Annotated in this window: 88 protein-coding genes and 1 riboswitch (1 of these 89 running past the window's edge); of the genes, 36 read left to right on the forward strand and 52 right to left on the reverse strand. The window is 65.6% G+C overall.

What is annotated here, in order from left to right; genetic code table 11:
• Nucleotides 1-97 precede the first annotated feature (97 nt).
• The 4 genes from GR702_RS15605 to GR702_RS15620 all read right to left on the reverse strand — a co-directional run bounded on the left by GR702_RS15605 (nucleotide 98) and on the right by GR702_RS15620 (nucleotide 4,424).
• Complete coding sequence (locus GR702_RS15605; protein ID WP_160986712.1) at nucleotides 98-571, reverse strand: TonB-dependent receptor plug domain-containing protein; 474 nt, start codon at nucleotides 569-571, stop codon at nucleotides 98-100.
• 166 nt (nucleotides 572-737) lie between these two features.
• The gene (locus GR702_RS15610) at nucleotides 738-2,246 is read right to left on the reverse strand and encodes a glycoside hydrolase family 27 protein (protein WP_160986713.1); all 1,509 of its coding nucleotides are present in this window, start codon (nucleotides 2,244-2,246) and stop codon (nucleotides 738-740) included.
• Nucleotides 2,247-2,329: 83 nt separating this feature from the next.
• Nucleotides 2,330-3,745, reverse strand: coding sequence for an amino acid permease (locus GR702_RS15615; protein WP_160986714.1), 1,416 nt, complete (start codon nucleotides 3,743-3,745; stop codon nucleotides 2,330-2,332).
• A 22-nt stretch (nucleotides 3,746-3,767) separates the two neighbouring features.
• A complete protein-coding gene (locus GR702_RS15620; RefSeq protein ID WP_160986715.1) occupies nucleotides 3,768-4,424 on the reverse strand; it encodes an FCD domain-containing protein in 657 nt (218 codons plus the stop codon).
• 243 nt (nucleotides 4,425-4,667) lie between these two features.
• On the opposite strand from GR702_RS15620, the gene GR702_RS15625 reads away from it, so the two are divergent.
• Together GR702_RS15625 and GR702_RS15630 are read left to right on the forward strand one after the other, a co-directional pair.
• Nucleotides 4,668-5,888: an FAD-dependent oxidoreductase gene (locus GR702_RS15625; RefSeq protein ID WP_160986716.1), complete on the forward strand. Its 1,221-nt coding sequence runs from the start codon at nucleotides 4,668-4,670 to the stop codon at nucleotides 5,886-5,888.
• A 12-nt stretch (nucleotides 5,889-5,900) separates the two neighbouring features.
• Entirely contained in the window at nucleotides 5,901-7,088 is a 1,188-nt protein-coding gene (locus tag GR702_RS15630) for a M24 family metallopeptidase (protein ID WP_160986717.1), read from the forward strand.
• Between the two features lie 61 nt (nucleotides 7,089-7,149).
• Here the strand turns inward: GR702_RS15630 and GR702_RS15635 are convergent, their stop codons facing one another.
• The 3 genes from GR702_RS15635 to GR702_RS15645 form a co-directional block, all read right to left on the reverse strand.
• Entirely contained in the window at nucleotides 7,150-8,142 is a 993-nt protein-coding gene (locus GR702_RS15635; RefSeq protein ID WP_160986718.1) for an SDR family oxidoreductase, read from the reverse strand.
• A 114-nt stretch (nucleotides 8,143-8,256) separates the two neighbouring features.
• Nucleotides 8,257-8,523 (reverse strand): hypothetical protein, encoded by a 267-nt coding sequence (locus tag GR702_RS15640; RefSeq protein WP_202408301.1) that lies wholly within the window; start codon nucleotides 8,521-8,523, stop codon nucleotides 8,257-8,259.
• Between the two features lie 70 nt (nucleotides 8,524-8,593).
• Nucleotides 8,594-9,154: a transcriptional regulator gene (locus tag GR702_RS15645; protein ID WP_160986720.1), complete on the reverse strand. Its 561-nt coding sequence runs from the start codon at nucleotides 9,152-9,154 to the stop codon at nucleotides 8,594-8,596.
• 139 nt (nucleotides 9,155-9,293) lie between these two features.
• On the opposite strand from GR702_RS15645, the gene GR702_RS15650 reads away from it, so the two are divergent.
• Nucleotides 9,294-9,617 carry a hypothetical protein gene (locus GR702_RS15650; RefSeq protein ID WP_160986721.1) on the forward strand — a complete coding sequence of 108 codons (324 nt, stop codon included), beginning with the start codon at nucleotides 9,294-9,296 and terminating at the stop codon, nucleotides 9,615-9,617.
• Nucleotides 9,618-9,692: 75 nt separating this feature from the next.
• Here GR702_RS15650 and GR702_RS15655 read toward each other — a convergent pair whose 3' ends face one another.
• The 11 genes from GR702_RS15655 to GR702_RS15705 all read right to left on the reverse strand — a co-directional run bounded on the left by GR702_RS15655 (nucleotide 9,693) and on the right by GR702_RS15705 (nucleotide 25,032).
• Nucleotides 9,693-11,138: a L,D-transpeptidase family protein gene (locus GR702_RS15655; protein ID WP_160986722.1), complete on the reverse strand. Its 1,446-nt coding sequence runs from the start codon at nucleotides 11,136-11,138 to the stop codon at nucleotides 9,693-9,695.
• Nucleotides 11,139-11,228: 90 nt separating this feature from the next.
• Nucleotides 11,229-11,912, reverse strand: a complete 684-nt coding sequence (locus tag GR702_RS15660) for a murein L,D-transpeptidase catalytic domain family protein (protein ID WP_237449742.1) — start codon at nucleotides 11,910-11,912, stop codon at nucleotides 11,229-11,231.
• Nucleotides 11,913-12,045: 133 nt separating this feature from the next.
• On the reverse strand, nucleotides 12,046-12,393 hold the full coding sequence (locus GR702_RS15665) for a response regulator (protein WP_337192621.1): 348 nt from the start codon (nucleotides 12,391-12,393) through the stop codon (nucleotides 12,046-12,048).
• An 8-nt stretch (nucleotides 12,394-12,401) separates the two neighbouring features.
• Nucleotides 12,402-15,812 (reverse strand): CheR family methyltransferase, encoded by a 3,411-nt coding sequence (locus GR702_RS15670; RefSeq protein WP_160986806.1) that lies wholly within the window; start codon nucleotides 15,810-15,812, stop codon nucleotides 12,402-12,404.
• Nucleotides 15,813-15,826: 14 nt separating this feature from the next.
• Nucleotides 15,827-16,387 (reverse strand): PAS domain-containing protein, encoded by a 561-nt coding sequence (locus GR702_RS15675; protein WP_337192623.1) that lies wholly within the window; start codon nucleotides 16,385-16,387, stop codon nucleotides 15,827-15,829.
• Nucleotides 16,388-16,540: 153 nt separating this feature from the next.
• Nucleotides 16,541-17,167, reverse strand: coding sequence for a hypothetical protein (locus tag GR702_RS15680; protein ID WP_160986724.1), 627 nt, complete (start codon nucleotides 17,165-17,167; stop codon nucleotides 16,541-16,543).
• A gap of 115 nt (nucleotides 17,168-17,282) precedes the next feature.
• Nucleotides 17,283-19,547 carry a S9 family peptidase gene (locus GR702_RS15685; RefSeq protein ID WP_160986725.1) on the reverse strand — a complete coding sequence of 755 codons (2,265 nt, stop codon included), beginning with the start codon at nucleotides 19,545-19,547 and terminating at the stop codon, nucleotides 17,283-17,285.
• A gap of 63 nt (nucleotides 19,548-19,610) precedes the next feature.
• The gene (gene tenA, locus GR702_RS15690) at nucleotides 19,611-20,273 is read right to left on the reverse strand and encodes a thiaminase II (protein WP_160986726.1); all 663 of its coding nucleotides are present in this window, start codon (nucleotides 20,271-20,273) and stop codon (nucleotides 19,611-19,613) included.
• A gap of 13 nt (nucleotides 20,274-20,286) precedes the next feature.
• Nucleotides 20,287-22,467 (reverse strand): TonB-dependent receptor, encoded by a 2,181-nt coding sequence (locus GR702_RS15695; RefSeq protein ID WP_237449743.1) that lies wholly within the window; start codon nucleotides 22,465-22,467, stop codon nucleotides 20,287-20,289.
• Nucleotides 22,459-22,580, reverse strand: a riboswitch (TPP riboswitch). It overlaps the preceding gene by 9 nt.
• Nucleotides 22,581-22,786: 206 nt before the next feature.
• Nucleotides 22,787-23,356, reverse strand: a complete 570-nt coding sequence (locus GR702_RS15700; RefSeq protein ID WP_160986727.1) for an ankyrin repeat domain-containing protein — start codon at nucleotides 23,354-23,356, stop codon at nucleotides 22,787-22,789.
• Nucleotides 23,353-25,032, reverse strand: a complete 1,680-nt coding sequence (locus GR702_RS15705; RefSeq protein WP_160986728.1) for a catalase — start codon at nucleotides 25,030-25,032, stop codon at nucleotides 23,353-23,355. Before GR702_RS15705 ends, GR702_RS15700 begins: the two co-directional genes overlap by 4 nt.
• A 281-nt stretch (nucleotides 25,033-25,313) precedes the next feature.
• Between GR702_RS15705 and GR702_RS15710 the strand changes: the two genes are divergently transcribed.
• Together GR702_RS15710 and GR702_RS15715 are read left to right on the forward strand one after the other, a co-directional pair.
• Nucleotides 25,314-26,207: a 2-dehydro-3-deoxygalactonokinase gene (locus GR702_RS15710; RefSeq protein ID WP_160986809.1), complete on the forward strand. Its 894-nt coding sequence runs from the start codon at nucleotides 25,314-25,316 to the stop codon at nucleotides 26,205-26,207.
• A complete protein-coding gene (locus tag GR702_RS15715) occupies nucleotides 26,204-26,836 on the forward strand; it encodes a 2-dehydro-3-deoxy-6-phosphogalactonate aldolase (protein WP_160986729.1) in 633 nt (210 codons plus the stop codon). The genes GR702_RS15710 and GR702_RS15715 overlap by 4 nt, the downstream gene beginning before the upstream one ends.
• Before the next feature lie 15 nt (nucleotides 26,837-26,851).
• Here the strand turns inward: GR702_RS15715 and GR702_RS15720 are convergent, their stop codons facing one another.
• The 4 genes from GR702_RS15720 to GR702_RS15735 are packed head-to-tail and all read right to left on the reverse strand — an operon-like array spanning nucleotide 26,852 to nucleotide 30,978.
• Nucleotides 26,852-27,127 carry a hypothetical protein gene (locus GR702_RS15720; protein WP_160986730.1) on the reverse strand — a complete coding sequence of 92 codons (276 nt, stop codon included), beginning with the start codon at nucleotides 27,125-27,127 and terminating at the stop codon, nucleotides 26,852-26,854.
• Nucleotides 27,124-29,646, reverse strand: coding sequence for a cbb3-type cytochrome c oxidase subunit I (locus tag GR702_RS15725; protein WP_160986731.1), 2,523 nt, complete (start codon nucleotides 29,644-29,646; stop codon nucleotides 27,124-27,126). The genes GR702_RS15720 and GR702_RS15725 overlap by 4 nt, the downstream gene beginning before the upstream one ends.
• Nucleotides 29,643-30,605, reverse strand: a complete 963-nt coding sequence (locus GR702_RS15730) for a cytochrome c oxidase subunit II (protein WP_160986732.1) — start codon at nucleotides 30,603-30,605, stop codon at nucleotides 29,643-29,645. Before GR702_RS15730 ends, GR702_RS15725 begins: the two co-directional genes overlap by 4 nt.
• A complete protein-coding gene (locus GR702_RS15735; protein WP_160986733.1) occupies nucleotides 30,595-30,978 on the reverse strand; it encodes a c-type cytochrome in 384 nt (127 codons plus the stop codon). The genes GR702_RS15730 and GR702_RS15735 overlap by 11 nt, the downstream gene beginning before the upstream one ends.
• A 42-nt stretch (nucleotides 30,979-31,020) precedes the next feature.
• Between GR702_RS15735 and GR702_RS15740 the strand changes: the two genes are divergently transcribed.
• Nucleotides 31,021-31,662 (forward strand): c-type cytochrome, encoded by a 642-nt coding sequence (locus tag GR702_RS15740; protein WP_160986734.1) that lies wholly within the window; start codon nucleotides 31,021-31,023, stop codon nucleotides 31,660-31,662.
• Here the strand turns inward: GR702_RS15740 and GR702_RS15745 are convergent.
• Nucleotides 31,586-32,227: a cytochrome b/b6 domain-containing protein gene (locus GR702_RS15745; RefSeq protein WP_160986735.1), complete on the reverse strand. Its 642-nt coding sequence runs from the start codon at nucleotides 32,225-32,227 to the stop codon at nucleotides 31,586-31,588. The two genes, GR702_RS15740 and GR702_RS15745, sit on opposite strands and share 77 nt — an antisense overlap.
• On the reverse strand, nucleotides 32,224-32,949 hold the full coding sequence (locus GR702_RS15750; RefSeq protein WP_160986736.1) for a cytochrome c oxidase assembly protein: 726 nt from the start codon (nucleotides 32,947-32,949) through the stop codon (nucleotides 32,224-32,226). The genes GR702_RS15745 and GR702_RS15750 overlap by 4 nt, the downstream gene beginning before the upstream one ends.
• A 204-nt stretch (nucleotides 32,950-33,153) precedes the next feature.
• Here GR702_RS15750 and GR702_RS15755 point away from each other — a divergent pair, with 204 nt between their 5' ends.
• Nucleotides 33,154-36,063 (forward strand): PAS domain-containing protein, encoded by a 2,910-nt coding sequence (locus GR702_RS15755; protein WP_160986737.1) that lies wholly within the window; start codon nucleotides 33,154-33,156, stop codon nucleotides 36,061-36,063.
• Between the two features lie 16 nt (nucleotides 36,064-36,079).
• Here GR702_RS15755 and GR702_RS15760 read toward each other — a convergent pair whose 3' ends face one another.
• The 3 genes from GR702_RS15760 to GR702_RS15770 all read right to left on the reverse strand — a co-directional run bounded on the left by GR702_RS15760 (nucleotide 36,080) and on the right by GR702_RS15770 (nucleotide 41,022).
• Nucleotides 36,080-38,869, reverse strand: a complete 2,790-nt coding sequence (locus tag GR702_RS15760; protein WP_160986738.1) for a bifunctional diguanylate cyclase/phosphodiesterase — start codon at nucleotides 38,867-38,869, stop codon at nucleotides 36,080-36,082.
• A gap of 70 nt (nucleotides 38,870-38,939) precedes the next feature.
• The gene (locus GR702_RS15765) at nucleotides 38,940-40,367 is read right to left on the reverse strand and encodes a sensor histidine kinase (RefSeq protein WP_419880306.1); all 1,428 of its coding nucleotides are present in this window, start codon (nucleotides 40,365-40,367) and stop codon (nucleotides 38,940-38,942) included.
• A complete protein-coding gene (locus tag GR702_RS15770; protein ID WP_337192624.1) occupies nucleotides 40,357-41,022 on the reverse strand; it encodes a response regulator in 666 nt (221 codons plus the stop codon). Before GR702_RS15770 ends, GR702_RS15765 begins: the two co-directional genes overlap by 11 nt.
• A gap of 95 nt (nucleotides 41,023-41,117) precedes the next feature.
• On the opposite strand from GR702_RS15770, the gene GR702_RS15775 reads away from it, so the two are divergent.
• Genes GR702_RS15775 through GR702_RS15800 form a run of 6 tightly spaced genes read left to right on the forward strand, consistent with a single transcriptional unit; the run spans nucleotide 41,118 to nucleotide 47,865 of the window.
• A complete protein-coding gene (locus GR702_RS15775; protein WP_160986740.1) occupies nucleotides 41,118-42,209 on the forward strand; it encodes an ABC transporter substrate-binding protein in 1,092 nt (363 codons plus the stop codon).
• Complete coding sequence (locus GR702_RS15780) at nucleotides 42,206-43,726, forward strand: OprO/OprP family phosphate-selective porin (RefSeq protein WP_160986741.1); 1,521 nt, start codon at nucleotides 42,206-42,208, stop codon at nucleotides 43,724-43,726. Before GR702_RS15775 ends, GR702_RS15780 begins: the two co-directional genes overlap by 4 nt.
• 33 nt (nucleotides 43,727-43,759) lie before the next feature.
• The gene (locus GR702_RS15785) at nucleotides 43,760-45,061 is read left to right on the forward strand and encodes a CitMHS family transporter (protein ID WP_160986742.1); all 1,302 of its coding nucleotides are present in this window, start codon (nucleotides 43,760-43,762) and stop codon (nucleotides 45,059-45,061) included.
• Nucleotides 45,058-46,146, forward strand: a complete 1,089-nt coding sequence (locus GR702_RS15790) for an AbrB family transcriptional regulator (RefSeq protein WP_160986743.1) — start codon at nucleotides 45,058-45,060, stop codon at nucleotides 46,144-46,146. Before GR702_RS15785 ends, GR702_RS15790 begins: the two co-directional genes overlap by 4 nt.
• A complete protein-coding gene (locus tag GR702_RS15795) occupies nucleotides 46,133-47,209 on the forward strand; it encodes a D-alanine--D-alanine ligase family protein (RefSeq protein WP_160986744.1) in 1,077 nt (358 codons plus the stop codon). Before GR702_RS15790 ends, GR702_RS15795 begins: the two co-directional genes overlap by 14 nt.
• Nucleotides 47,206-47,865: a YjbE family putative metal transport protein gene (locus GR702_RS15800; RefSeq protein WP_160986745.1), complete on the forward strand. Its 660-nt coding sequence runs from the start codon at nucleotides 47,206-47,208 to the stop codon at nucleotides 47,863-47,865. Before GR702_RS15795 ends, GR702_RS15800 begins: the two co-directional genes overlap by 4 nt.
• 53 nt (nucleotides 47,866-47,918) lie before the next feature.
• On the opposite strand, the gene GR702_RS15805 is transcribed toward GR702_RS15800, so the two are convergent.
• From GR702_RS15805 to GR702_RS15815, 3 genes are all read right to left on the reverse strand, one after another.
• Entirely contained in the window at nucleotides 47,919-48,773 is an 855-nt protein-coding gene (locus GR702_RS15805) for an SMP-30/gluconolactonase/LRE family protein (protein ID WP_160986746.1), read from the reverse strand.
• A 62-nt stretch (nucleotides 48,774-48,835) separates the two neighbouring features.
• The gene (locus tag GR702_RS15810) at nucleotides 48,836-50,632 is read right to left on the reverse strand and encodes an IlvD/Edd family dehydratase (RefSeq protein WP_160986747.1); all 1,797 of its coding nucleotides are present in this window, start codon (nucleotides 50,630-50,632) and stop codon (nucleotides 48,836-48,838) included.
• Nucleotides 50,633-50,652: 20 nt separating this feature from the next.
• On the reverse strand, nucleotides 50,653-51,786 hold the full coding sequence (locus GR702_RS15815; protein ID WP_160986748.1) for an aldose epimerase family protein: 1,134 nt from the start codon (nucleotides 51,784-51,786) through the stop codon (nucleotides 50,653-50,655).
• Nucleotides 51,787-51,972: 186 nt separating this feature from the next.
• Between GR702_RS15815 and GR702_RS15820 the strand changes: the two genes are divergently transcribed.
• Nucleotides 51,973-53,280: a sugar MFS transporter gene (locus tag GR702_RS15820; protein ID WP_160986749.1), complete on the forward strand. Its 1,308-nt coding sequence runs from the start codon at nucleotides 51,973-51,975 to the stop codon at nucleotides 53,278-53,280.
• A gap of 100 nt (nucleotides 53,281-53,380) precedes the next feature.
• Here GR702_RS15820 and GR702_RS15825 read toward each other — a convergent pair whose 3' ends face one another.
• The gene (locus tag GR702_RS15825) at nucleotides 53,381-54,115 is read right to left on the reverse strand and encodes a FadR/GntR family transcriptional regulator (RefSeq protein WP_202408314.1); all 735 of its coding nucleotides are present in this window, start codon (nucleotides 54,113-54,115) and stop codon (nucleotides 53,381-53,383) included.
• Nucleotides 54,116-54,251: 136 nt separating this feature from the next.
• On the opposite strand from GR702_RS15825, the gene GR702_RS15830 reads away from it, so the two are divergent.
• The 8 genes from GR702_RS15830 (at nucleotide 54,252) to GR702_RS15865 (ending at nucleotide 67,077) form a co-directional block, all read left to right on the forward strand.
• Entirely contained in the window at nucleotides 54,252-55,781 is a 1,530-nt protein-coding gene (locus GR702_RS15830; protein WP_160986750.1) for an aldehyde dehydrogenase (NADP(+)), read from the forward strand.
• 59 nt (nucleotides 55,782-55,840) lie between these two features.
• Complete coding sequence (gene araD1 / locus GR702_RS15835; protein WP_160986751.1) at nucleotides 55,841-56,845, forward strand: AraD1 family protein; 1,005 nt, start codon at nucleotides 55,841-55,843, stop codon at nucleotides 56,843-56,845.
• 2 nt (nucleotides 56,846-56,847) lie between these two features.
• Nucleotides 56,848-57,774, forward strand: a complete 927-nt coding sequence (locus GR702_RS15840) for a Gfo/Idh/MocA family protein (protein ID WP_160986752.1) — start codon at nucleotides 56,848-56,850, stop codon at nucleotides 57,772-57,774.
• 23 nt (nucleotides 57,775-57,797) lie between these two features.
• Complete coding sequence (locus GR702_RS15845; RefSeq protein WP_160986753.1) at nucleotides 57,798-59,363, forward strand: alpha-N-arabinofuranosidase; 1,566 nt, start codon at nucleotides 57,798-57,800, stop codon at nucleotides 59,361-59,363.
• Nucleotides 59,363-60,367, forward strand: a complete 1,005-nt coding sequence (locus GR702_RS15850) for an arabinan endo-1,5-alpha-L-arabinosidase (RefSeq protein WP_160986754.1) — start codon at nucleotides 59,363-59,365, stop codon at nucleotides 60,365-60,367. Before GR702_RS15845 ends, GR702_RS15850 begins: the two co-directional genes overlap by 1 nt.
• A 92-nt stretch (nucleotides 60,368-60,459) precedes the next feature.
• On the forward strand, nucleotides 60,460-61,893 hold the full coding sequence (locus GR702_RS15855) for a glycoside hydrolase family 43 protein (protein WP_160986755.1): 1,434 nt from the start codon (nucleotides 60,460-60,462) through the stop codon (nucleotides 61,891-61,893).
• A gap of 178 nt (nucleotides 61,894-62,071) precedes the next feature.
• Complete coding sequence (locus GR702_RS15860) at nucleotides 62,072-64,906, forward strand: TonB-dependent receptor (RefSeq protein WP_160986756.1); 2,835 nt, start codon at nucleotides 62,072-62,074, stop codon at nucleotides 64,904-64,906.
• Nucleotides 64,907-65,040: 134 nt separating this feature from the next.
• The gene (locus GR702_RS15865) at nucleotides 65,041-67,077 is read left to right on the forward strand and encodes an MGH1-like glycoside hydrolase domain-containing protein (protein WP_237449744.1); all 2,037 of its coding nucleotides are present in this window, start codon (nucleotides 65,041-65,043) and stop codon (nucleotides 67,075-67,077) included.
• A gap of 89 nt (nucleotides 67,078-67,166) precedes the next feature.
• Here GR702_RS15865 and GR702_RS15870 read toward each other — a convergent pair whose 3' ends face one another.
• Nucleotides 67,167-69,470: a TonB-dependent receptor gene (locus tag GR702_RS15870; protein WP_160986757.1), complete on the reverse strand. Its 2,304-nt coding sequence runs from the start codon at nucleotides 69,468-69,470 to the stop codon at nucleotides 67,167-67,169.
• Nucleotides 69,471-69,636: 166 nt separating this feature from the next.
• Here GR702_RS15870 and GR702_RS15875 point away from each other — a divergent pair, with 166 nt between their 5' ends.
• Nucleotides 69,637-70,485, forward strand: a complete 849-nt coding sequence (locus tag GR702_RS15875) for an exonuclease domain-containing protein (RefSeq protein ID WP_160986758.1) — start codon at nucleotides 69,637-69,639, stop codon at nucleotides 70,483-70,485.
• A 60-nt stretch (nucleotides 70,486-70,545) separates the two neighbouring features.
• On the opposite strand, the gene GR702_RS15880 is transcribed toward GR702_RS15875, so the two are convergent.
• Nucleotides 70,546-72,618, reverse strand: coding sequence for a TonB-dependent siderophore receptor (locus GR702_RS15880; RefSeq protein ID WP_160986759.1), 2,073 nt, complete (start codon nucleotides 72,616-72,618; stop codon nucleotides 70,546-70,548).
• A 212-nt stretch (nucleotides 72,619-72,830) separates the two neighbouring features.
• On the opposite strand from GR702_RS15880, the gene GR702_RS15885 reads away from it, so the two are divergent.
• Nucleotides 72,831-73,727: a pirin family protein gene (locus tag GR702_RS15885; protein ID WP_160986813.1), complete on the forward strand. Its 897-nt coding sequence runs from the start codon at nucleotides 72,831-72,833 to the stop codon at nucleotides 73,725-73,727.
• A 72-nt stretch (nucleotides 73,728-73,799) separates the two neighbouring features.
• On the opposite strand, the gene GR702_RS15890 is transcribed toward GR702_RS15885, so the two are convergent.
• The gene (locus GR702_RS15890; RefSeq protein WP_419880307.1) at nucleotides 73,800-74,603 is read right to left on the reverse strand and encodes a YncE family protein; all 804 of its coding nucleotides are present in this window, start codon (nucleotides 74,601-74,603) and stop codon (nucleotides 73,800-73,802) included.
• 2 nt (nucleotides 74,604-74,605) lie between these two features.
• Complete coding sequence (locus GR702_RS15895) at nucleotides 74,606-77,167, reverse strand: TonB-dependent receptor (protein WP_160986761.1); 2,562 nt, start codon at nucleotides 77,165-77,167, stop codon at nucleotides 74,606-74,608.
• Between the two features lie 283 nt (nucleotides 77,168-77,450).
• Here GR702_RS15895 and GR702_RS15900 point away from each other — a divergent pair, with 283 nt between their 5' ends.
• Entirely contained in the window at nucleotides 77,451-78,986 is a 1,536-nt protein-coding gene (locus tag GR702_RS15900; protein ID WP_160986762.1) for an MFS transporter, read from the forward strand.
• Between the two features lie 70 nt (nucleotides 78,987-79,056).
• Here the strand turns inward: GR702_RS15900 and GR702_RS15905 are convergent, their stop codons facing one another.
• The 7 genes from GR702_RS15905 to GR702_RS15935 form a co-directional block, all read right to left on the reverse strand.
• Nucleotides 79,057-80,247, reverse strand: a complete 1,191-nt coding sequence (locus GR702_RS15905; RefSeq protein WP_160986763.1) for a beta-barrel domain-containing protein — start codon at nucleotides 80,245-80,247, stop codon at nucleotides 79,057-79,059.
• A complete protein-coding gene (locus tag GR702_RS15910) occupies nucleotides 80,248-82,425 on the reverse strand; it encodes a type I secretion system permease/ATPase (RefSeq protein WP_160986764.1) in 2,178 nt (725 codons plus the stop codon).
• A gap of 8 nt (nucleotides 82,426-82,433) precedes the next feature.
• Nucleotides 82,434-83,648 carry a TolC family protein gene (locus GR702_RS15915; protein WP_237449745.1) on the reverse strand — a complete coding sequence of 405 codons (1,215 nt, stop codon included), beginning with the start codon at nucleotides 83,646-83,648 and terminating at the stop codon, nucleotides 82,434-82,436.
• Nucleotides 83,649-83,704: 56 nt separating this feature from the next.
• Nucleotides 83,705-89,431: an Ig-like domain-containing protein gene (locus tag GR702_RS15920; protein WP_160986765.1), complete on the reverse strand. Its 5,727-nt coding sequence runs from the start codon at nucleotides 89,429-89,431 to the stop codon at nucleotides 83,705-83,707.
• Between the two features lie 395 nt (nucleotides 89,432-89,826).
• Nucleotides 89,827-91,296 carry an efflux transporter outer membrane subunit gene (locus GR702_RS15925; protein ID WP_202408304.1) on the reverse strand — a complete coding sequence of 490 codons (1,470 nt, stop codon included), beginning with the start codon at nucleotides 91,294-91,296 and terminating at the stop codon, nucleotides 89,827-89,829.
• A gap of 2 nt (nucleotides 91,297-91,298) precedes the next feature.
• Nucleotides 91,299-94,499, reverse strand: coding sequence for an efflux RND transporter permease subunit (locus GR702_RS15930; RefSeq protein WP_160986766.1), 3,201 nt, complete (start codon nucleotides 94,497-94,499; stop codon nucleotides 91,299-91,301).
• Between the two features lie 6 nt (nucleotides 94,500-94,505).
• On the reverse strand, nucleotides 94,506-95,756 hold the full coding sequence (locus GR702_RS15935) for an efflux RND transporter periplasmic adaptor subunit (protein ID WP_160986767.1): 1,251 nt from the start codon (nucleotides 95,754-95,756) through the stop codon (nucleotides 94,506-94,508).
• 181 nt (nucleotides 95,757-95,937) lie between these two features.
• On the opposite strand from GR702_RS15935, the gene GR702_RS15940 reads away from it, so the two are divergent.
• Both GR702_RS15940 and GR702_RS15945 read left to right on the forward strand, forming a co-directional pair.
• A complete protein-coding gene (locus tag GR702_RS15940; RefSeq protein WP_237449746.1) occupies nucleotides 95,938-96,471 on the forward strand; it encodes a TetR/AcrR family transcriptional regulator in 534 nt (177 codons plus the stop codon).
• Between the two features lie 129 nt (nucleotides 96,472-96,600).
• On the forward strand, nucleotides 96,601-96,864 hold the full coding sequence (locus tag GR702_RS15945; protein WP_160986769.1) for a hypothetical protein: 264 nt from the start codon (nucleotides 96,601-96,603) through the stop codon (nucleotides 96,862-96,864).
• 68 nt (nucleotides 96,865-96,932) lie between these two features.
• Here the strand turns inward: GR702_RS15945 and GR702_RS15950 are convergent, their stop codons facing one another.
• Nucleotides 96,933-97,325 carry a ribonuclease HI gene (locus GR702_RS15950; protein ID WP_337192625.1) on the reverse strand — a complete coding sequence of 131 codons (393 nt, stop codon included), beginning with the start codon at nucleotides 97,323-97,325 and terminating at the stop codon, nucleotides 96,933-96,935.
• Between the two features lie 234 nt (nucleotides 97,326-97,559).
• Here GR702_RS15950 and GR702_RS15955 point away from each other — a divergent pair, with 234 nt between their 5' ends.
• From GR702_RS15955 to GR702_RS15965, 3 genes are all read left to right on the forward strand, one after another.
• Entirely contained in the window at nucleotides 97,560-97,835 is a 276-nt protein-coding gene (locus GR702_RS15955) for an HU family DNA-binding protein (RefSeq protein ID WP_160986770.1), read from the forward strand.
• Between the two features lie 68 nt (nucleotides 97,836-97,903).
• Nucleotides 97,904-99,589 (forward strand): hypothetical protein, encoded by a 1,686-nt coding sequence (locus GR702_RS15960; RefSeq protein ID WP_160986771.1) that lies wholly within the window; start codon nucleotides 97,904-97,906, stop codon nucleotides 99,587-99,589.
• 131 nt (nucleotides 99,590-99,720) lie between these two features.
• Nucleotides 99,721-101,553, forward strand: a complete 1,833-nt coding sequence (locus tag GR702_RS15965) for a putative bifunctional diguanylate cyclase/phosphodiesterase (protein WP_160986772.1) — start codon at nucleotides 99,721-99,723, stop codon at nucleotides 101,551-101,553.
• Nucleotides 101,554-101,641: 88 nt separating this feature from the next.
• Here GR702_RS15965 and GR702_RS15970 read toward each other — a convergent pair whose 3' ends face one another.
• The 5 genes from GR702_RS15970 to GR702_RS15990 all read right to left on the reverse strand — a co-directional run bounded on the left by GR702_RS15970 (nucleotide 101,642) and on the right by GR702_RS15990 (nucleotide 105,937).
• Nucleotides 101,642-102,595, reverse strand: a complete 954-nt coding sequence (locus tag GR702_RS15970; protein ID WP_160986773.1) for a flagellin — start codon at nucleotides 102,593-102,595, stop codon at nucleotides 101,642-101,644.
• A gap of 560 nt (nucleotides 102,596-103,155) precedes the next feature.
• Nucleotides 103,156-103,932: a flagellar basal body L-ring protein FlgH gene (gene flgH / locus GR702_RS15975; protein WP_160986774.1), complete on the reverse strand. Its 777-nt coding sequence runs from the start codon at nucleotides 103,930-103,932 to the stop codon at nucleotides 103,156-103,158.
• A 16-nt stretch (nucleotides 103,933-103,948) separates the two neighbouring features.
• Nucleotides 103,949-104,377, reverse strand: coding sequence for a flagellar basal body P-ring formation chaperone FlgA (gene flgA / locus GR702_RS15980; protein ID WP_160986775.1), 429 nt, complete (start codon nucleotides 104,375-104,377; stop codon nucleotides 103,949-103,951).
• 4 nt (nucleotides 104,378-104,381) lie between these two features.
• Entirely contained in the window at nucleotides 104,382-105,167 is a 786-nt protein-coding gene (flgG, locus tag GR702_RS15985; protein WP_160986776.1) for a flagellar basal-body rod protein FlgG, read from the reverse strand.
• A 26-nt stretch (nucleotides 105,168-105,193) separates the two neighbouring features.
• Nucleotides 105,194-105,937: a flagellar hook-basal body complex protein gene (locus tag GR702_RS15990; protein ID WP_160986777.1), complete on the reverse strand. Its 744-nt coding sequence runs from the start codon at nucleotides 105,935-105,937 to the stop codon at nucleotides 105,194-105,196.
• Nucleotides 105,938-106,062: 125 nt separating this feature from the next.
• Between GR702_RS15990 and GR702_RS15995 the strand changes: the two genes are divergently transcribed.
• The 4 genes from GR702_RS15995 to GR702_RS16010 are packed head-to-tail and all read left to right on the forward strand — an operon-like array spanning nucleotide 106,063 to nucleotide 108,579.
• Nucleotides 106,063-106,593: a flagellar basal body-associated FliL family protein gene (locus tag GR702_RS15995; protein WP_160986778.1), complete on the forward strand. Its 531-nt coding sequence runs from the start codon at nucleotides 106,063-106,065 to the stop codon at nucleotides 106,591-106,593.
• Nucleotides 106,590-107,546, forward strand: coding sequence for a flagellar motor switch protein FliM (gene fliM, locus GR702_RS16000; protein WP_160986779.1), 957 nt, complete (start codon nucleotides 106,590-106,592; stop codon nucleotides 107,544-107,546). Before GR702_RS15995 ends, fliM begins: the two co-directional genes overlap by 4 nt.
• Nucleotides 107,543-108,013 (forward strand): DUF6468 domain-containing protein, encoded by a 471-nt coding sequence (locus GR702_RS16005; protein ID WP_160986780.1) that lies wholly within the window; start codon nucleotides 107,543-107,545, stop codon nucleotides 108,011-108,013. Before fliM ends, GR702_RS16005 begins: the two co-directional genes overlap by 4 nt.
• Complete coding sequence (locus GR702_RS16010; protein ID WP_160986781.1) at nucleotides 108,010-108,579, forward strand: MotE family protein; 570 nt, start codon at nucleotides 108,010-108,012, stop codon at nucleotides 108,577-108,579. The genes GR702_RS16005 and GR702_RS16010 overlap by 4 nt, the downstream gene beginning before the upstream one ends.
• A gap of 59 nt (nucleotides 108,580-108,638) precedes the next feature.
• Here GR702_RS16010 and GR702_RS16015 read toward each other — a convergent pair whose 3' ends face one another.
• Nucleotides 108,639-109,064, reverse strand: a complete 426-nt coding sequence (locus GR702_RS16015; RefSeq protein WP_160986782.1) for a hypothetical protein — start codon at nucleotides 109,062-109,064, stop codon at nucleotides 108,639-108,641.
• A gap of 85 nt (nucleotides 109,065-109,149) precedes the next feature.
• On the opposite strand from GR702_RS16015, the gene GR702_RS16020 reads away from it, so the two are divergent.
• Nucleotides 109,150-109,425, forward strand: a complete 276-nt coding sequence (locus tag GR702_RS16020; RefSeq protein WP_160986783.1) for a hypothetical protein — start codon at nucleotides 109,150-109,152, stop codon at nucleotides 109,423-109,425.
• Nucleotides 109,422-111,173, forward strand: a complete 1,752-nt coding sequence (locus GR702_RS16025; RefSeq protein ID WP_160986784.1) for a hypothetical protein — start codon at nucleotides 109,422-109,424, stop codon at nucleotides 111,171-111,173. Before GR702_RS16020 ends, GR702_RS16025 begins: the two co-directional genes overlap by 4 nt.
• 3 nt (nucleotides 111,174-111,176) lie before the next feature.
• Here the strand turns inward: GR702_RS16025 and GR702_RS16030 are convergent, their stop codons facing one another.
• The 3 genes in view from GR702_RS16030 to flgE are tightly spaced (at most 33 nt apart) and all read right to left on the reverse strand, a layout consistent with a single transcriptional unit that may run on beyond the window.
• Nucleotides 111,177-112,085 carry a flagellin gene (locus GR702_RS16030; RefSeq protein WP_160986785.1) on the reverse strand — a complete coding sequence of 303 codons (909 nt, stop codon included), beginning with the start codon at nucleotides 112,083-112,085 and terminating at the stop codon, nucleotides 111,177-111,179.
• A 13-nt stretch (nucleotides 112,086-112,098) separates the two neighbouring features.
• Nucleotides 112,099-114,192 carry a flagellar hook-associated protein FlgK gene (gene flgK / locus GR702_RS16035; RefSeq protein WP_160986786.1) on the reverse strand — a complete coding sequence of 698 codons (2,094 nt, stop codon included), beginning with the start codon at nucleotides 114,190-114,192 and terminating at the stop codon, nucleotides 112,099-112,101.
• A 33-nt stretch (nucleotides 114,193-114,225) separates the two neighbouring features.
• Nucleotides 114,226-115,343 carry the 3' portion of a flagellar hook protein FlgE gene (gene flgE / locus GR702_RS16040; RefSeq protein ID WP_160986787.1) on the reverse strand. Its footprint extends 232 nt past the window's final position, so only the last 1,118 of its 1,350 coding nucleotides appear in the window; its start codon lies beyond the right edge, outside the window — the gene reads right to left on this strand; the stop codon is at nucleotides 114,226-114,228.

The raw sequence follows: 115,343 nt of genomic DNA on the forward strand, positions 1-115,343 counted from the left end.
GTATATCTGACCACGACACGATCAGATCCGCCTGCACATCACCATCACGTCGCATCGCCATCGTCGCTGACCGCCTTCTTTCCGTATCCAGGCTGAATCAGATCACACCGACTTCGTCAACGCGCTGGTAGACGGCAGAGGCGCCGCCCGACATCACGTCGACGCGCTCGACCAGGGCGCTGGGGATGAAGGAAAGGTTGATCGCCTGCGAAGGCATCATGCGCTGCCCATCGATCAGGGTCAGGACGCGGTTGGAGCCGAGATTGCGCAAGTTGATCTTGGACGTGCCGTCGGAACCGTTCGAGACGTTCTCGTTGGCATCGGCCGTGAACTGGGGAAGGCGGTTCAGCACCTGCTCGACGGTGGTTGCGCCCTGGAAGCGGAACTCGTCCGAGCCGACGACGGTCTGCGGGCTGTTGCTCTCCAGATCGGCGCGCTTGATGCGCGTGCCGGTGACGACGATGTCGCCGGCGGTCGTATCGCCGATCGCTGCTTCCTGCGCTTGCGCCGTACCGGCGACCAAGGCCGTCAGCGCGACCGCGCAATAAAGTTTCCTATGGTGACCCCTCATCGATGTGACTCCCTTTATGGATGCGCCATGAATGCGTCATCAAATCGAAGAAGTCAAATACAGTATACGAAATACGGTACTTTATGCGTTCGAGGTCGCGTCGGCAGTCTCCTCCTCACCAACCCGCTGCGGGCGTTCACTCGCGGCGGAAGGAAGGGAAGGGCGCTCAGCCGCGTACGACGATCATCACCGCTCCGCGCGCCGGGACGGTGTACGAGGCCGGCAAGGACAAACGGGTCTTGCCGGACCACTGATCCTCGACCTCGGAAATTCCGGACAGCCCCGCGTCTGCGGCCGTCAGCGACAGCGACCCGGGGGCATCGCCGCGGTTGAAAAGGGCAAGCGCCACGCGCCCGTCCGCCAGCGGTTTGGCCCAGACTTCCATCGCCTCCGTCTTGCGCACCGCCTTGCCCTGGATGCCCCTGGGGTCCTGATCGACGGCGATGACGCGCCTGTTGGTGAGCATGGCCAGGGTCTCGGCGCTGGTTTCGCGCAGGTCGTGGCCCATCATCAGCGGCGCGGCCGACATTGCCCAGAGGGTCATGTGCGTACGGTATTCGTCCGCGCTCATGCCGCCGTTGCCGACTTCGAGCATGTCGGGATCGTTCCAGCCATGCGGGCCGGCCCATCGGGGATTGCCGTTCTTCTCGAAGCCGATCCTGGCCATGGTCGGGTAATCGTCGGTGATGTCGCCCGTCGTGCGCCAGAGCTGGCCGCCGACATCGCGCCCCCAGCTGCCAACGTCGAAGCGGCCGTACTCGCAAAGCGAGTAGATGAACTCCCGGCCCGTCGCCTGCAGAGCCGCGCCCATCTCGTAGTAGCTGCGCTTCACGGTGTCGGCATCCGCATAGAACCATTCGCCCGAGCACAGATCGTACTTGAGGTAGTCGAAGCCCCAGTTGGCAAACGTCTGCGCATCCTGCTTCACATGGCCGTAGCTGCCCTCGTACCCGGCACAGGTTCGCGGCCCCTGCGAGGAATAGATGCCGATCTTCAGCCCCCGGGAATGGACGTAGTCGGTGAGCGCCTTCATGTCGGGGAACTTGGCGTTGGGCTGGAGTACGCCACTGGCATCGCGCTTGCCCTGCCAACCGTCGTCGATGTTGATATAGGTATAGCCCGCGTCGCGCAGCCCGGTGGAGACCATCGCATCCGCCATGGCGCGCACGGTGGCATCATCGATATGCTCGTCGAACTTGTTCCAGCTGCTCCAGCCCATCGGCGGGGTGGGAGCGAGCTTCCTGGGGATCGGCGTTCCGAGCGCGGGCAGGGGTGCGAACCTGAAGGCACGCGCCGCAGCATCCCGCGCCTTGCCGCGCCGCCCCTTGCTGTCGATATCCGACTCCCAGATGCGTCCTTTGAGACGCGCCTCGCCGTTTTCGATGGCAACGCTCCAGTTCTGGACCGGGTGCTCCTTGTCGTTGATGTTGCGCGCGGTGAAGCGCAGCACGCCATCCTCGATGCGGGGATCCTCCATCCTGATCGGGCCGTACCACTGCGTCGTGACCGAACCTTCGATCTTCCCGCCTTGCGAACTCACCTCCAACATCGTCACCCCGGGGCGCGGGGGCGTGTCGTCGAAGAGCCAGACACCGTCGTAGTCCGTCTTCGCCAGGACGGGACCGGCGGAGAGGCAAGTGCCGAGCAGGACGGCGGCGATGAGGGCACGTGACATCACATTCTCCCGATGGAAGGAAGTTACATTCGGTCAGAGGGGGTGGCGAGGGAACGCCCCGGCAGGCGTTCCCGCAAAGCGCGTCAGGCTGCTGCGGCTTCCCGGCGCGCTTCGCTGCGGAGGCGGCCGTAGAGGAAGTAGGCGAGCAGGCCGATGACGTTCCAGGCACCGAAACGGACGAGCGTGCTGCCCGGCAGGCTGAAGAGCAGGTAGGCGCAGCCAAGGATCGTCAGGGTGCCCACCAGCATCGGTGCCGGGCACCGGAACAGGCGGGGCAGTTCGGGTGAACGGCGGCGCAGGATCATGAGGCATGCGCCAACGGACATGAACGCGATAAGGGTTCCCGCATTGGCAAGCTCGGCGATCTCGTCGAGGCGGAAGATGCCTGCCACGATCGCGATCGAGATGCCGGTCATCAGTGTGATGCGGGTGGGTGAGCCGGTGCGCGGGCTCACCTTGGCAAGGGCGCGGGGAAGCAGGCCGTCGCGCGCCATGACGAAGAAGACGCGGCTCTGGCCGTACATCATCACCAGGATGACCGACGGCAGCGCAACCACGGCGGCGAGTGCAATGAGGTGAGCGGCGACGGGCTGGTCGAGCTGACGCAGGACGAGCGCGAGCGGCTCGGGCGAGTTGGCGAGCTGTTGGAAAGGCAGGGCGCCGATCGCGGCGACGGCGACGGCCATGTAGATCAGCGTGCAGACCACCATCGAGCCGACGATGCCGATGGTGAGGTCACGCCCCGGGTTCTTGGCCTCCTCGGCCGAGGTGGCGACAGCGTCGAAGCCGTAGAAGGCGAAGAACACGATTGCGGCCGCCGCCATGACGCCGCGCTTCTGGCCCTCGATCTCGGTGCTGGCGAAGCCGTAGGGCATGAACGGTTCAAGGTTGCCGCTCTGGAAGGCAGGAAGCGCCATGGCGACGAAGATCGACAGGGCGACCAGCTTGATGATGACGAGTACGATGTTGAGCGTCGCGCTTTCGCGGGTGCCGGCGATCAGCATGCCCATCACCGCAAGAGCGACCAGCACGGCCGGCAGGTTGATGAGGCCTCCGCCGTGCGGTCCTACCAACAGCATCTGCGGCAGGTCGAGCCCGGCCGACTGCATCCATCCCACCAGGTAGCCCGACCACCCCACGGCCACGGTCGAGCATGCGAGCGAGTATTCCAGGATGAGGCTCCACCCCACGATCCAAGCGATCGTCTCGCCCATGGCGGCATAGCTGAAGGTATAGGCGCTTCCCGCTGCCGGGATCAGTGTCGCCATTTCGGCATAGGCGAGGGCGGCACAGGCGCAGACCGCGCCGGCGATGGCGAAGGCGAGGATCACGGCCGGGCCGGCACGCTCGGCGCCAACGCCGGTCAGCGTGTAGATGCCGGTGCCGACGATGGCTCCCACGCCCAGCGCGATCAGGTGCGGCCAGCTCAGCGTCTTGGCAAGGGCGTGCCCGGATTCGCGTTGGGACAGTCTTTCAATCGATTTTCGCGGTCCGAACATGCTATTCCCTGATTATTATGGCTCAGCCGGTGCGACTGGCGGTAAAATGGGCGCGCAGGTCGTCCAGGGTGCTGGCGATATGCGCGGTGAGAAGGTCCTTCACCTTGGCTGCGTTTCCGGAGAGCCAGGCGTCCAGCAGTTCCTGGTGTTCGTTGTGCGCGCGGTCCCCGCGCCCGGCGGGCTGCAGGTGCGCGATGACGTAGCGCTCGGCGAGCACTTCGAGGCGCTCGACCAGTTGCGTGGTGAGCAGGCGCTTGCCCGGACGTACCAGCGCGACGTGGAACTCACGGTTGCGCACGGCCACGTCGTTGAGATTGGCCGCTGCGGCCGCATCCAGCAGAGTGAACGCCTGCCGGGCGGCATCCTTGTCCTCCTCCTCGGCCCGCTCGCAGGCGTAGGCGGCGGCGGCAGGCTCGATCGCGAGGCGCAGGAGATAGATTTCCTCGGCCTGGTCGTGCGACATGGGGCGCACGAACCAGCCACGATTGGCCTGGCTCGTCAGCAATCCCTCATGCTCGAGCCGGGCGAGAGCCTCGCGCAGCGGTATCTTGCTGACGCCCAGTTCGGCGGCAAGGGCATCCTGCCGGACCGGCTCCATCACGGGAAGCTGGCCTGCCACGATCCTCTCGCGGATCACCTCGAAGATGCGTTCGGCAAGCGTGCGGACGACGATGGTCACCTGTATATCTCCATGCAGTCCCGGCCGATGTACAAAAAGCGCCAGGACAGATTGCCGTATACGGTAGATGATCCTTGCGCCGCTCGCAATCGCGCGGGACCCGCACCTGCCCTGCTCGAACGCGGCGGCAGGCCGGCGGAGAAGGAGTGGCAGGCGGAAACCATCCGAGCGTCGGACCTTGTATACTAGAGTGACAACGTTATAAGGTATACGATATGGTTTGAAGATTGCAACGGAGTTTTCGTGAACGTCATCGGTATCGTCGGCGGCGGGGTTGTCGGCCTCTGCGTCGGTCTCGAACTGCAAGGCGCGGGTCATGACGTCGTCATCGTAGACAACGACGTGGCCGGACAGGCCGCTTCGTGGGGAAATGCCGGGCACATTGCGGTCGAGCAGGTGGAGCCACTGGCCTCTTTGGAGACCATCCGCAGCTTGCCCACACGCCTGTTCGTACGCGGCGGGCCGCTGGCGTTTCCGCCCTTCGCGGCGGCGCAGTGGTTGCCTTTCGGACTTCGGCTTCTGATGGCATCACGCCCTGCTCGCTTCCGTGCCGGCGCGGCGGCGCTTGCGCCTTTGATGGAGCGGGCGCTTCCGGCCTGGCAGTCGCTGGTCGAGCGCGTTGGCGCGCCCGAGCTGCTGCGCCAGGATGGTCACTTCGTTCTCTGGCACGGTGAGAAAGCCGCTCGCTCCGGCCGAAAGGCATGGGAAGCGGCCAACACGGGTGCTGCGACCGTCCATGGCGCAGGCGAGGCTGACCTGGCCCAGCTTGCCGCGCTTTGCCGAGACCCGATCGCAGGCGCCATCCGCTTCTCCGGGACGGCCCAGATCGCAGATCTCGACGAACTCCGCACGGCGCTGCGCAGGGCCTTCGTGCAAGGCGGCGGCAGGATCATGGAAGGGACTGGCGAGGTCCGGATCATCGGTGGGCGTGCTGCCATACCCGGGGTTGATGCCGACAGGGTGATCGTATGCGCCGGCGTTCGTTCACGCGGGCTGATGGAACGGTTGGGGCACAAGGTGCCGATGATCGCCGAGCGCGGGTATCATGTCCGCGCCGACGCGCAGAATTGGCCGGGCGATCTTCCGCCGGTGGTGTTCGAGGAACGCGGGATGATCGTCACGCGCTATCGCACTGCCGTCCAGGCAGCGAGCTTCGTGGAACTGAGCCACCCGGATGCCGCGCCGGATCCCCGCAAATGGGAGAGGCTCGAGCGTCACGTTCGCGAACTCGGTATGCCGATCTCGGGGCCGTTCCGCCGCTGGATGGGCTGCCGACCTACCTTGCCGGACTACCTTCCGGCGATCGGTCGCTCGACGAAGGCCGCCAACCTCCTCTATGCGTTTGGCCATCAGCACCTCGGCCTGACGCTGGCGCCCATCACCGGCAGCCTGGTCGCCTCGATGGTCGCAGGTGAGCAGCCCGCGCTGCCGCTTGCGCCTTTCGACATCGAACGCTTCGCATAAGGACAGATTGAAATGATTGGCGGATCAACCATAGAAGCCGAAATCGCGCGCCTTTCCGCCTGGGCGGACCGCGCCGCGCCGATCACCGCAGGGGAGCGCCAGTCGCGGATGGACCGGGCGCTGGTCCTTACCGAACAACTCGGCGCCGACGCGCTGCTGGTCGATGCCGGCGCGTCGCTGCGCTACTTCACAGGGCTGCCCTGGGGGCAGACCGAGCGGCTTGTCTCGATGCTGCTGGCGCCTGGCCGCAGGCCGATCATGATCTGCCCGCATTTCGAGATCGGGACCCTTGAGGCCGATCTTGCGGTCCCGGTGGAGATCCGCTCGTGGCAGGAAGACGAGGATCCCGTCGCGCTGGTGCTGGATGCTCTTCGCGAGATCGGCGCAAGGACGCTGGCGATCGATCCCGAGCTGCCCTTTCACTTCGCCGAGCGGATCCGGGCCGGGGAAGGCGTGCGCCTGATCGACGCCATGCCCGTCGTCAAGCAGTGCCGGATGGTCAAGTCGGCGGCGGAGCTGGCGCTCATGCAGCAGGCGAAATCGATGACGCTGAGCGTGCACGAGGCCGCCGCGCGGATCCTTCGTCCGGGCATCCGCCAGAGCGAGGTCGTTCACTTCATCGACACCGCGCACCGTCGTCTCGGCGCGAGCGGGTCCAGTTTCTGCATCGTCCAGTTCGGCGAGGCGACCGCGTTTCCGCACGGCCTGCCCGGGGACCGGGCGCTGGAGGAAGGCCAGCTGGTGCTCATCGACACCGGCTGCACCATCGAAGGCTATCATTCGGACATCACGCGTACCTACGCGTTCGGCGATGTCTCGCAGGAGGTGCGCGACATCTGGGACATCGAGAAGGAAGCCCAAGCCGCAGCGTTCGACGCGGTGCGGCCGGGCGACCCGTGCGAAAGCGTCGATGCCGCCGCGCGCGCCGTGCTCCAGAAGGCAGGGCTCGGACCTGACTACGCGCTTCCGGGACTGCCGCACCGCACCGGTCACGGCATCGGCCTCTCGATCCACGAGCCGGCCTACCTCGTTCGCGGCGATCGTACGCCGCTCCAGCCCGGGATGTGCTTCTCGAACGAACCGATGATCGTCGTGCCCGGCCGCTTCGGTGTCAGGCTGGAAGATCACATGTTCGTGACCGAGACGGGAGCGCAGTGGTTCACGCAGCCGCAGGTGGCGATCGATCGTCCCTTCGCCTGAACGCGCATGGGCGCCCCGGAGCTCTCACCCGGGACGCCCTTAGTCGCGCGGCCTACGGAGCTCAGGGGTTGCCTTTGCCTCCGTGCGCTCCCACTGCCGTGCCGGTGGAGTAGCTCGCCTCGTCCGAGGCCAGCGTAACGAACAGCGTGGCGAGTTCGGCCGGCTGCCCGGCGCGGCCGAGCGGCGTATCCTGGCCAAATTCGCCCATCTTGCCCGGCAACTGGCCGCCCGCGACCTGCAGCGGCGTCCAGATCGGGCCGGGGGAGACCGCATTGACACGGATGCCCTTCTTGGCCAGCTGCTTCGCCATGCCCTTGGTCAGGTTCAGGATCGCCGCCTTCGTGGAGGCATAGTCGATCAGTTCCTCCCCGGGATCGTAGGCATTCACCGATACCGTGTTGATGATGACGGCACCAGGCGGCATCGAGGGGACGGCGGCCTTGCTGAAACGGAAGACGTGGTAGACGTTGGTTTCGTAAGTGCGGACGAACTGCTCGTCAGAGATTTCCATGATGTCCGCCTTGCTCTGCTGGTACGCGGCGTTGTTCACCAAAATATCGAGGCCGCCCAGTTCGGCGATAGCCTTGCGCACCGTCTGCTCGCAGGCCTGCTGCGTGCGGATGTCGGCGGGAACCGCGACGGCCTTGCGTCCGGCCTTGCGGATGAGATCGACCACTTCGCGTGCATCGGCCTCTTCGGAGGGGTGATAGTTGATGGCAACGTCGGCCCCTTCGCGGGCGAAGGCGATCGCGGCGGCGCGGCCGATCCCGCTGTCGCCTCCCGTGACGAGCGCCTTGCGCCCGGTGAGGCGGCCCGATCCCTTGTACGTCGCCTCGCCATGGTCCGGACGGGGGTCCATCTTGCTGGCAAGCGCGGGCCAAGGCTGGCGCTGCTCGGGGAACGGTTCGCGCCGGTACTTGGTGCGCGGATCGCTGAGGGAAGGCGCGCCGCCTCCCGCGACCTGCGCCATCGAGGGAACCGAAGTGCCGGCGGCAGCGAGCCCGAAGGCGGCGCCGCCAAGAACCGTGCGGCGCGACGTGGGGAAGTGGGACATGCGGACAATCTCCTGAGTTTCTGCTGCAACGCCGTGCTGCGGCCAATTGTTCGCAGAGAAACGCGAGAAAGCCTCATGTGCCTGTCAGGCCGCTTGGCCGGACGACACAGGCCCTCAGGTCGTGGCTTCCTCGACCGCGGCAAACCAGTCGGCGTAAGGGCCCGTCCGGGCGAGATGGCGGTTGAGATCGGGCGCGCCATCGCTCCACCACACCGGGCCACGTTCGCCCAGTGCTCTCTTCGCCCGGTCAACCGCCAGTCGCGCGCTTTCCTCGGCGGCCGCGTCCTTGCGCCGCCGCGCCGTACCGACCGCGCGGCGCGCGGCCATCAGCTCCTTAACGAGCCGCTCGCGCTTTGGCGGATCGAGCGATGGATCTGCCATACGCCAAAGCCGCCCGCGCACGACAAAGTAGCGACCATCAGGGGTCACGGGATGCCTGCCCGGCAGCCTCTCACTCACTTGCGCCCAGACCTTGGACCAGTTCTCTTGCCCAGCGGGCGACCAAGGCCCAGCGTTCATGCTCCGCCTGCGCGTCGGGTAATGCGCGGTGGACGGGAGCGGCTACCTCGCGGTTCGCGACGCGGTCCAGAAGACGGTCGATCTCGAGAGCAGCCCGCTCAGCCGACATGCGACCTTCCAGGATCGCCGAGGCGGTCTCCCGGGCCGCGTGATCGCTGTCGCGCAGGCGCAGGGTGTGGCGCGGGTATCCTGCCCCTCGAAGGAGCACGCTCATCCACTTGCCATCCCACGATGGAGCGCTGGCGAAGAGGTCGTGCCCGGAGAGTTCCTCCACCATGCGGCGGGCCACGTCTTCATGTGGTTCGCCCTCATTCGCGAGGTTGTCGCGGTCGATCCCGTGCAGCGCCTCGGCCGCGGCATCCCAGTCGTCGCAGCCCGGCGCCGGTCTTATCAGATGAGCTTCCGATCGCCCGTCCTCGAAGACCCAGGCCACTTCGATGGGAAAGCTCCTGTCCGCCAGCGAGGATGCTTCGAAGTCGAGGAAAGCCTTCACGCCCGCGCTCCGCGGAGACCATCACGCATGATCGTCGTGGCCGGGCAACGGTTCGGCACGCTTGAGTTATCTTGCCTCATGCCGTGCGAAACCACGCCGCAGCCCTCCGCGTTCCCACCCTCAGCAGGAGAAATCAGGCATGACGACGCAAAGCTTCAAACCGACCTTGAGAATGGCCTCCGCCGCACGCCGAGGATTGCGGCTGCGCGAGAAGTTCGGCCGTGGCGGAACCGAGGTCGGGGTCGAACGCGCGCACCAGCTTGCCGATCGGAAGGACCTGAGCGCGGCCGACGTGAAATCGATGCACAGCTTCTTCGCCCGTCATGAGGTGGACAAGAACACCAACACGCACGAGTGGGATTCCGACAGCGATCCGTCGGCAGGTTTCATAGCATGGCTTCTCTGGGGCGGAGATGCGGGCAAGACATGGGCCGATGCCAAGGCAAAGTCCCTCCGCGACTAGGGGGCAGTGGCTCCTTCGCTTTCCCGAACATCGCAGAAGGCCGCCCGCTCGAAAGGAGCGAGCGGCCTTCTTGCCTCAGGGACCGACGTCGCCGCCCGAAGCCCGCAGGCGATGGCTGCCACCGGCTGCGAAGCCGAGCGCGGCCGACACGCGGTCGTTCCATCCATAGGGGTCGGAGCGAATGATCGGCTCGCCATCGTCGCCGAACAGCACGGTATGGTAGATCAGCCGCACCGGTATCTCGCGGCCCAGCGGCACGAAAGTCTCCTTGCCCGTCGCGCGGGCGCGGTGCCATTCGTCGAGCACGCCTGCGTCGCGCGCCAGCATCTCCGCAAAGCCGAGCGCATCCTCCACGCGCACGCAGCCATGGCTCCTCTGGCGCTGCACCTCGTTGAACAGCTGCTTGGCCGGCGTGTCGTGCAGGTAGATCTGGTGGTCGTTCTTCATGTCGAACTTGACCAGACCAAGCGAGTTCTGCGGGCCCGGCTGCTGCACGATCCAGCCATCCTTCCAGGCCATGTTGTTGCGGCTCAGATAGGCGCTGCCTTTCCCGGCGATCTCCTTGCTCTGGATCGAGCGGGGCACTGTCCAGGTCGGGTTGGCGACAAGCCGGTAGATGGGCGAACCCAGCTGCGGCGTCTCGTTCTCCGGCTCGCCTACCACCGCTTTGCGCGTATCGGCGAGCTTGCCGTCACGCCAGTACACAAGGCGTCCGGCAGCGATGTTGACGTCAATCCGGGTCGGCGGCGGGGTGCGTTCGAGCCAGCGCATCCGCTCCATGCCGACTGCGATCGCGCGCGCTTTTTCCGCATCCGACAGGTTCAGGATTTCAAGCGCATCCTTGCCGATGACGCCGTCGGGCTTGATGCCGAAGTCCGCCTGCATGCGCCGCACGGCCTGAACCATCGCGGGGTTGTATAGGTTGCCCTGGGCATCCTTGCCGTCGAGATAATCGGACGCCACAAGCTGCCGGGCGATCATCGGGATCCTCGGATCGGTGGATCCGGGCTCCAGCGGTTCGCTGTCCGCCGGAATGACCGGCGTCACAGCGTCCTTGCTGCCCCTTAGTGCGAGGTAAGCCTTGGACAAGGCACGGTAGCCATTGTCCTGCGGAGCCAAGCCATCCAGCCATTCGCGAAGATCGCCGTCCTTCAGGGCTTTCGCCAAGCCTGGCAGAAGATCGGGATCCGGACGGGGAACGGTATAGACTTCGTGCAGCTTGGCAGGGTCGGTTGCACCCCTGGCCAGCGCCGCGGCATAGCGCAGCGCGCTCTGCGTCAACTGGCGATCACCCTCGGCATTGCCCGGCTGCCCTTCGATGGCAAAGGCCATCCGGTCAAGCCCGTGGGCGGCGCGCCCGTCGATGGCCGCGCGAAGTTCACGTACGTTGCCATTGTCCCAGCGAACCTGATCGATGCTGACTGCCGAGGGAGGCGCTTCGGGCTGTTCGTTGGATGAGCCGCAGCCGGCCAGTACGGACGCCACGGCCAGCAGCGATGAAACGATCAACCCTTTGCGCACACGGATCTCCTTGAAAGACCCGTATAACAACTGACCGGCCGCCCGGATGTTGCATCTCCGGCGGCGGTCTCGCCGATCCGGCCGGGCGGCTCAGGCCCGTCCGGCGAAGATCATGCGTCCCTTGCCGAGGAAGGAGAAGACGTCGTCCAGCTTGTTCTCGCCCACCGCGAAGCAGCCCTGGCTGCGCCCGAGCTTGCCATGCGCCTTGATCATGTCATCATTGGCGTACCAGGCACTGTGTACGACGACCGCCCGCTCCAGCGCATTGTTGTTCGTGACGTCGAGGCCGACCAGACGCTGGGACCTGCCATGCCGGCCGACATAGTAGTCATCGGTCAGGAATGCGCCTTCGCTGGAAGCATTCGATCCGAAATCGTTGGAGAATCTCTCGGCAAAACCGGTGTGGCGAGGGTCTGACCCGGAGCCGTGCGCCACCAGCAGGCGCGTGGCCTTGCCGTCCGCCACATCCAGGAAGTGCATGCGCATATCGGCAGACGGGGCGTCGAAGTCCACGATTGCGATACGGTCGCGTGACCTGATCCGGTCTCCATGGCGCTCGAGCGAGGCCAGTGCCTTACGCAGCAATCCGGGATCGACGGAGGAGAACGTCTTCGCGCTGCTGCTTCGCACGGTAGCAGGCACGCTCCCCGCCAGCGAACGCTGCGGGATTTGCGGAGCCTTCAGCGGCGAAATGCTCTGCAGCGGTGTCGAGGACCGCGCGCAGGCTCCTACTGCCAGAGCGGCACCAGCGAGCATCATGGCCCGGCGATTCATAATGGTGTCATCCTTGCCCATGGGCGGGATGTGGGAGACAAGTTGCCGGAATTAAAGACCAATTCAGTCCATTTTGCGACGGACCGACTTTAGAGCGGGATCAGTCGGGATCATCAAGCCGGAACAATGCGCCTTAAGACGTGCTGGCGATCGCTCTTTGAAGCGCCGAGCGCAGTTGGGACGGAGAACTGGGCTTTGGGCAGACCTGCGCTTCCGGGTAGCGCGCGCGCAGTGCTTCTTCGTTGGCATGGCCCGAATGGAAGATCAGCGGCACGCCCAGTTCCTGCATCCGGTCGGCGGCGGGAAAGACTTCGCCATCCGGCAAACGTACGTCGAGGATGGCGCAGACCGGGCGCTGCCGTTCGATAGCGCGGAAGGTGGCCGCCACGGTTCCGCAATGCGCGGAAACAGCGAAACCCTCTGCGGCGATCAGGTCTTCCAGATCGAGCACCACGAACAGCTCGTCCTCGACGATCAGCACTGTATTCGTCATTCCGCGATCACGGTTCGCGGAAGCTGGATGCGCAACGCGAACGTCCCGTCACGCACCTGCGAGGAAAGCTGCGCGCCGAGCTGGCGTACCGATGTGGTCACCAGCAGCGTCCCGAAGCCTGTCCCGGGCGTGATATCGACTGGGTCCCCACCGTCTTCAATCCAAGAGAACTCGATTCCATCGGCGTTGAAAGCCCAGGCGATGCGAAGGGTTCCCGCACGCGGTCCGAGAACACCGTATTTCGCCGCATTGGTCGTCCGTTCGTGGAGGACAAGCGCGAGCGAGGACAGCCAGCTGCGCTCGATGGCGACCTCAGGCCCGTCGATCTCGATGTTCGCATGCCCGGCATATGCCGCCGTGGTGATCTCGACAAGCGCGCGAAGGGAGATCGTCTGCCTGTCGTCACCCGAAGGGGAGGCCAGGGAATGTGCGCGGCCCAGCGCCGCGATCCGCTCACGCAGATCCTCGCTGTAACTGACGACATCGGTGTGCGATCGCCTGGCGGCTGCGATCATGCCGCTGACCACCGCGAAGAGGTTCTTCACGCGGTGGTTCATCTCGCGCAGCATCAAGCCGCGCGTCTCGGCCACCGCGTATTCGGCCGTCATGTCGATCGTGGCCCCAACGAGGCGGCGCGGCGAGGATCCCGCGATGACGCGGCCGAACGCTTTAAGATGACGGTAGCCGCCATCGCGCGAGGAATCGCCTCCAACCCGGAAAGTGGCCTCGAAGTCGGACAGGGAATCGATGGCATTTTTCAGTGCAGCATCGACCCCCGCCCTGTCATCGGGGTGGATGCGCGCGAGAACATCGCTCGATTGCACCTCGCCGTGCGACGGCAGGCCCAACTGCTCCCTGCTGGTCGCATCGAGGATCACCTCGCTCTTGTCGGCGCAGTGTTCCCAGACGCCGATGCCGCCGGCGCGAATGGCGAGGTCCAGACGCTCGCGCTCTGCCGCCAGGTCATTCTCCATCAGGAGCGCGACCGTGATGTCGGTGAGCACGAGCGTGGCGCCGTCCACCGTGCCGTGCTGCGTGCGATAGGGAAGCACCCGCAACGACAGCGTGCGCCCGCCATCGCGCGTTCGCACCCTGCGGTGCAGGGGCTCACCGGTATCCGCCACGCGCCGTGCATCCTCGAGATACGCGCTGTCGTCGAGCCGACTGGCGACATCCGCCAGCAGGCGACCGCGATCGGTGCCCTGCAGGGGGAAGATCCCCGTAGCTGCCTCGGTAAAGCTGCGGATGCGCAACTCCCCGTCAAGGACGATGACGGCAAGCTCGGTCGATTCGAAGAAGTTGCGCAAGTCCGAGTTGGCGATAGTGAGCTGGTCCACCTTGCTTTTCAGCTCGTCGTTGACCGTGGATAGCTCCTCGTTCGTGGACTGAAGCTCCTCGTTCATCGACATCATTTCTTCGTTGGAGCTTTTCAGCTCCTCGTTCGCCGTCTCCAGTTCCTCCACCGCGGTGCGCAGCTTGTGGCGGGTGAGGCGAAGTTCCTCCTCCAGCGCCTCCATGTGATCGTCGCCGTCGCCGATCTCCGCCAGATCGGAGCCATCGAAAGGCCTGAAGGGTGCGCGATCACGCACGACCACGAGCAACGAGCCATCCGCAAGTGGCTCGCAGATGGCCTCGACCGGCTGCACGCCGTAATCGGAACGCACGTCGACATCGCGGGCGATGACGCGCTTGCGGCTGTCGCGTGCCTGCCTCACAAGCGTGCCGAGAACTTCGCGAAGGCCCGGTTTCGCAAGCGAGATGGCGTTCGATCCGCCCGCACGGGTGACGGGGAAATCGAAGTAGCGGCTAAGCTTGCCGTAGGATGCGATTACTCCGCCGTCGTGGTTCAGGACCATCGCCGGCGGCGCGTAGGTATCGGCAAGCCGCTGTATGGCGATGCCCGCCTCGGGCAGCTTGCGCCGCGCCTCGCGATCGCTCGCTTCGCCGCGCCGCCGCTCGAGGTTGCGGTCGCCGGCGGGAAGGTCGATCGGGTAAGTCGGATTGCCCGGGCCGCGCTCGAAGATCCGGGCGTGAAGGTCGAGCGCGGGAAACAGGTGCTCGAACCGCCCGATGCTCTCGGACGGGCCAAGGAAGAGGTACCCACCCGGGCGGATGGCATAGTGCAGGATCGGCATGACCGACTGCTGGAGCCGGTCGTCGAAATAGATCAGCAGGTTCCGGCATGAAACCAGGTCGATGCGCGAGAATGGCGGGTCCTTGACCACGCTGTGATTGGAGAACCGGATCAGATCGCGGATCTGCGTGGAGATCGTGAACCGTTCGCCGTGGGGTATCGTCCAGCGTTCGCGCAGCGGCGAGGGGATGTCTGCAAGGGCGGATGCCGGATAGGATCCTTCCCGCGCGATCTGCAGCATCTGCTCGTCGATGTCGGAAGCAAAGACCTGCACCGGGTTGGCGACGTTCAACCGGCGCGCGCCTTCGGCGAAGAGCATGGCGATGCTGTAGGCTTCCTCGCCGCTCGAGCAGCCGGGCACCCAGACGCGAATGTCCTCGTCGGCTGCACGCTCGCGCAGGAGCGGCTCGATCACCTTTTCGCGCAGGGCATCGAACATGTCGGGATCGCGAAAGAAGCGGGTGACGTTGATGAGCAGGTCGCGGAAGAGCGCCTCGCACTCCGCCGCGTCGGACTTGACGCGCTGAAGGTAGCTGCTGGCGGAACCGATGTTCAGCACGTGCATGCGCCGTTCCACCCGTCGTACCAGAGTGGAGCGCTTGTAGCCGGAGAAATCGTGGCCCACCGCCTTTCGCAGGGTGGTGCACAGTTCGTCGACATGATCGGCGACGAGCTCCGCTTCCTGTTCGTGCGGCTCGCCGCGGCGGCGTGCGAAGAAGGAGCTCAGGCAATCGATGATCTCGCCCGGTCGCTTGACGTAATCGACCAGCCCCGTCCCCACGGCGGCGACGGGCATGCCGTCGTACCGTGCGCTTTCCGGCTGCTGGACGACGCAGACGCCGCCGTGCTCCTTGATCGCACGAAGCCCGGTGGAACCGTCCGCACCGGTGCCCGACAGGATCACGCAGGCGGCGTCGGTCTGCTTCTCGGCCGCGAGCGAGATAAAGAAATCGTCGATCGGGCGCCGCAATCCGCGTGGCTGCGCAAAGTCGGTCAGCTGCAGCCGGCCATCCTTGAGAGCGAGACCCCGGCCGGGAGGGATGATGTACACCCGGTCGGGCAGCAGTTCCTCTCCGCCCTCGCACTGAAGGACGTCGAGCGGACTGGCCCGGTCCAGCAGCTCGGCCAGCATGCTCTCGTAGTTCGGATCGAGGTGCTGCACGACGACGAACGCCATGTTCGTGGGTAGGCGGGCCGCGGAGAGCATCTCGCGCAGAGCCTCGAGCCCGCCCGCCGATGCGCCGATGCCGATCACGGGTACGGGGCCGGGCATGGTGTCGGTCTTGTTCACAGGACGGCACCATCGTCCAGAGTGGCGATCGTGAGCTTGGCCTGGGCGATCGTCGCGGCAGAGTTGGCGATCGTGGTCAGGGTTCCCTCGACGATGATGCCGCTCTCGGCCGCAATGGGGCTCAGGCGCGTCAACGTCTGGTCGAGAGTGCGATCGTACTCCGCCAGCCGCTCGGCCTGGGCACGGCTGACGTCGAACTGCGAGGCGAAGATGAAGCGCGTCTCGCCGCCGAGCCCGCGCAGGCGCGACATGTAGAGGAGATTGACGAAGGGCGTTCCGTCCTTGCGAAAGTTGAGGATCGGCGTCCGCACGTTCGGCATCGTATCGTCACGCAGGAAGGCGCGCAGCCGGGCGCGGGCTTCCTTGTCGTCGACCTCCCCCTGAAGCAGGCGGCAGTTGCGCCCTGCAAGGTCTGCCTGGGTGTAGCCGGTCAGCTCGCCGAACCTCGGATTGACCAGGACGAGCGGGTTGTCGCCGTCCGGGCGTCCGAGCGTGAGAGCGACGGGTGAGCCCTCCAGAAACATCCGCAACCCGTCCGGAACGATCGTGTCAGGCACGTTGGTTCTCCAGGCGGTGGGGGCCGAATGGCTGGCGGTCCGGGCATGGTCGAAGCGACATGGGGGACCTGTGCACCAGATAATCGTTCAGGTCGAGGCCTGTAACCCGCCTCGCCCCTTGGCGGGACACCCGGGGAGACGATCGGAGGGCATTCAGCGCCGATCCGCCGGATCGCCGGCCGGGGCAACATCGCTGCTGCCTGCCGCGATCAGGCGGTAAGCCGTGGCCATGAGGCGCGTGACATCTTCCCCGCTGAGGACGTACTGCGGCTCGTACTCCAGCCCAAGCCTTCGCGAGCGACGCCAGTGGTCGGCATAGAGGCCCGTCTCGGAGCCGAACACCGAATGGACGTGGCGAGCAAGGGCGGGAGCGCAGGCAGGGGAGTTGGCGATGCGGAAGATTGCCGCGTCGATCACGTGAGGACCCACCATCACCCACAGGTGACCAGCCCATGAGGGTTCCTCCGCCGCGAACACGCGGGCGCCATCGAAGGCTAGGCGGTTCCCGATCACGGGGTGGCCGTCCAGGCTCAGCGTTCCGGCGACGAGGTGGACCGGCGCTTCCAGTCGCCGCTCCAGTTCAACGGCAAGGGCGGCGCTCAGCGCATGTTCGTGGCCCGTGCCTTTCGGGAAGACCTTCAGGATGTCGGATGCGCAGGCGGCGATGCGGGCGCGATCTCGTTCGTCCCATTCATAGGCCTTGAACGCCCTGGCTGCCGCCCAGCCATGCGTCGCGGCGATGCGTTGCCCCAGTTGAGCAAGGTCTTTCACGGGCGGCATCTGCAAAACTCGATCAATTCAGGGAAAGGGCGCCCATAGTCGAGCAGCGTTCGCCCGCCAAGCGCCTGATCGCCTCGGTACATGGCGATCTGGCGCGCTGGCACCCACCACGAGGTCACTTTGGCGGAGTGACGCCGTGACGCTCGAGGAAGCCGAATATGGTGTTCCACAGGTGAACGCTGATGCGCGGGCCTCGTACCGAATGGGTCTGGCCGGGGTAGAGCATCATCTCGAACGGCGTCGCATTGCCCTGCATCCGGGCGGCAAGGGTCATGCTGTTGTCCAGCACCACGTTGTCGTCCGACATGCCGTGGATCAGCAGCAGGGGGTCGGCGATCCGGGTCGACTGTTCGATCGTGCCTGCCGTCCTGTATGCTTCCGGGACCCGGCGCGGATCACCCATGTAACGCTCGGTATAGTGGGTGTCGTAAAGTTCCCACTTCGTCACCGGCGCGCCCGAGATGCCGGCGGCATAGAAACCCGGATCGGCCTCGAGCATCTTGAGCGTCATGTAGCCGCCGTAGGACCAGCCATAGGTCGCGATCTTGGCGGGGTCCACGAAGTCGAGCGTCTTCAAGTATTCCGCTCCGGCACGCTGGTCCTGCACCTCGACGGACCCCATCGCCTCGCGGATCTGGGATTCGAAGTCCACGCCGCGGTTGGCGCTGCCGCGATTGTCGATCTCGAAGTAGATGTACCCGCGATCGACGATCGCCTGCGCCAGAGCGCCCTTCCACCCGCGCGTGACGGTCTGCACGTGAGGGCCGCCATAGTGTTCGAAGAATACCGGGTAGCGTTTGCCGGGCTGCAGGGGAGGCGTGATCATCATCCAGTGCAGGTCCGACCCGTCGTTTGCCTTGATGATGCCGAAGGTCGTCGGGCGATGGCTGGAAAGATAGGGGCCATAAGGATGCGCATCGCCAAGCCTGTTCTCCTCCACCCACGCAAGCCGCTTGCCGTTCTCGTCGGCGATGTAGGTCTGGGGCGGCTGTGAGGTGGACGAACGCGTGACAAGCACCGTGGAGCCGTCGCGGCTCGCCGAAGCGGCGTTCGACCACCCGGCTTCGGTCAGTTGCCGCGGTTGACCCGGTGTCGCCAGGTTCACGGCGTAGAGCTGCGGGGCGAGCACGTCGTCACGGTTGCCCAGGAACTGGATGGTCCCCTTCTTCTCGTCCACTGAGACGAGCTTCGTGACCACCCAGTCGCCGGAGGTCAGCTGCCGCCATGTGCCCTCGCGGAAGTGATAAAGGTGGCCGTGCCCGTCGCGCTCCGACCACCAGACGAGGCTCCCGTCCTTGAGGAAGCGGTAGTTGTTGGTCAGATTGATCCAGCTTCCCTTGCGGGCCGTTTCCGTGAAGAGGACGCGCGCGGAGCCGGTACGCGGGTCTACGGCGAGCATGTCCATCCGGCTCTGTTCGCGGTTCTGGCGCTGGACATAGAGCGTCTTGCCGTCCGGTGCCCAGTCCACCCGTGCGAGATAGATGTCGGGGTCCGTGCCAAGGTCCACGCTCACACGGGCAGAACCGTCCGGCCTCATGACGTGCAGCGATACCAGCGCATTGGGCGTGCCTGCCGCGGGGTAGCGCTGCTGGTACGTACGGGTGCCCTCCGCGCCGATCGCGGTGCGGGTGACGATGCCGACAGGCGCCTCGTCATAGCGCTGCACGGCGATCAGATCGTCGTTGGGCGACCACCAGTAGCCGTCCATGCGGTCCATCTCTTCCTGCGCGACGAACTCGGCCTCGCCCCAGTGGACAGTCTCGGCGCTTTCGGCAGGAGTGATCGGCTGATGCCCGCCGTCTTTCAGCCCGCCGACCCACAGCCGCCGGTCGCGTACGAAGGAGACGTACCCACCCCGGGGGCTGAGCGCGGCGTTCAGTTCATCCTCGTCGGATTCCGTCAGGCGCCGGACGGAACCGTCTATCGAGGCGAGGTAGAGGTCGCCATCGAGAGGCAGGAGAATCGCGCTGCCGTCCTGGGTCCAGTCATAGGAGATGATGCCCTTGAGACTGCCCACGCGCTGTCGCTCGCGCTGCATCCTCTCCGCTTCGCTCAAGGCCCGGCCGGAGCCGATCTTCGCCGAGTCCACCAGCATTCGCCACTTCCCGCTCTTCCGGTCGAAGGCCCAAAGATCGTAGCGGTCCCTGTCCTCGGCGCGGTTGCGCAGGAGCGTGATATAGCGCCCGTCCGGAGACACCTTGACGGCCCGAGGTTGCGGCCCGTCGAGCGAAGGGCTGGCAAACACCTGGTCGAACGTCAGGTCGCGGACGGCATCGGGCATGACGGCGGAACTCCGATCGGCAGGAGCGGCAAGGGCGGGTAGGCTGGCAACGGGCAGCGCGGCGAGCAGAAGCCTGCCCAGCAGGAAAACGCGATTCATGCCCGTTCCCTAGAGCTTGCCCCAGGGGAAAGGAAGTTGGCTTGAAGCTTTCTCCCGAAGCGATCAGATCGGCCAGCCCTCGGTGTGATAAGCGGAGTCCCAGAACATCCACTCATAACGGGTGGCGTAGCGGAATGCGCGGGCCATGGCTTCGCGTGTGGCAGGGCCGGCGTTCGCTGCCGCCTCGTCCACAAGCGCGCGCACCCTGTCGGTCGCTTCGCCGAAGGAGGGCGCTGCGTACGTGTCGATCCACGCGGCATAGGGGTTGGGGGAAGCGGCGCGAGGTTTGATGGCGCAGCCGACCTCCCAGTAGACCCAGAAGCAGGGCAATATGCCCGCGATCAACTCTTCGTAGCTGCGCGTCGCGGCAAGGCTCGCGAGATAGCTGGTATAGCCAAGGCACGCCGGGCTCGCCTCGGCTTTGTGAGCCATTTCCGGAGTCACGCCGAACTGCACGAAGAAGGCCTGGTGGAGAGCTTGCTCCACCTGCACGGCGACCTTGGCACCGTCGGAGAATTCCAGTCGCCCCGCCGCGCTCGGCGCGCGCGCAGCCGCGATCGCGAGCACTCGCCCGTATTCCGCCAGATAGAGGCTGTCCTGCACCATGTAATGCCTGAAGCTTTCCGCAGGCAGTGTTCCATCCGCAAGCTCGGCCAGGAAAGGCTGATCGAGGATCGCGCGGCGCAGCGGGAGCAGCTCTTCCCAGATCGCATCGCAGAAGCTCATGGAAAGTCCTTCCTCAGAAGCGGCGGGTCGCGCCGAGGCCGAACTGGCGGCCGGTGTTGATGGTGAAACTGTCGAAAGGGCCACCCGGGCCAAGGCCGAGGAGAAGCGGAAGCTGCTGTTGCCCGAAGGCGGAAATCGCCCAGCGCCTGTCGAACAGGTTCTTGCCCCAGATCTCCAGGCTCCATGATCCCAGATCGACGCCGATCCTTCCATCGACGGAGGCATAGCCGGGCGAGTGCAGGATGTTGTCTATCTCGAAGTCCACGCGCGAGACATAGGCGACGCTCACGCGCGCATCGATCTTCGCCGCTCCGCGTGTGCCCTGCCAGCCCAGCCCGGCGTTGACCGTCCAGTCGGGCGCGTTAGGCGTGCGCTTTCCCTCAAGATCGAGGATCGACGGCTCACCGGGCTCCGGCGTGGGATTGGGCGTGGTATAGCGTCCCACACGGCTATGGGTCCACGCGGCGCCGGCATCCACGCCGAAGCCGAGGCCGAGGTCCGCCTGTGCCGATGCCTCGATGCCGTGAACGTCCACCTTGGGGACGGAGAGCACGACCGAATTGCCGAGGAAAACCGTGTTCTGGAAGTTGCTGTAATCGGTAACGAAGCCGGCGAGCGCCACGCGCAGGCGGCCCTCGGCGAGACGAGCCTTGAGGCCGGCTTCCAGCGACTTGACCGTTTCTGCCGCGAAGTTAGCGCTCCAGATGTCCGAAGGGCCGGGCAGGGGATTGAAGCCGCCCGACTTGAATCCGACCGACCCTGTCGCATAAGTGGTGAAGTTATCGGTCGGATGCCAGGCGATGGAAAGCTTGGGCTGCCACTTCTCGAACGTGCGGGCGCGCCGTGCGTACGTGGTACCGGTGCGGGTGCCAACCGTGTCCTCCTTGCGGCGGTCCCGATCGTAGCGCAGGCCGATGGTCGTCTCCAGCGTGGGCAGCAGGTCGTAGCTCGCCTGCGCGAAGAGGCCGATCTGGTTCGACCGGGTTTCCGCGCGCTGAGGCTCGGCACCGAACAGGAGAGGGCCAAGATCGTCGGTCCGGTCGCGCTCCAGTCTCTGGAAGAACACGCCGGCATGCCAGCGGAATGGCCCCGCACCCTGCGAGGTCAGGCGCAGCTCGCTGGTCCAGGCCTCGATGTCGACCGGCTGCGAGATGGGCTGGATGCCGTTCGGGAAAAGCGGGATGCCATCGAGTGTGAGGGGCGTGTCGTGCCGGAAATCCAGTTCCTCGACGAAGTCCTTGTGATAGTTGTCGTAGCTCGACCGCCATGTGAGAAGCAGCCTGTCGCCCAGTTCCTGCTCGAGCTCCGCCTGGGTGCCCCACCACTCCCTCGAAGCGCGACCCTCGAAATCGCCCTGTGGATCCGTCAGCGCGTCTCCCGACAGCCTGCCGCCATATAGCCCGGTGACGTTGCCGGAGGAGATGTAGGCCGCGCCGCCTTCCTCGTTGGCCCAACCGGCACGCAGCTTGAGCGTGCCCGTCTCAGAAAGGGCGATACGGGCTTTCAGGCGAAGATTGCGGCTGATGAAGCCGTCCACCTTCCGCCCAAGATAGCTGTTGCGGATGAAGCCGTCGGTATTGCGATAGGAGCCGGCAAGGCGCAGCTGCACACGGTCCGATACGGGAGCGTTCGCCACGCCGTCCACCGTCCAAGTGAAGCCGTTTCCGATCCCTGCGGAGGCCAGGCCGCCTGCCTCGTTCGTCGGATCGCTCGTCGCCAGGTCTATTGCGCCACCCGATGCGGAACGCCCGAAAAGCGCGCCCTGCGGTCCCTTGAGGATTTCCACTCGCGCCACGTCGTAGGTGCGCAGCGTGAACAGCTCGGAATCGGCCAGCGCCAGACCGTCCACGACGTAGGCGATGGACGGGGACTGGTTGCGGTTGGTCGAAACGCCGCGCACGGTGATCATGTTGGTGCCGGGGTCCTGATCGTTGATCATGAACACGCCGGGCGTTTCGGCGATGAAGTCGTCAATCGTGGTAAGCTTGCGCCGGACGATGTCCTCGCGCGTGAAGACGGTCACCGTGTCCGGCACCGCGAGCTGCGCCTCGGGCCGGCCGCGCGCCGTCACGACGATGGGATCATCGCCCGCCATGTCTTCCGCCAGGGCAAGCCCGGGGTGAAGGGCCGCAAGCGTGAAACCGGCGCCAAGCACCGTGCATAGAACAGAATCGGTCAGGCCGCGCCCGCACATAGTCCCTATTCCTCCGCCGGCATGAACCGGATCAGGTTCGCGGGTTTGCAGACTGGGCAATGCCCGATCCGCCTCTCAGCCCTGACAGCGCCAGGACACCCCGTGGGTTGAAGATGTGTGGTGCGCTTAGGAAAAGAGGGTGGGTGCGTCAATCATTGCACGTTGATGGAGACCCCCGCACAGCGGTGAGATGGCCGCAGCGCTGCCGATGGGCAACGTGTTTCCGCTTCCGCTGCGATGACCTCTATGCCGCCCGAAGCCGGCGTTCCCTGCCGCAGTCTTTTGGTCGGAACTTTCGCGATCAGGGAACGCCTGCCCGTCAGCGCCGAGCCGGTGAGGAGAGCCGCGAGGCCAGCGCCTCGTTGCCCTGTTGCTGCGCCACGGAAGCGGCGGAGCGACCGGACAGGTCCGTGACGCCCGGATCGGCGCCCGCCGCCAGCAGCATATCGACCTGCGCGGTCCTGCCGAACAGCGCCGCCATCATCAAGGCGGTCTGACCCGCCTTGTTGCGGGCATCGACGCTGCACTTCTCCTTGAGGAGCCGCGCCGCTATGCGGTCGTCTCCCTTGAAGGCAACACCCATCTGTGCGGTGTTCCCCTGGTTGAGGTCCGGCTTGCACGGATCTGCCCCGGCCCTGATCAGCGCTTCCACCGCTTCGGGCTGACCGTTGTACGCAGCAAGGATCAGCGGAGTGAAGCCCCGTGCCTCATAGGCGTCCACGTCCGTGCCATTCTCGACGAGGAGCGGGATGAGGTCGGTCCGGCCCAGCTTTGCCGCCTCGAACAGCAGCTCCTGCCGCCGTTCGGGCGGCGGCAGGGTGGCCGTGGGGAGCGCCGCCGTGGGAACGGCGGCGGCTACCGCGGACGCGAGCAGTGCGGCGAAGATCACTGCTGCCCCGCATAGCGTGCATCCACCGTGCTCCGGTATTCGGCTACGGCGCGATCGACCTCGTTCATCGGCACCTTGATCGCCTTGGCGAGCCGGGTGCCCAGGTCCTTGTCGGCCTGCGTGAAGTAGCTGACCATGATCACCTTGGTCCGCATGGAGGTGACGACGCCAAGATCCCCAGCCAGGTTCTTCACAAGGTCCGCCTTGTCCGCAGGCTTGAGCGCCCTGTAGAACTGGCCTGCCTGATCGAACGGCTCGGTCTTGGAGATCGGTGCCGTCCGGGCGATGGCGTCGATCTTGTAAGGCGTCGGAGCGAATGCGGGATCCACCGACTTTCCTTCGGTCACCGACGGGAAGTAGTTCACGTCCACCTTCCCGCGCGCATGATCGAGAGCGCCGTCCTGGTAGTTGTTCACCACTGGCACCCGGGGCTTGTTCACCGGCAGGTCCATCACGTTCGCGCCGACGCGGTAGCGCTGCGTGTCCGAATACGAGAACAGGCGGCCCTGGAGCATGCGGTCGGGCGAAGGCTCGATCCCCGGCACCAGGTTCGCAGGTGCGAAGGCCGACTGCTCGGTCCAGCGGAAGAAGTTCTCCGGCACCTCGTTCAGCGTCATCTCGCCGATCTTCCGGAAGGGGACGCCGAGCCACTCCTTCGTGTCGTCGAACGGATTGTAGGGCAGGGCGCCCAGTTCCTCAGGGCTCATGGTCTGGACCATGAGATCCCATGTCGGGTAATCGCCCGCAGCGATCGAGCCGTAGAGGTCGTCCGTCAGGAAGTTGGCAGGCGCCTTGGCGACGGCATCTCCGTTGAGGCTCTTCACGCCCTGCCGGCTGATCCAGCGGAACTTGGCGAAGACCACTTTCCCGTCCTTGTTGACGAGCTTGAAGGCATGCACGCCATTGCCGTCCATCGTGCGATAGGACGCAGGCGTGCCCAAGTTGGAGTAGACATGCACCAGCATGTTGGTGGCTTCCGGAGTGCCCGAGAAGAACTCGAAGAAGCGGTTGGGATCCTGCTTGTTGGTCACTGGCGAAGGCTTGAGCGAGTGGATCATGTCCGGGAACTGGATCGCATCGCGGATGAAGAAGATCGGCAGGTTGTTGCCGACAAGGTCCCAGTTGCCCTGATCGGAGTAGAACTTGACGGCAAAGCCATGCGGATCGCGCGCGGTTTCGGGAGATCCCGCAGGGTGGATCACCGTCGAGAAGCGGACGAACACCGGGGTTTCCTTGCCCGGCTGAGCGAAGAGCGAGGCCTTCGTCACGTCCGAAAGATCCGCCGTCGACCGGAAGACGCCAAGCGCGCCCGTGCCGCGCGCATGGACAACACGCTCGGGGATGCGCTCGCGATCGAACCGGGCGAGCTTCTCGATGAGGGTCACGTCTTCGAGGAGGACCGGGCCCATGTCGCCGGCTGCCAGCGAGTTGCGATTGGAGCCGATCGGGGCACCGTTGTCGCGGGTCATCTGCGGCGACCTACCCGAGGATGCCCCCGCCCGTGCGTCGACCGTACCGGAAACGCCGGCCTGGTCGGCAAGCGGCTTCGCTGCGGCCATCGGGGCGGCAACGGTCGTCATCCGGTCTTCGACTTGGGTGGCGGTCTGCGCGAGGGCAAGACTGGTTGGTAATACTGATACTGTGGCTGCAAGCAGCAGCTGCGACGGACGCTTCATGACGTTTCTCCTATGGGTGGCGAGAAATGTCCGAACGGGCCGAGCCACTCCAGCTACATTCATTCATCACTGTAATCGGGATTGTCGTTCATCCTGCGGCAAGGTGCGCCTCCGGCTTCCCGCTTGAGAAAAATTCCGTCTCCGCGGCTATGCAGGCAGCGCCGCCGGTACTAGTCGGAGCCATGGTGCGGGAACGCTACCAGTGATGATCGATCTGGCCGGCTTCGCCCGTGCGATCCGCACCTGTACGATGAGGAGTGACTAGCCGTGTCCCTGCCCCCATGCGCACCCATCCGGGTATCAAGGTGAACGTGCCTTTCATCGCGGTGGACTGGGGCACGACGAACCGCCGCGCCTATCTCATCGAGGATGGACACATCGCGCAGACGGAACGCGACGACATGGGGGTCCTCGCGGTCAAGCCGGGCGAGTTCCCGGGCCATGTTGCGCGGCTTCGTGCTCGGCTAGGCAACCATCCGATCGTCATGGCGGGGATGGTGGGGTCGAACCGTGGCTGGCTCGATGCCGGATATGTCGGCTGCCCCTCCACGCTTGAAGCGCTCGCCGCGAAGGTGGTCCGGCCGGAGCGCGATGTCGCCATCGTCCCGGGTGTCTGCGTCGATGCACAAGGGCGCGCAGACGTGATGCGCGGCGAGGAGGTGCAGTTGCTGGGCGCGGTTGCCGCCGGCCTCGCTCCACCCGACGCGCTTCTCTGCCAGCCCGGAACGCACAACAAGTGGGCGGTGATGAAGGCTGGGGCGATCCTTGACTTCGCGACCGCCATGACCGGCGAGATGTTTGCACTCCTCAAGGCGCACGCCCTCATCGGCAGCGAGATGACCGGCGACGTGGACGCAGGCGCCTCGTTTCGCGAAGGTGTGGAGGCAAGCGGGCAGGACGATCTTCTTTCAGCGCTGTTCGGGGTCAGGGCTGCCGCGGTGCTGGGCAGGCGCGCTTCCGGCGAGGCGGCTGCCTACGTCAGCGGCCTGCTGATCGGCAGCGACTGCCGGGCGCGCATAGACCGGCCTGGCCAGCAAGTGCACCTTCTGGCGGATGGGCTTCTGGCGAGCCTCTACACCGTTGCGATCGAGCTTGTCGGCGGCCAAGCCGTCGTCGTCGACAGCCATGCCGCGTTCGTTGCCGGCATCACCCATATCAGGAACCTCATGCCATGATCGACTTCGCTTCCGCCTTCGCCGCACTTCCGCTGGTCGCAATCCTGCGCGGCATCCGCGCTGACGAGGTCGAGGCGGCGGGTGAGGCTCTCGTCGAGGCAGGGTTCACTCTGATCGAGGTGCCCCTGAACTCGCCGGACCCGCTCAGCAGCATCGAACGCCTCGCAAGGCGCGTGGGGGACAAGGCCATCGTCGGAGCGGGCACGGTGCTCACGAGCGTTCAGGTGGGCGAAGTGCAGGACGCAGGCGGGGCGATGATCGTCTCGCCCAACACCGACATCCGCGTCATCGCGGAAAGCGCGGCGCGCGGCATGGTCTCCCTGCCGGGGTACTTCACGCCGAGCGAGGCTTTTGCCGCTCTCCAGGCGGGGGCAACCGGGTTGAAGCTGTTTCCGGCCGAGGCTGCGACACCTGCGGTGGTGAAGGCGCAGCGCGCGGTGCTGCCGAAGCACGTGCCGCTGCTGGCGGTGGGAGGCATCACGCCCGACAACATGGGGCCCTGGCAGGCAGCGGGTGCCGACGGATTTGGCCTTGGTTCGGCCCTCTACCGCGCCGGTGCCTCTGCCGACGAGATCGCCGCAAATGCCCGCGCTTTTGCAGCGGGTTGGGCTGCGCTGAAGGCTAGCTGACAGGTCACGGCCGCCCTACCCGGAGAACCATGGTGGCAACGCCTGCCACAACACGGCGACGAGGCCCAGGCCCGTTCCGCCCACGGCAACGGAACGTCGCCACCGGGTGAACGCCTCGTCGCGGTCGAGGCGCAGGGCATAGATCAGGAGCAGGGCCTCGGCTGCAAGGCACGGCACTGTCAGGATCACCGTGAGCATGCGCGAAGGCGCAAACTCCGCGATGGCGTAAAGGCCGAAGAAGTGCACGGCCCACACCAGCAGTCCCCCCAGCAGGATCGCCCAGGTCTTCACGCCCCTATCGCCCGGGCGAAAAGCGTGGCGACCAGCCCCTGCGCGCCCACATAGGCGGTGAACATGCATACGAGGTCGAGCGTGTTGCTGGCCCCATCGACGATGAGCCCGCGCATCTTCCGCCAGCCAAGGTAGAGCGCCATCAGCGCAGCAATGCCGACGATCATGCCTTGGAGAGTGAGAAGAGCGTAGACTGCGGCGCCTTGTCCGCTCGCATCGGGTGCAAGGGTTTTCAACCAGACGCCGATGTCCAGCCACAGCAGGACTGGCGCCAGCGCGGCCGCGGCAATGACCGGGACGACGGCCCAGACGGCGCCGCGCCGGTGCAGCAGGCGGGTGGCCCCGGCAGCGATCACGATCGCGACGTATCCCAACGCCAGCGGCACCGCGCCCGAAAGGGCAGGAGGCTTCGTCCAGAACGAAGGCTGGTTGCTCCAGAGGAAGGCCAGGCCGAACAGCGCCATGGCGAAGATCATGCCAAGAACGATGAGGAGGATCGTCATTGCCCACCAGCCATGGGTCTGCGGCCCCGTGGCATAAGTCGGCACACGGATGCCCGCGCCGATATCGACTTCCCTCTCGGGAACGCGGATGTCGGTTTCCGACAGCCACCTGATCACCGCAAGCACTCCCAGCACCGCGCTCACGCCCGCGAAGAGGTAGGCCTGCACCGTCAGTGCAAGGAAGAAACCGGCGGTCAGCAATGCGGCGGCAAAAGGCCAGAAGGAAGGGCCAGGCATGATCTGCAGGTACTGCGGCTCGGCGAGGAGCGGACTGGTGACGATGGTCTCGCGCCGCCCGGTCGCGGATCTTGGCAGGAAGTAGCGCCCCTGCTCGACATTGTCGCTGATCGAGGGATCGTCCCACAGGGGCTCGCGGCTGCGCACCACCGGGATGGACCGGGTTGAGTAAAGGGCGGTGGGCAACCACTCCAGAGTGCCGGCGCCGAAGACGTTCCCTGCCTCGCCGTCATCAGGTGCGAGGCGGAAATTGCGCGCCATGTCGATCAGGAACAGCAGCACGCCGGCAGCCAGCATGAAGGCGCCAAGGGTGGAGACAAGGTTCAGCACGTCCCACCCGCTTCCGGGAAGATATGTGTAGACGCGCCTTGGCATGCCCATGAGGCCCGACAGGTGCATGGGCATGAAGGCGATGTTCATCCCGGCGAACATCAGCCCGAAAATCCATCTTCCCCATCGTTCGGAAAGCGGCCGACGACTGACCATCGGTATCCAGTAGTACATCGCCGCGAACAGCGGGAAGACCATGCCTCCGATCAGGACGTAGTGCAGATGGGCGACGATGAAGTAGGTGTCATGCACCTGCCAGTCGAAGGGGACGAGCGCGACCATCACGCCCGTCAATCCCCCGCTCACGAAGATCACGACGCTGCCCATGGCGAAAAGCCCCGGCGTGTTGAAACGGGGCTTGCCTACAGCGAATGTCGCTATCCACGAGAACACCTGGATGCCCGCGGGCAAGCTTACCGCCATCGAAGCGGCGGAGAAGAACCCGGCAGTCATGGGCGGAAGGCCGGTGGCGAACATATGGTGCGCCCAGACGCCGAAGCTGATGAAGCCCGTTGCCACCATGGCCAAAACGATGAGGCGATAACCGACCAGTTCGGCGCGTGCCACGGTCGGAATGATCATGCTCATCATGCCGGCCGCGGGGAGGAAGATGATGTAGACCTCGGGATGGCCGAAGAACCAGAACAGGTGCTGCCACAGCAGCGGGTCACCGCCGCGCGTGGCATCGAAGAAGGGCCAGTTAAAGGCTCGCTCGATTTCGAGCAGCAGGGTCGCCAGGATCACGCTTGGGAAAGCGATGACGATCATCACGGCGAAGACCAGCATTGCCCATGCGAAGATCGGCATCTTGTCGAGGCTCATGCCGGGAGCGCGATGCCGCAGCACGCCGACGATGATCTCGATGGCGCCCGCGATGGCGCTGATCTCGATGAAGCCGATGCCGAGCAGCCAGAAATCCGTGTTGATGCCGGGCGAGAACGCCTTTGACGTGAGGGGCGGATACATGAACCAGCCCCCGTCGGGAGCAAGTCCGATGAACAGCGAGCCGAAGAAGGCGAGCCCACCTACCGCATAGGCCCAGAAGGCATAGGCGGAGAGCCGCGGGAAAGGCAGATCGCGGGCAGCCAGCATCTGCGGCAGCAGCAACACGCCCGCCGCCTCCACCATCGGCACCGCGAACAGGAACATCATCACCGTGCCGTGCATGGTGAAGACCTGGTTGTAGGTGGCCTGGGGCAGCACGTGCATCAGCGGCGCGGCAAGCTGCACTCGCATCAGCAGCCCGAGCACGCCCGCCAGCAGGAAGAACAGGAATGCCGTGCCGAGGTAATAGATGCCGACGTAGTTGTTGTTGACGACCGTGAGGTACTCCCAGCCCTTTGGCGCACACCAGATGCGCTTGAGCTCCTCCTCCTCGGCCTCGGGTCTCTCGTCCTTCGTGGGGAAGCGATCGAACAGGGCGTGGTCGAACCCGGTTTCCGACTTCATTTCAGCCCGGCCAGATAGTCTGCAAGGGCATTAAGTTCGCGCGCGTCGAGCTGCTTGTAGTTCGGCATGCGATTGCCAGGCTTGATCGTCTGGCTGTCGGCGATCCAGCCGGCAAGCGTGCCGCGATTATTGGGCAGGATGCCGGCTCCCAGAGTCCGGCGCGAGCCGACATGGGTCAGGTCGGGACCGGCAAGGCCAGCCGCCTGCGTTCCCGCGATGGTGTGGCAGGCGGCGCAGCCGCTCGCCATGAACAGTTCCTGCCCGCGCGAGGTGACCGATGCCGGGCGCGCTGCAAGACGCGATGCCCGCCACCTGTCGAAGCTCTCGGGCGTATGGGCAACGACGGCGAAGCCCATGAGGGCGTGGGGACCTCCGCAATATTCGGCACACTGGCCGCCGAAGGTGCCGGGCTGATCGGCCTGGATCCGCAGGAGGTTCCGCCGTCCGGGTATCATGTTCATCTTGCCGGCGAGGCGCGGAACCCAGAAGCTGTGGATCACGTCGGCTGAGTCCAGCTCAAGGAGAACCGTGCTGCCCACGGGGACGTGAAGCTCGTTGGCATCTCGGATCACCGTTCGCCCGCTCTCGTCCAGGTAGGCGACCCGCCACCACCACATCTCGCCCGTGATGCGCACCCGCATCTCCCCCGGGCGCGGAGCCTTTGCCGCCAGATCGCCGGTGAGCCACAATCCCCAGACGAGCAGCGCGGTCAAGACCACCACGGGAAAGGCGATGCCTCCGATCCAGATCGCACGATCCCCGCCAAGCCGGCGGCGCAGCGAGGGCGCTCCCCACAGAGCGACGGCAAGCGCGGCAAGGACGATTGCCAGCACCACGGTGCCGCCGATCAGCAGGGCCCAGGCAAGAAGGGTCACCGGTTCGGAGTATGGTCCCGCCGGATTGAGCACCGCGGGCGGCCAGCCGCCAAGCACGGCTTTCAACTGGGTTTCAGTGGGCATCGGGCTGGTGGAGAAAAGCGGCGATGTCTTCAGCCTGCTGTCGTGTCATGGGGACCTTGGGCATGGCGGTTCCGGGTACGGTTGCCGGCGGATCGAGGAGGTAGGCGGTTAATTCGGCAGGGCGGTTGGGAAGGCTGCCGGCTATCACTCCCCGCTCGGCAAGGTTTGTGAGGTCGGGACCGGTCGCTCCCTCGGGCCAGATTCCCGGGATCTTGTGGCATGCGCCGCAGCCCAGTTGCCCTGCAGCCAATCGACCGCGCTTGATCGCTTCGGGCTGCGCATCGTGAGGCGCGACCGGCACGTCTTCGCACGCGGAAAGCAGTGGCAACATGGCCATAAGCGCGAAAAGTGCCCCCGTCCTGTGATCATCCATCGCCTTGGGGAACAGTCGGTTCTGCCGATGGTTCCGTTGCGGATGCGTCGATTTCTCCCCGCAGCTACGCTCTTCCTGTCCGCAGGCCTCGCTGGATGCGGGGCGGAGGGCGGCAATCCCGCATTCCGCGCAAGCGGCGAAGTGATTGCCCTCAGCGGCGGCGATGGCGGAGCGGCGAACGCTTGCGCGACATGCCATGGATTGAGAGGCGAGGGAGACGGCAGGCTCGTCCCGCGCCTGGCCGGACTGGATGCCGGCTATCTGCACCGCCAGCTCGACGATTACCACAATGGCCGCCGCGAGCATGTCGAGATGCGCGCGATCGTGCGGAGACTGAGCGGAGAAGATCGGGCGAAGGTGTCGGCCTATTATGCGGGGCTGCCCGCCACCGGCGCGTCTTTCGTCCGTAGTTCAAAACTCTATGAGGAGCGCTGCGCGAGTTGCCATGGCGCGAATGGGGAAGGGGGCGGCGCTGCCAACCCACCCCTTGCCGGGCAGTCACCGGTCTATATAGCCGCGCAGCTGAAGGCCTGGCGGGCGGGCAAGCGGCGCGGCGACGGAATGGGAGTGATGCTGGCGATCAGCCGCTCGCTATCTCCCGAGGAAATCAACCTCCTTGCAAGCCATGCCGAGGCTGTGTCTCCACAGCCTCGTCGGCCTTCAGCTCCGGCAGCATCCCGATAAGCACGTCATGCTTGTCCCAGAAGTGGTGCTTGATCGCCGCGCCGGCATGAGCGGGGATCATGGCGAGCAGGCACAGGACCAGGACCGCGTGCATCCCCTCGGCCCAGTCGAGCACGCTCCACTGGATGGCGATCGGAATGTCGTGGAAGGGCATCTGCGGCCAGGGAACGCCGAAGAGCGACAGGTCGGGGCCATCGCCGAGCGCCGACCACATGGCCCATCCGCTTAGCGGCAGCCCGAAAAAGCAGATGTAGAACAGGCCGTGCGTGAGGTAGGCGAGCTTTGTCTGCCAGCCCAGCGCATCAGCATCGTTGGTCGGCCCCGGCACGATCGTGCGCCACGCAAGCCGCATCGCGGCCAGCACCAGCATGAGCAGGCCCAACTCGGAATGAAGGCGATAACCTTCGAGCTTTTCGATACCGACGGGCACACGCCCCATGTGCCAGCCCCAGTAGAGCTGGAACGTGATGAGCGCGGCCATGGTCCAGTGGAAGATCACTCCCACCGGGGAATAGCGCCGATTGGCGGTATGGCGCGCTGCCCACTTGCGGATTGCCTCGATCACGCTGGTACGGGTCCTGCGGTAGCATCCTCTCGCGTGCGCATCCAGGCTCCGGCGAGGTACAGGGCGGCGAGGAGATACGCCCCGCCCCCCGGAACCCACATGACTAGGCCTGCCAGTTGCTGATCCTCGAGGGGCGAGAGCCCCCAGGGCTGCGTCGTGGTCCAGTGCCAAGCATAGATGGCTCGTCCCGCGAACGTCAGGAGCGCGCCGAGGAGCCCCATCTGCATCATGGTGCCCAGCAGGGCTGCCCCTGCGGCAGGCGCGGAGGCAGACACTACCGCGCGCCAGAAGCATATCGCCGTGCCGAGCAGGGTCACCTGCATCAACGCATATCCCGCATCATGGGCAAGGGCGAAGGCATAGGCCGCAGGCGCGTGCCAGGCCCACAGCACTACGGCATGAACGATCGTCCACATCGCGAGGCCCCCGGACCGGCGGGGCAGTGCAAGGGCGATGAGCGGGGCCGCTAGCGTTATCAGCAGCACGTGGTGCACGGTCCTTGCGCTGAACAGCGCCGAAGACAGCGCACACAGAGGGGAGACGAAAAGCACCGCAAGAACCGCGAACCCCGCCACGAGTGCGCCTTGCCGTGCGCCCATCTGCCGAAAGATCACGTATCCGGCTCCCAGCACCAGCAGCAGCAGCGGGTCCAGGTTCCATCGCAAGAGGATTTCGGCGGGAAGCGGCGCCGCGCCGCAGTAAGGGAGGGTAGCTGGCTCCATCCACCCCCAACTACCCCCGCCCGTTGCGGTTCCCGGGCCTTCAAGGCAAGTGGCGACGCGGTGAGCCGAAGCGGCAGGAAACGGGAAGGCTTGCCCACCGGGAACGTAAGGGGCGCGATATACTTTCAAGGAGAAGCGCACTAGCGATCTCACCGGGAGGCCGCCGGGTCCGTCCCGAGAGCAGGAACGACAGAGCCCAGCCGAATGATTGACGTTTCCTCTCCCGAGGCCCGCCGCAACGAGGCGCTGGCCACGTACCATGTTCTTGATACGCAACCTGAAATAGCGTTCGACGAGATTGCGGGTCTGGCTGCGGCGATCTGCGGCGCACCTATCGCTGTAGTGAACCTGGTTGCCGGCGACCGGCAGTTCTTCAAGGCGGAAGTCGGCCTGGGCGTACGTGAAACACCGTTGGAAACCTCCTTCTGCGTCAGGGCGCTGCAGGAAGAGGACTTCCTGATGATACCCGATGCGCAGGCCGATGCGCATTTCTGCAGCAATCCGCTCGTGACCGGCGAACCGGGTATTCGCTTCTATGCCGGTGCCTTGCTCAAGACGGCGGCGGGGACGCCCATCGGAACTCTCTGTGTGCTCGACTACAAGGCACGCACTCTGGATTCCATGCAGGAACAGGCGCTGCGCGTGCTTGCCCGCCAGACGATGGCCACGCTTGAACTGCGTCGTGCGGCCCTCATGGCGGAGCGGCAGAGCGCGCGCATGCAGCAGGCTGAGAGAGCGGGCGGAGTAGGACTGTTCACGCTGGACCTGTCGGCGGACATCGTCATCCCGACGGCTGAGTTCTGCCGCCTCCATGGCCTTCCCGCCGAGGCGCAATATCCGTTTTCTGCGTTCCAGGCACAGGTCATACCTGAGGATCGGCACCTCCTCACGCCTCTGCAAGCCCGCACCCATGGGAATGCCGCGCGCAGCCTCGTCTACCGCGTGCAGCTTGAACCGGCAGGGCAGGTCCGGTGGCTGGAACGCACCGGAGAGCTGGAGCTGGATGCGGACGGCACGCCTTGTCGCTTCGTTGGTGCGGCCCGCGACATCACCGAACAACGCGAAACTGTGGACGCACTCACGCGCAGCGAGGAGCGCTATCGCGCACTGTTCGAGGCGGTTGACGATGGATTCTGCATCATCGAGTTCTTCGATGGGCCGCATGGACCTCTGAGCGACTATGTCCATGTGGAGGCGAACGCCGGCTACGAACGGCAATCGGGCATACCGAACGTCGTGGGCGTGACCTTGCGGGAACTGGAGCCCGACGATGCGGAAGGATGGGCTGAGCTATACGGCAACGTCCTGAGAACGGGGGAACCGATCCGCTTCGAGCGGTACTTCGTCGCGGCCGGTCGTCACATCGAAGTTTCCGCCGCCAGAGTCGAACCGGTGAGCAGACGCCAGGTATCGGTGCTTTTCCGCGATATCGAGGCACGGAAGAATGCAGAGGCGGCGCTGCGCGCGAGCGAGGCTCTCGCCCGCGAGAACGTCGATCGGGTTAAGCTGGCGCTGTCGGCGGGTGCGATCCTCGGCACCTGGATCTGGGATGTTCCGAGCGACAGCTTCACCGTGGACGAAGCGTTCGCGCAAGCATTCGGCCTTGATCCGGCGCTGGGCCTTGAAGGTTTCGGCATGGCCAAGATCGTCGCCTCGGTTCATCCGGAAGACCGGGCCGCGCTTTCCTCGGCCGTGCGCGAGGCATTGAGGAAGGGAGGCACATACGCGCACTCCTATCGTGTCCGCCGGGCCGATGGGGAATATCACTGGATCGAGGCGAACGGGCGCGTCGAACGCGACGCCGACGGGCGGGCGCTTCGCTTCCCCGGTGTGCTCATCAACATCGAGGAGCGCCGCCTGATCCAGGAGGAGCGCGATCGTGCCGCGGCCGAGTTGCGGGCCCTGAACGAGACGCTGGAACAGCGCGTCGTCGAACGTACTGTCGAGCTGATGGAGGCGGAGGAACAGCTGCGCCAGGCCCAGAAGATGGAGGCCGTCGGCCAGCTTACCGGCGGCCTCGCACATGACTTCAACAACCTGCTCGCCGGCATATCGGGTGCCCTGGAGATGGTGGGCACCCGCCTGAAACAGGGCAGGGTCGCAGACGTCGACAAGTACCTCGTGGCCGCACAGGGAGCATCACGGCGGGCTGCCGCACTGACTCACCGTCTGCTGGCGTTCTCGCGCCGGCAGACGCTCGATCCCCGCCCGACGAACGTCAACGCGCTGGTCAATGGCCTGGCCGATATGATCCAGCGAACGGTGGGACCGGCGATCCGCGTGGAGACCGTGGGTGCGGCCGGTCTATGGCCGACGCTGGTCGATCCCAGCCAGCTCGAGAACTCGATCCTGAACCTGTGCATCAACGCCCGGGACGCCATGCCCGATGGCGGCCGCATCACCATCGAGACGGCGAACAAGTGGCTCGACCGCGATGGCGCACGCACTCACGACATTCCGGAGGGACAGTACCTCTCCCTATGCGTGACCGATACCGGCACCGGCATGACGCCGAACGTGATCGCGAAGGCCTTCGACCCGTTCTTCACGACGAAGCCGATCGGCCAGGGCACGGGGCTGGGCCTTTCGATGATCTACGGCTTCGCCAAGCAATCGGGCGGGCAGGTGCGCATCTATTCGGAGGTCGGGCAGGGCACCACTGTGTGCATCTACCTTCCGCGCCATTATGGCGACTCTGTCCAGGAGGGGGTGGAGCCGGTCGTCATGCCAGTGGCGAACGCCGAGGCCGGCGAGACCATCCTGGTCGTGGACGACGAGCCCAGCGTCCGCATGCTGGTCACCGACACTCTCGAGGAACTGGGCTACACCGTCATCGAGGCCGCGGACAGCGCCTCGGGGCTCAAGGTCCTGCAATCGGGCACCCGCATCGATCTGCTGATCAGCGATGTCGGCCTGCCGGGGGGCATGAACGGCCGTCAGATGGCCGATGCGGCGAGAGAAAGCAGGCCCGGCCTCAAGGTGCTGTTCATCACCGGCTACGCCGAGAACTCGGTGATCGGGAACGGCCATCTGCAGCCGGGCATGCAGGTCCTCACCAAGCCCTTCGTGGTGGATACCATTGCCGCCCGGGTGCGGGATCTCATGGCGGGGTGAGGACAGGTAGAGGCGATCAGGCGCTCTGCCTGTCGGCTTGCCTTGCCAGCAGGCTCGGGGACAGCCCGGGCCGACCGAAGTAGTACCCTTGCGCCTCGTCGCAGCCTTGCTCTTTCAGCAGATCGAGCTGGCTTGCCGTTTCCACACCTTCCGCGAGCACCGGCACCTGCAGGCTCTGGCCAAGCGCCAGGACTGCCTTGATGATGGCGCGCGCCTGCGCATTGTCGGACTTCATGAGGAACGACTTGTCGATCTTGATCTTGTCGAATGGGAAGGAATGAAGCGTGTCGAGCGAGGAATAGCCCGTGCCGAAATCGTCTATGGCGATGCTCACGCCAAGCCCCTTGATCCGGCGCAGCAGGTGCAAGGCGCGCAGCTTGTCGGCGATGATGGCGGTTTCGGTAATTTCCAGCTCAAGCCGCGAGGGTGACAGGCCCGTATCCACAAGGATGCCATGGACCACCTCGACGATGTCGGTTTGGCCCAGTTGCACGGCGGAGAGGTTCACCGCGACTTTCAGCTCCGGCGCCCAGGAGCGCGCCTCACGGCACGCTTCGCGCAGAACCCACTCGCCGATCCGGAAGATTTCGCCCGTTTCCTCGGCAACGACGATGAACTCATCGGGCCGCACCAGACCGCGCGTCGGGTGGTGCCAGCGCAGAAGCGCCTCGTAGCCGCTGAGTTCGCCGGTCGCCAGGCAATGCTGGGGCTGGTAGAGCACGGTCAGCTCGTCCCGATCGATCGCCTGGCGCAGGTCGTTGGCAATCTGGCGGCGTGCGCGGGCGGTCTCGTCCATGGCGGGTTCGTAGTAGGCGATCCGCTCGCCCACGCTCGCCTTCGCGCGGTACATCGCTAGGTCGGCATTGTTGAGCAGTTGCTCTCGCTGGCGCGCATCCTGGGGGAACACTGCCAGGCCGATGCTGGCATCGAGGTGGAAACCGTTTTCGCCCGCGCCGAAAGGCGTTGAGAAACAGGCCTCGAGACGATCCACGAAGTGGGCGAGCTCGGCCTTGTCCTTGTACCGCTTGGCGGCGGCGAATTCATCCCCGCCAAGTCGCGCGACGATTTCGCCTTCGGCAAGAACGTCCAGGAGACGCCGGGAAAGGTGCTGTAGGGCAGAGTCCCCCGCTGCGTGGCCACGCGTGTCATTGATTTCCTTGAAGCGGTCGAGATCGATGATCACGGTCGCAAGCTCGTGGCCGAAATGTTCGGCCTGTGCGATTTCGGCATCGATCCAATGCGTGAAGCTGGTGCGGTTCGGCAGGCCCGTGAGGCCGTCGTGCATAGCCATGTGAGCGATGCGGGCGTCCGACCGGCGACGCTCGGTCACGTCCTCGAAGGTCGTTACCCATCCGCCCTCGGGCATGGAGCGCCCCATCATCGAGACCACGAGATCGTCGCCAAGCTCCAGTATCACCGGTGAGCCACCGGCGTCGGCCGGAGCGACGGCGAGAAGGCCCTGCAGTTCCCCGATCCGTCCCTGCGGGACATCGGCCTTTGCGTGGACCTCGAGCACCTTTCGGCTCACTTCGGAAATGGTCAGGCCCACGAGGTTGACGTCGCGGTCGAGGCCCCAGATCTCCTTGAAGCGCGTGTTGACGACGCGAAGCCGCTCGTCCGGGCCGAAAAGGCACAGGCCTTGGTGCATGTTCCCGAGCGCCGCGTCCAGATGACCGGCAAGAGCTTTCAAGCGGTCCTCGTCTTCCTTGTAACGGGTCATGTCGCGGGTGATCTTCGCGAAGCCGATGTGCCTGCCATCCTCCTCGGCGACCTTCTCGATCGTCACATGGGCCCAGAAGCGGCTTCCATCGCGCCGCACCCGCCAGCCTTCGCCGCTGAACTTGCCGTTCTCGGCGGCCTCGGCGAGCGCCCGCTGGGGCATGTGATCGGCGCGGTCCTCTTGTGTGTAGAACTCCGCCAGCGGCATACCGATGGCCTCGCTGTCGATGTAGCCCTTCAGCCGCTGTGCACCCGCGTTCCAGTTCGCAACCCGGCCGCCGCGATCCAGCATGTAGATCGCGCAGTCGGTGATGCCCTTGACGATGATCGCCATGTCGCGTTCGCTGGCATGAAGGACAAGCCGCGCCTTCCGCGACACGGTCAGGATGGCAATGCAGATCGCCAGCAGGAACAGGGCGCTTGTCGCGATCGATGTCGCCATCATCTCGGGAGAAAGGAGAACGCCAGTGCGCGTCGGAAGCGGGGCAGGCACGAGACGCACGGCCGCCATGCCGGTGAAGTGCAGGAGCACTATCGATAAGGTCATCGCCAGCCCCGCAGCAACGCCGCTTCGAACCGAGCGGCCGCGGACAGCAAGCACCAGAGCGGGATAGGCGAGCGCTATGGCGAGCAGCACCGAGACGACGACGTATGCGGGATTCCAGATGATCGTCGCCGGCAGTTCCATTGCGGACATGCCGATGTAGTGCATAGCCGCCACGCCGCCCCCGCCAAGCACGCTGGCCAGCGCAAAGCCTTGACGGTCCTGCCAGAAGAGAGCCGTTGAAAACGACATGGTGGTCATCGCGATCGCGGTGACGAGCGAGAACGCCGTGGCGGGTATCCGGAATCCGGCGATCACGCCTGTATCGTAGCCGAGCATCGCGACGAAGTGCGTCGCCCAGATCCCGAACCCGATCGCTGTACCGGCGGTGCAGATCCACCGCGTCGCGGAAAGCCCGCGCAGGTGCCGGGCGTGGCGAAGCAGTTGCACAGAAGTAATGGTGGAAATCACGCAAATGACTGCGGCGAGCAGGACAAGCCACTCGTTGTGCTGGTCGCGGATGCACCGCAGAACGTCGAACATCGGAAAATAAGCCCCCGGAATCACGAGAGCGAAGGTTAGTGTCCGTTGGTTAACGTGTGCCTAAGGTACTTCACATGCAGTGCTTCTCCCGAACTTGACCCGTATGGGAGGGCGGAAAAATGATGGTGACGCGTAGTCCCGGCGCAGCATCGTCAAGCTCCAGCGAAGCTCCTAGCCGCTCGGTCACGGCCTTGACGATGGCCAGGCCGAGGCCGGTGCCGGGAGGTCCCTGCTCGCCCTGCAGCCGGGCAAAACGATCCAGCGCGTGCTCTCGCAAAGCGGCGGGAATGCCTGGGCCGCTGTCAGTGACCGTCAGCCGAATGCCGGTGTCGCATGTTGCCAGCGCGATCGTGGCGACGCCGCCGCGACGGTTGTAGCGGATTGCATTGTCGACCAGGTTGGAGAGCATCTCGAACACGAGCGCCCGGTGCCCATCCACCAGGACGGGACCATCGACGTAGCATTCAAAGGTCAACTCCACGTCTGCCTCTATTGCCTGTCGAATGCGGCGTGAAATGACCGCGCGGCTCACCTCGCCCAGATCAACCGGTAGGAACGGCGGCTGCTTTCCCGCCTCGTCGGCGCGGGCGAGCGCAAGCAGCTGCGTCAGCAGCCGTTCCAGTCGATCGGTTGCTTCCTCGATCTCCTGCAGGGCTTCTGCCGATCCTCGGCGTGCAAGCGCTATCTGCACTTTGAGCACCGACAGCGGCGTGCGCATCTGGTGTGAGGCATCCGCCGTAAAGCGGCGCATCCCGGTGGTGGCATGGTCAAGCCTTGCCAGCAGCTGATTGAACGAGCGCGAAAGGGGCCGAAGCTCAGCCGGCAACGGTCCTGTCTGGAGAGGCGAGAGGTCCGGTGCGGCGCGGGTGTCCCGGCCCTCGATCACCGTTCGCAGTTCCGCGAGCGGCCGCAAGCTCCAGCCCAGCGCTGGCCTGATGAGGAGAAGGACGATGCCGATCAGCACGAATTCGCCGATCAGAAGCGCCGTCATCAACCCGCGTTCCAGGGACCGGCGATTGTCCAGCGTTTCCGCTACCTGGACCACGACCGGCGCGCTCACCCGAGGAAGGTCGCGGCGGATTTCGGCGATCCGGATGCGCTGGTCGCGATAATCGGCAAAGCGGTAGCGAGGCCGCTCCGACGAGAGGGTGGAGAGATCCGGCGCGGGCAGATCGGCATACCCCGTCAGCAACCTGCCGCCCACGGCGATGCGATAATAGACATTGTCGCGCTCGGAGTTCTCCAGCATGCCGAAAGCGGCAGGCGGAAGATCAAGCGTGACTTCACCGCGCTCCACCTGGACCGTCTCGGCGATTGCTCCCAGCGCCCCGCCCAGTACGCGATCGTTGGTGCGCCGCACGACATCGGAGATCAGCACCCAGCCGATGAGGCCCAGCAGAAGTGCGGGAATGACCAGGGGTACCATCATCGCCGCCAGCAAACGATGGCGCAGCGATACGGCGTCCCGGGTGTCAGCGGGGGCCGTGTCAGTCACGATCGAGCATGTACCCGACCCCGCGCACGGTGCGAATGGCGGGGCCATCGGGCGCAAGCTTGCTGCGGAGGCGAGTGACGTTCACTTCCAGAGCATTGGATCCAACCGGATCGTCGAAGCCAAAGACCTCGGCCTGGAGTGTTTCGCGGCCGACGATCTGGCCTGCGCGGGACGCAAGCGCCTCGAGCACGGACCATTCCCGGCGGCGCAGCTCGACGGGGCGCCCTGCCACTTCCACGCGGCCCGTGGAGCGATTGATGGTCATGGTCCCGATCCGCACTTCCGGTGCGGCATCGCCGCCGCGCCTGCGACCGAGCGCCCGTACGCGGGCTTCCAGTTCCTCCACCTGGAAGGGCTTGCGAAGGTAATCGTCCGCGCCAAGGTCGAGCCCGCGCACCCTGTCGTCCAGACCGTCACGCGCGGTGAGCATCAGGACCTGCGCCTGGTCGCCTCGCGCCCGAAGGCGAGCGAGCACCTCGAACCCGTCGATGTCGGGCAGGCCCACGTCGAGTATCACCAGCGAATAGGGCTCGTTCGAAAGGACGGAGAGCGCATCTTCGCCGCAACCGACATGATCGACTGCGTGGCCCGCAGCGCGCAGCAACGACACGACGCCGCGCGCAAGGGCGGCGTCGTCTTCGACAATCAGGATCCGCACGCAGAGAAACCGTGAAAGGTGAATGACAGGTTGCAATCGTAGAGCATGGTCACTGCTTATCCGACATCCGAGGCGGAAAGCGAGAGGAACCGGCATTGCGAATCTTCATCCCTGTCCTGGCCTTGGTAGCGCTGCTTGCACTACCTGCCGATGCGCAAAGCCCGGCTGCACGCCGGCCGGATGGCTATCCCCGCTCTTATGACGCCACCATGTCGGAGGCTCGGGCGGAAGGCCGCGTCCGCATATACGCCAATGCAGACCGGGCCGAGCTTGTCCCCGTGGTGGCCGAATTCAAGCGTCGGTTTCCGGGCATCAAGGTGTTCTACGCAGATGTAGGCTCGACGGAGATGTACGACCGTTACGTGCGCGAGACACGGGCACGGCAGTATTCCGCAGACATCGTCTGGTCCTCCGCTATGGACCTGCAGATCAAGCTTATCAACGACGGCTACGCCCAGCAGTACGCCAGTCCCGAAAAGCCTTACTTGCCATCGACGGCCGTGTGGAAGAACATGGGCTTCGGCGTCACGGCCGAGCCGATCGGCATCGTCTACAATCGCAAGCTGGTGCCTGCAGGGCAGGTTCCACGCAGTCACCAGGCGCTGGAAGACCTGCTCCGCGCCCGCCGCGCCGAGTTTGCCGGAAAGGTCGCGACTTTCGATCCGGTGCGGTCGAACACCGGCTATCTCTATCTCTCGCAAGATTTCCAGACGACCCGCGATACCCGCAGCCTGGTGGAGGCAATCGCGGCCACACGCCCGGTCCTTTCGACCAGCACGCAGCCCATGCTTGACGGGGTAGCCTCGGGCAGGCTTGCCATCGCTTACAACGTGATCGGTTCCTATGCGCTGGAGCAGGCGCGCCGGCACCCTGACCTCGGCGTGGTGTTCCCGCAAGACTACACGCTCGTGACTTCCCGCATCGCCTTCATCTCGCGGGAGGCGAGGCACCCTGCGGCCGCGCGCCTGTTCCTCGACTTCCTTCTGTCCCGCGCCGGGCAGACGCAGCTTGCCCGCCACAGCCTCTGGCCGGTCCGCACCGACATCGCCGCACGGCGTCTGCCTGCCGGACAGGCCCGCGTCGTGCGCGTCGGCCCACAGCTTCTCGTCAACCTCGATCGCCTGACCCGCGAGCGCTTCCTGCGCGAATGGAACGCGATCCTGACCACCGGAAAAGACAAACCATGACACGACCCTTCACGACCGGAGCGGCGATCCTTGCGCTGGTCGTAGCAACTCCTGCGCTGGCCCAGACGCCAAGCCGCGACGATCTTGCCGAGCTCGTGCGTGCGCAGGCGGCGGAGATTGCGTCGCTGCGTCAGCGCGTCGAGAAACTGGAAGCCGAGCGCACGCCGCTCGCCGCAGCGCCGACGCAGGCTCCTCAGCCGATCAGCCGCCCCGCAGCCCCCGTGCTTGCATCCGGTGGCCCGGCGCAAGTGGCAGAGGGCTCTTCCCCGTCCATCGTCACCCAGCCCTATGCGCCGCAACTGCTGCCCCCCGGGCCGGCCGAACGCGACGTGGAACGCGTGCGGGCCGCGGCAGTGACGGCATCGGGCGTCAGCACCGAGTGGGGGCAGGGGCTGCCGGTCTTCCATTCGGCCGACGGCGTGTTCAGCTTCAAGCCGCGCGGGCGCATCATATTCGATGCCAGCACCTCGTTCGGATCGGATCATGATGGGCGCAATCTCACCACCACCGGAATGCGGGCCCTGCGCATGGGCCTGGAAGGCACCGTCGGCACGCACTTCTTCTATCAGTTCGAAAGCGATTTCTCGGAGAACGAGGTTGACGTCGTCACGGCCTTCATGGGCTGGCGCAACCGCATCTCGCCGCGCCTGGATTACGACGTGCGCATCGGCCACCTGTTCAACGACCGTGGGTTCGAAGGTTCAACGGGGTCTGATTCCACGCCCTTCCTTGAACGCAACACGGTGGGCACCGCGATCATTCCGCAGCGCGCGTTCTACGGGCTTGGCATCATGCCGCGCCTGTTCTGGAAGACAGGACACGCCTCGCTGACGCTGACAGGCGACCGGATCGATGGCGACCAATCGACATCCGACAACCGCACCGTTCTGGGCCGGGTGCACTGGAACCCGATCAAGTCCGATCGACAGGTCCTCCACCTCGGCATCTGGGGTTTCGACGAGATGCTCCAGCCCGGCAAGAACACGCTGACGCGCAACACCGTCATCGGAGGGCGGTTCAACGGTGCCCTCAGGCTTTCTACCGGGACGATCATCGGTGGGACCGGCACCACGGGCTACGGGGCCGAACTGGGCGGATACTCCGGTCCGGTCTGGGTCATGGCCGAGGCGGGCGAGCGCCACGCGCGGCTCGATGCGGGCCGCCCCGACTTCGTCACGCGGGCGTGGAGCGTCAGCGGTGGCTGGTTCCTTACCGGCGACCTGCCGCCGTACAATCCGCGCCTCGGCAGCTTCGGACAACCCAAGGTGCTTCGCCCGATCTTCGAAGGGGGTCCCGGCGCGATCGAGCTGACCGCTCGCTACGAAAGCCTGGAGTTCGACGACATCGCGTTGCCCTCCGATGGCTGGGCCGCCACGCTCGGCGTCAATTGGTACCTCAACAGCTTCACCCGTTTCCAGGTGAACGCGATCCACTGGAGCACCGACAATGCCGCCGGTCCCTACACCGGCAGGGACGATGGCCAAACGCTATCCGCCCGCGTCGGCGTCACCTTCTGATCTCAACGACATAACCATGACTGGGAGACAATCATGAGTCTCGCCCTTATCGGCTTCCTGATGGTGGCCACGTTCATGACGCTCATCATGACCAAGCGGATGACGCCGCTGGTCGCGCTGACGATCGTGCCCACTCTCTTCGCGCTTCTGGCCGGCTTCCACGAGGGCCTTGGCGACATGATGATCGAGGGCGTCAGGAATCTGGCGCCGACCGGCGTGATGTTGCTTTTCGCGATCCTGTTCTTCAGCACGATGACCGACACGGGCCTCTTCGACCCGCTGGTCGGAAGGCTGATCCGGCTCGTCCATGGCGACCCGATGCTGATCCTGATCGGCTCTGTGGTGCTTTGCGCGCTCGTCAGTCTCGATGGCGATGGTTCGACCACCTACATCATCACGATGGCCGCCATGCTGCCGCTCTACAAGCGCTATGACATGAACCGGCTCTATCTCGTCTGCTTGCTGATGGTGACCAGCGGGGTGATGAACCTCACGCCCTGGGGAGGCCCGACCGCACGCGCCGCCAGCGCTCTCAAGCTCGATCCAGCCACTCTGTTCGTGCCGCTCATTCCGGGCATGATTGCGGGCCTTGCCTTCCTGATCCTGCTTGCGGTGCACTTCGGCCGCAAGGAACGGCGCCGTATCGGCGTGGTAGACACGCCGAAGCAGCTCCTCGCCACGGACCTCGCGGTTTCGCAATGGCCGGAGGCGCGGCGGCCCAAGATGCTCTGGTTCAACGCCGCGCTTGTCATCGCCTTGCTGGTGCTTCTGGTCTGGGGTGTCCTGCCGCTGCCTATCCTCATGATGCTGGCTTTCGCCATCGCCATGATCGCCAACTATCCGGACACCAAGTCGCAGAAGGAGCGCATCGCCGCCCACGCCGGCAATGTGCTTGCCGTCGTGTCGCTGATCTTCGCGGCGGGTATCTTTACCGGAATCCTGTCCGGCACAGGGATGGTGGAGGCCATGAGCAAGGAAGTGGTGGGCTTCATCCCGCCGTTCCTCGGCCCCTACATGGCGCCGATCACCGCCGTGCTGAGCCTGCCGTTCACCTTCTTCATTTCCAATGACGCCTTCTACTTCGGCATGCTGCCGATCCTGGCCGAAGCGGGTGCGCACTATGGCGTTGAGCCGATGGCGATCGCCCGCGCTTCGCTCATGGGCCAGCCTGTCCACCTGCTGAGCCCCCTGGTGCCCTCGACCTACCTCCTCGTGAGCCTTGCCGGCGTGGATCTTGCCGACCACCAGAAGTTCACGCTCGTCCCGGCTGCGCTGTGCTGCCTGGTGATGACGGTGGTGGGCATGCTCGTGCTGGCGTTCCCCTTCGTCGGATGACGGAGGAACACGCCGTTGCCCGCGAAACCGGGGCCACCTTCCGCACCTTGTGGCGCTTCCTTGCCGCCGTGCTGGTGGGAGCGACGGGCGGCTTCGTGTTCCGGGCGATCGGCGCACCGCTGCCGTGGGTTCTTGGCTCCATGATCGCCTGCGCGGTGGGCAGCATCGCGGGCCTGCCGATCGAGGTTTCCGGCGCAAGCCGCAGACCGATGGCCGCCGTGATCGGCGTGGTTCTGGGCAGCGCCTTTCATCCTGGCCTGCTTGAACACGCAGGCTTGTGGATCGTGCCCATCGCACTGCTGCCGCTGTTCCTTGCCACTGCGGCGTTCGCGTGTGTGATCTACTTCCGGCGGGTGGCCGCGTTCGACGCGCCCACCGCCTACTTCGCGGGCATGCCGGGAGGCATCGCCGAGATGGTCGTCATGGGGTCCGAACGCGGAGCGGACGAGCGCGCCATCGGCCTTATCCACGGCGCACGCATCTTTCTCGTGGTCTTTACCCTGCCTTTCCTCATCCGCCTGTTCGAGGGCGATGTGCATGGGCCGGTGGTGGCTCCCGCTGCCGTGACGGGAGCCGCAGGCTGGACCCTTCTGCCTTGGGCGCTGGGCTGCATCGCCGTCGGCGGCGGGCTCGGGCGTCTGCTGCGCCTGCCTGCATGGCACCTGATGGGACCGCTTCTCGCCAGCGCGGCCGTCCACCTTTCCGGGCTCAGCGACTTCCACATTCCTGCCTGGGCGGTCGGGGCGGTGCAAGTGGGGCTGGGCGCCACGATCGGCTGTCGCTTCGTGGGCCTTTCGCTTCGAACGATGGTACGCACGCTGGTGCTGGCCGCCGGCTCGACCGCGATCCTCCTGGCGGTCACCTTCTGCTGGTCATTCGCCATCGGGTGGGCCACAGGGCTGGACCCCGCGCTCGTGGCACTGGCCTATTCACCAGGCGGCGTTGCCGAGATGAGCATGGTTGCGCTCAGCCTCTCGCTCGAGGCCGGCTTCGTGATCGTCCACCACCTTGCGCGCGTCGTCCTGGTCCTTGTCGGGGCACCACTCGCGTTCCGAATCATGGGAGAAACCGATGAACCCGCCTGATCCGCTCACGCAGAAGATCGCCATCCTCTACCAGGCGCTCGAACCGCCCGTGATCGACGGCGCTCGCAAGGAAGCCAAGCCAGGCGGCTATACGGATAGCGGCGCCGACATCGGCGTAGCGCTGCTTTCGGCCGGATGCACGCTGGTGACGCCGGTAAAGAGCCCCGATCCGGCCCGCGTCCACGACTGGGCCTGGCCTGACACGCACGAGGGTATTGCGCAGGCTCTGGCCGCCGGGGCTACCCTGCTGTGGGCCAACACGGTCGTCTTCGAAGGCCATCCGATCGAGGAGGCGAGCCGGCAGGCATGGATCGTGGGCCCGGATCCCTGCGCAATGCAGGCGATCGACGACAAGGCCGGGATAAACGCACGCCTCCTTGCAGCAGGCCTGCCGGTGGCGAGATCGTGGCTGATCGACGGCGATGCTTCAGATTTGGCCGACCTGCTACTCCCCTTTGCGGAACGGCTGCCGCTGGTGGTCAAGCCGCTGCGCGGACGCGGGAGCCAGGGGGTGAGCGTCGCACGCGACTTCGTTCAACTGAACGCGCAAGTCGCCTCGCTTGCGGCCGGGCGGCGTTTCGGAAGCGCGATCATGCTGGAACAGTTCCTGCCCGGGCAGGAAATCACCATTACCGTCATGCCCGCAGCCACGCGCGAAGGTCAGGGCGGGCCATACGCGCTGCCGGCGATCAGGCGCTTCGATCAGGTCGGTGACGTGGCGCCGTACAACGGCGACGTTCCTGTCAGCCACAACAGTCTCGCTCTCACCCCGCGCGAACAGGCTGAACCTGAGATCGTCGCGGTTGCGGCGGCCTGCGAAAAGGCGGCCTCGCTGCTCGCGATCCGCTCTCCGATGCGCATCGACTGCCGTGCGGACCAGAACGGCCGGTTCCTGCTCTTCGACGTCAATGCCAAGCCCAACCTCACGGGAGCAGGTCGACCCGGTCGCGAGAACGAGGACAGCCTCTCCACCCTCGCCGCGGCCGCAATGGGCTGGACCTACCCCGAATTCCTCGTCGCGACGGCACGCGGCGCATGGACAATCAAGGAAAACAGCGAATGACCGACCTTTGGCAGCATATCGTTGCCGACTTCTCCAACATAGGATCCCCTTCGGCGCTGGCGGCGTTCGGGCAGGTGGTGCTGATCGACGTGATGCTGGCGGCGGACAATGCGATCGTCGTCGGCGCCCTTGCCGCAGGGCTTCCTCCTGCGATGCGGCGCAAGGTCATCCTCATCGGGGTTCTGGCCGCGCTGATCCTGCGCGTGGCGTTTGCGCTGGTGGTTTCGCAGCTGCTGCAGATCGTCGGCCTCGTATTCGCGGGCGGCCTGCTGCTCGTCTGGGTGGCTTGGAAGATGTGGCGCGAACTGCGGTCCGGGGACCACGACGGCGATGGCGAAGTGAATGACGGACTGGCGAAAGCACCGCCGCGCAGCTTCGCCGCTGCGGCGTGGGCGGTCGCGGTGGCGGACGTCAGCATGAGCCTCGACAACGTGCTCGCCGTCGCCGGCGCGGCCCGCGACCATCCAGGTATCCTGGCCGTGGGCCTGATCCTTTCGGTTGCGCTCATGGGAGTTGCCGCGAACGTCCTGGCGCGCGTGATCGAGCGTTATCGCTGGCTGGCTTACGTGGGCCTGCTTGTGATCGTGTATGTCGCCGGCAAGATGATCTGGGAAGGCCTGGTTGATCCCTCGCGCGGTCTGCTGGTGCTTTTCTGAGCCTCAGAGGCAACGGGCGGGGCTGCTTTCGGGCAGTCCCGCCCTCACTTTCCTCAGCCGGAATAAGTGCCTGAAGGGTTGCCCTTCACGCCGGAATCGACTTCGAACAAGGCGCCGTCGAACTCGGATTCTGGAAGTCCGGTCGATGCCGAGGTCACGAACATGCGGTCTAGTGCGTCACCGGCGAACGCGATGTTGGTGATGCGCTTTGCAGGCAGCTCGATCGAACGCTCGCGCGTGCCGTCGGGTGCGAAGCGGCTGATCCGGCCACCGTCCCAGTGCGCGATCCACAGGAAACCTTCCGCATCCGTGGTCATGCCATCGGGATAGCCATCCTCTTCGGAGAAGTGGATGAACTCCTCGCGGCTCGATGCGCCGTTAGCATCGGCGGCGAACCGATAGATCACCCGGCGGCCCGAGTCGGCGTGGTAGAGCCAGTCTCCGCACGGTGAGAACGCAGGTCCGTTCGGCACGGTGTAGTCGGTATCGATCACCTGCCATTCGCCCTGCGGTGACAGCCGGTAGAGCGAGCCGGTCACCTCCTCCTCGGCCATGTCCATCGTCCCGCACCAGATGGCGCCATGGCGATCGGCCTTTCCGTCGTTCATGCGGTTGCCGGGGAGGTGCGGCTCGGGATCGTGGCGGTCCGCGACGCTCAGCGGGTCGAGCGTGATCGCTGCCACACCGTCGCGAAAACCACCGATGAGCCCGCCCGATGCGCGAGGGGTCACCCAACCCAGCGGTGCCGGCATGTCCCAGCGGGTGATCCGGCCATCGGCGATGGTCATGCGGTTGAGTGCGGGGGCGAGGATATCCACCCAGTAGAAGGCCTGATCACGCGCGGACCAGAGTGCACCTTCGCCCAGGGTATCGCGCACGTTGCGCTCGATCTTGCGCCAGAGCGGCATCCGTTTCTCCCTCAAAAGGAATGCCGCCCCGGGGCTGACCCCGCAGGCGGCATGCTTTCAACTCAGTGGTTGTCGCGCGGCAGGCCCATGGTCTGGGCGATGCGCTGGTACTTCTCGGAGCCCTCGAGAATGGCGCCGGTGTCCATCTGGCCGACCAGCGCGCGCTGGATTTCCTGCCACGGCGTCTGCGAGGCGGGGTAGGCATAGCCGCCGCGTGCTTCCAGGTCCGCACGGCGGCGGGCCAGCTCCTCGTCCGGGATCAGCACGTCCACGCGGCCCTGCCGCAGGTCCATGCGTACGCGGTCGCCGGTCTTGAGCAGCGCCAGACCGCCCATGGCGGCAGCTTCGGGCGAAGCGTTGAGGATCGAGGGACTTCCCGAGGTACCCGACTGGCGTCCATCGCCGATGCAGGGCAGGGCGTGCACACCCTCGGTGATGAGGTAAGCCGGCGGGCGCATGTTGACCACTTCGGCAGCGCCGGGGTAGCCGATCGGACCGGCGCCGCGCATGAAGAGCAGCGTGTCGGGCGTGATGCCGGTCGCCGGATCGTCGATGCGGTGGTGGTAGTCCTCGGGCCCGTCGAACACCACGGCCGGACCTTCGAATGCTTCCGGATCTTCCGGGTTCGAAAGATAGCGGTCACGGAACTCCGCCGAGATGACGCTGGTTTTCATGATCGCGGCATCGAACAGGTTGCCCGACAGCACAAGGAAGCCGGCCTCTTCCACCAGAGGCTGGTCGAAGGGCTTGATGACCTTTTCGTCCTCGATCTGCGCATCACGGCAGTTATCGCCCATGGTCCGGCCGTTCACGGTCATCGCGCCTTCGTTGATCAGCCCCTGGCCGATCAGCTGGGCGACAACGGCAGGAACGCCGCCTGCACGGTAGTAGTCCTCGCCAAGGTATTCGCCTGCGGGCTGCAGGTTGACCAGCAGTGGGATCTTGTGGCCAAGACGCTCCCAATCCTTGAGCGGAAGCTCGACGCCGATGTGGCGCGCGATGGCGGCCAGGTGGATCGGAGCGTTGGTGGAACCGCCGATCGCGGCATTGACGACGATGGCGTTGTGGAAGGCCTCGAGCGTCAGGATGTCCGAAGGCTTGAGATCCTCATGGACCATGTCGACGATGCGCTTGCCGGTCCGGTAGGCCGATTCCTGCCGGTCACGATATGGTGCCGGGATGGCTGCCGAACCCGGAAGCATCATGCCCAGCGCCTCGGCCAGCGAGTTCATGGTCGTCGCCGTGCCCATGGTGTTGCAGTAGCCGGTGGAGGGGGCGGAGGAAGCGACGAGCTTGATGAAGCCTTCGTCGTCGATCTCGCCCGCCGCCAGGAGCTGGCGTCCCTTCCAGACGATCGTACCCGAGCCGGTGCGCTCGCCCTTGTGCCAGCCGTTCAGCATCGGCCCGACTGAAAGCGCGATCGCGGGGATGTTCACGGTGGCGGCCGCCATCAGCAGCGCAGGAGTGGTCTTGTCGCAGCCGGTGGTGAGAACCACGCCATCGAGCGGGTAGCCGTAGATCGCTTCCACCAGCGCGATATAGGCCAGATTGCGATCAAGTCCGGCGGTCGGACGCTTGCCGGTCTCCTGGATCGGATGAACGGGAAATTCCAGCGCGATACCGCCCGCCTCGCGAATGCCTTCGCGGATGCGTTCGGCCAAGACGAGGTGATGGCGATTGCACGGCGACAGGTCGCTGCCGGTCTGGGCGATGCCGATGATCGGCTTGCCCGAGCGCAGTTCCTCAAGGCTGAGCCCGAAGTTCAGGTAGCGCTCCAGGTAGAGCGAGGTCATGTCAATGTTTTCGGGATTGTCGAACCAGGCGCGCGAGCGCAGCTTGGGAGCGGTCTTTTCGGTCATGGGCGTTTCGTTTCGTTCGTTCAGCGCGAAGTGGTGGTGACGCGGTAGATCATGACATGCCGATAAGGCTTGCCCGGATCCACTCGGGTCGACGGGAAGTCGGGGTGGTTCGGGCTATCCGGGAACTTCTGCGGTTCCAGCGCGATGCCGTCGCCCATGCGATAGAGGTGGCCTTCCTTGCCGATGAACGTTCCGTCGAGGAAGTTGCCGGAATAGAATTGCACGCCGGGCTCGGTCGTCAGGAGTTCGAGGACGCGGCCCGAAACCGGGTCCTCGAGGCGGGCGGCGAGTTCGGGGGCCTTGGTCTGGCCCTTGTCGAGAGCGAAGTTATGGTCGAAGCCGCGACCGTAGACGATCTGCTGGTCCTTGCCGTCGCGGATTCCGATGGCGACCTGCTTGGGCTTGGTGAAGTCGAAGGGACCTCCCGCGACCGGGCGCAGCTCGCCGGTGGGGATCAGGTTGGCATCCACAGGAGTGTAGCGGCTTGCCGGGATGGTCAGGATATTCGTGGTCGCGTCGCGCTCGGAACCTTCACCCGCCATGTTGAAGATGGCGTGGTTGGTCATGTTGAGCACCGTCGGCTTGTCCGTGGTCGCATCGAACGTGATCTGCAGGTTGCCCGCCTCATCGAGCGAGTAGGTGACCTTTGTCTTCACGGTGCCGGGATAACCGGCATCGCCGTCCGGGCTGACGAGCGACAGGACGGCAGTCGCGACCTTGCCGGACTTGACGGAATCTACTTTCCAGTTCTGGACGTCGAAGCCTTTGCCGCCGCCATGAAGCGACTGGCCATGGTCGTTCTGCGGCAGCTGGTAGGTCTTACCGTCGAGCGTGAACTTGCCGCCAGCGATGCGGTTGCCGTAGCGGCCAATGGTGGCGCCCCAGAAGTTGGGCTTGGCTTCGAAGCCGGCCACGTCGCCATAGGCGAGCAGTACGTCGGCAACCTTGCCGTCGCGGTCAGGCACCATCAGCTTCCACAGCGTGGCGCCATAGGTCAGGATCGTGGCCGATACGCCGTTCCCAGCGGTGAGCGTAATCGCGCGGACCTCGGTGCCGTCGGAAAGCTTGCCTGCCACCGCCTGCGTCGCGTCGGCCGCAAGCGCCGGAATGGCGCTGAATGAAAGGGCCAGCGCAGATACACTTGCTGCCGCCATGAAGCCTTTGTGAGCTGTCCTCATTCCCTACTCCCACCTGTTGTCAGGGTGCCGATTCTGTTAGATGCGTGACGACGCGGACCATTGACGACGCCGTTTCGCGCATATAGTCCGACAAATAGAACGAGCGCAAGCCGGTTTGCTGTAGTGTGTCGCAAAGCCGGTTCCGTTTATGAGAGGAATATCATGCCCCCAGTGGTCTCGTCCGGAGACGCCCCCGTGGTTCATGAGCATACGGCCGGCGTCCGCTATGGCCCTGCGCTCACGCTGCTCGCCAGCCTGTTCTTCATGTGGGGGTTCATCACCGTCATCAACAACACGCTGCTGCCGCATCTGCGCAGTGTGTTCGAACTTAGCTACACGCAGACGACACTGATCGAATCGGTCTGGTTCATCGCTTACTTCGTGGCGTCCATTCCTTCCGCCAAGCTCATCGAGCGGATCGGCTACCAGAAGTCGCTGGTCACCGGCCTTCTGGTGATGGCCGTCGGGGCGCTCGGCATGATGCTGGCCGCCAGCATTCCCTCGTACGGGGTGACCCTGGTCATGCTCTTCGTGATCGCGAGCGGGATCACCCTGCTTCAGGTCGCAGCCAACCCTTATGTCGCCGTGGTCGGAAAGCCGGAGACGGCATCCTCGCGCCTCAACCTGGTTCAGGCGCTGAACTCGGCCGGCACCATGCTGGCGCCGCTATTCGGCGCTTACCTTATCCTGGGTCGCTCGAAGGGCGGCACGGCCACTGCCGGTACGGTGCTGACCGAGGCGGAGCGCATGGCAGACGCGCAGTCGGTCATCCTGCCTTACGCGCTTGTGGCGGCGGTACTGGTCGTCCTCGCGATCGTCATCGCCAAGTTCCCCTTGCCCGCCATGGGCTCGGCCGGTTCCCGGCTTGCCAAGGAACAGCGCAAGGGGCTTTCGCTCTGGAACCACCGCAACCTCGTGCTCGGCATCCCGGCGATCTTCATCTATCTCATCGCAGAGATCGGCGTCGCGAATCTTTTCGTGAACTTCGTCAGCCAGCCTGACATCGCCAACCTCACCCATGAGCAGGCCGGCAAGTACCTTACCTTCCTTTGGGGCGGGATGATGGTGGGCCGCTTCGTCGGGTCGGCGGTTATGCAGCGGTTCGATGCCGGCAAGGTCCTGGCCCTGTTCTCCGTCGGTGCATTCGTCGTCATGATGATCACCGTGGTCTCCACCGGTCCTGTTGCGATGTGGTCGCTGATCCTCGTCGGCCTGTTTCACTCGATCATGTTCCCGACCATCTTCACGCTCGGCATCAAGGGCCTCGGTCCGCTGACTGAAGAGGGATCGGGCCTGCTGGTCATGGCGATCGCCGGTGGTGCGCTGGTCGTGGTGCAGGGATGGATCGCGGACAATTATGGCCTGCAGACCTCCTTCCTGCTGACGGCGGCATGCGAGCTTTACGTCCTGTTCTACGCCCTGTGGGGTAGCAAGGTGACGAATGCGGCGCCGGAGCCGGTTGCCGAGTAAGGCAGCCCGCGATATGAAAAGAAAAAGGCCTCGGGGACTCACTCCCGAGGCCTTTTTCTTTGGCCGGACCGATCGTCCCGACGCGTGTGCGTGAAGGTTTCTAGCTCTGTGTCATCGAGCTGCGCGTATCCTCGAGCGCCAGATCGACCAGGACGTTCATCGCCTCGGCCGCCGCCGCAGCGTCACCAGCGGCAATCGCATCGTACACGCGAACGTGATCGGGGATAGGGTTGCGGGGCAGGGCGCGGGCGCGCTGCTTGAATTGCGTCGTCCAGTTCACGGCGGCCCCGATCGATGCGCTGAGGACGAGCAGCGCATCGTTGCGCGTCGCCTGAAGGATCGCCTTGTGGAAGTCCCGGTCGGCCGCGCGTCCGGCCTCCGTGGTCAGGGTGTGCCGACGCATGGCGGCCAGCGCGTCCTTCATCGACTTGAGATCGCCCTTGTCGCGCCTCAGCGCCGCAAGGCGCGCGGCTGCCGGCTCCACGATGGCGCGCAGTTCGAATAGGCTGCGCACGAACTCGATGTCCGGTTCCCCTGCGAAGGCCCAGCCGAGGACTTCGGGATCGAGCAGGTTCCAGCGGTCGCGCGGCAGCACGCGCGTTCCAGCCTTAGGGCGGCTCGCCACCAGACCCTTGGCGGACAGCACCTGAATTGCCTCCCGGTAGGCGCTGCGTGACACCTGCAACTCCTCGGCGAAGGCGACTTCGCCGCTTAGGATCTCGCCGGGTGCATATTTGCCTGACAAGATGGCCGTTCCCAGTTTATGGGCAATAGCGCCATGCAACCGGCGGCCGGGTCCACGTGCATCGTCCCCCTGCCTCGCGCCTGCGTCCATATTGTTATAATCTGCTTCTGACACTGTCACGAGTTCCTCCAAGAGGGAAACTAACAGTCTCTTTGGCCGGAAGGAACGACAAACATTGCGTTTCCTCTCGCGAGCCAATATGTCGGAGTAAATAGGGAGACCCCAGATGACCGATTTCCGTTCCATCGTCGCTGCCACCGGCGAGCCGCAGGGCGAACCGCTCCTCGTCAGCACCGCGGCAGATGTCGAGGCAGCCTGCGCCAAGGCGGCGGCGGCCTTCGATACTTATCGCGCCACCGACCGTGAGACCCGCGCCGCATTCCTCGAGCGAATCGCTGACGAAATCCTCGCCATCGGCGATTCGCTGATCGAAGCCTACATGGCCGAGAGCGGCCTGCCGCGCCCGCGCGGCGAAGGCGAGCGTGGCCGCACAATGGGCCAGCTGCGCATGTTCGCGGATGTCGTCCGCAAGGGACAGTGGCAGCAGCTGCGCATCGATCCGGCTCTTCCCGATCGTGCACCGCTGCCCCGTCCCGACCTGCGCCTGCGCATGATCCCGGTGGGCCCCGTCGCAGTGTTCGGCGCCTCGAACTTCCCGCTCGCGTTCTCCACTGCCGGCGGTGACACCGCCTCGGCACTGGCCGCTGGTTGCCCGGTCGTGGTCAAGGGTCACCCCGCGCACCCCGTCACCGGTGGGCTGATTGCTGCCGCCATCACCAAGGCTGTGAAGGACGCCGGACTTCCCGAAGGCGTGTTCCAGCATCTGGTCGGTCCGTCGAACGACCTCGGTGCCGCGCTCGTGCAGAACCCGAACATCATGGCGGTCGGCTTCACCGGCTCGCGCGGTGGTGGTCTGGCGCTCGCAAGGCTTGCCCAGGCGCGTGAAGTGCCGATCCCCGTCTATGCCGAGATGTCGAGCATCAACCCGGTCCTGCTGATGCCCGAGGCGCTCAAGGCGCGCGGTGATGCGCTCGGCACGGCGTTCGTCGGTTCGCTGACCATGGGCGCGGGGCAGTTCTGCACCAATCCCGGCCTGATCCTGGCGATCGAGGGGGAAGGCCTGGACGCTTTCGTTGCCGCGGCAACCACCGGGGTTTCGGAAGCGAAGCGCCAGACGATGCTCACCACCGGCATTGCCGCCGCATACGCCAAGGGCGTGGAGACGCTTTCTGCGCTCCCGGGCGTCGAGAAGCTGGCCGAGGGCGAGATCGGTTCCACCACTTGCGGCGGTGCCGTGCTGTTCCAGACCACCGGCGAGAAGTTCCTCGCGGACAAGGCGATGGGCGACGAGGTCTTCGGTGCCTCGTCCATCATCGTGCGCTGCCACGACGAAGCCGAGCTGCTCAAGGTGCTCGAAGGCCTTGAAGGCCAGTTGACCGCGACCCTGCACATGGATGCCGCCGACGAAGCCGCGGCTTCGCGTCTGCTTCCGGTGCTGGAACGCAAGGTCGGCCGCATCCTGGCCAATGGTTGGCCCACTGGCGTCGAAGTGACCCACGCCATGGTTCACGGCGGCCCGTTCCCCGCGACGTCCGATCCGCGCTCGACCTCGGTCGGCAGCCTTGCAATCGACCGTTTCCTTCGCCCGGTCAGCTACCAGAACCTCGCTCAGGACGTGCTTCCGCCCGAACTGCGCGACGATGCCTTCGGAGACGGCGCCCCGCGCCTGATGGACGGCACCCTCACCCTCAACTGATCCCAAGCCAATCCCCGCGGCGCGCTCCTTAGAAGGCGCGCCGCGGCAGGGAGAGATCCATGACCTACCTTCGCCTGCTTCAGCACCGCAGCGCCGACGGCGCGCGTTCCGTCATCCTTGCCGAGGGCGACCTCGCCCACTTCCTCCCGGGCGTCGCCACGACCCGCGAACTCGCGCAGCGCGCTATCGCCGGGGGCACGACCCTTGCTGAAGCAGCGAAGGCTTGCGGACAGGGCGAGGCAGTGGACATCTCGGCCGAACTGGCCGCCGGCAATCTTCTGGCACCTATCGATCACGACGATTCGGCGCACCTGCTGATGACCGGCACGGGCCTCACTCACCTTGGTTCGGCCGAAGGTCGTGACAAGATGCACCAGGCTGCGGCCTCGGGCGAGCATGTCACGGATTCCATGCGCATGTTCCTCGAGGGTCTCGAGGGCGGCAAGCCGGCTGCCGGTACCGAGGGGCAGCAGCCCGAGTGGTTCTACAAGGGCGACGGACAGTTGCTCGTCGGGCCCGGCGATGCACTGACGATGCCGGAGTTCGCCAAGGACGGCGGCGAAGAGCCTGAGCTTGCAGGCATCTACCTGATCGGGGAAGACGGCACTGCCTACCGCCTCGGTCTCGCGCTTGCGAACGAGTTCTCGGATCACGTCACCGAACGCCACAACTACCTGTGGCTCGCGCATTCCAAGCTCCGCCAGGCGGCGCTCGGCCCGGAGCTGCTCCTGGGTACTCCGCCGGAAAAGCTGGAAGGCACCAGCAAGATCGTCCGCAACGGCGAAACCATCTGGGAAAAGCCCTTCCTTTCGGGCGAAGGCAACATGTCGCATACTTTTGCGAACCTGGAGCATCACCACTTCAAGTACGACCTGTTCCGCCGCCCGGGCGACGTTCACGTCCACTTCTTCGGCACCGCCACGCTCTCCTTCTCCGATGGCATCACTACGCAGGAAGGCGACATCTTCGAGATTTCCGCATCGCCTTTCGCGCTGCCTGTCTCGAACCCGCTCGCTCGTGCGGCAGGTTCGGGTGAGGCGACGACGACTGTGAAGTTCCTCTGAGCATGGATCCGATCCGCATTGCCATCGTGGGCGTCGGCAAGATCGCCCGCGACCAGCACATTCCGGCCATCAACGGCAACTCCGCGTTCAGCCTCGCGGCGACGGTCAGCCCTCATCATCACGGCCCCGAAGGCATCCCCCACTTCGCCAGCCTGGAAGACCTGATCGAAAACGGCCCGGCGGTCGACGCGGTAGCGCTCTGCACGCCGCCGCAGGTCCGCTACGACCTTGCGGCGCTGGCGCTTGCCAAGGGCATGCACGTGTTCCTGGAAAAGCCGCCGGGTGCGACCCTTGCCGAGGTGGCCGCGCTTGAAAGCCGCGCGAACAAGGTCGGAGCGACGCTTTTCGCCTCGTGGCACTCGCGTTTTGCGGCGGGTGTGGCGCCGGCACGGGCATGGCTCGCCGAGCGGACCGTCAAGAGCGCGAAGATCATCTGGCGCGAGGACGTGCGCGTCTGGCATCCGGGCCAGGCCTGGATCTGGGAGCCGGGTGGGCTGGGCGTGTTCGATCCGGGCATCAATGCCCTGTCGATCGCCACCCACATCCTGCCGCGTCCGTTCTTCCTGCGGACGGCGACGCTGGAGATACCCGCAAATCGCGCGGCGCCGATCGCCGCCGACATCGAGTTCCGCGACACTGCCGGAGCGACGATCCACATGGACCTCGACTGGCGGCAGACCGGCCCACAGTCCTGGGACATCATTGTCGAGACCGACGCGGGAACGCTCAAGCTCTCGCAGGGCGGCGCCGTCCTGACATTGCCGACCGGGACCGAGCACAACGAGGACATGGAATATCCAGGCCTCTATGCGCGCTTCGCCAACCTCATCCGGGGTGGTCGCAGCGACGCCGATATCGCCCCGCTTCGTCTGGTTGCCGACGCATTCCTGCGCGGTAATCGCCAGACCGTTGAAGCTTTCCACGACTGACAACCCCAGGGAGGGGACAGGACATGATCAAGACACTCCGTCGTACCACGCTTGCCGTGCTCATGGCAGCTACAGCGCTGACCGGCACGGCACATGCCGATACAGATGGCCAGCCTACCACGGCGACGCTTCAAGCGAGCAAGCCGGGCCCGGTATACAACAAGGACGTGTTCACCCAGTTCGCCGAGCATCTGGGCGAAGGCATCTATGGTGGCCTTTGGGTCGGCAGGAACAGCAATATCCCGAATACCAACGGCTTCCGCAACGACGTCGTCAAGGCGCTTCGGGATCTGTCGGTTCCGGTGATCCGCTGGCCGGGCGGCTGTTTCGCCGACGAGTACAACTGGCGTGAGGGCGTGGGCCCGCAGGCGAAGCGTCCAGTGAAGATCAACACGCACTGGGGCGGCGTCACCGAGCCCAACACCGTGGGCACGCACGAGTTCTTCGAGCTGGTCCGCCAGGTCGGAGCGGAAGCCTACGTGGCCGGCAACGTCGGCAACGGCACCCCGCGCGAGATGGCCGAATGGGTGGAGTACATGACCTCGCCCGCCGGCAGCCTTGCCGATGAGCGTGCGAAGAACGGCCACAAGGAGCCGTGGAAGATCAAGTACTTCGGCGTCGGCAACGAGCTTTGGGGCTGCGGCGGCAATATGCGGCCCGAGTTCGCGGCGGATGAGACCCGCCGCTACTCCACCTTCATCAAGCCGCCGGCCGGGACCAAGATCCTGAAGGTGGCCGCAGGTGCCAACGTCGACGACTTCAACTGGACCGAGACGATGATGCGCGTCGCGGCCGATCGTCTCGACGGTGTTTCGCTGCACTATTACGTCCACCCCGCCGGTGGCTGGCCGCCGCGCGCCCCGGCCGTGGACTTCGACGAGCATGGCTGGGCCGACGCCCTTGCCGGCGCCCGCCGCATGGACGATCTGATCACCAAGCACTCGGCGATCATGGACAAGTACGACCCCCAGAAGCGCATCTTCTTGGCGGTTGACGAGTGGGGCTCGTGGTATGCTCAGGACGAAGGCACGCATCCGGGCTTCCTGCGCCAGCAGAACACCCTGCGCGACGCGCTGATCGCATCCATCCACCTCGACATCTTCGCCAAGCATGCGGACCGCGTGCGTATGACCGCCATCGCGCAGATGGTGAACGTGCTGCAGGCGATGATCTTCACCGAGGGCAGCAAGATGGTGCTGACCCCGACCTACCACGTCTTCGAAATGTACAAGCCGTGGCAGGATGCAACCGTGCTGCCGATGGACATCAAGTCGCCCTGGTACGGCAAGGACGAGTTCACGATGCCCGCGGTGAGCGGCTCTGCCGTGCGCGCCAAGGATGGCAAGGTTCATGTCGCGCTCTCCAATCTCGATCCCAACCAGTCGAATACGGTCACGATCAAGCTTGATGGCGTAACTGCGGCTACGGTTTCCGGTCGGGTTCTGACGGCTACCGCGATCAACGCCCACAACACCTTCGATGCGCCCGAGGCGGTGAAGCCCGCAGCCTTCAATGGTGCAACCGTTCAGGACGGCAGTCTGGTCGTCACCCTTCCGGCCAAGTCGGTCGTGGTGCTGGAACTGCAGTGATGAAAGCGGTGCTGATCGGTCTTGCTGCGCTGGCCCTTGCCGGCGCGGCAGACGCCCAGCAGACTGAGGAAAAGGGTACCGGAAAGCTGAATTCGCAGCTGTCCGGTGACCTCGTGGTGCACGATCCGGTGATCATCCGCGAAGGCGGCACGTATTACGTGTTCAGCACCGTGGGCAAGTACATCGGCATCAAGACCTCGGCCGATCTCAAGACCTGGAAGGAGGCGGGCTCCGTCTTCTCCCAGATCCCTGCGTGGGCGAAGGAAGCCATTCCGGGCACCGATGGTATATGGGCGCCCGACATCTCGTATGTGAACGGCGAGTACCGGCTGTACTACTCGGTTTCGACCTTCGGATCGAACCGCTCGGCAATCGGGCTCGCCACCAGTCCGACGCTGGGCGCGAAGGCGAAGTGGAAGGACCACGGCCTCGTCGTCATGTCGACGAAGGACGACGACTTCAACGCCATCGATCCCAACTTCGTGGTGGATGCGCAAGGTCGCCATTGGCTATCGCTCGGCAGCTTCTGGACAGGCCTCAAGCTCTTCCCGGTTGATGCCCGGACCGGCAAGGTGGCTCCGGGGGCGGAGCCTTACTCGATTGCGCGCCGTCCTGCTCCGGCAGGCGGCCCGACCCCGGTCGAGGCGCCGTTCATCATTCCGCACGGTGAATGGTACTATCTGCTGGCCTCGTACGACTACTGCTGCAAGGGCGTGAACAGCACGTATTACACCGTCGTCGGCCGCTCCAAGAAGATCACGGGACCGTATCTTGGCAAAGACGGCTCCGACATGATGCAGGGCGGCGGCACGATCTTCCTGCGTGCCGATCTCCAGGAACAGCAGCGCTTCCGGGGGCCCGGGCATGCCGGGGCGTTCACCGACAAGGACGGAACCACTTACGTGGTCTACCATGCCTACGACAAACAGGCCAACGGCGCTCCCACGCTGCGCATCGCACCGATCCGCTGGGGAGCGGATGGTTGGCCCGTGGCAGAATACTGAAACCCACCTGACGGCGCCCCGGCCACGTGCCGGGGCGTCCTTTTTACGCGGCAGCAAGGCTGCCCCATAGATCGAACCCTGGAGAGGACGTCATGAACCTGTCGCTTTCGCGTCGCGCATTCGCTGCAACTGCCGCTCTCGCGCCGATGGCCTGTACGCATGCAGGCGAAACGGTGCTCGGTACGGGCGCTCCTGCCGCCGCAGCGCCCTTGGCGGCAAACCCGCTTGTCCGCCAGCGTGCAGACACGCAGATCTTCCGGCACACCGATGGCTGGTACTACCTCATGGGATCGGTGCCCGAGTATGACCGCCTGGCCCTGCGCCGTTCGAGGACGCTTGCGGGCCTCGCGACCGCCGAGGAGCGAGTCCTGTGGCGGCATGAGGCTACCGGCCCGATGTCCGGCTTCCTGTGGGCGCCCGAACTGCACTTCGTCGATGGCCGCTGGATCGTGTATTTCGCGGCCGGGCCGAGCGGCGGCGGCGAGGATGTCTTCCGCATCCGCACATACACCGTGGTCTGCGACGGGCCCGATCCGATGACGGGCAAGTGGTCAGTCCTGGGTGAGTTCAAGGCGCCGTGGGACAGCTTCAACCTCGATTCCACCATCTTCACCCACCGTGGCGTACGGTATTTCTCGTGGGCCCAGCGAGAGCCCGGGATCGAGACGAACTCCAACGTCTACATCGCGCCAATGAAGGACGCCCTGACGCTTGCCGCCGCCCCTGCGCGGCTGACGGTGCCGACGCTCGACTGGGAGATCCGCGGGTACAAGGTCAACGAAGGCTCTGCCTTCGTCAACCGCAACGGACGCCTGTTCATGACCTATTCGGCCAGCGCCACCGACGCCCGCTATTGCCTCGGCCTCCTCAGCGTTGATGAGAACGCGAACATCATGGACCCGCGCGCCTGGACCAAGTCGCAGGAGCCCGTCTTCGTCACCTGCCGCGAAACCTCGGTCTATGGCCCCGGCCACAACAGCTTCACGGTGGACGAGAACGGGAACGACATCCTCGTGTACCACGGCCGCGACTACGAGGCGATCGAGGGCGATCCCCTGTTCAACCCGGACCGGCATACGCGCATCCAGCGCCTCTACTTCAACGCCAAGGGCGAGCCCGACTTCGGTGTTCCGGTCGGCAACGGCCCTCTGCCCGAACGCTTCGCCCCGGCCGTGCGGCGGGGTGAGAACCTGGTGCAGGAAGGCAAGTCGCTCAAAGTGGGCGCGGCGCCGATCGAGCGCACGCAGTTCCGCTCGCTTCCGGGCGCGGAAGGCGCAGTGCAGCTCTCACCGGTCATGATGCCCGACCATTGCATCGTCGTAACTGCCGATGGCTCTGCAAAGCTTGCTCCCCGCAATGCGACAGGCGCGGCGCCGGGTGCGGACATGTTCGTGCGCGAGGCGGTGGCAGGCGGCGCGGTCCGCTTCGTGTCAAAGGCGTTCGGGGGTAAGGCGCTTGCCCATTCCTCCGACAACGTTCGACTCGCCAGCGCCACCGATCCCGCATCTGCGTGGTTGCCAGGCTGAACGCGGAATGGCCGAGTGCAGGGCCGAACACGCCGCATTGCGGCTGTTCGGCCACACCCGTGACAGCTTTTTGAAAGCTAGCCTACTTTTCCGCTTGCATGTGATTTGTCGGACTAATAACTAGACCGAGTAAGTGAAGGGGCATGGTATGGGCCAGCCCCAATGGGAGGGTTTATCCATGGCGCTCAAGCCATTTGCTTTCTGCACAGCATCCGTTTTCGCGCTTGTCCTGGGTTCCGGCGTCGCTCACGCGCAGGACGCTGCCCCGCAGGACGCCGTCGATGAATCCGGCGCCACCGCCGAAGACATCATCGTCACCGGCGTGCGCGCATCGATCGTTGGTGCCATCAACAGCCGCAAGGACAACGTCCAGATCGTCGACTCGATCGTCGCCGAGGACGTGGGCAAGCTTCCCGACAACAACGTGGTCGAAGCCCTGCAGCGCGTTACCGGCATCCAGATCACCGATCGCGCCGGCGGCGAGGCGGCCACGATCACCATTCGCGGCCTGACCGACCCGCTCACCACCCTGAACGGGCGCAACATCTTCACGGCTGCGGGCACATCGTTCGCGCTGCAGGATATCTCGGCCAACCTCGTCAAGAAGGTGGACGTCTACAAGACGCGCTCGGCCGACCAGATCGAAACGGGCCTTGCCGGCCAGATCGACGTGCAGACCCGCCGTCCCCTCGACTTCGACGGCTTCACGATCTCGGGCCTTGCGCGCGGCATCTATTCGGAACTGCGCGACAAGGCGAATCCCAACGTCGCCCTGCTCGTTGCCAATCGGTGGGACACCGGCATCGGCGAGATCGGCTTCCTCGTGAACGCCAGCTACACCCGCGCCGAATACCGCAACCAGAACCTGCAGGCAGGCGCCATGGTGCCGTTCGCCACCGAAACCCCGCCTGAGGGTTCGGGGCTTACCCCGCTGCAGCGTATTTTCCCGGGTGACCGCAACCAGTTCTGGACTCCGGGCCTTGATGCTGGCCTGCCGATCGCTCCGGGTTCGACGCTGAACATCAATGGCGTCGAGACGCCCTATTATCTCTCGCGCGATGCGGTTATCGCATCCGATCTTTACGGCAAGCGCACCCGACCCTCCGTCAATGCGGCACTGCAGTGGGCGCCCAACGACCGTTCGGTCTATACCGCCGAAGTGTTCTACACCGGCTTCCGCGGCAAGACCTTCAACAGCCTGCACTTCAGCTTCGTGGACTGGTGGGGCGACATCGGCGATAACCCGGGCTCGACCTTCGAGCTGTATGACGGCACCAACATCATCAAGTCTCGCCAGGTCGGCTCGGTTGCGGGCTTCAACAGCGGCGATACGGCCACCAACAAGACCGACAGCTACGTCTACGCCTTCAACGCGAAGTGGGACGTGGCCGACCGCGGCAAGATCAGCGCCGACATTGCTTATCAGGACAGCAAGAACGAAACTTCGTTCTTCGCGATCCGCACCGACCGTGGTCCGCTCGATATCGACGTGGACTTCAATGCGGGCGGCGGCCTGCCGTCGTACAGCTTCGGCAACCAGGGCGTCCTGACAGATCCGTCAGCATGGACCGTGGGCAACCTGTTCGACAGCGGCACGCGGAACACCGGCAGCGCGCTGACCGTGATGCTCGACGGCGAGTACGAGTGGGACGAAGGCTTCCTGCGCCGTATCAAGGCGGGCTTCCGCTACGATGACCGCAAGGCCGACAACTACGTGCGTGACCAGGGCGCGGGCGGCCTGCCCGGCGTGACTCTGGACCAGTTCAGCCAAGGTACGCCGTTCACCAACAGCGGCTTCTTCGACGGTCGCGCCGATATCCCGACCAGCTGGGTCCTGGCAGATCCGCGCACCATGGATCATGACGCGGTGCGTACGCTCTATCAGGCGGTCAATCCCGGCCTGCTGCTCTCCGATCAGCTGACGTTCGGGCATGTCTTCGGCATCAACGAGATCAACACCGCCGCCTACCTCATGGCGGACGGCGAGATCGAGTTGTTCGGTCGTCCGCTGCAGGTTCAGGGCGGCGTGCGCTACGTGCAGATCGATACCGACTACGAGTATTTCGATCGCGGTAACAACTTCGCTCGTACCGGCGTCTCGACCGGTTCCGCCAAGTGGCTGCCTTCGTTCACGGCGCGTTACGGCATCACCGACAACCTGCGTCTGCGCTTCAACTATGGTGAAACGCTGCGCCGTCCGGCCTTCGGTGACCTTAACCCCAACGTCTCCCTCGTCGGCGATCTGTCGCGCATCGGCTTCGGTACGGGTAGTGCGGGCAACGCCAACCTGACTGCGACCCATTCGAAGAACATCGACATCGCTCTGGAATGGTACTTCGAGCGCAACAGCGCGATCTATGCGACGGCCTTCCGCCGCGAGATCAACGGCCTGGTCGTTCCGCTGGTGGCCCGCGAGGTCTTCCCGAACAACTACCTGCCGCGTAACGAGCAGTACACCGAGACGTTCAACATCACCCGCCCGGTGAACGCGTCCGACGGCGTGCTGAAGGGTCTGGAACTGGGTCTGACCTATTTCCCGACCTACCTGCCGGGCTTCCTCGACGGTCTTGGCTTCACCGGTAGCGCGACGATCCTCGACTCCGAGCAGACGATCCCGGTCGTCAACACCGCAGGCGAGATCACCGGCAGCACCAAGTCGCCGTTCTTCGGCGTGTCGAAGCTCTCGTACAACGCGACGCTCGCCTACGACAACGGTCCGATCGGCGCCCGCCTGTCGTACATCTGGCGCAAGGGCTTCCTCCAGAGCAACGAGGGCCGTTCGTTCGCGAACCCGATCGGCTTCTGGCGCGCTCCGGAGAAGAGCCTCGACCTCCAGCTGACCTGGAACGTCAACGAGGACATCGGCGTGACCTTCGACGCGGTTAACCTCACCAAAGCGAAGCAGCAGAACTACTACAAGTTCGGTGACGTCGGTAATCCGCAGCAGTTCAATTCCAGCACGCTTCTGATCGACCGCACCTTCGCGGTGGGCGTGCGCTTCAAGTTCGACTGATCCGGCCGGCTGCGACGGTATCGCCATTCCGTCGTAGCCAGCTCAGCGCGGCTGCTCCCGCCGGGGCTCCTTCCTCTCCCAATACCCGGCGAGAGTGGCCGCGCTGTTCCTTTTGCGACATAAAGGAGAAGACCTTGCGGAATATCCTGGCCCTCGCGGCGCTTCCCCTGGCAGCGCTCCTCGCGGGAGGCGCCAGTCTGCCGTCTCCTGATCGCCAAGTTTCGCTAAACATCCCGGCCATCGCCAAGGCGCGGTTCGGCAACGATGCACGCTGGTACGAGACGCGCATACCGTTCTTCGAGTCAGCCGACCCCAGGATCGATTCCGTCTACTACTATCGCTGGGGCCTGTTCCGCGCGCATCAGCGGGATCTTGGCGCGCAGGGGTACATCACCACCGAATTTGCCGATGACGTCGACTGGCAGCGTCACCCTTTCGCCAGCCTCAACGATGCGAGCGGGTTCCACATCGCCGAGGGACGCTGGCTGAACGATCGGCGGTTCACCGACGATTACATCAACTTCATGTATGAGGGCGGCAACGACCGTCACTTCACCGACCACATGGCGGATTCGGTCTGGGGCCGGTTCCTCGTCGATGGCGATCGTGACGCCGTGCTCGCGCACCTGAAGACGATGCGGCACGTCTACCGCCTCTGGGACGAGAAGTTCGACTTCGACAAGGGACTCTACTTCGTCGAGCCTTTGCTCGACGCCACCGAGTACACCGTTTCCTCGATCGACGCCTCGGGCGGCAAGGACGGGTTTACCGGTGGCGATGCATTCCGGCCTTCCGTCAACAGCTATATGTTCGCGAACGCCCGGGCGCTCTCGCGCATGGCCGAGATGGCCGGCGATAGGGCTATGGCAAAGGAGTACGCCGGCCGGGCCGAAGCTCTGCGCCGCCGTGTGCTGACCGACCTGTGGAACCCCAAGCTCGGCCATTTCGCCGACCGCCATCAGAAGGCGACGGAGTTCGTCAAGTACTGGCAGCCGATCCGGAACCGCGAACTTGTAGGCTATCTCCCGTGGATGTTCGACCTCGTTCCGGACGAGGCAAGGTACTCGGCTGCATGGTCGCACTTGCTCGACCCGAATTCTCTCGCCGGGAAGGCGGGAATGCGCACGGTCGAGAAGGGCTACGAGTACTACATGCGCCAGTACCGTTATCTGGGAACGGCGCCGGAATGTCAGTGGAACGGACCGATCTGGCCTTACCAGACCACGCAGGTTTTGACCGGAATGGCCAACCTGCTGGACCACTACGAAGCGCGTGGGCCCGTGACTCGCAGCGTATGGATGCAGGAGCTGCGCAAGTACACGGATCTCCATTTTCAGTCCCGCGACGGGAAGGAGAAGATCGATCTTGAGGAAGACTATCATCCCGAAACGGGCAAGCCGATTGTCGGTCTCGATCGCAGCCATCATTACTTCCATTCGGGCTACCTCGATCTGATCCTGACCGGGGTCGTCGGTATCCGGCCTCGCGCGGACGATGTGCTTGAGGTCAACCCGCTGCTTCCTGGCGCCGGCGATTATCAGGCTCTCGACTGGTTCCGCATAGAGCGCGTTCCCTATCATGGCCGTCTCGTGTCCATTACCTGGGACGTCGACGGTCGCCGCTATGGTCGCAGAGGGTTGACGATCGCAGCGGACGGCGTGGAATTGGCGCACCGTGACACGCTCGGCCGGATCGAAGTGCCGCTGGCCCGCAAGGCCAATCCGGCGATCGCCCGTGAGGAGAACCTGGCCGTACAGCTAGTGCGCGGAGCGTTCCCGAAGCCTTCGGCATCGTCGGGCACCGATCCCGAGAAGTTGCACGATGCGATCGATGGGCGGACGTGGTTCTATCCTGAACTGCCGAACGGTTGGGATTCCGCCTCCTCCGGCAAGTCGCAGTGGTATTCCGTGGATTTCGGCCGCGATGTCAGCCTCGGACGCGCGGAACTCGCCTTCTTCGAGGACGGCAAGGCATTCGCAGCCCCGCGCAGCGTTGCCCTCGAGGTTTGGCGCGATAATCGTTGGCGTCAGGTCGGCACCGCTAAGCCGGTCGTCAACGGCGTGACCCAGGTGACCTGGCTCGCCACCGAAACCGGCAAGGTCAGGGTCATCATGACGCAGAACGGCCGTTCTGCGATCCGCCTTGCCGAGTTCAAGGCTTTCGCGCGCTGAAGCATAAGCGCCGGTCCGCCCTTGCAGCGGCGCCGGCCTCACGCAAGGGTAGGGCGGCCGGCACAAAGCCCGCCGCCCCGGATCGATGATCAGTACCTCGCGGAGATCGATCCGCCGATCACGCGGGGCTCGTTGAACACCGCAGCCATGTAGTTCTCGATCACGCCCTTGAGGTTCTTCTCGTTCGTGATGTTGCGGGCGAAAGCCGCGATTTCGTAGCGGCCGCCCGGAGCGGTGTAGCCGATGCGCAGGCCGCCCTCGAAGTCACCGCTCGAATCGAACTCCTTCGTCTTGTAGAGCACGAAATTGGTATAACCCTGCAGCATCCAGTCGGTAGCCGCGAAGAGCGTGCCGCCGTTGCCCAGCGGCACGTCGTAACGCGCGGTGAGATTGGCGGTGTACTTCGGAGCGTTGGGGAGCGGATTGCCGTCGATCTGCGCGAATACCCCGCGCCCGGCGACCGTTACGGTGGGATCCTCTACCGTGCAGACCACCACGCCGTTGAGCGCGCAGACCTGTGCATAGACGTTCGGATCCTTGATCTCGGTGTGCAGCAGGCTCAGACCGGCGGTCAGCGTGAGATTAGGGATCGGACGTGCTTCCAGCTCGGCTTCGAGGCCATACGCCTCCGCCTTGTCAGCGTTGAACAGGACGCCGTTGCCGTCGCTGTCGTTGCCGTTGAGCTGGATGTCCTTCACGCGGTAGGCAAAGCCCGACAGGTTGAAGCGGACCTTGTTGTCGAACAGCGTGGTCTTGATGCCTGCCTCGCCCGAAAGGATCGTTTCGGAATCGGCCGTGGTGAAGTCCGAGTTGAACACGGCCGAGCGGCCCTGGATCGTCGGACCACGGAAGCCTTCGGCGACGCGGGCGTAGAGGCTGACTTCGGGGCTGGCCTCGTAGAGCACGCTCACGTCCCAGCTCGGCTTCTCGTCCGAGAGGCGCACATAACGGCGCCCGGCGTAAGTGACGGTGCCATCGGCGCGGTCCGCGGTCTTTAGCAGGCGCGTCTTCTTGGTGTCGTTGGTATAACGACCACCGGCAGTGATGGTCAGGCCTGGCGAGAGTTCATAGCTGGCCTGGCCGAAGAAGGCCCAGCTGGTATTCTCGTTGCGCAGGCGAACCCAGTTGTTTGGGTTGTTCGCTGCGCCCTCGAGGAAATAGGCGCGCTGATAGAAGTCGGTGATGTTCCGCTCCTCGAACCACATCGCGCCGACCTGCCACTTGAAGCGCGTGTCGCCATCGCTGGCAAGGCGCAGTTCCTGCGTCAGCTGATCCAGATCGCGTACGTTGCCCTGCGACTGGCCAAAGCCGTTGGGGACGCCGTTCACCGGGTAATCCGCGCCGGCGCCGCCGTCGGTATCGCCGCGGCTGTAGCCCTTGGTCGTTTCCCAACCGGTGATGGAGGTGAGGGTGACCGGACCGAAATCAAGCGCGATCCGGTTCGAGGCGCCGTAAGTGTCGTAGGCCTGCGGGTTGTTCTGTCCCTCGTCGAGAGCGATCCTGTCGCGAGGCTCGGCGCTGACCGAGTTCGAGCCCTTCCTGAGCGCATTGCGGTGGAAGATCGTCGAAGTACCCTCATAGTTGCGGGCATGGAAGCTGGTCAGCATGGAGAAATTGCTGCCGACAGGGGCCAGGAGCAACTGGATACGCGCGTCGCGCTCCTCGAAGCCCCCCATCGCGTTCTTCTCGGGCGATAGGGTGCCATCGGCGCTGGGGCCCTCGTACACGTTATCGATCCAGTCGTCGCGACGCTGGTAGAGGCCGGAAACGCGAACTGCCAGCGTGTCCTGGATGATCGGGCCACCGACGCCGGCATCCACGTTCACCGAGTTGTATTCGCCGTAGCTGGCGTTGACGCGGCCCGTCCAGCGGTCGGTCGTCGGCTTGACGGTGTCCACCTTGATGATGCCGGCCGTGGTGTTGCGGCCGAACAGCGAGCCCTGCGGGCCGCGCAGCACTTCCACCTGGTCCATGTCGTACACCGGGTTCGACTTGAGCACGACATGCTCGAGCACGATGTCGTCGTGGATGATCGAGACCGGCTGCGATGCGCCAAGGTAGAAGTCGATGTTGCCGAGACCGCGGATGTAGAACCGCGGGAAGATTCGACCGGTGGTCGTTTCGGCATAGAGGCCCGGGACTCGACCCGAAAGCGACAGGATGTCGTCGCCGCTTGCCTGCAGCGCGCGCAGCTGGTCGCCGCCCACCACGCCGACGGAGACCGGCACCTGCTGGAGGTTCTCGGTCCGGCGCTCGGCCGTCACGACGATATCGCCCAGGCCTTCTCCGCCATCTGCGGCCGCATCCTGTGCAAAGGCCTGCACAGGCAGCAGAAGCGCCGCAGCCGCGCAGCTCAGGCGAAAGGCAGCTTTCGCCGAAAACGTATTGGACATTGTTCTTGATACCCTCACTTGTGTGTCCTGGCCCGGTGGCGGTTAGAAGCTGTCGATGACAGCGGGATGACCGATCGGGGCCCATGCGGCTCGTGCCGAAGGCTTGTAAGTACGCGGTGACGCAACGCCCTCGCAGCCGTGGTTCTCGTTTGCTATGGGCGCGGCCATGTCCAGTGCACACCCCGCCCAGGCGCCAGACTTTGTCGTGATCGACGTGGAAACCGCGTGCTCGCGCGTCAGCAGCATCTGCCAGATCGGCATCGTCGGCTTCCGCGATGGAGCCGAGGTCTTTGCGTACGAGACGCTTGTCGATCCGCGCGACGAGTTCTCGCCCTTCAACATCGGCATACATGGCATCACGGCAAACCATGTCGAAGGGCATCCGGCCTTTGCGGGCGTTCACGCGATCGTCGACGGGCATCTTTCCGGCCGTATCACGGTTGCCCATTCCGCGTTCGACAAGGGCGCTCTGGCGGCGGCCTGCAGGCTCTCCGGGCAGCCGATGATCGACACTCGCTGGCTCGACAGCGTGCGGGTCGCCAAGCGAGCCTGGCCGCAGCTTTCCAGCCACCGGCTCAACGTTCTCGCACGCTTTCTCGGCATCGAGCATCGCCACCATGACGCTTTGAGCGACGCGCGGGCGGCGGGCATGGTCATCGTGCGCGCCATCGAGCATACCGGCATCGACCTGGCTGGTTGGATGGCGGGACCGCTGAAGGAGAAAGCGCGCTCGCCCGCGGCCGCCGACACGGGCCCGCTGCTGAACGAGCGCGTGGCGATCCTTGGCGAACCGCGCGACGGGCCGCTTGCCCATCTTGTGGCGAGTGCGGGAGGCAAGGTGCTGGGCTCGGTCGGCAAGAGCACGAGCGTGCTGGTGATCGCCCGCAAGCAGCCCTACGGGCGCTGGGTGCAGGCGAGCCAGCCCTATCGCAAGGCGCTCGAACTTCAAGATGCCGGACGCGAAGTGTCGATCGTCACAGAAGACGAGTTGCGCGCCCGCATCCTTGCGGCATAGGGTAAAGCGGGAAAGGGCCGCGATCGTCCCAGCGATTACCGGGACGACCGCTGCAGCCCATCAGAACCGGTAGCCGATGGTGCCCATCACGTTGCGCGGGGCGGCCATGAAGCAGTCTCCCCGAGCAAGGCAAGATGCATAGAACTTCTCGTTGAGCAGGTTCGTCGCATTGATCGCGAGGCGCCAGTCGGCCCAGTTGATCTCCGCCAGCGCGTCCACGGTGGTGTTATCGGGCGTGGTGATGTTCCAGGCGGCGCCCGCCGACTTGCGCTTCCCGGTGTAGACCACGCCGCCGCCAAGCCGCAACTGCGCGTCGCCGGCCAGGCCGAAGGTCTTGGTTGTCCAGAGCGAAGCGGTGTGGCGCGGCATATAGTCGATGCTGCTGTTCTCCACCGCCGTCAGCTTGTTGTAGCCATAGTTGGCGAGGATCTCGAAGTTCCCCGGCAGCGTGCGGCTCGCCTCGAACTCGATGCCCTTGGAGATCAGTTCGCCCGACTGTTCGATGACGTTGTTCGGCAGATAGAGCGGCCGGTTGCGCTCCTTGATGCGGAAGGCGGTCAGGGTGACCATGGTGTTGAGATCGGGCTGCCACTTGAGACCGCCTTCGAACTGCGTGCCGGTCTGCGGGCGCAGTCCTCCCGAAAGAGGCAGGAAGCTCTCGGTGTAGCTGAAGAACGGCGACACGCCTGCGCCGATTTCGCCGATGATGCCGGCGCGGAAGGTGGTCGCGTTGTCTTCCTGTCCGGCCGAGGTGGTCACGTGGTCGCGCCGCGCGCCCACGACAACCGAGACGCGGTCGTAGAAGCGGATCTGGTCCTGAACGTAGACGCCCAGCTGCTTCTGTGAATCGTAGGCGAAGGGACCTGCGGGATCGTAGGTGTTCAAGGCATCGTAGTCGATGTCGTAGATGTCGATCGTCTCTAGGCTGGTCGCCGCGTAGCGCTTGCCCACCTTGTTCCAGCTGTAATCGAGACCGACCAGCAGCTGATGTTCGATCTGCGCGCCGGTGTTGAAGCTGAACAGCAGGTTGTTGTCCGTCGAGAAGACGTTCATGCGCGCATCGCTCGCATCCGCGATCAGGCCGATCGTGCGGCGGTCGTCGCCATAAGGGTCGGTCGGATTGCTGTAGCTGTCGGCGTAGTGGGTGAAGTACTCGAGGTCGCTGTCGATATAACGGGCCTTGAGGCTGAGGCGCACGTTGTCCGAGAAGCGATGGGTAATGCTGCCGGTGCCCTGAAGGGAGCGGCCGTCGTAGCGATCCCAACCCGGCTTGCCCACGAAGGTGTACGGATCCAGCCGTCCCGGGGCGCCGGGGTTGGGCAGGAACGTGCCGACGATGGGCAGGAACTGCGAGGTCGAGCCGCTGTCGTCCTCCTGGTAGAGACCGGTGAGCACGACGTCGGTGTCAGGCGTCGGCTTCCAGCGGATGGAGGGCGCGAACATCACGCGATCGTCCGGCACGTGATCGACATATGTGTCCGCGTCGCGCACGCGGCCGACGGCGCGAACCGCGAGAGTGTCGGAAAGCGCGAGGTTGACGTCGCCCAGGAACTCCTTACGATCGTAGCTGCCGTAGACGAGGTTCAGCTCGCCTCCCGTCCGGAAATCGGGCGTCTTGGAGACGAGGTTGACCAGACCGCCGATCGAGCCCTGGCCGAACAGCACCGAAGCCGGGCCGCGCACGATCTCGACGCGCGAAAAGTTGTACGGGTCGCTGGTGATGCTCGCATAGTAGCTGAAGATGTCGCGCATGCCGTCGCGAAACTGCAGGGCATCGATGCCGCGCACGTTGAACCCGTCGACGCGGGTATCGCGGCCATAGGGGTTGGCGGTGACACCGGCTGCGTACTTCACCGTATCGCTGATGCTGATCGCACCCTGCGAGATGAACTGCTCGTCGGTGACGACCTTGATCGGCTGCGGGGTCTCGATCAGCGGGGTTTCCGTCTTGGTGCCTGCGAACCGCACGCCGCGTGCGGAGGTGACGACGATGTTTTCAGCTTCACCCGCCTGGTCCGGGGCGTCGGCTGCGTCGGCCTCTGCTTCCGCGGCATGGGCAGCGGCAAGCGGCAGCATCGAGACGGGAAGTACCCAGGCGGCGCTTGCCAGGGCGACCTTGCGCAGATGTCTCATGAGAATAACCCCTTTTTGCGTTCCAGCTTCGTGCGGCGCCTAGAAGATAATGCGAGTGACTATCAAGAGCATCTTCAATTATTGCCTCAGCGTTGCGCTCCGGCAACACAGTGGAGACACTGCCAACATCGCATGCCACGTTCGCGGAAGGGTGGCCGCGGCGCCCCGGATCGCCTATGAGCGTCGTCGTCACATCGAAGAGAGGACCGCAGATGATCGAGATGGTGATCGAACAACGCCGGCGCAGTCTCGGTGGGGGGCTCGATGTTGGCCGCGTCCTGCCGTTCGCCAAGCGACGCATGATCGGACCGTTCGTGTTCTTCGATCACATGGGCCCGCTGGACGTGGCCGCCGGGGTGGATCGCAGCCTCGACGTGCGGCCGCATCCGCACATCGGCCTTTCGACGGTGACATACCTGTTTTCGGGCGAGATCGTGCACCGTGACAGCGTGGGCTCCTATCAGCCCATCCGCCCGCAGGAGGTCAACTGGATGACGGCCGGAAGCGGCATTACTCACAGTGAGCGGTTCGAGAAGGCCCGTGCGCAGGGCGATCATCTGCATGGCATCCAGGCGTGGGTCGCGCTTCCCGAAGCGGATGAGGAGACGGCGCCCTCATTCTCGCATCATGCCGGTGACGAGTTGCCGCAGTGGAGTGATAAAGGCGTCCAAGGGCAACTGATCGCGGGCAGTGCCTATGGCCTCACCGCAGGGGCCCGGACGCATTCGCCGCTGTTCTATGCCCATCTGGACCTTGATTCCGGCGCCGATGCGGAGATCCCGTCAGGTCACGCCGAACGCGCGCTCTACATCGCGACCGGCGCGGTGGAAGTGGACGGGCAGCGTTACGAAGCAGGGCGAATGCTCGTGCTGGGGACCGACGTTTCGCGGATGAGGGCGCTCGAGCGATCCACGGTGATGGTGCTGGGCGGCGATCCGGTGGGTGAGCGGTTCCTCTACTGGAACTTCGTGTCGTCCTCCAAGGATCGTCTTCGGCAAGCCGCCGAGGACTGGAAAGCGGGCCGGATGAAGCTGCCGGATGCGGACGATCAGGAGTTCATCCCGCTTCCCGACGACCCCTTCCTGAAGCCGCCGCCGGCAATGTCCTGAGGACTCGCGCACCAAGGGCGTGGTTCCGCGGAGAGTGGGCGATCCGGTCGTGATCCGCCACCGCCCTGCGCTTCACTGCACGGGAGGTATCTGGCTCGCCACGACCTCGTTCGCGCCGCGCCCGATCGACCAGAGGCGCCTTTGCACGAGAGGATCCCAGTCGATCGCCTGGCCCGGCGTAGCCAGCCCGATCGTTTCCACCAGTTCCAGGCGCGATCCCGCCTCGGGCAGCCGCATGGCGTAGAGTTCCGGCCGGTCGTGACCGGTTGCGTAGATCAGCCCGTCCTCGCTCCAACTGAGCCCCGAGCAGCTCTTGGGTGCCATGCGCGCGAGCACCGCTTCGGGAAAGGCCCAGCTTGCCTCTGCGCGGAAGGCATCGTCCATGCGCACCAGCACCGTGTAGCGATAGTCCCGGCCCGGCTCGCCGCCCTTGCCCTCGTAGTTCGCGAAGACCGCCCACCACTTGCCGTCGTGGCGGTCCATCACCGTCAACGAGCCCGGACCGAAGCCGAGGCTGACGCTGCGGACGTGCTTCAGCGTGCCGGTGTCGAACACCTCGACGGAACTGGTCTGCGGCACTTGCGGGTAATTGGAGGCGGCGCAGACCAGTTGTGTTCCGACGACCGTGCAACTGTTCATGTGCGGGTAGAGCCGGCGCTCGCCCTGCCATTCGGCTACTTTTTCGCCCGTCGCGATGCGGTACTTGCCGATGCGGTCGTTGTCGATCGCGTAGAGGAACTTGCCGTCGGATGCTGCGCCCTGCCGCGCTTCCGCCGCCTTCAGGCGGAGGGAAACGGGGGAAGGTGGAGGCGAGGGAGCATCCGTGCTGGCAGTTGCCGGTGCCGCTGCAAGGAAGAGGAGCAAGGCAGAAAGCACGGTCACATCTTCACCGAGGCGCCGATGTAGAACGTGCGGCCGTAACGCTCGTTCTGCGAAACCCAGTCCCGCACGCCGCCCTGATACTGGCGCGTGGGTTCATCAGTGAGGTTCTGCCCTTCGGCGAAGACGCGCAGGTTCGGCGTGACGTCGATGCCGATCTTGGCGTCCAGACGCCGCAGGTCGTCGTTTAAGCTGTCGGTCAGGCGCGTGTCGCCCGCAGTGATGAGTGCGCGCCCGGTATGATGGTAGGCGACCGAGGCTTCGAGCGGGCCCTTCTGGTAAAACAGCTGTGCCCCCCAGAGCAGCTTCGACTGCTCCGGAAAGCCTACGCTGCCGCCGACCGGCAAGCGCAGGCTGCCGTCGATCAGCGTCAGGTTGAGGTTCACGCCAAGACCGGAAAGCAGGCCGGGCAGGAAGGAGAACTGCTGCTGGTAGCTCGCTTCGAGGCCGACTATGTCGCCCTTCTGCGCGTTCTGCGTCTGGCTGAAATTGATGCGGTCGTAGTCGATCCCGCCGAAGCTGCCGTCATCAATGGTGTAGCTTTGGACGAAGATTGGGTTGCGGATGAACTTGGCAAAAGCGCCGAGGCTCAGCAGGCCTCCGGGCGCGAAGTACCACTCTGCCGTCATGTCCAGCGCATCCGCGACATAGGGCTTGAGCGCGGGGTTGCCGGTGTTCACGTTGAGCTCGCCGTCGCCCTCGGACGAAACTTCGCCTCCGGGAGAAAGGTCGGAATATTGAGGCCGCCCGACGCTGCGGGAGTAAGCGACGCGGAACACGGTATCCTCGCTCGGCCTGACGCGAAGGATCAGGCTGGGAAGCCAGTCGGTGTAGCTGCGCTCGGCGCTGCTCGGCGTAACAGTGTCGCCTTCGAGAAGATATCCCGTGATGCCGAGCTCGGTACGTTCGACGCGCAGGCCACCGGTCACGGCGATGGAGCCAAAGTCGAGGTTTACCATTCCGTAGCCGGCGAAGACATTCTCATCGAGCGAGAAGTCGCCCAGGGTGTCGTTCGCGAGCGAGGTCGCGGTGTCGAGCACGAACTGCGGTCCGCCCAGCCTGCCTTCGGTGTAGGCGCGGATCAGGTTCTCGTCGATTGCGGGGCTGAGGAAATAGTCATGCCCGTTGCCGAGCTTCACCGTCACGTCCTCGCCCGCAAGGCCGTCAAGCGTGAAGCGGTTGGCAGCGGTACCGCGCGTGTAGACAGCGTTGGCGCTGTCGAAGCTCTTGTCCGTCCAGCGCGCGTTGGCGCCGAATTTCACGAAGCTGTTCTCGCCGATGGAAGGCAGCTTGCCGGTGAGGTCCGCACGGAACTGCCAAGTCTTCTCCAGACCGTTTTCGTCCTGGGCGGTGTACTGGCGGAAGCCGAGTGCCGAGGGCGGCAGATAGCCTCCGCTTGGCACGGCGCTGAAGAGCTTGTCGGTGAAGTCGACCGCTACCGCCCCGGGATTGCCGCGGAACTGCCACAGTTCATTGGGTTCGATCACCTCGTTTCGCGTGCGCGCGGCGCCGAAGTCGAGCTTCCAGTCGTTCCCGAACTCGGTTGAACCGCCCGCCATGAAGGAGAGGATCGACTTTTCCTTGTATTCGGTCCGCAGATCCGAGCGTTGCTCACTGGTGGAGGCGAGGCCGGTCAGCCCGTTCGCGTCCCAGGCGATGTCGGAAAAGTCGAGCCGCAAGCGCTGCCGGTACTCGTCTTCCGTGAACCTCGAATAGACTCCCCGGAAGTAGAGTTCGGTCGTCCCACTGCGCCAGTCTAGCGAGCCTGCCGCCCCTATGCGCTCGCGCTTCAGGCGGTAATCCGTATACTTGATGTTGATCGGAACCGCCCCGCGCGCCGCGTTTTCGTCGAGTGCCCACTCGTCGGGATAGATGCCGTAGCTGGTATAGGTGCGGTCGGAGTAGCTGGCGCCAAGAAGGATGCCGAACTGCTCGTCCGCTCCGAAGCGCCCGCCGACCGTCACGTCGCCTCTGATGGGCTGGCTGCCTTTGCGCAGTTCCTGATAGCCGACCTGAGCGTTCGCCTGCACCACGAACGGCCGATCGAAGTCGAAGGCGGTCTGGGTGACGAGGTTCACGGTCGCGCCGATGCCCTGGCCGGTAAGGTCAGCCGTCTTGACCTTGGCAACCTCCACGCGGTTGAGAAGCTGGCCGGAGACGATGTCGAGCGGCAAGGCACGGGTGTTTCCGTCCGGATTGCCGATCTCGAACCCGTTGAGTGTGTAGCCGTTGAGAGAGGACGGCACGCCGCGTACCGCCACGTAGCGACCTTCGCCCTGATCGTACTGGACGCCCACGCCCGGCAGGCGCTCCACCGCTTCGGCAACGTTCTTGTCGGGCAGCTGGCCGATGTCGTCCGCGGCCGTCACGTCGACGACGCCGAGCGACAGCCGCTTCTCCTCGATCGATCGCTGCTGCTGTGCCCGTTGCCCCGAAACGACGATCTCATTGCCGTACCCGGCGGCGCCCCCATCATTGGACAGGTCCGCCGACTGGGCGTGGGCCGTTGTTCCGGCGACGAGCGCAACCGCGCTGATCGAGCAGTGAAGCAGGCGTGTCATGGATCGTGCCCCCGTTGTATGGGCGGGCGATTAGGTCGGTAATGCTACGCTATCGTGTCAGGCGGATGCGCTCTCCGCAGCGTGTAGACGCCGTCGTGTGCGAGGACGGCGAAGGCGGGAAATCGGCGCGCTTGAAACGTCGGGCGGTTTCAATGTCTCGGCTTCTTCCTATATGCGGTGAGACGCCCCGCACAGACGAGGCCACCGGTTTGGGAGAGGCATATTCGAGACCTCGAACCGGAAAGCAGATGACGTATTTGATTGCTCCTTGGGCGAAGATCCCATGTTGAGGCCGAGGCGGCGCGGCATAGCTTCCGTCAATGCCGAAGCACGCGACGGGATCGTCCCCGCTGCCGGGTCGCTGGCGCGCGTGGAGGATGCCGGGCCGCAGGTGTCCCGCGCGAACTATCGCTTCGTCGCTCTGATTGTCGCTTCCGCGCTGTTCATGGAATTCGTCGATGCGACCGTGCTGGCGACGGCCCTACCGACGATGGCCCGCGACTTCGGCGTTCGTCCCCAGGAGATGAGCGTCGCGCTCACATCCTACCTGCTGGCACTCGCGATCTTCATCCCTGCCTCGGGCATGCTCGCCGACCGCTTCGGATCACGCACGATATTCCGGGCGGCGATTGCTCTGTTCGTTGTCGGCAGCCTTGCCTGCGGCCAGGCCCCTACGCTCGAGTTCATGGTTGCCGCGCGTTTCCTGCAAGGCATGGGCGGAGCGATGATGATCCCGGTAGGGCGTCTCGTGCTGCTCCGCTCCGTGGCCAAGCGCGACATTGTGGACGCGATGTCATGGCTGTTGGTGCCGGCGCTGATCGGCCCGATCCTTGGTCCCCCGCTGGGCGGCTTCATCGTTACCTATCTCGACTGGCGATGGATATTCTACATCAATCTGCCGATGGGAGCGTTGGGGATATGGCTGGTAAGCCGCTACATCGAGAACATCCGCGAGGATGATCCCGCTCGCTTCGATACCGCGGGCTTCATTCTCAGCGGAGTATCGCTGGGTTGCCTGCTGTTCGGCTTCGAGATGGTCAGCCGCCCGGGAGAGGGCTGGGCAGCGGCAGTGCTGGTCGCCGTGGGGATCCTTGCGGGCGCCCTGTACGTGCGCCATGCGCTGACGAAGGACCGGAAAGGCGCCGCGGCGATACTGGACCTTGGCCTGCTGCGCGACGAGACTTTCCGCCTTTCGGTTGTGGCGGGCTCCATCACCCGCATCACGCAAGGCGCGCAGCCGTTCCTGCTTCCGCTGATGCTGCAGGTGGGCCTCGGCTTCTCGGCGGCGCGAAGCGGCACCATTACCGTCGCCACGGCGATCGGATCGCTGGCTATGAAGAGCATGGCACCGCGCCTGCTTCGCCGTTTCGGCTTCCGCAGGGCATTGGTGTGGAACGGGGTCATCGCGACCTTCGGCTATGCGGTATGCGGGCTGATCGGCCCTGCATGGCCGAACTGGGCGATCTTCTGCTGGCTCGGCCTTTCCGGCTTTTTCATGTCGTTCCAGTTCACCGCCTACAACACCATCGCCTATGCCGGCATCGACCAGCGGCACATGAGCAGCGCAACGGCGTTCTACTCGACCTTTCAGCAGCTCATGCTTTCCTTCGGTATCTGCGTGGGAGCGCTGGCGCTCCATCTGGCGATCGGCCTGAATGGACGGACCGCGCCTGCGCTGGGAGACTTCTCGGCTGCGTTCTGGGTGGTGACGGCGATCTCCCTCACGGCCACGATCTGGAACCTGCGCTTTGCGCCCGATGCCGGGACGGAGATCAGCGGCCACTCCACTGCGGGCGGCACTCAGGCCAAGGCGGCGTGATCCTGCGCCGGGGCAGGGTCATGCTCCACATCGCCCGGGGAAAAAGGAACTGCAATCGGCAGCGACCGTCTCAGTTGAGCCGCGCCTTGAGGATCGGCCGCAGCAGATAATTCAGCACGCTGCGCTTGCCGCTGAGAATATCCACTTCCGCCACCATGCCCGGGATGATTGGCAGCGGCTGCCCGTCGCGGACGAGATGCGCGCCGTCCGTGCGGATGAGCACCTGGTAGTAGGCTTCCTTGCCGCGCACGGTTTCCTCCTCGATGGTGTCAGCGCCGATCCGCTCCACCTTGCCGTTGAGATCGCCATAGATGGTATAGTCGTACGCGGTGATCTTCACCTTCGCCGGCATGCCCGGCACAAGGAAAGCGACATCGCGAGGCCTGATACGCGCCTCGATCAGCAGCCGATCCTCCATGGGAGTGACCTCCATGATCGGCTCGCCGGGCTGAACCACGCCGCCCCGCGTGTTGATGAGGACGGTGTTCACACGTCCTCGCACGGGCGAGCGGATCTCCGTGCGCCGCAGCTGGTCGCCACGCTGGCGAACGATGGGGTCGAGGGCGCTCAGTTCCGCCTGCTTGTTGGCGAGTTCGGTGTAGGCTTCCTGTTGATAGGTGTTCTCAAGTTCGACCAGCTTCCCGTTGAAAGTAGCTATGTCCTGCTGGAGCTTCAGCGCTTCCATTTCGCTCACCACCTTGCGGGCGGTGAGGGGTCGGACGATGGCAAGCTGCCCCTGCGCGATCCGCATCTGGTGCTGCAGCGTGCGGCGTCCTTCCTCAAGCTTGGCCCGGCGCGAGGCGAAGAGTTCCCGCTCCGACCGCGCAACGGAACTTTCGGCCGGAACCTCGGGCGGGAAAGCGATGGTGCTCTTCCCCAGGACTTCCGCTTGCAACCGGGCGATCGCCGCGGCAAGCACGATGGCCTGGTTGGCGGATTCGTCGTAAGATGTCTGGAAGTGCGTGCGATCCAGCCGGACAAGCGGCTGCCCCCGGTTCACCATGTCACCTTCGCGCACCAGCAGTTCGCCCAGAATTCCGCCTTCCAGGCTCTGTATCTTCTGCATGCGACTGACCGGAACCACCCGGCCTTCGCCACGGGTGACTTCATCGATCTTGGCTAGCGCGGCCCAGGCAATGGCCACCGCGATGCAGGCGAGAACGGCCCAGAGCAGGGGCCTGTAAAGCGGGTGCGGGCTCGAGCGGAACGGATCGTCCAGTTCCCGCCTCAAGCCCTGCGCGGAAATGCCCTCAACCCCCATTCAGAGCCCCCCCATCGCAATCGGCTTTTCGGGATCCGGAGCCGAACTTGGCGCCATGGCAGGCACCTTGACCTGGTTTCCGGCGACGATCCCGTCCACCGGCCCGTCCATCACGACTGCGCCGTCGCGCATGACGACGATACGTTGCACCAGCGAGAGCATGGTGCGCTTGTGCGTCGTCACGACCAATGTACGATCGCCCAGCCACTGCTTGAGCCGGGCGACGACATGTTCCTCGGCAGCCTGGTCGAACGAGGCCGTGGGCTCGTCAAGCAGGACGACCGGCGGATCCTGGAGGATCACGCGGGCAAGCCCCACGGCCTGGCGCTGCCCGCCCGAGAGGCTGCGGCTGCCGAGGAGCGGCATGTCCAGTCCGCGCGGATTGGCGCGCACGAAACGTCCCAGCCCCACGTCGTCCAGCGCGGCGAACATGTCCTCGTCGCTGATCGCCCGCCCCTCGAGATTGAGGTTCTCGCGCAAGGTGCCGTGCATCAGCGAGACGTCCTGCGGGAGAAAGCCAATAGCGGCGCGCCGGTCAGAGGGATCGATCTGGGCGATGTTCATGCCGTCGACCACGACAGTGCCCGAGGTGGCATCACCCAGACCCGAGAGCAGGCGCAGGAACGTGGACTTGCCCGCGCCATTGCCGCCCAGGATTGCGACTTTCTCCCCCGGCCGGATCGACAGTGCGCCGACGTTCACCACTGCCGGGCCTTCGTCCGTGTAGCGCAGCACGAGGTTGCTGACCTCGAAGGCCCCACGGATGCGATCGGTCCGGACGAAAACGCGGTTTTCTGGGCGCTCCACGGGGGCAGCCATCAGCTGGTCTAGACCCTCGAGGGCAACGCGGGTGTGCTGCCATCGTGCGAGGATCGCCGCCGCCTGTCCCATCGGCGCGATCGCGCGTGCGGCCAGCAGCGAGCAGGCGACCAGCGCGCCCACGGTCATCGCGCCGTCGCTGATGCGGAAGACGCCGAAGGCCACGACGCCCACGTAGCAGAGCTGCTGCACCATGGCGGCGCCGTACGTCAGGGAACTGCTGAGGGAATGGCTGCGTTTGGCGGTTTCGGCGAGTTGGGCTGTCAGCCCCTCCCACAGCATCATCGCGCGCCCTTCGCCCCTTCCGGCCTTGATGGCCTCGAGGTTCTCGACGGCCTCGATCAGGATGCTGTTCTTGACGGCGCCCTCCTGGAGGTTGCGGCGCGACAGTTCGGCAAGCCGGCGCTGCATGACGAGGCTGGGCAGCACCATCAGCAGGATTGCCGCGACCGGCACCACCACAATCCATCCGCCGATCAGCGCAATCACCGAAAGGAAGATCAGCGTGAAAGGCAGATCGCTGGCCAGCGCGGCGGTGGATGAGGTGAAGAATTCCCTCACCCCTTCGAACTCACGGATCTGGCTGGTGAATGCCCCCAGCGACGCAGGACGGGCGGAAAGCCGCGTCTGTAGGACGCGGGCGAAAAGCTGCGTGGAAAGCGTGAGGTCCAGGCTCTTGCCCATGGTGTCCAGCAAGTGGCCCCGCATATGCCGAAGCAGCGCCTCGAACACGATCGCCAGCACCACGCCGCTCGCCAGCAGCCAGAGCGTATCGAAGGCGGCGTTGGGCACCACGCGGTCATAGACCTGCATGGCGAAAAGCGCCGTCGCTATGGCAAGCAGGTTCGCCATCATCGCGCCGAGAGCCACTTCCAGGTAGGCGTTGCGATAGCGACCAAGAGCACCGAAGAACCAGTGCTTTCCGGTCGTCGCCGCCAGCATTCCTGCCCGTTCCTCCGAACGGAAGCGCGCCTTCGCGAAGATCGTCAGGCCCGAGTGGATGCTTGCCAGCTCGGCCATGGGCATCTTCTGCACGCCCCCGTCCGCCATCGGCAGGCGCAACACGGCCGCGTCGTCCTCGATCCCCGAGAGCACCACGCACTCGCCATCGTCCAGTACCAGCAGCGCGGGGAGCAGATAGGCCGGGATGTCGAGGTCGGAGCGGCGGACCTGTGCCGCGATCTCAAGCCTGCGCAGCGCACGGGGCACCATTTCGATGGGCAGTCTGCCCTTATTCAGCGGCAATCCATCGCCAAGCTCGCTGGAACTGGTGCGGCGCCCCAGCAGCCCTGCCAGCAGCACGAGCCCTTCGCGGAGCGGATCGCGGCCGGTTGTGTCTGCCAGATCGGGATGCTCCATCCCGCTCCTCACTGCTCCCCGCCTTTCATGGCGATAAGATCGGTGAGGCGGCCCAGCTGCGCCGCGATCTGATACTGGATCCGGATCAGTTGCAGATGAACTTCGTTCAGCGAGCGCCGCGCATCGTAGTGCTCGCGCTGGATGGTGATGAGGTCGATGATGTCGCGTTTCCCCGCTTCGAACTGCTCGCGGTAAAGGCCGCCTAGCTCGCCCGCGCTGCCGACCTGCCGCGAAAGGGCTTCCTCCTGTTCGGCAAGCGCGGTGCCGTTGGTGGTTAGATTGCGCAGCCGCCGCTCGATCTCGCGCCGGGCCGCGCCTTCCCGCCACTGCGCGGCATCGACCCGCTCGCCGGCTCCCTCCAGCCGGTCGAAGCTGGAAAGACCCTGCATGGGCGCCATCCTGAGGCGCACCGCCACCACCGCATCGCTTTCCATTCTTCCCCCGATCTCGCGGCTGAGCGCGCTTGCCTCCAGGTTGACGCGCGGGAGCAGCGAAGCCCGGGTGCCCTCGTACTCGGCGCGAGCGTACTGCGTATCCTCCACTGTTTTGCGGTAGAGCGGTGCCGCATCGACAAGCGCGTCGATGTCCTCGGCCGCGATCGCGCGGATCATCGAGCGCGGAGCAGGTTCGACCATGGAGCCCGGCCCAGTGCCCACCAGGGTCTCGAACTGAGCAGCGGCGTCAGCCAGCAGGCCTTCGTCGCTGGCAAGGCGCTGGCGGGCGCGGGCCAGCTCCAGCTTGGAGCGGTCCGGCTCACTGCGGTCGGCATACCCGCCCTGTGCGCGCAGCCCGGTCATTTGCGCGAAATCCTCAAGCGTGGTGATCTGCGCCAGATCCACCTCGCGCTGTCGCTGGGCGAGCAACAGGTCGAGGTAGGTCTCCACCACGTCGAGCGCCGCTTCGTCCCGGGCCACCAGCCATTCTTCCTGGCGCTGCCGTTCGGTGGCCCGCGCACCCCGTACCTGGCTCCGGACCTGTCCCCAGTCGTGCACCATCTGCGCTGCCGTCACGTCATAGGCCCACTGGTCGGGCGACACTTCCTGAGGCCCACCCGAAAGCGTGACGGAAGGAAGATATCCTCCTTTCGCAACATTGACCTCCGTTCGGGCAGCGCGGATCTCGGCGGATGCGGCGGCCATTTCGGGATGCCGCTCCAGCCCGATGGCCACCGCTTCCTCCACCGTCATCGCAGGGAGCGGGAGGGGCCAGCCCGCCAGCGCCATCAGCACCGCCGTCCGGCCCCATCTCCCTGAACACAACCACGTCCCCCCCTGCTTCGTCACACGACGACCTGGACGCTGTTCTCCTCGATCAGCAGCGTGTTGGCGCCGAAGGTGTAGACGTCGTATGTCACGCCATCGATCAGCTGCGTGGAACCTGTCTCCACCGCGCCTGTCACGTTCAGCGTATCGTTCGCCTCGCCCGTGATCTGCAGGGTGTTGTTGCCATCGGTGATGGCGTCCACTTCCGCAGCGGTAAGGGTGAGACTGCTGCCCGTATCGCCCGTGCCCAGATCGACCCGCTCGATATTGGTGAACGTGCCGACGCCCGTTGCGTTGTAGTCGAGATCAATACCGTCTGCGAGGAGTACGGTATCGAAGCCGGCGCCGCCGCCCACGGATACGAAAGTGGTCGCGGTGAGTTCCACCGTATCATCCCCGCTGCCCGCAAGGACCCGGTCGCCCAAAGCCACATCGAGCACGAGATCGCTGCCGTCGCCCGCGTTGATGAGTTCGGCGCTGCCGACCACGCTGCTCAGCACGTCCGCCTCGCCGCTGCCGGTGATGGCGATCTCGCCGATGTTCAGCCCCAAGCCCGCACCCGTCAGGCTGACTCCGTAAGCGGCGCTCTGGTTGCCGTCGCTATCCACCGCCACCAGGTTCAGCGAAAGTTCGGACCCAAGGTTCAGCAGCGCGGTGGGGCTGATCTGGAGAAGGTCCAGAACCTGCGCACTTAGCAGATTGACTTCGAAGGTGCCGCTGGGACCCGTTTCTATCGGCAAGAGGTTGACGTTCAGAGCCGGAGTGATCAGCTGAACAAAGACGGTCGAGTTCGGCTCCGTCGCCCCGCTGACGCCAAGGACAGGGGGGAGCAGGTTGACGTCGAGCGCAAGGCCGCCGATCGTCACGGGCTGCTCAAGGCTCGGCAATACGTCGAGCGTCGCGATGTTCGACGCATTGCCTGCCAGATCGGTCCCCGTCACGGAGACCTCGGCCGTAAGCAGCTCGTTCCAGTCCAGCCCGATGTCGAGATCGGCCAGAAGATCCACCGAGGCCAGCCCGTCGTTGTCCGCCGTAGCCTGAACGTTCGCGGTGATCCCGCCAACGGTGACGTCGATGTCGAGCGCTGTTCCCGGCTCGGCGGAAATGGTGAGAATGTTGCCGACGAGGGAAAGAACCGGCGCGGCGGGCGGAACGGTATCGATAGTGAAGGGAACCGGCGCCGCGGCGGCTCCTGCACCGACACTCGCGGTGATTGTCGAAGCGCCCTGCGGGAACGGTCCCAGACCGTCACCTGGAAGGACAGTCACGGTCACGGTGCCCGCGGCGATGTCAGTCGGCGTGAGAACGTAGCTGGTGGTCGTCTCGTAGCCGTTCTGGCCGGCGAACTCGACCGTGACGGTTTGCCCCACCTGCATGGTTGGCCTGATTTCGACCGCCACCTGTATTCCATCGGCAAGTTCGGTGCCGTTGATGAACGTGTCCGCCGCTTCGGGGACGGCAATCACCGGGGCCACGAGGTCCGGCGCGACAGTGTTCGCGAAACCGCTCGCGTTACCGGCTGCGTCCACGGAAATGGCCTGAAGCGTTTCTCCGGCGACGAGCGGCGGCGCCAAGGGCAGGGAGAAGGTTCCGCTCTGGTCGATGTCGATGAGGATCGGATCGGCACTGTCTCCGTCAATCACGATCAGGAGCTGGCTGCCAGGCTCCGCCGTGCCCGTAAGAAGTGTGCCGTCGCCCGAGATTTCCAGCGTCGGAAGAGGCGGCGGAACCGCGTCCACGGTGACCTCGGCCGGCTCGCTCAGATTGCCGACGGCATCCTGCGCGACCACGCTGACGACAGTGCCGTCGGGCAGGGGCGATTCCGGCGCGAACGTCCAGGTTCCGCCTGGCCCTACCGGTGCCTCGCCGATCGGTTCGCCCAGACTGGTGGTCAGCAGCACGGTCGTGAAAGGCTCCGCCGTTCCGTTGATGATGGCGCCGTTGGAAGCCGCGATGACAGGGGGCGACGGATCGACAGAGTCGGTCACGGTCGTGACAGGCAGACTTTCGTTACCTGCAGCGTCGACTGCCACTGCGTTGACGCTTGTCCCATCAGGCAGCGGAGCGCCTGGAGTGAACAGCCACACGCCATCCTCGTCGGCCACTGCCTCGCCGATGGGCTCGCCAAGGGAGCCCGTGAGCAGCACCGTGACGCCCGCTTCGGCAGTGCCTATGAGTACGGAGCCATCCGAAGGCTCGATCGTCGGGTCCGGCGGGGCGACACCGTCGACTGTCGCGGTCGCGGCAGCGCCTGAATTGCCCGCCGCGTCCACTGCGACCGCCGCGATCAATGTCCCATCCGGAAGCTGGAGCAGTGGCTCGAACGTCCATTCCCCGTTGTCGTCTGTAACCGCCTCGCCAATCGGAACTCCGAGAGTCGGGTCGTCAAGGCCGGTCGCATCGAACAGCAGGACGGTGGAACCCGGCTCTGCCGTTCCCGTGACCAGAATGCCGTTGCTGGGTTCGATAGTAGGTGCAGCGGGTGGTGTCGCATCTATGGTCGTCGTGGACGATCCACTTTCGTTTCCGGCAGGATCCTGCGCGACCACGTTGATCACGGTCCCTTCGGGCAGCGGCGTGCCGGGAGTGATGGTCCATTCACCATCCTCGTCCGCGGTCGTCTCGCCAATGGGATCGCCATCGCCGTTCGTGACGACTACCGTTGATCCGGGCTCCGCCGTGCCGGTAAGCACGGAGCCGTCGCTCGCCTCAACGATAGGAGCCTCGGGGGGGATACCATCGACGCTGGTGCTCGCAGCGCCTTCGGAATTACCCGCCGCATCCGTCGCAGTGGCGTTGACCACCGTTCCGTCGGGAAGCGGGGCGTCGGGCGTGAAGCTCCAGGCGCCGTCTTCGTCGGTAGTGGTCTCGCCGATCTCGTTTCCGTCGCCGTCGGTCAGGGTGATCGTGGAGAGCGGTTCGGCCGTGCCCGTCAACTGCTCCCCATTGGTGGGAGCAATGGTCGGAACCGCCGGTGCAACGGCGTCCACTGTAGTGGTGCTCGGCAGGCTCGTGTTGCCTGCGGCATCGGTGGCGACTGCGCTGATCACGGTACCATCCGGCAGCGGCGCGTCGGGAGTGAGGCTCCACGCGCCGTCCTCGTCCGCCGTGATCTCGCCGATCACATTACCGTCACCATCGGTCAGCGTGACGGTGGCGAAGGCCTCCGCCGTGCCGCTTAGCGTGGTGCCGTCCGTAGGATCGATGACGGGTGAGGCGGGGTCGAGGGCATCGACGATGGTACTGACCGCATCGCTCGAATTGCCGGCGTCGTCCTGCACGGTCGCATTGACGACAGTGCCGTCGGGCAGGGGTGTCGTGGGCGTGAACGTCCAGTTGCCGTCCTCGTCGACTTCGGCCTCGCCAAGTGCGTTTCCGTCGCCGTCCGTGAGAATCACCGTAGCCCCGATCTCTGCCGTACCGGAGAGGGTGGAACCGTCGCTCGCCTCTACGGTCGGAGCCGCCGGCGCGATGGCGTCCACGGTCGAGGATGCGGAAAGGCCAGTGTTGCCGGCCGCATCCGTCGCAGTGGCATTGATCACCATTCCGTCCGAGAGCGGGGCGTCGGGCGTGAAGCTCCAGGCGCCGTCTTCGTCGGTAGTGGTCTCGCCAATCTCGTTTCCGTCGCCGTCGGTCAGGGTGATCGTGGAGAGCGGCTCGGCCGTGCCGGATACTTGTGTACCGTTGCTGGCCACGATTACGGGCGCCGCGGGCGGCGTCGCATCGACGGTGATGGTGGCAGTGGCGCTGGTGTTACCGGCAGTGTCGGTTGCGGTGGCGGAGACTTCCGTCCCGTCCGGCAGCGGCGCATCGGGGGTGAGGGTCCACGCGCCGTCTTCATCCGCCGTGGTCTCGCCGATCACATTGCCGTCACTATCGGTCAGCGTGACAGTCGAGCCTGCCTCTGCCGTTCCGGAAAGGGCCGCGCCTTGCGTCGCCTCGATGACCGGAGCGGCAGGTGGCAATGCATCGACCGTCGCCGTGACCGGAGCGCTCGTGTTGCCGGCGTCGTCGCGGGCGACCACTTCGATCACCGTGCCGTCCTCGAATGGTTCGGCGGGAGCGAACGCCCAGTTGCCCGTGCCGCCCACGCCGATCTGCGCGATCAGCTCGCCATCGCCATCGGTCAGGATAACCGTGGAGCCGGGCTCTGCCGTGCCGGAGATGGATTCGCCGTTCGGCGGAACAATCGTCGGAGCGGCGGGGACCTGCGCGTCCACGATGATCCCGGTAGCCGGGCTGGTGTTGCCGGCGGCGTCCACAGCGACGATCACCACGCTCGTGCCATCGGCGAAAGGCTCAGCGGGCGTGAAGCTCCAGTTGCCTTCGGCGTCTGCGGTGACTTGCCCCAGCGGGTCGCCCGAGCCGTCCGTCAGCAGGAGAGTTGCGCCGGCTTCCGCCGTGCCTGAGACGACTTCGCCGTTGGACGGTTCTGCTGCCGGGATAGCGGGTGCCACGGCGTCGACGGTCACCGTGGCCGCAGGGCCCGCCTCGCCGCTCTCGTTCACGGCTGCCACGTTGACGAGGGTGCCGTCAGGCAGCGGCGTGGCGGGAGTGAACGACCAGGTGCCATCGGCTGCGACGGTCGCCTGTCCGATCGTGTTGCCCGCGGCATCCGTCAAGACGACGGCGACTCCTTCGTCGGCGGTTCCGGAAACGACCGTGCCGTCGCTTGCGGCGATGGTGGGTGCTGTCGCAGGCGGCGGCGTCAGGTCCGGCGCGGTGACCGGGACCGGTTCGCTCGGGTTCCCGGCCGGATCGACGATGATGACGTGGATATCCTCGCCATTGTCGAGGGGCTCGGGCAGCTCGATAGTGAAGGTGCCGTCCGCGCCGGCGACGGTCGTGTGGTCGATGTCGCCATCCTGGTCGATGTCGATTTGGACGATATGCCCGGCCTCGGCGACGCCGGAGATGGTGGTGCCGTCATCCGAAATCGTCACGCTTGCAGGCGCGGCGGGCGCCGTGCTGTCGGGCGCGGTGATCGTCGCGGCAGGGCTGGTGTTGCCGGCAGCGTCGCGCACGGTGACGGACACCGTCTCGCCATCCACGAGCGGGGGTGCGAGAGTGATCGAGAAGGTACCGTTCGACCCGGCGGTCGTCGTGTACTCGACGGAGCCGTCGCCATCCACGTCGATGCGCACGGTCGCGCCGGCTTCGGCGTTGCCGGTGAGAGTGGTGCCTTCCGCGTTGATCGCGAGGTTGGTTGCAGCGGCCGGCGCTGTGGTATCGGGGGGCGTGGGTGTGGGCGCAGGCTCGTCGTCATCGTCGCCGCCACTGGCGACGGCCGCGACGGCACCGCCTACGCCGAGGAGGGCGAGCGGGATGATGGCTCCGGCACCGAGGCCGCCGCCTTCGGCAGCTGCACCCGCCGCAGCGGCCTCTGCGCCGGCGGCCGGCGTCGAGAATCCAGCGACTGCATCGATCGGCACGTAAGTGGCAGACGACATGGTGCCGGGCGCCAGCTGGCTCACGTCGGCTGCGAGCATCCCGTCTTCGGACACGAGCAGCAGCTGCGATGTCTTGGCCGGGTCGGCGTAGAAGTTGGCAATGCGAAGCACCTCGCCGGTCTTGAGATGGACGACGAGATCGGAGCCTTCGCGGGTGAACCCGGCGATCGCCTCGGGAGTGAGGTTGAGGGCAACGCTGCTGCCGGCGGGAACCGCCAGGGAACCCTGCACCGTTTGCGCAGGAGCGGAGTTGAGACCGGCGTTCGAGGACGAGATCTTGGCTACGACAGGCATGTTCAAACCTCCCACAAGCGCGCGCACACCGGCTTGATGACCGGCCGCGGCGATCAACCAGGCTGCTTCGGCGGCAGACCGGCGGGCGGAGAGTGAGGCATGCTGTGCCCCTTGCCCGTCGAGCCCGACTGCTGCCGGAGCCCTTGGGACGGTGGATTAAGCTCATGGCAGCATTCGCCAATTCCGACATCGTCCAAATCGGAATCGATTACCCGGGAACCAAATAGCACGCCTGCTTAAGGGAAAGTTCTGAGGAATGCCGCGCTCGATAACGGATGATTCTGCTGCGACGATCTGGCCTTGCCGCAAGGCAGAACGACCGCCGGCGCTGAGTCGCCGACGGTCGTTCCTGTAGTTCTGAGAATAGCTTTGGCGGCGGGGCGGCCGCTACGCGGTCATTGCGGAGAAGGCGTGACCGTAGTGCGCTCTTCCAGCCCGCCGCCCAGCGAGCGATACAGCTCGACAAGGTTGCCCGCCTGAGTGAGGCGGGTGGTGACGAGTTGCTGCTCTGCCGCATAGGCAGTGCGCTGAGCGTCGAGGGTGGTCAGGAAGGAATCGATCCCTGCACGGAAGCGTGCGTCGGAAAGCCTGGCGGCCACCCTTGCCGCTTCGGCACGGGTGCTCTGCGCACGAATCTGGTCGCCGATGCGGCCACGCTGTGCAAGCGCGTCCGCAACCTCGCGGAAGGCGGTCTGGATGGCGCGCTCGTATGTCGCGACGGCGACCTGCTGCGATGCTTTCGCATAGTCGAGGTTGCCCTTGCGGCGTCCGAAATCGAACAGCGGCAAGGCCCCGCTAGGCGCGACGTTATAGTTGTAAGTGCCATCCTTGAAGAGGCCCGACAGCGCGGTGCTGAGCGTGCCAAGAGTGGCGGTAAGCGAGATAGTTGGAAAGAACGCGGCGCGGGCGGCGCCGATATTGGCGTTCTCGGCGATCAGCTGGTGCTCGGCCTGAAGCACGTCCGGTCGGCGCAGCAGTACCTCCGACGAAATGCCGGACGGCAGAGCATCGCGAGATGCGGGCTGCGCGCCAAGTCCTGTGGGCAGCTGTTCCTGCGGCACGGTGGTGCCTGCCAGCAGGTTGAGCGCGTTCTGGTCCCGCGCGATGGTGGTCTCGAGCGCGGCGATGTCGCTGAGGGCACCCTGGTAGTTCGTCTCGGCCTGCCGGACCTCAAGCTCGGAACCGATGCCGACGCGGAACTGCTCGCGGGTGAGGCGCAGGGTTTCCTCGAAGGCTCCCAGCGTCTCGCGCGAGAGGCGCAGCTGTTCCTGGTCGGAGGCCATGGTGAGCCAGGCGTTCGCGATTTCCGCGATCAGGCTGATCCTGGCGGAGCGCTGCGCTTCCTCGGTGGCGAAGTACTGCTCCTGCGCCGCCCGGGAGAGATTGCGGACCCGGCCGAACAGGTCGAGTTCGAAGGCGGAGAGGCCGACCGAAGCCTGGTATATCTCGATATCTTGCGACGAGGAGGCACCCGGATTTGCGCCGACACCGCCACCCGCCGCCTGGCCGGCGCCGAAGATGTTGTTCGTGTAGGTCGCGGTGCCATTCGCGCTGACCGTGGGCAGCAGGTCGGCACGCTGGACGCGGTATTGCGCCCGCGCCTGCAGCACGTTGCCCGCCGCGATCCGGAGATCGCGGTTGTTGGCAAGGCCCGTCTCGATCACCTGCTGGAGGCGCTGGTCGAGGAAGAAGTCGCGCCAGCCGATCCGCGAGACGTCCACCGCGTCGGTCGGTGCGGTCGGGTATATGCCGCCCTGCGGCAGCGTCGCGGGAACCGCGCCGCCGGGGCGCTCGTACTTGGGGGCCAGGTTGCAGCCCGCAAGCATCGCGGTGCCCAGCAGCAGGGAGAGGAAGGACTTGGTCATGTTCAGGTTCCCTGGGGCGCCGGGCCGTCCTCGGCACGGCGGTGGGCGTCTTCGCGGCGATCGTCGTCATGCTCGTGGCGATTGCCGTCATGCTGGCCGTGCTTGAACAGCCGGCTGATGACCACGAAGAACATGGGCACGAAGAAGATGGCGAAGATCGTGGCCGAGAGCATGCCGCCCACGACGGCGCGGCCGATCGCGTTCTGGCCACCGGCGCCCGCGCCGGACGATACCGCCAGCGGCATCACGCCGAAGACGAAGGCGAGCGAGGTCATGAGGATCGGACGGAGGCGAAGCTTAGCCGCCTCCATCGCCGCGTCGAAGGCGTTCATGCCTGCCTGGACGCGCTCCTCCGCGAACTCGACGATCAGGATCGCGTTCTTCGCCGAGACGCCGATCGTGGTGATCAGGCCCACCTGCAGGTAGATGTCGTTGTTGAGCCCGGTGAGCCACGCGGCGAACACCGCGCCGATGACGCCGAGCGGCACGACCAGCAGCACCGAGATCGGCACCGACCAGCTTTCGTAGAGCGCGGCGAGGCACAGGAACACGACGATGAGCGAGAGAGCGTAGAGCGCCGGTGCCTGGCCGCCGGAGAGGCGTTCCTCATAGGACAGGCCAGTCCATTCCAGACCGGTCCCCGGCGGCAGCTTCCCGTGCATTTCCGTGATCGCCTCCATGGCACCGCCGGTGCTCAGGCCCTGGCCCGGGGCGCCCTGCAGCTGCACGGCGGGGCGGCCGTTGTAGCGGGTGAGGATCACCGGAGCCTTTTTCCAAGACAGGGTGGAGAAGGCGCCGAACGGTGCCATCTCGCCGCTGGTGCTGCGCACATAGAAGTTCTCGATGTCCTCGGGCGACTGGCGGTAAGGCTGGTCTGCCTGGAGGAAGACACGCTTGGTCCTGCCGCGGTCGAGGAAGTCGTTTACGTAGGCACCGCCCCAAGCCGTCGAAATTTCGGAGTTGATGGCGCTGAGATCGAGGCCAAGGGCACTGGCCTTGTCCTGGTCGATCTTAATATCGAGCTGCGGCGCGTCCTCGAGGCTGACAGGCCGTACTTGCGCCATGCGGCTGTCGCCCGCGGCCATGCCCAGCAGCTGGTTGCGCGCGGCGACGAGCTTTTCATGGCCCATGTTCGTCTCGTCGACCAGCCACATGTCGAAGCCGGTCGCGTTGCCGAGCTCCTGCACGGCGGGCGGCACGAGGGCGAAGATCGAGGCGTCACGATACTTCGAGAACACGCCCATCGAACGCGCGACGATTGCATTGGCCCTGTTTTCAGCACCACTGCGCTCCGCCCAGTCCTTCAGCTTGATGAAGGCCATGCCGGCGCTCTGGCCCTGTCCGTTAAACGAGAAGCCGTTGATGGTGAAGACCGATTCGACGTTGGCCTTCTCCTCGTTGAGGAAGTGCTCGCGAACTACGTCGAGACCCTTCATCGTGCGCGGCAGCGTGCCGCCTGGAGGACCCTGGACGATGGCGAACATCGTACCCTGGTCTTCCTCGGGAAGGAAGCCGCCGGGAAGGCGCATGAACAGCACGGCCATGATGCCCACGATCACGAGATAGATAAGGCCCGAACGCTTCCAGCTGCGCGAGGTGCGGCGCACGCCCTTCTCGTACTTCGCAGTGCCGCGATCGAACTTGTCGTTGAACCAACGGAAGAAGCGCGCGAGCAGTCCATTGCTCTGCTTCTCGTCCTGACGGTGGGGCTTCAGGATCGTGGCGCAGAGCGCAGGCGTCAGGATCAGGGCGACGAGCACCGAAAGCGCCATCGACGAGACGATGGTGATCGAGAACTGCCGGTAGATCACGCCCGTGGACCCGCCGAAGAAGGCCATCGGCAGGAACACCGCGGACAGCACCATGCCGATGCCGATCAGCGCGCCGCTGATCTCGTCCATCGACTTGCGCGCCGCTTCCTTGGGGGAGAGGTGCTCGGTCTGTATGAGGCGCTCGACGTTCTCGACGACGACGATCGCGTCGTCGACCAGCAGGCCGATCGCCAGCACCATTCCGAACAAGGTCAATGTGTTGATGGAATATCCCAGAACCGACATCACGCCGAACGTTCCAAGCAGGACGACCGGGACCGCGATGGTGGGAATGATCGTCGCACGCCAGTTCTGCAGGAACAGGAACATGACGAGGAAGACGAGCACCACCGCCTCGACCAGCGTGTGGACAACCTGTTCGACCGAGAGGCGGACGAACGGGGTCGAATCGTATGGGAAGGCGACCTTGACGTCGGAAGGGAAGTTCTTGGCGATCTGCTGAACTTCGGCCTTCACGGCGTCGACGGTATCGAGCGCGTTGGCACCCGAGGCGAGCCTCACGCCGAAGCCCGATGCGGGTTTGCCGTTGTATGCCGTCTCGAAGCCGTAGGTTTCCGCGCCGAGTTCGACGCGCGCCACGTCGCGCAGGCGCACCACGGCGCCGCCCGTGCCGGTCCGCAGGCGAATATTGCCGAATTCCTCCGGCGTCTGCAGGCGGGACTGAACCGAGACGGTGGCGTTAAGCTGCTGCTCCTGCGAGGCGGGGAGCTGGCCAAGCTGGCCGGCGGAAACCTGTGCGTTCTGGGCTGTGATCGCGGCGGAAACGTCCGAGATCGTCAGGTTGTAGCTGCGCAGCTTGAGCGGATCGACCCAGATGCGCATCGCGTACTGGGTGCCGAAGATCTGCAGTTCGCCCACGCCGTTGATGCGGCTGACCGGGTCCTGGACCTGGCTGACGATATAGTCCGAAAGGTCGTTCGCCGTGTGGCTGCCGTCCTCGGAATAGATCGCGGTGACGAGCAGGAAGCTCGCCGCCGACTTGGCGACGGTCACGCCCTGACGCTGGACTTCCTGCGGCAGCAGCGAGGTTGCTGCCTGGAGCTTGTTCTGCACCTGCACCTGCGCAATGTCGGGGTCGGTTCCCTGCTCGAAGGTCAGGGTAATGGTGACTCTGCCGGCCGACGAGGACTGCGCCGAGAAATAGCGTAGGTTGTCGATACCCTTGAGCTGCTGCTCGATGATCTGGGTAGTCGTTCGCTCAAGCGTTTCCGCGTCGGCGCCCGGATAGCTGGCGCTGATCGTCACCGTTGGCGGCGCGATCGCCGGAAACTGGGAGATCGGAAGGCTGCGAATGGCGATCGCGCCCGCCATCATCAGGACGATCGCGATGACCCATGCAAAGATGGGTCGGTCGATGAAATAACGTGCCATGTTCGATTACTGCCCCTGAGCCTGGCCCTGGGGCTGGCCTTGAGCTTGCCCTTGTGCGGCGCCCGCTCCCTGGGTCTGACCCGGCGTGGCGCCCTGACGGGGCTGACCGGCGGTGCCGGCCGCACCCTGCGGCGCGGCCCCTGCATTGGCCTGGACCGGGACCGGCTTCACGGGAGCACCCGGCCGCAGGTTCTGCCCGCCTTCCAGGATCACCTTGTCGCCCGCCTTCAGCCCTGCCGTCACCAGCCAGTTGCTGCCCACGGTGCGAGGTGCCGTGAGCTTGCGCATCTCGACCTTACCCTGCGCACCCACGACGAGGACCGTCGGATTGCCCTTCTCGTCACGCGTGACCGCGGCCTGCGGCACGAGAATGCCGTTGCTGCGAGTCCCTTCGATCAGCTCCGCGCGGACATACATGCCCGGCAGCAGGAGGCCGCGCTTGTTGGGGAACTGGGCGCGTACGATCTGGCTGCCAGTGGTGGGATCGACGGTCACGTCGGTGAACTTGAGCACGCCTTCCTCGGGGTAAGTGCTGCCGTCCTCCAGCTTCAGGCGGACGCGCGCTGCGCCGCCTCCGCGCGAAAGCTCGCCCGAGAGCAGCTGCTGGCGAAGGCGCAGCACGTCCGCGCTGGACTGCTGGATGTCGACGAACATCGGGTCGAGGCGCTGGATCGTCGTCAGCGGGTCGGCCTGCGAGGCCGAGACGAGAGCGCCGGTGGTGAAGGTGGAGCGGCCGATACGGCCGGAGATCGGCGCGCGGATGGTCGTGCGCGCAAGATCGATCTGGGCGGTCCGCAGCGCTGCTTCCTGCGCGGCGACATCCGCGCGGGCCTGCTGCGCGCCAACAGTGGCGTTCTCCGCCTCCTGCCGCGAGATCGCGTTGATCTTCACCAGCTCGTTGTAGCGCCGGGCCAGCGCAGCCGTCGAAGCGATGGCAGAACGCGCGCGGGCGAGGGCGGCCTGAGCGCTTGCGACCTGCGCGCGGTAGGGCGCGGGGTCGATGCGGTAGAGGGCCTGGCCTTCCTTCACGTAGTCACCTTCGGTGAACAGGCGCTCGAGGATGAGGCCGTTCACCTGCGGACGGACGTCGGAGGATTCGTACGCGCTCGTGCGTCCCGGAAGCTCGCTGCTGAGCACGACCGCTTCCTCGCGGACCGTGACCACGCCCACCTCGGTGGGTCCTGCCGGTGCGGGCTGCTCGCCCCCGCCACCGCAAGCGGACAAAAGCAGCACCAGGGCCGGGGTGATCTTTTTCATGGAGAAAGTCCGCCAAAAGAGTTAAAACGTGAGTGAGTGTTCACTCATGATTCGAGCGCTCTTTATTGCGCCGCAACATCGAAAGCAAGCCGGGAGGGTGGTGGCCATCGAAGGAACAACGGAAAAGCGACGTGCACTCAGGTCGGCGGCACGGCGGAAACACCTCCTCGAAACCGCAAGAATGCTTTTCGTGGCAAAAGGTTTCCACCAGACCGGAATGGCGCAGATCGCCAACGCCTCCGGCATTGCCGTGGGGCAGATCTATCGGGACTTCGCGAACAAGGAGGCGATCATCGCTGCCCTGTGCGAAGCCGATCTCGCAGGCTGGCTCGAGGAGGACAAGCTTCAGGAGGCCGTTGCCACAGGAGACAGCCAGGCCATTCGCGCCTGGATCGAGCGGATCGCCACCGAAGAACCCAGCAGGGAGGATCGGCGCATGATGTGCGATCTTCTGGGGGAAGTGGGCCGCAATCCCATCATCTCGGACATCAACCGCCGGGCCGACGGCCGGCTGCGTACCAGCCTCCAGGCAGCGCTTCATTCGCTTGCTCCCGAGGCGTCCGACGGGCAGCGCGCGATGCTGCTTGATTTCATCATGTCCATATCCTGGGGAATGGTCGCCGGATTGGAGCTTTTTCCTCAGCGCGACCACGAACGGCTGCGTCAGTACGTCGCCCAGCTTCTTGGCCGGGAGATAGCAGCGCTCGGCGCATAAAGACGTTCGTTTCTGCGGAGGGACCGCAAAGGTGCTGCCGATCCTTTGGGGTACTGGACAAAGGGGGCCGGTTGTATCATCCTGCCGTCAAAGAAGACCGAGCATACGGTCGTTACAGAGGATGGTATGATGATCGAGAACAGCGATGTCGATCCCGGCGATAAGGCAATGATCCTGCTGCAGAGCCTGATTTGCTACCTGCGTGAGAAGAACCTCCTTTCCCGCGCTGACATCGAGGAACTGCGCGAGCGCGTGGAATCACGCATGGCCGCTCCCGAGACGAACTTGCCCTGTGCCTCCGCCCTGGCGGCCGCCGCTGCCAGCGAGATGCGCAATCTCGATGACTTCTGCGGGAAGAAGTATGGCGGAAAGCACCGCCGCCGGGTGAACTGAAGCCTCGCGCCTCTTGGTTCTGCGGGCTGAGAGGCGGGCTGATGCCCCATTGCCGTGTCGCCCCTGTCTCAGCGGGGATGACGCGCGGCAAGGGCGATCCCGGCAAGGTTCTGCTCGCGCCTGATCCAGCGCACGCGGCGAGGCGGAGCCTTCTCGGCAGCCGCCCGGAACCTGTCCGTATGGTCGTGGGCGGCCTGCCCCACGCTTTGCCCGCGCAGAGCGCGCTCTGCTGCGCGAACGATCTCCAGCGCATCGCCGAGAAGGTCAAAATCGCGCATGCCGAGCGTCTGCGCTACCTCCACCGCGCGAATCAGGGCCAGCCATTCCGCGTCGGCGTTCGTGCCTGTGCCCAGGTCGTCGAACAGGTGCACTGTACCGCAAACCACCACAGCGGCCTCGATCGGGCCCGGATTCGGCCGGCAGCCTCCATCGAAAAACACCTTCACACGGCCTCTGTTCACCATTTTCCCCTTCTTCAAGCCCGCTCGATGGCTGGAATCGAGGGCGAGCTGCAAGAAATTCAGATGAATTGCTGCGAAGACGCCTAGCCAACCGGCATTTGAGCGCATTATCTGCCATTCGGCCTTGCCATCACCGTGGCACCGCCGCCAAGTGTCTCCCGGGGGTCGTGCCGAAAACGCCAGACATGGCCAGGCGCGCTTCCCCATAACTTCAATTCGACAGGAAGAACGATCATGAACAACAGCGATCTCGCCGATGCTGTCGCCGCAAACAGCGGCATTGCCAAGACCGACGCCCGCAAGCTCGTCGACGCGGTCTTCGAGGCTATCGGCAACGCGGCCGCCAAGGGCGAGGAAGTCTCGCTCAACGGTTTCGGCAAGTTCAAGGTCAAGGACAGCCCCGAGCGTGAGGGCCGCAACCCCGCGACCGGCGAGGCGATGACGATCAAGGCGTCGAAGAAGCTGACCTTCTCGCCCGCCAAGGGCATCAAGGACAAGCTGAACGGCTGACCTGCGCGCACGGGTGGCGCCCCGCTCCTGCGCGGGGCGCCGTTCCGGCGGCCTTCTGACTTCAGACCTTGGGACGCTTCACGTCCATTCTCCAGTGGCTGCTACGGCACGCGCTGCTTTATGGAGCGCTCGTCTGTGCTTTCGGTGTTTCGCCTTTCGTGGCGCAGGCCTGGCGGCAGGCGAGTGAGCGGGAAGCGACCTTCCTCGGCCTGTCCGAGGTGGAAAGCCGGCTACGCGCCGAGTACGAAGCACTCGGCGCGCAGTTCGCCTCTACGACCGCGGGCGCCGAGAACCGCAGTGCCGCCGAACTCGATCGCCTGATCGCCCAGACACGCAGCCAGCGAGATGCGGCAAGGCGTGCGCTGGGTGACCGGCCCGGCATCATGGCGCTATATCGTCGGGGACCGCAGGCCCTCCTCGCGGACCAGCAGGGGCGGCTGCAGGTGGCTCTCCTCGACCGCCAGCTCCAGACTTTGGAAGCGGCGCGAGACTTGGTCGACAGCCGCACCGCACAAGAGCTTCAGGCCGGCGCCAGGGTACGGCTCTCGCAGGCCGAACAGCGCTGCAATGCAGCAATCGCCCGGCAGCAAGCGCTGGAGCGGGCCTGGACTTATCGCCTGCGCAGCTGGATCGAGAGCGAGGAGCACCGGCAGGTCTCGCAGGAACGCCAGCGGGAATGCAGCGTGAGCGACGAGGCCAGGAACCGCCTCGCCGCCATGGCCTACCGCGAAGGTGCGGTGGAGCGCGCGCAAGCAGCTTTGGCCACGTCGCGCCGCGATCTTGTCACAACTTTCGACGAGGCGCTTGCCGACCTGTCCGCAGAGCGCGCGGTCGCCGGGACGTTGTGGCAGGGAAGCGCTGTCCAGAAGCTTCGGGTCCTTGCGAAGGAATGGCATCTTGACCGCCTGTTGACCCAGGCCTTCTGGGCGCTGCTGGTCATCGTCGCCTCGCCCTACCTCATCCGCCTCCTGTGCTGGACCGTGCTGGCGCCCCTTGCGGAACGTCGGGCTTCCATCCGGCTTGCCGTGCCCGGCGGGCGAGGAGCGGCGATCCCGCCTTCCGCGCCCAGCACGACATCGGTTCCCGTGCGGCTCGGGCCTTCGGAGGAACTGCTGGTTCGCCAGTCTTTCCTCCAGACGACCTCGCATCAAGGTGCCAAGGCGACGCAATGGCTGCTCGACTGGCGGCACCCGCTCGCGAGCTGGGCGAGCGGGCTTGCTTTCCTCACCCGCATCGGCGGAGAGGGTGAAGTAACAACCGTTTCGGCCGTGCGCGACCCGTTCGCGGAAGTGACCGTGCTGGCCATGCCGGAGGGGGCATCGTGCGTGCTGCTGCCGCGCGCGCTGGCCGCCGTGGTGCAGCCGGTCGGCCGGCCGCTGCGCATCACCTCGCACTGGCGCCTGGGTTCGCTCAACGCCTGGCTCACTCTGCAGCTGCGCTACCTCGTATTCCATGGGCCGTGCAGGCTCGTGGTGAAGGGCGGGCGAGGCGTGCGCGTGGAGCGGGCGGAGCGCGGGCGCGTGTTCGGGCAGGCGCAGCTTGTGGGTTTCTCGGCAGACCTTGCCTATTCCGTCAGCCGTACCGAAACCTTCTGGCCCTATCTTCTAGGCTACGAGCAGCTTTTCAAGGACAAGGTCAAGGCCGGGGAAGGCATTCTCGTGATCGAGGAAGCGCCGATGGCTGGCCGGGGCGGCAGGGTTAGGCACGGCCTGGAAGGCGCATTCGACGTGGCGACGAAGGCCTTCGGGATCTAGGAAGGGCCGCTTACGTTCATGGAGCGGCGCCCGGCTTTTTCGGAGGGCGGCAACCAAGCGCCGTACCCGGAGAATTCCTTAACCCTTTCGTGCCAGGCTCATGCCTCCCTGGCCTGCAGAGCAGAGCGCCGATGATCGAGCTGCAGAACACGATCCTGGAGATGATCGCCAAGGGCGATGCGCTGGCCGAAACCGCGTATACTCTCTGTGCCGAGGTCGAGCGCGTGTTTCCCGACGTCGTCTGCTCCATCCTTACCATCGATCCGATCGGCCGCATGCGCTCGCTCGCGGCGCCAAGCCTTCCCGCGTCCTACTGCGCCGCCGTGGACGGAGTGCCGGCGGGCCCTCACGCGGGGACCTGCGGGACTGCCGCTTACCTGGGAGAGGAAGTGACGACGGTCGATATCGCCACGGACCCGCGGTGGACGGCGTACCGCGACCTCATCCTTCCGCTCGGGCTGCACGCCTGCTGGTCGAAGCCGATCTTCGGCTCGCAACGCAGTCCGATGGCGACATTCGCCCTATATTTCAGAGAGAAGCGAGTACCTTCTCAGTCCGAGCGGGAACTGGTCGACCGCTGCGTTCACCTTTGCGTCATCGCGCTCGACCGGCATCGTCGCGTGGTGGAGTACGAGCGGCGGGCGAACACGGACGCGCTGACCGGCCTTGCCAATCGCGCCGCCTTCAACGCCGCCCTGCTCGATCTCGATGGGGTGGGGCAGTCCTCCTGGGCGCTGTGCCTGCTCGATCTGGACAACCACAAGGTCGTGAACGACACCTTTGGGCATTTCGCGGGCGACATGCTGCTGCGGCAGGTGGCCGACCGGCTGACCATCGCCGCGTTTCCCGAAAGGGTCTTCCGCATCGGCGGCGACGAGTTCGCGATCATCGTCGCGACCCCTGCGGCACTCGCCGAGCTTGAGACCACCGTATCGGCCTACCTTCGCGAGATCGCCATTCCCACCGACTGCGGCGGCAACATCGTGGTGCCGCGCGCGACCATGGGAGTGGCGGTGCCGGATGGCGGGGCGGAAACGCCCGACGCCGAGAAGGTGCGGTTGAACGCGGACTTCGCCCTCTACCACGCGAAGGAGACGGGGCGGGGCGGCTGCGTCCTCTACGGCCCCGACATAGGATCGCGCATGACGCGCCGGCTCACGGCCATTCGCGACGTGGACCTTGCCCTTCGCGAGGGCCGGATCGAGGCGCACTACCAGCCTGTGGTCAGGCTGGAGAGTGGGCAGGTTGTCGGGCTGGAAGCGCTGTGCCGCATGCGTCGGGGCGAGGAAATGGTCTCTGCGGCCGCCTTCCACGATGCCACGACGGACGCGCACATCGCGCGCAGCCTGACCGCCCGGATGATGGCCCGCGTGGCGCAGGACATGCACTCGTGGATGCTCGCCGACATCCCGGTGCCGCATGTGAGCATCAACGTCACGTCCGCCGACTTCCACGGCGGGTCGATCGAGGAGGCGCTCGCACAGACGTTCGGCCGGCTGCAGGTGCCGCTCGACCGGCTGATCCTGGAAGTCACCGAGTCCGTCTACCTGGATGACGGAGCGAAGGTCGTGCAGGAATCGGTGAAGAAGCTTCGGGCACGCGGGCTCCGGGTCGCTCTGGACGATTTCGGCACCGGCTATGCCTCGCTCACCCATCTGATGACCGTGCCTGCCGACTACATCAAGATCGACAAGTCCTTCGTCGATCGCCTCGTCGACGATGGCCCCAGCCAGGCGATCGTCGGCGGCGTGATCGGGATCGCGGCTAAGCTTGGCCTTGGCGTCGTTGCCGAGGGCGTGGAGAGGGCGGAGCAGGCGCGCCTTCTCATGGATCTGGGCTGCACCGCCGGGCAGGGGCACCTCTACGCGCCGGCGGTCAGCGGCTGCGAGGCAGCCGCGATGATGGTCGCACAGGCGGAAGGGAACGCCTTTCCCGCGGCGGCACAGCTTTCACGCGGCGCGTAGGCGAAGAAAAAGCCGGGACGACATGCATCGTCCCGGCTTTCCCGAAAATTCCTCCCGGCAGGCCGGAAGGTCCCGTAGTTGCCGCCGATCAGCGGAACAGCGACAGGAGCGTCTGCGGCGACTGGTTTGCGATCGACAGAGCCTGCACGCCCAGCTGCTGCTGGACCTGAAGGGCCTGAAGGTTCGCGGACTCCTTGGCGAGGTCTGCATCGACGAGGTTGCCGATGCCCGTCGTCACCACGTCGGACAGGTTGCTGTTGAAGCTCAGCTGGCCCTCGATCTGGCGCGAACCCGCACCCAGATCGCTGAGGCTGGTCTTCACCTCCTCGAAGAAGGTGTCCAGCTTGCCCAGCAGTTCGTCGGCAGCGAAGGAACCCTTTGCAGCCACCGGAGTGCCGGCATCGGGATCGCCTTCGACATCGTCGCCCTGCAGGTTGGTGATGAGCGTATCGGTGCCTGCGGCGCCGAACGCTTCAGCAGCAGCCGTGCTGAGGCCCTGGTTGTTGACGGTGAGCGTGCTGCCGTCGCTGATCGACTGCAGTGCGCTGACCTTGCCGCCCGTTCCCGGGACGGCAGCGACCGGATCACCGTCCGCGTCCGTGCCTGCCGGCGTGCCGGGCGTGCCCTTCAGGAGGTTCGTGCCGTTGAAGGAGGAGCCTTCGATCACGGTGTTGATCTGCTTCTTGAGCGCGAGCAGGTCGTTCGAGATCGCCTTGCGGCTTTCCTGGTCCAGACCTGCGTCCGATGCCTCGAGAGCCTTCGACTTCATCTGGTTGACGAGGTCGGAGATCTGCTCGGCACCGGCGATCGCCACGTCCGTGACGCTCTTGGCGTTGTTGAGCGAGCTGGTGACAGCGTTCAACTTGCCAAGGTCGCCGCGAAGCGTCTGCGCGACGGTGTACTTCGCCGAATCGTCCTTGGTAGACGCCACGTTCAGACCCGTGGTGATGCGGCTCTGAGTGGTTTCCATCGTACGGTTGGTGGCATTGAGGCTCTGAAGAGCGGCCATGGCACCAGCGTTGGTGTTTACCGAAAACGCCATTTTACATTTCCCTTCTAGGTCACAGGCCGATTCTGCGGCCCGCCGGCAGGAACGCTGCCGTCCGTGCAGTCCCGAAAAAGGACGGGTGCATGTTCATTCTAGGAGGAGGGAGGAGGGGGCGGTCGCAGCCTGTGGAAAAACTATAATCTTCCGGGCACGGCCGATCGCCCGCTGGCGAATGCGGGGTAACGCCGGGGAGGGTCAGCGGACGGCATGGCGGTCGGCGCTGGGGTGCTCGCGGGCATCACGCGGGCAATGCCTGTTCCTTCGCATTCGTGCCGAAGGCCCGGGAGGGCTGAGGGAAACTCCCGAGACCGAGCCCGTGTGGTGCGCGAGGATGGCGGGCAGGGCTCGCTCCCATGCCGCCTTACCCGGAGAGTGACATCTCCGATTCATCCGCGCATCCTCTTGTGGCTGTTCCGGTGTCCACGACCGGCGCCGACCGCGTCGGGAGGATGAGCGTCAGCTACACGCTCCCGACCCGCCGCTTTGCTGGCCGGGCTTGTAAGACCGGACCAGTGCTGCGGCATATAACCTAAATGGTTATGTAGGTCAAGCGGTCAGAAGGGGAACAGGGCGTCGTAGATCTGCTGGCCCCAGCGCGCCTGCTGGGCATCGGTAAGCTGGCCCCGGCCGCCATAGCTGATCCGCGCTTCGGCGATCTGGCTGTGGCGGATGGAATTGTCGCGCGCGATGTCCTCGGGCCGGATCACGCCGGACACGACGAGTTCGCGAAGCTCGAAGTTCACGCGCACTTCCTGCTTGCCGCGAATGGCGAGGTTGCCGTTGGGCAGCACGCCCGTGACCGTGGCGGCAACGGTCATGTTGATCTGTTCCGACCGGGAGGTATTGCCCGCGCCCACCGCGCTCGACTTGGAACTGGTGCTGGCGAGGTTGCCGGGATCGGGATTGCCGGGAAGGACCTTGCCGATCTGGCTTTCCAGGCCGAGCAGCGCCGCTATGCCTGCATTCTCGCTGCCGTTGCGGGTGCGGGTGGTAGCGTTGTCCACGCGCGCGCTGTCGGCGATGTTGATGCGGATCGTGACGATGTCCCCCACGCGCGAGGCGCGCTGGTCGCGGAAGAACGCCCCGCCGCCGGTGCGGAACAGCGATGCGCCGCGCGCGGCCGGCTCCGCCTGGGGATCGCCGCCATCGGCCGCGCGGCCGGCGACCGAATGGTTGCCGAGCGAAGGCTCCAGATGCGGCGCCACGGGCTCGCCGGCCTCTGTCATCTTCGGGGCCTTGCCCACGTTCTTCAGGCGGCCCACTGAGCCGCACCCGGCGAGCAGCGAGGCCGAGGCGAGGAGGCAGACGAGCGGGCGGAACGGGAGGGTCATCACGCGGGAGCGATCCTTACTGCGCGGTAATGCGGACTTCGCCGGGCGCGGCGGCGACGCCTTCGAGCGTGCGATTGGTGGCGAGGCTGACCACCCGGACGTTGTCGCCTCGCGCCGCATCGGCCAGCGCGCGCCCGGGCGAGGCGATCCGAAGCGCGCCGGAGACGACCGCGATGGTCACCGCATCGCCGCGCCGGACCACGCGGGGCGCGGTCAGATCGCTGCTGCGAACGGGCGCTCCCGCGTTCAGGCGGCGCACGGCTTCCTGCCCCGCCGCTTCGGCCGGGCTGAGGGCATTGCGCGCGATCGCGGGCAGTACCCGCCCGGTCTCGAAGTCCGACGTAGACAGCACCTCGCCGCGATCGACCACCCTTGCGAGCACGGGCGCGGCTTCCTTCGGCGCGGGAGAAGTCGCGGCAGCGGCGAGGAGCAGGAGCGCTAGCATCTCGTCAGACGGTCTGCGTCGAGGTCTGCAGCATCTCGTCGGCGGTCTTGAGCACGCGACTGTTCATCTCGTAGGCGCGCTGCGCGGTGATGAGCGAGGTGATCTCGGACACCGGGTTGACGTTCGACGCCTCGATGAAGCCCTGGCTGAGAGTGCCGAAGGCGGGCTGTCCGGGGGTGGAAATGTTGGGCTGACCCGAGGAGCCGGTCTCGACGAAGAGGTTGGAGCCGATCGCCTCCAGCCCCGCCTCGTTGATGAAGGTCGCCAGCTCCAGCTGCCCCACGGTCTGCATCTCCGCCTGGCCGGCCAGCTTCACCTGCACTTCGCCGGTCTTGGAGACGGTGACGCTGAGCGCGCCCTGCGGAACGGTGATGTCGGGCTGGACGCGGTAGCCGTCAGTGGTGACGAGTTCGCCCTGGTCCGAGAGCTGGAACGAGCCTGCACGGGTATATCCGATGTCGCCCGAGGGCAGCATGACCTGGAAGTATCCCGGGCCGTCGATCGCAAGGTCATAGGCATTGCCAGTGCTGGTCAGCGCGCCCTGTTCGGTGATGCGGTAGACGCCGCCGGTGCGCACGCCCGCTCCGATCTGGATGCCCGAGGGCACTTTCGTCCCATCCGGGCTGGTCGCGGCACCGGGCCGCGAGACCTGCTGGTAGAGCAGGTCCTGGAACTCGGCGCGCTGGCGCTTGAACCCGGTGGTATTCATGTTGGCGATGTTGTTCGAGATGACGTCGACGTTGGTCTGCTGGGCCAGCATCCCGGTGGAGGCGATGGAGAGCGAACGCATGGGAACTCCTGTAGCGGGAAGGGGGCTCAGCCGATCTTGCCGAGGCGGTCGATGGCGCGGCGGCGCATGTCGGCAAGGTCTGCAGAAAGGCGCTGGCTGGTCTGGTAGGAGCGCAGGATCTCGACCATGTGCGCGGTCTCGGAGATGGGCTCGACGTTGGAGGCCTCGACCCCGCCCGAGCGCAGCTTCGTCTGCGCGGCGGTCATGACCTGGCCGCCGGGGCCGGTCAGCACGCCGTCACCCCGCGCTTCGAGCATGTTCTCGTCGGCGAAGCTGGTGACGGCCAGGCGGCCCACCGCTTCCTCGCCCGCCATGACCGAACCGTCGGCGGTGATGGTGAGGCTGCCCGTCCGGTCGGTGGGCGCCAAGATGGGGCGGCCGTTCTCGTCGAGCAGCCGCTGGCCACCCGAGGTCGCGAGTTCGCCGGTCTCGAGCACCTTGATGAAACCGGCGCGGGTGTAGCCGGTGGACCCGTCGCCCAGTTCGACGTTGAGATAGCCCGGTCCCTCGATCATCACGTCGAGCGGGTTGCCGGTCGCCTGGAAGGCGCCCTGGCCGATGTCGTGGACCGCGCCGTAATCAAGCACGAAGGACGTCTTGCGCGCTTCCTGTACCGGGGCGGCCTGCGCGGTCTCCACATACTCGTGGAACAGCGCCTGCTCGCGCTTGTATCCGGTGGTGGAGACGTTGGCCATGTTGTTGGCGGCCACGTCGAGCTGGCGGCGCAGCGCCTGCTCGTGGCTCAGCAGCACGAAGGAGGAAACGTCCATCACCGGCACCCTGGCGAAAAATCTCGGTATAACCCGGAAGGAGGCCTCCGGCCGGGCAACAATCCTATATATAGGAATGAAATCGGGCACGCGGGTGGACGTGCAAGATTTAAGGGGTGAAACGCATGTCCAGCGACCAGGCCGTGGAGCTTGTGCCGGCCGAACTGCCCGGCGGGGCGGAAGCCGGGGCGAAGAAGAAGCGCCTGCGCCTGCTGGCGATCGCCGTGGTGGTCGTCGGCATGCTCGCGGGTGCCGGGGGCGTGTGGTGGTACATGCAGGGAAGCGGCGCGGACCATGCAGGTGCCGCGAAGCACGAGGAAGGCTCCGCCGATGGCGCCTCGGACGCCAATCCGTCCGCCTCCTATATCGAAGTCCCGCCGATGATGGTGAACCTTCGCGGCGGCGGAGCGCAGGCGAAGTTCCTCAAGGTACGCTTCATCATCGTCGCGGCGGAAGGCAAGACCGAGGCGGTCAAGGCGCGCCTGCCGGTCGTGCTCGACGCACTCCAGCCCTTCCTGCGCGAGTTGCGGCCTGACGATCTCAACGGCGCGGCGGCGGTCTTTCGCATCAAGGAGGAGCTGATGCGCCGCTCCGCCTCGGCGCTGGGCGAGGGCATGGTCCGCGACGTCCTTATCCAGGACCTGATCCAGCAATGAGCGAGGATCAGGGCAAACCCGAGACGATCAGGCTGGCGGCCGTTGACGGCGAGCCGGTGCCCCGGCGCGGCCTGAAGGCGGTGCTGGAATCGAACGTGATCAGCCACGAGCGCCTGCCGATGCTGGAAGTGGTGTGCGAGAGGATGGTGCGCGCCTTCGCCACCTCGATGCGCAACCTCACTTCCGACGCCATCGACGTCAGCCTGGAATCGATCACCTCGGTGCGCTTCGGCGACTTCATGGGCAACCTGCCGCTGCCCGCGCTTTTCGGCGTGTTCCAGGTAAAGCCCTGGGAAAGCTACGGCGTGGTCACGGTAGACGCCGGCCTGATCTATGCCGTCGTCGATGCGCTGCTCGGCGGCCGGGGCGGGACGCGGACGCCGCCGCCCGAGGGGCGCAGTTTCACGACCATCGAGATGGGCCTCGTCTCGCGGGTGGTGCAGATGGCGCTCGATGACCTGTCCGCCGCCTTCGAGGAAATCGCGGCCGTCACCATGGGCCTCGAGCGCATGGAATCGAGCCCTCGCTTCGCCGCGATCGCGGAGCCGAGCAATGCCGCGGCGGTCGCGAGCTACAGAGTGAACATGGAGGGGCGGGGCGGCATGTTCTCGATCCTGCTGCCATATGCCACGATCGAGCCGGTGCGCGACAAGCTGCTCCAGCGCTTCATGGGCGAGAAGCTGGGCCGGGATCACATCTGGTCCGCGCACATGGCGAGCGAGCTTTACAATACGCAAGTGACGCTCGACGTCGTGCTGGGCGAGAAGATGATGCCCTTGCGCGAAGTGCGCGACCTGAAGGCCGGGCAGACGATCGCTCTCAGCCACAGCCCCGAGGAGCCGTTGCAGGTCCACTGCGGCGGCGTGCCGCTGGGCCGCGCGCACATCGGCCAGCGCTCGAGCAACATCGCCATCCGTATGGCCACCGACCTGTCCAAGGGATACCCGAAATGAGCATCTCGACCGCGATCAACCTGGCGCTGGTGCTGCTGTGCCTGTGCGTGCTGGTGCAGAGCATCCGCATCGACCGCCGGATCCGCGCACTGCGCGCCAGCCACCTCGACGATGCCGTGGACAAGCTGGACCGCGCCACCCATCAGGCGCGGCTCGTGTTGGCGGACCTCAAGTTCGTGCTGTCCACGGAAGCGACCACACAGGCGAATGCGGTTTCCGCGGCCGAAGCACTGCGCGACGAGCTTTCGGTCATGGTCGAAATCGGTAACTCCACGGCGGAGCGCATCATGGATGCGGCGCGGCAGGCGCAGTCGGTGGAGGCGGGCGCGCGCAGGCGTGCGCTTCGCAGCGACGACATGGCCGAAGACCTTGCCCGCGCCGAACCGCCGCAGCCCTCCGGTGTCGAGCCGTCAAACAACGTTCGCGGCATCGGCGGCATCTTCGCACGCGGAAGCGCGGTCGCATGATCGCGCTGAAGGCCCTGACCCGGCCCACGCGGCTGATGCTGGGCTTTGCCGTGACGGCGGCAGTGGCGAATGCGATCGCGCTTGCCGCCTCTCCGGAGATGGCGGGCCTCAAGGCCGGGATCGGCGAGGATGCGAGCCGGCTTGGCGTGTCGCTGCAGGAAGCAGGTGCCAGGGCCGGGCGGAATGCCGCGGCCGAAAAGCGCAAGCTCGAAATGCGCGAGCAGGCGGTCCGCGCGGGAGAAGCAAGGCTCGCCGGGCAGATGAAGCAGCAGCAGGCGGCCGCCGCCTCGACGCCGGTCGCTCCGGGCGGGGAGGCGCCGCAGGTGCCCTATGACAATCTGGCCCGCATCTACCAGACGATGAAACCCAACCGCGCCGGGCCGATCTTCGAGAAGCTCGACATCGAGGTGCAGAAGGAAGTCGCCCAGCGGATGCGCGAACGGGCCACGGCGCAGATCATGGCGAACATGTCGCCCGACGCGGCAGTGGAGCTGTCGATGGCGCTTGCCGGGCGGCACGTCATCAGGCGAGCGGCGGGGCAGGGCGGCGGCGCGGGCGGCCGCTAGGTTTGCCGTTTCCCGCCTGCCCAGCGGGCTTTCGGCAGTGTCGGCCGAGGCCTGCGGCCTCAGCGCTCGGTCGCCGAGACCCGCGTGATAAGCACCTTGTCGATCCCCGCATCCACCGCCTTGACCGGCGCGGCGATCATCGCGGCAAGGCGCGGCACTTCCACCGGTGCGAAGCGGGAGGCGCGAAGGCGGGCGAATTCGATCGCGGCGGGAAGGGCGGCGGCGCGCAGCTGCGGCATGCGCGGCGTGAGCGCGGCCGCTTCCACGGCGGTCCTGGCCTGGACCACGATGGTCACATGCAGGACACCGTCGATCCGCCCCCCATCGACGATCGGGACATGGACCGGCTGAAGGGCGACGAACGTGGGATCGGCGGGGGGAACCTCGGCGAATTTGCGGGGCTCGGTGTTCGCGGCCCCGGCCGGGACCGAGGCCGCCAGCAACAGCGCTGCAAGCGCGCGGCGGTGACGGACGGGAATTTGCATCGAGTGCTCCGGCTGATGGCGTCGCCCGATCCGCGATGCGGGCTCTTCCCCTATAATAGGATGAAACCTGAGGAGTCTCGAACAGATGAGCAGCGATCGGCGTCCGGCCAGAGTGCGGGTGGTCTCTTCCGGCCGGACATCCGTGCCGGGGGACACCGGCGCCACGCCCGCCCGCCGTCGCTCGGACAGTCCTTCCGCCCACGCTGATCAACCGCAGGCGCTGGCCCTGGATCCCGCAGAACCGCGTGACGGGGCCAGTCTGCTGTGGATCGTTGGCGCGATCGTGCTGTTCCTGGTGGGCTGCGCCATCGGCGGCGCGCTGTTCGTCGTGTCGGGTCTGGCGGGAGCCGGCAGCCTGTGACCCGCGCCCGCCTGCTGGGCTGTGCCGCCCTCCTGTGCACGACCTCCGCCACGCTTCCTCCCGCCCCGGTCGCTCCGGCCGGACAAGCTTCCACGCGCGTGCCCGGCTTTGCCGCAGAGCTGGCCCAGCGTCAACCGCTCGCGGGAGGCTCGGCCTGGCCCGCCCTTGCCGAAAAGGAGGCGTGGCGGCGTCTCGCGACGGCGCAGGCAGGCGGGCGGCAGGCGGTCCGCTGGGACTATGCCCGCAGCCTCATCGCGGCCGAACGCGGGGCGGATGCGCTGGGTGTGCTCGACGTCATGTTCCAGGATGACCGCGATCTTGGCATGGTGGATGCCTACCGCCTTGCCCGGGGCGCGGCGCTGACGCAGCTTGGCCGCGCGCAGGACGCCGTCGCCGCGCTCGACATGCCGGGCCTTCGCGCCGATCCAGAGGCGTGCCTGTGGCGGATGCGCGCGCTATCCGAAGGCGGTCTGGCGCAGCAGGCGCTGGAGCAGCTGCGCTGCGCCGATGCTGCCCTGGCCAAGCCGCGCGCGGCTCCCTTCGTGATCGCGGCCGCCCATGCCGGCGTCGAGGCGGGCGCACCGCAAAAGGCGCTGCACTGGCTGTCGTGGCTGCCCGACCGGGACCCCGCCGCCAATCTCCTGCGCGGGCGGGCACAGCTTGCCCTTGGCAAGACGGACGAGGCGCGTCTTCGTTTCGCCCGTGTCGAGCAGTCCGGAAGTGCCCGGCAGCGCATGGACGCGCGGCTCAGCGGGCTGGAGGGCGACGTCGCGCGCAAGGCGATCTCCCCGGCCGAGGCCCTGAAGCGCCTTTCGGAAATCCGCTATTCGTGGCGAGGCGATGCCATCGAGGCGCGCGCCCTGCGCCTGAGCTACCGCCTTGCCGACGAGAGCGACGACTTGCCGGGAGCGCTTTCCGCGGGCGCGGCGCTGGTGCGCTACCATGGCGATGCCTCGAGCGAGGTCCTGCCCGGCCTGCGCACCAAACTTGCAGCCGTGCTCGAACCCGCCCGCAAGCTGCCACTCGACAAGGCCGCCGGGCTCTACTGGGACTACCGCGATCTCGCCCCCACCGGCGCGGAGGGGGACCTGATGGCAAGCCGCCTCGCCGCGCGCCTCCAGCAGGCGGGCCTTTACGAGCGGGCGGCGGACCTTCTCTCCTACCAGCTCACCCGGCGCGCGGGCGACCTTGCCCGGGGTCCCTTGTCCGCGCGGGTCGCCAGCCTCTACATCCTCGCCGCGCGGCCCGAGCGAGCGCTGAAGATCCTGCGCCAGACAGACGATCCCGCGCTGCCCGACGCCATACTCGCCGAGCGCAGGCGTGTGGAAGCCGCCGCGCTGGTGCAGGTGGGCCGCGCACAGGAAGCGCTTGCGGTGCTGCAGGACCTGCCCGATGCCGACGCGCTGCAGGCCGAAGTGCTCTGGCAGCAGCGCAACTGGGCCGGTTATGCGGACAAGGCGGCGAAGGCGCTCCCGCGTGGCAGGGCGCTGGATGCGGTCGCACAGGCACAGGTCCTGCGGCTTGCCATCTCGCAGGCCATGCTGGGGCGCGAGGCCGCCCTTGCGGCGCTCCATGACCGCTATGAAGCCGGGTTCCGGGGTCTGCCATCGGCGCCGGTGTTCGAGATGCTGACCGGCAAGCCGGGCGCAGCCGATCCCGCAAAGCTCGCCCAGGCGATGGCGGCGATCCCCTCGGCCAGCCCGGCAGGCGACTTCGCGGACCTGCTGGAGCGCTCGTCCTCCCGGTAGTTCCTACTTCAGGTAATTGGCCAGCGACATCTGGTTGAGCTGCGCGAAGACCGAGTAGCTTGCCTGGAGGATCGTCTGGCGCTGCGTTATGTCGATGGCCACTTGCCCGAGATCCGCATCCTCGACCGAGCCGATCACGCCGGTGAGGAGGTCGACGCGATCCTGCGCCCGCTCGCCCAGCGTTTCGATATGGGCCTGCTTGCGCCCGTTCTTCGCGTTCACGGATCGCACTTCGGTGATCCCCGCGTCCAGCAGGTCGAGCGCGTCCGTGATCGCCTGCTTCTGCGCATCGGTCAGCGTATCGCCGAAGGGCCCAGCCTCGGCAAGCGCGCGAAAGGCCGGGATCAGGCTTGCGCCGACGTCGCTGGCGCCGATCCCATACTCCACGTCCACTCCGTCGCCCGCGCGCGTCGACTGGCGCACATCGTCATTGGCGAAGGCATCCGCCGCCTCCAGGCCAACCGTTTCGTTCAAGCTCTTGGGGAGGAACGGCGTGGCCGAGGTCTGCGAGCCGGCGAAGAGAGGAACGCCGCCTTCCCGCGCATTCAGCGCGTTGCGCATGTCGGCGAAGGCATCCTCGACGATGTCCTGCAGCCCCGGTGAATTGCCGGTGCCGACGGCCGAGAAAAGCTCCTCGCGAAGATCGCTCAGCGAAGTGTCGATCTGTTCGAGGTTGGCCTGATAGAGCGAGAGAGTGGTCGAGACCCGGCCGATGCTGGTCTTGTAGCTCTCCTGCGTCGCCAGCATCGAGCGCGCCGAAAGCGTGCGCACGGCATCGAGGCCGAGCCCGGCGTAGTCGTTCACCTTCTTCTCGGTGGCGAGCTGCAACTGGCTTGCGGCAAGGTTCTGCTGCGAGCGCTGGATCGCGCCGGACAGCGTGGCCTGCAGGGGGATGGTGGCAACGCGGGTCATCCGTCTATCCTCGTTACAGCATGGCCAGGAGGGTTTCGTACATCTGGGAGGCCGTGGTCATCACCCGCGCGGAGGCCGAATAGCTGTTCTGCAGCACGACCATTTGTGCAAGCTCCTCGTCGATGTTGACGCCCGAAAAGGAGTCGCGCCGGTTCACCGTGTCGCCAAGGCGTGCGGCGGCGTCCTGCTGCGCGACCTTGGCGAGCGATGCCTCGGAACCCGCCGTTCCCAACAGGCGGTTGGCGAACATCGAGATGGTTGCTCGCCCGTCTTTGCCAAAGTCCGCGCTCGCGGACAGGGCATCGACGAGCGCGTTGGCTCCCCTGATGTCGCCAGAGCCGATGGCCTTCTCGCCGATACCTGCGTCCAGCTGCAAACGTGCGAGCGGCAGACGCGCCGTGTCGGCCAGGATCGCGGAAGGCACCTGCGCGGTGCGCAGGCCGCTGGCGGCGCCCGTCAGTCCCGAAAGAGCGGAGAAGGACAGGCCCGTGCCCATCCTGTCAGTCGAGTCGGAAGGGATCGCGATCGTGGCCCCGGCGCTCGACGTGACAGGCGTGAAGTCGACGCGGCCTCGCTCGTCCAGTTCGAAGCTGCCGAAAGCGCCCAAGGCGCCTGCGTTCAGCTCGTCGAGGATGTCGCCCCATGTGGACCCGCCCGACCCGGTGAGCGCATGGCTGGCGAGGACCTTGCCGGATGCATCGCGCAGCACCACCTGCGCGGTCTGCCCGGCCTCGAAGCCATGCGCGTCGGTGCGGGTGAAGCCGGGGGGAACGAGCGCGCTGCCGTCCGAGCGCACGAGGTTGTTGAGGCCGAAGAACTGCGAGAACCCGGCGCCCGCGCGGTCGCTCGGCGCCTGCGGATTTTGCGCGATGGCCACGCCGTGCGCGCTGGAAGCCGCCCGGATCGAGAGCACGCCGTCCTCGAAGCTGGCGCTGGCGTGCGGCGCCAGCCCGGCATTGATGGCGGATACCGCATCGTCGACGGTGGCACCGGCTCCCAGCGCGTCGAAGTCGATCTCGGTCTTGCCTACCAGCGTGCCGTCCTTGGCCACCACGGCGAAAGTCGCCTTCCCGGTGAAGCCGAGCCTGTCGCTGCCGACAAGACCATTGGCCTGTCCGGTCAGGATCTGCGGCGGGGGAAGGGTCGTGCCCTCGTTCGCGACCTTGTTGAGCGTTTCGGCAAGGCCGGTGAAAAGCTGGCCAAGCTGTTCGGAGAAGTTCGGCAGGGCACGGTCGCGCATGTCGATCAGACCGCCCAGCTTTCCGCCGACGGCCATGGAATCGATCTTCTCGCCCGTCGCGGCCTTCATCGTGCCGTCCGCCTCGGCGAAGCGGATCTCGATGGGCGAATAGCTCGCCTGCGCCGCTGCCACTCCGGTCGGGTAGCTGAGCTGCCGCAGCCGCCGGTCGAGCAACACTTGCCCCGAGGCGGTGTCGATGGTGACACGCCCGTCGGGCTGCTCTCGCACGTTGACCTCGACGAGGCCGCTCAGTTCCTGCAAGGCGGACATCCGCTCGTCGGACGGACCTGAAGTTGTCAGGCCAAGGCCTTGAAGTCGCGACACTTCTGCATTGAGGTCGTGGATCTTGCGCAGCAGCACGTTGACCCGGCCGACGGTGTCGGAGACCTCGCTTTCGACATCGGCCTGAAGCGCCGCGACATCGTCCTGAAGCCCACCCAGCGTGTCGATCGTGTCGGCCACGGTGCCGGTGAACATCGCGATAGCCTCGGGCGAGCCTTGCAGCCCGGCGATCTCCCCGGCGGAACTCGATATTGCGGTCAGCCGGGCGGCAAGGCCGGAGGTGCTGTCCGGGGACCCGAGCATTGCCTGCAACCGGTCGAGGTAAGTCGAAACGGCTTCCGTCCGTCCTGCGGCGCCCGCGCGCGTATAGACGGCGTTCTCGAGGAACTTGTCCGCCACGCGCGAGGGTTCGCCGACCACCACGCCGTTGACGGTGCCGCCCGCCACCGAGGCGCTCTGGGCAATCTTTTGCCTGGCGTACCCCGGTGTGGAAACGTTCGCGACATTGGTGGAGACGGTCTGCATCGCGGCTTGCGAGGCCGCGAGACCGGACATGGCGGAGTTGAGGATGGAGTTGAGAGACATGCCTCAAGCCGCTGTTATGTAATGCCTTTCAGTTTAACGCTTCAGGTTGCTGACTTCCTGCAGCATGTCATCCACGGTGGTGATGATCTTGGACGAGGCGCTATAGGCCCGCTGGAACAGGATCATGTTCGAAAACTCCGCCGCAAGATCGACGTTCGAGGCCTCCAGCATGCTGGCGGAGATCGTACCGCCGCCAACGGTGCCCGGCTCGTTGATGGCCACATTGCCCGACTGTTCGGAGACGATATAGGCGTTCCCGCTGATGCGCGTCAGCCCATCGGGGTTCTGGAATGTCGCGAGCGGCAGCTGGTAGATCGCTCGCGAAGTGCCATCGTCGAATACGGCGCTGACCACGCCCTTCTCCGAGATCTTCACCGAAGCGACCGTGCCCAGCATGCCGCCGTCGATGGTGGAGGAAAGCAGGGCGGACGTGCTGCCGAACTGGGTCAGGCCATCGAACTTGTTGTCGCCGCCAAGCTCCAGGCTGATGAGTTCGGCCTTGGCGTCGTTGGACCAGCTAAGCTCGAGATCGTCGAACAGCGACGCCGCCGATCCCAGCTCGAGGCTGCCGTCGGAGTTGAAAGTGATCGTCTTGCTGGCGATCATCACCTGCTCGCCGGCGGCGTAGCTGTCGACATCGACGGCGACGGCCGCGCCGTCAGCGCCTGTGTAGCTCTTGATGTCTGCAGGGTTGCCGGTGATCTCGGCCTGCCAGGTGTTTGGCCCGGTCTTCACGAAGTTGAAGGAGAGCGTGTGCGCCGAGCCTTGCGCGTCATAGACCTCTACCGAGCGCGCGAACTGCGGGGTGACCGCTCCGCTCGCCATGTGGCCCGCTTCATAGCCTGTGACCTCCTCGGCTGTTGCGTCGAGGTTGGCGCGCAGCTGAATGCCGGTCGTCGGCGTCGCAGCGCCAGTCAGCGCGTTGGGCCGGATCGGCTGCATGGCGCTCTCGCTGCCGTTGTTGACGTACTGGCCCTGCGCGTCGAGCGGCCAGCCCATCAGGTAGTAGCCTGCGGTGTTGCGCAGATAGCCCGAAGAATCGGTCGTGAAGGAACCGGCGCGGGTGTAGGCGGTGGCGGCGTCCGCCTCCGGACCCGTCCGCACCACGAAGAAGCCCGAACCGTCGATGCCGATATCGGTCAGGCTGCTGG

This window comes from Novosphingobium silvae (assembly GCF_009856825.1).
Lineage (GTDB): Bacteria > Pseudomonadota > Alphaproteobacteria > Sphingomonadales > Sphingomonadaceae > Novosphingobium > Novosphingobium silvae.

Excerpts from the sequence above, each read along its gene's own strand:
- GR702_RS15605 (WP_160986712.1), bottom strand. The coding sequence starts at position 571 with ATGAGGGGTCACCATAGGAAACTTTATTGCGCGGTCGCGCTGACGGCC.
- GR702_RS15610 (WP_160986713.1), bottom strand. The coding sequence starts at position 2,246 with ATGTCACGTGCCCTCATCGCCGCCGTCCTGCTCGGCACTTGCCTCTCC.
- GR702_RS15615 (WP_160986714.1), bottom strand. The coding sequence starts at position 3,745 with ATGTTCGGACCGCGAAAATCGATTGAAAGACTGTCCCAACGCGAATCC.
- GR702_RS15630 (WP_160986717.1), top strand. The coding sequence starts at position 5,901 with ATGATTGGCGGATCAACCATAGAAGCCGAAATCGCGCGCCTTTCCGCC.
- GR702_RS15635 (WP_160986718.1), bottom strand. The coding sequence starts at position 8,142 with ATGTCCCACTTCCCCACGTCGCGCCGCACGGTTCTTGGCGGCGCCGCC.
- GR702_RS15640 (WP_202408301.1), bottom strand. The coding sequence starts at position 8,523 with ATGGCAGATCCATCGCTCGATCCGCCAAAGCGCGAGCGGCTCGTTAAG.
- GR702_RS15650 (WP_160986721.1), top strand. The coding sequence starts at position 9,294 with ATGACGACGCAAAGCTTCAAACCGACCTTGAGAATGGCCTCCGCCGCA.
- GR702_RS15660 (WP_237449742.1), bottom strand. The coding sequence starts at position 11,912 with ATGAATCGCCGGGCCATGATGCTCGCTGGTGCCGCTCTGGCAGTAGGA.
- GR702_RS15670 (WP_160986806.1), bottom strand. The coding sequence starts at position 15,812 with ATGCCCGGCCCCGTACCCGTGATCGGCATCGGCGCATCGGCGGGCGGG.
- GR702_RS15680 (WP_160986724.1), bottom strand. The coding sequence starts at position 17,167 with ATGCCGCCCGTGAAAGACCTTGCTCAACTGGGGCAACGCATCGCCGCG.
- GR702_RS15685 (WP_160986725.1), bottom strand. The coding sequence starts at position 19,547 with ATGAATCGCGTTTTCCTGCTGGGCAGGCTTCTGCTCGCCGCGCTGCCC.
- tenA (WP_160986726.1), bottom strand. The coding sequence starts at position 20,273 with ATGAGCTTCTGCGATGCGATCTGGGAAGAGCTGCTCCCGCTGCGCCGC.
- GR702_RS15695 (WP_237449743.1), bottom strand. The coding sequence starts at position 22,467 with ATGTGCGGGCGCGGCCTGACCGATTCTGTTCTATGCACGGTGCTTGGC.
- GR702_RS15705 (WP_160986728.1), bottom strand. The coding sequence starts at position 25,032 with ATGAAGCGTCCGTCGCAGCTGCTGCTTGCAGCCACAGTATCAGTATTA.
- GR702_RS15710 (WP_160986809.1), top strand. The coding sequence starts at position 25,314 with ATGCGCACCCATCCGGGTATCAAGGTGAACGTGCCTTTCATCGCGGTG.
- GR702_RS15715 (WP_160986729.1), top strand. The coding sequence starts at position 26,204 with ATGATCGACTTCGCTTCCGCCTTCGCCGCACTTCCGCTGGTCGCAATC.
- GR702_RS15725 (WP_160986731.1), bottom strand. The coding sequence starts at position 29,646 with ATGAAGTCGGAAACCGGGTTCGACCACGCCCTGTTCGATCGCTTCCCC.
- GR702_RS15730 (WP_160986732.1), bottom strand. The coding sequence starts at position 30,605 with ATGCCCACTGAAACCCAGTTGAAAGCCGTGCTTGGCGGCTGGCCGCCC.
- GR702_RS15735 (WP_160986733.1), bottom strand. The coding sequence starts at position 30,978 with ATGGATGATCACAGGACGGGGGCACTTTTCGCGCTTATGGCCATGTTG.
- GR702_RS15740 (WP_160986734.1), top strand. The coding sequence starts at position 31,021 with ATGCGTCGATTTCTCCCCGCAGCTACGCTCTTCCTGTCCGCAGGCCTC.
- GR702_RS15750 (WP_160986736.1), bottom strand. The coding sequence starts at position 32,949 with ATGGAGCCAGCTACCCTCCCTTACTGCGGCGCGGCGCCGCTTCCCGCC.
- GR702_RS15755 (WP_160986737.1), top strand. The coding sequence starts at position 33,154 with ATGATTGACGTTTCCTCTCCCGAGGCCCGCCGCAACGAGGCGCTGGCC.
- GR702_RS15760 (WP_160986738.1), bottom strand. The coding sequence starts at position 38,869 with ATGTTCGACGTTCTGCGGTGCATCCGCGACCAGCACAACGAGTGGCTT.
- GR702_RS15780 (WP_160986741.1), top strand. The coding sequence starts at position 42,206 with ATGACACGACCCTTCACGACCGGAGCGGCGATCCTTGCGCTGGTCGTA.
- GR702_RS15785 (WP_160986742.1), top strand. The coding sequence starts at position 43,760 with ATGAGTCTCGCCCTTATCGGCTTCCTGATGGTGGCCACGTTCATGACG.
- GR702_RS15790 (WP_160986743.1), top strand. The coding sequence starts at position 45,058 with ATGACGGAGGAACACGCCGTTGCCCGCGAAACCGGGGCCACCTTCCGC.
- GR702_RS15795 (WP_160986744.1), top strand. The coding sequence starts at position 46,133 with ATGAACCCGCCTGATCCGCTCACGCAGAAGATCGCCATCCTCTACCAG.
- GR702_RS15800 (WP_160986745.1), top strand. The coding sequence starts at position 47,206 with ATGACCGACCTTTGGCAGCATATCGTTGCCGACTTCTCCAACATAGGA.
- GR702_RS15805 (WP_160986746.1), bottom strand. The coding sequence starts at position 48,773 with ATGCCGCTCTGGCGCAAGATCGAGCGCAACGTGCGCGATACCCTGGGC.
- GR702_RS15810 (WP_160986747.1), bottom strand. The coding sequence starts at position 50,632 with ATGACCGAAAAGACCGCTCCCAAGCTGCGCTCGCGCGCCTGGTTCGAC.
- GR702_RS15815 (WP_160986748.1), bottom strand. The coding sequence starts at position 51,786 with ATGGCGGCAGCAAGTGTATCTGCGCTGGCCCTTTCATTCAGCGCCATT.
- GR702_RS15820 (WP_160986749.1), top strand. The coding sequence starts at position 51,973 with ATGCCCCCAGTGGTCTCGTCCGGAGACGCCCCCGTGGTTCATGAGCAT.
- GR702_RS15825 (WP_202408314.1), bottom strand. The coding sequence starts at position 54,115 with ATGGACGCAGGCGCGAGGCAGGGGGACGATGCACGTGGACCCGGCCGC.
- GR702_RS15830 (WP_160986750.1), top strand. The coding sequence starts at position 54,252 with ATGACCGATTTCCGTTCCATCGTCGCTGCCACCGGCGAGCCGCAGGGC.
- araD1 (WP_160986751.1), top strand. The coding sequence starts at position 55,841 with ATGACCTACCTTCGCCTGCTTCAGCACCGCAGCGCCGACGGCGCGCGT.
- GR702_RS15840 (WP_160986752.1), top strand. The coding sequence starts at position 56,848 with ATGGATCCGATCCGCATTGCCATCGTGGGCGTCGGCAAGATCGCCCGC.
- GR702_RS15845 (WP_160986753.1), top strand. The coding sequence starts at position 57,798 with ATGATCAAGACACTCCGTCGTACCACGCTTGCCGTGCTCATGGCAGCT.
- GR702_RS15850 (WP_160986754.1), top strand. The coding sequence starts at position 59,363 with ATGAAAGCGGTGCTGATCGGTCTTGCTGCGCTGGCCCTTGCCGGCGCG.
- GR702_RS15855 (WP_160986755.1), top strand. The coding sequence starts at position 60,460 with ATGAACCTGTCGCTTTCGCGTCGCGCATTCGCTGCAACTGCCGCTCTC.
- GR702_RS15860 (WP_160986756.1), top strand. The coding sequence starts at position 62,072 with ATGGCGCTCAAGCCATTTGCTTTCTGCACAGCATCCGTTTTCGCGCTT.
- GR702_RS15870 (WP_160986757.1), bottom strand. The coding sequence starts at position 69,470 with ATGTCCAATACGTTTTCGGCGAAAGCTGCCTTTCGCCTGAGCTGCGCG.
- GR702_RS15875 (WP_160986758.1), top strand. The coding sequence starts at position 69,637 with ATGTCCAGTGCACACCCCGCCCAGGCGCCAGACTTTGTCGTGATCGAC.
- GR702_RS15880 (WP_160986759.1), bottom strand. The coding sequence starts at position 72,618 with ATGAGACATCTGCGCAAGGTCGCCCTGGCAAGCGCCGCCTGGGTACTT.
- GR702_RS15885 (WP_160986813.1), top strand. The coding sequence starts at position 72,831 with ATGATCGAGATGGTGATCGAACAACGCCGGCGCAGTCTCGGTGGGGGG.
- GR702_RS15895 (WP_160986761.1), bottom strand. The coding sequence starts at position 77,167 with ATGACACGCCTGCTTCACTGCTCGATCAGCGCGGTTGCGCTCGTCGCC.
- GR702_RS15900 (WP_160986762.1), top strand. The coding sequence starts at position 77,451 with ATGTTGAGGCCGAGGCGGCGCGGCATAGCTTCCGTCAATGCCGAAGCA.
- GR702_RS15905 (WP_160986763.1), bottom strand. The coding sequence starts at position 80,247 with ATGGGGGTTGAGGGCATTTCCGCGCAGGGCTTGAGGCGGGAACTGGAC.
- GR702_RS15910 (WP_160986764.1), bottom strand. The coding sequence starts at position 82,425 with ATGGAGCATCCCGATCTGGCAGACACAACCGGCCGCGATCCGCTCCGC.
- GR702_RS15915 (WP_237449745.1), bottom strand. The coding sequence starts at position 83,648 with ATGGCGCTGGCGGGCTGGCCCCTCCCGCTCCCTGCGATGACGGTGGAG.
- GR702_RS15920 (WP_160986765.1), bottom strand. The coding sequence starts at position 89,431 with ATGCCTGTCGTAGCCAAGATCTCGTCCTCGAACGCCGGTCTCAACTCC.
- GR702_RS15925 (WP_202408304.1), bottom strand. The coding sequence starts at position 91,296 with ATGACCAAGTCCTTCCTCTCCCTGCTGCTGGGCACCGCGATGCTTGCG.
- GR702_RS15930 (WP_160986766.1), bottom strand. The coding sequence starts at position 94,499 with ATGGCACGTTATTTCATCGACCGACCCATCTTTGCATGGGTCATCGCG.
- GR702_RS15935 (WP_160986767.1), bottom strand. The coding sequence starts at position 95,756 with ATGAAAAAGATCACCCCGGCCCTGGTGCTGCTTTTGTCCGCTTGCGGT.
- GR702_RS15940 (WP_237449746.1), top strand. The coding sequence starts at position 95,938 with ATGCTTTTCGTGGCAAAAGGTTTCCACCAGACCGGAATGGCGCAGATC.
- GR702_RS15945 (WP_160986769.1), top strand. The coding sequence starts at position 96,601 with ATGATCGAGAACAGCGATGTCGATCCCGGCGATAAGGCAATGATCCTG.
- GR702_RS15955 (WP_160986770.1), top strand. The coding sequence starts at position 97,560 with ATGAACAACAGCGATCTCGCCGATGCTGTCGCCGCAAACAGCGGCATT.
- GR702_RS15965 (WP_160986772.1), top strand. The coding sequence starts at position 99,721 with ATGATCGAGCTGCAGAACACGATCCTGGAGATGATCGCCAAGGGCGAT.
- GR702_RS15970 (WP_160986773.1), bottom strand. The coding sequence starts at position 102,595 with ATGGCGTTTTCGGTAAACACCAACGCTGGTGCCATGGCCGCTCTTCAG.
- flgH (WP_160986774.1), bottom strand. The coding sequence starts at position 103,932 with ATGACCCTCCCGTTCCGCCCGCTCGTCTGCCTCCTCGCCTCGGCCTCG.
- flgA (WP_160986775.1), bottom strand. The coding sequence starts at position 104,377 with ATGCTAGCGCTCCTGCTCCTCGCCGCTGCCGCGACTTCTCCCGCGCCG.
- flgG (WP_160986776.1), bottom strand. The coding sequence starts at position 105,167 with ATGCGTTCGCTCTCCATCGCCTCCACCGGGATGCTGGCCCAGCAGACC.
- GR702_RS15990 (WP_160986777.1), bottom strand. The coding sequence starts at position 105,937 with ATGGACGTTTCCTCCTTCGTGCTGCTGAGCCACGAGCAGGCGCTGCGC.
- GR702_RS15995 (WP_160986778.1), top strand. The coding sequence starts at position 106,063 with ATGTCCAGCGACCAGGCCGTGGAGCTTGTGCCGGCCGAACTGCCCGGC.
- fliM (WP_160986779.1), top strand. The coding sequence starts at position 106,590 with ATGAGCGAGGATCAGGGCAAACCCGAGACGATCAGGCTGGCGGCCGTT.
- GR702_RS16005 (WP_160986780.1), top strand. The coding sequence starts at position 107,543 with ATGAGCATCTCGACCGCGATCAACCTGGCGCTGGTGCTGCTGTGCCTG.
- GR702_RS16010 (WP_160986781.1), top strand. The coding sequence starts at position 108,010 with ATGATCGCGCTGAAGGCCCTGACCCGGCCCACGCGGCTGATGCTGGGC.
- GR702_RS16015 (WP_160986782.1), bottom strand. The coding sequence starts at position 109,064 with ATGCAAATTCCCGTCCGTCACCGCCGCGCGCTTGCAGCGCTGTTGCTG.
- GR702_RS16020 (WP_160986783.1), top strand. The coding sequence starts at position 109,150 with ATGAGCAGCGATCGGCGTCCGGCCAGAGTGCGGGTGGTCTCTTCCGGC.
- GR702_RS16030 (WP_160986785.1), bottom strand. The coding sequence starts at position 112,085 with ATGACCCGCGTTGCCACCATCCCCCTGCAGGCCACGCTGTCCGGCGCG.
- flgK (WP_160986786.1), bottom strand. The coding sequence starts at position 114,192 with ATGTCTCTCAACTCCATCCTCAACTCCGCCATGTCCGGTCTCGCGGCC.